Annotated in this window: 108 protein-coding genes and 1 pseudogene (2 of these 109 running past the window's edge); 95 read left to right on the forward strand and 14 right to left on the reverse strand. The window is 42.6% G+C overall.

Going from position 1 to position 115,343, the window contains the following annotated elements:
- From K1I80_RS05665 to icd, 22 genes are all read left to right on the forward strand, one after another.
- On the forward strand, positions 1 to 379 hold the 3' portion of the coding sequence (locus tag K1I80_RS05665) for a metallophosphoesterase (RefSeq protein WP_125434142.1). The gene continues 350 nt to the left of window position 1, outside the view; only the last 379 of its 729 coding nucleotides appear in the window; its start codon lies off the left edge, out of view; the stop codon is at positions 377 to 379.
- A 440-nt stretch (positions 380 to 819) separates the two neighbouring features.
- The gene (locus K1I80_RS05670) at positions 820 to 1,653 is read left to right on the forward strand and encodes a DegV family protein (RefSeq protein WP_223312279.1); all 834 of its coding nucleotides are present in this window, start codon (positions 820 to 822) and stop codon (positions 1,651 to 1,653) included.
- Positions 1,654 to 1,765: 112 nt separating this feature from the next.
- Positions 1,766 to 2,041, forward strand: coding sequence for an HU family DNA-binding protein (locus tag K1I80_RS05675; protein ID WP_002896125.1), 276 nt, complete (start codon positions 1,766 to 1,768; stop codon positions 2,039 to 2,041).
- 333 nt (positions 2,042 to 2,374) lie between these two features.
- Positions 2,375 to 5,698, forward strand: coding sequence for an LPXTG-anchored SHIRT domain periscope protein (locus tag K1I80_RS05680; protein WP_223312280.1), 3,324 nt, complete (start codon positions 2,375 to 2,377; stop codon positions 5,696 to 5,698).
- A gap of 219 nt (positions 5,699 to 5,917) precedes the next feature.
- A complete protein-coding gene (locus K1I80_RS05685) occupies positions 5,918 to 6,238 on the forward strand; it encodes a hypothetical protein (RefSeq protein WP_002896121.1) in 321 nt (106 codons plus the stop codon).
- Positions 6,239 to 6,442: 204 nt separating this feature from the next.
- A complete protein-coding gene (locus K1I80_RS05690) occupies positions 6,443 to 6,886 on the forward strand; it encodes a Fur family transcriptional regulator (protein ID WP_125350920.1) in 444 nt (147 codons plus the stop codon).
- A gap of 466 nt (positions 6,887 to 7,352) precedes the next feature.
- Positions 7,353 to 8,099 carry a hypothetical protein gene (locus K1I80_RS05695; RefSeq protein ID WP_223312281.1) on the forward strand — a complete coding sequence of 249 codons (747 nt, stop codon included), beginning with the start codon at positions 7,353 to 7,355 and terminating at the stop codon, positions 8,097 to 8,099.
- A 149-nt stretch (positions 8,100 to 8,248) separates the two neighbouring features.
- Positions 8,249 to 8,941, forward strand: a complete 693-nt coding sequence (locus K1I80_RS05700) for a phosphoglycerate mutase (protein ID WP_002898001.1) — start codon at positions 8,249 to 8,251, stop codon at positions 8,939 to 8,941.
- 209 nt (positions 8,942 to 9,150) lie between these two features.
- The gene (gene pbp2b, locus K1I80_RS05705; RefSeq protein WP_223313239.1) at positions 9,151 to 11,217 is read left to right on the forward strand and encodes a penicillin-binding protein PBP2B; all 2,067 of its coding nucleotides are present in this window, start codon (positions 9,151 to 9,153) and stop codon (positions 11,215 to 11,217) included.
- A gap of 103 nt (positions 11,218 to 11,320) precedes the next feature.
- Positions 11,321 to 11,917 carry a recombination mediator RecR gene (gene recR / locus K1I80_RS05710; protein WP_002897999.1) on the forward strand — a complete coding sequence of 199 codons (597 nt, stop codon included), beginning with the start codon at positions 11,321 to 11,323 and terminating at the stop codon, positions 11,915 to 11,917.
- A 218-nt stretch (positions 11,918 to 12,135) separates the two neighbouring features.
- Positions 12,136 to 13,182 (forward strand): D-alanine--D-alanine ligase, encoded by a 1,047-nt coding sequence (locus K1I80_RS05715; RefSeq protein WP_223313240.1) that lies wholly within the window; start codon positions 12,136 to 12,138, stop codon positions 13,180 to 13,182.
- A 75-nt stretch (positions 13,183 to 13,257) separates the two neighbouring features.
- Positions 13,258 to 14,628, forward strand: coding sequence for a UDP-N-acetylmuramoyl-tripeptide--D-alanyl-D-alanine ligase (locus K1I80_RS05720; RefSeq protein ID WP_223313241.1), 1,371 nt, complete (start codon positions 13,258 to 13,260; stop codon positions 14,626 to 14,628).
- A 58-nt stretch (positions 14,629 to 14,686) separates the two neighbouring features.
- The gene (locus K1I80_RS05725) at positions 14,687 to 15,373 is read left to right on the forward strand and encodes a YwaF family protein (protein ID WP_223313242.1); all 687 of its coding nucleotides are present in this window, start codon (positions 14,687 to 14,689) and stop codon (positions 15,371 to 15,373) included.
- Positions 15,374 to 15,391: 18 nt separating this feature from the next.
- Positions 15,392 to 16,078, forward strand: a complete 687-nt coding sequence (locus K1I80_RS05730; RefSeq protein WP_223313243.1) for a YwaF family protein — start codon at positions 15,392 to 15,394, stop codon at positions 16,076 to 16,078.
- A 544-nt stretch (positions 16,079 to 16,622) separates the two neighbouring features.
- Complete coding sequence (locus K1I80_RS05735; RefSeq protein ID WP_072073632.1) at positions 16,623 to 18,167, forward strand: peptide chain release factor 3; 1,545 nt, start codon at positions 16,623 to 16,625, stop codon at positions 18,165 to 18,167.
- A gap of 53 nt (positions 18,168 to 18,220) precedes the next feature.
- Positions 18,221 to 19,585 (forward strand): UvrD-helicase domain-containing protein, encoded by a 1,365-nt coding sequence (locus K1I80_RS05740; protein ID WP_223313244.1) that lies wholly within the window; start codon positions 18,221 to 18,223, stop codon positions 19,583 to 19,585.
- A 12-nt stretch (positions 19,586 to 19,597) separates the two neighbouring features.
- Positions 19,598 to 20,281 (forward strand): DarT ssDNA thymidine ADP-ribosyltransferase family protein, encoded by a 684-nt coding sequence (locus tag K1I80_RS05745; RefSeq protein WP_223313245.1) that lies wholly within the window; start codon positions 19,598 to 19,600, stop codon positions 20,279 to 20,281.
- 1 nt (position 20,282) lies between these two features.
- Positions 20,283 to 21,017, forward strand: a complete 735-nt coding sequence (locus K1I80_RS05750; protein WP_223313246.1) for a DarT1-associated NADAR antitoxin family protein — start codon at positions 20,283 to 20,285, stop codon at positions 21,015 to 21,017.
- Positions 21,018 to 21,185: 168 nt separating this feature from the next.
- Complete coding sequence (locus K1I80_RS05755; protein WP_223313247.1) at positions 21,186 to 22,094, forward strand: magnesium transporter CorA family protein; 909 nt, start codon at positions 21,186 to 21,188, stop codon at positions 22,092 to 22,094.
- A 211-nt stretch (positions 22,095 to 22,305) separates the two neighbouring features.
- Entirely contained in the window at positions 22,306 to 24,969 is a 2,664-nt protein-coding gene (gene acnA / locus K1I80_RS05760; protein WP_223313248.1) for an aconitate hydratase AcnA, read from the forward strand.
- Positions 24,970 to 24,971: 2 nt separating this feature from the next.
- Positions 24,972 to 26,090, forward strand: coding sequence for a citrate synthase (locus K1I80_RS05765; RefSeq protein WP_223313249.1), 1,119 nt, complete (start codon positions 24,972 to 24,974; stop codon positions 26,088 to 26,090).
- Between the two features lies 1 nt (position 26,091).
- Entirely contained in the window at positions 26,092 to 27,288 is a 1,197-nt protein-coding gene (gene icd / locus K1I80_RS05770; protein ID WP_223313250.1) for an NADP-dependent isocitrate dehydrogenase, read from the forward strand.
- A 27-nt stretch (positions 27,289 to 27,315) separates the two neighbouring features.
- On the opposite strand, the gene K1I80_RS05775 is transcribed toward icd, so the two are convergent.
- Positions 27,316 to 27,714 (reverse strand): hypothetical protein, encoded by a 399-nt coding sequence (locus K1I80_RS05775; RefSeq protein WP_223313251.1) that lies wholly within the window; start codon positions 27,712 to 27,714, stop codon positions 27,316 to 27,318.
- 356 nt (positions 27,715 to 28,070) lie between these two features.
- On the opposite strand from K1I80_RS05775, the gene K1I80_RS05780 reads away from it, so the two are divergent.
- The 3 genes from K1I80_RS05780 (at position 28,071) to K1I80_RS05790 (ending at position 31,494) form a co-directional block, all read left to right on the forward strand.
- On the forward strand, positions 28,071 to 29,642 hold the full coding sequence (locus K1I80_RS05780; protein ID WP_223313252.1) for a DEAD/DEAH box helicase: 1,572 nt from the start codon (positions 28,071 to 28,073) through the stop codon (positions 29,640 to 29,642).
- 388 nt (positions 29,643 to 30,030) lie between these two features.
- Complete coding sequence (locus K1I80_RS05785; RefSeq protein WP_223313253.1) at positions 30,031 to 30,777, forward strand: DeoR/GlpR family DNA-binding transcription regulator; 747 nt, start codon at positions 30,031 to 30,033, stop codon at positions 30,775 to 30,777.
- A gap of 183 nt (positions 30,778 to 30,960) precedes the next feature.
- Positions 30,961 to 31,494, forward strand: a complete 534-nt coding sequence (locus K1I80_RS05790) for an isoprenylcysteine carboxyl methyltransferase family protein (RefSeq protein WP_023915926.1) — start codon at positions 30,961 to 30,963, stop codon at positions 31,492 to 31,494.
- A gap of 44 nt (positions 31,495 to 31,538) precedes the next feature.
- Here K1I80_RS05790 and K1I80_RS05795 read toward each other — a convergent pair whose 3' ends face one another.
- The 4 genes from K1I80_RS05795 to K1I80_RS05810 form a co-directional block, all read right to left on the reverse strand.
- A complete protein-coding gene (locus K1I80_RS05795; protein WP_002921871.1) occupies positions 31,539 to 32,405 on the reverse strand; it encodes a DapH/DapD/GlmU-related protein in 867 nt (288 codons plus the stop codon).
- Positions 32,398 to 32,661 (reverse strand): GIY-YIG nuclease family protein, encoded by a 264-nt coding sequence (locus K1I80_RS05800; RefSeq protein WP_223313254.1) that lies wholly within the window; start codon positions 32,659 to 32,661, stop codon positions 32,398 to 32,400. The genes K1I80_RS05795 and K1I80_RS05800 overlap by 8 nt, the downstream gene beginning before the upstream one ends.
- Positions 32,651 to 33,397, reverse strand: a complete 747-nt coding sequence (locus K1I80_RS05805; protein WP_002912006.1) for a tRNA1(Val) (adenine(37)-N6)-methyltransferase — start codon at positions 33,395 to 33,397, stop codon at positions 32,651 to 32,653. Before K1I80_RS05805 ends, K1I80_RS05800 begins: the two co-directional genes overlap by 11 nt.
- 119 nt (positions 33,398 to 33,516) lie before the next feature.
- On the reverse strand, positions 33,517 to 35,856 hold the full coding sequence (locus K1I80_RS05810) for a cation-translocating P-type ATPase (RefSeq protein ID WP_223313255.1): 2,340 nt from the start codon (positions 35,854 to 35,856) through the stop codon (positions 33,517 to 33,519).
- Between the two features lie 157 nt (positions 35,857 to 36,013).
- Here K1I80_RS05810 and K1I80_RS05815 point away from each other — a divergent pair, with 157 nt between their 5' ends.
- From K1I80_RS05815 to K1I80_RS05890, 16 genes are all read left to right on the forward strand, one after another.
- On the forward strand, positions 36,014 to 36,754 hold the full coding sequence (locus K1I80_RS05815) for a lysophospholipid acyltransferase family protein (protein ID WP_223312301.1): 741 nt from the start codon (positions 36,014 to 36,016) through the stop codon (positions 36,752 to 36,754).
- A gap of 72 nt (positions 36,755 to 36,826) precedes the next feature.
- Entirely contained in the window at positions 36,827 to 37,375 is a 549-nt protein-coding gene (locus K1I80_RS05820) for an HXXEE domain-containing protein (RefSeq protein ID WP_223312302.1), read from the forward strand.
- 147 nt (positions 37,376 to 37,522) lie between these two features.
- Positions 37,523 to 38,203 (forward strand): helix-hairpin-helix domain-containing protein, encoded by a 681-nt coding sequence (locus tag K1I80_RS05825; RefSeq protein WP_223312303.1) that lies wholly within the window; start codon positions 37,523 to 37,525, stop codon positions 38,201 to 38,203.
- A complete protein-coding gene (locus K1I80_RS05830) occupies positions 38,187 to 40,427 on the forward strand; it encodes a DNA internalization-related competence protein ComEC/Rec2 (RefSeq protein ID WP_223312304.1) in 2,241 nt (746 codons plus the stop codon). Before K1I80_RS05825 ends, K1I80_RS05830 begins: the two co-directional genes overlap by 17 nt.
- 128 nt (positions 40,428 to 40,555) lie before the next feature.
- Positions 40,556 to 41,692: a DUF805 domain-containing protein gene (locus tag K1I80_RS05835; RefSeq protein WP_223312305.1), complete on the forward strand. Its 1,137-nt coding sequence runs from the start codon at positions 40,556 to 40,558 to the stop codon at positions 41,690 to 41,692.
- 250 nt (positions 41,693 to 41,942) lie between these two features.
- Positions 41,943 to 42,989: a DNA polymerase III subunit delta gene (gene holA, locus K1I80_RS05840; protein WP_223313256.1), complete on the forward strand. Its 1,047-nt coding sequence runs from the start codon at positions 41,943 to 41,945 to the stop codon at positions 42,987 to 42,989.
- Between the two features lie 62 nt (positions 42,990 to 43,051).
- The gene (sodA, locus tag K1I80_RS05845) at positions 43,052 to 43,657 is read left to right on the forward strand and encodes a superoxide dismutase SodA (RefSeq protein ID WP_002896081.1); all 606 of its coding nucleotides are present in this window, start codon (positions 43,052 to 43,054) and stop codon (positions 43,655 to 43,657) included.
- A gap of 136 nt (positions 43,658 to 43,793) precedes the next feature.
- Positions 43,794 to 44,873 carry a serine hydrolase gene (locus K1I80_RS05850; RefSeq protein WP_317627752.1) on the forward strand — a complete coding sequence of 360 codons (1,080 nt, stop codon included), beginning with the start codon at positions 43,794 to 43,796 and terminating at the stop codon, positions 44,871 to 44,873.
- A 210-nt stretch (positions 44,874 to 45,083) separates the two neighbouring features.
- On the forward strand, positions 45,084 to 45,224 hold the full coding sequence (locus tag K1I80_RS05855; RefSeq protein WP_002897970.1) for a hypothetical protein: 141 nt from the start codon (positions 45,084 to 45,086) through the stop codon (positions 45,222 to 45,224).
- A 265-nt stretch (positions 45,225 to 45,489) separates the two neighbouring features.
- Positions 45,490 to 47,070, forward strand: a complete 1,581-nt coding sequence (locus tag K1I80_RS05860) for an ATP-binding cassette domain-containing protein (RefSeq protein ID WP_002915644.1) — start codon at positions 45,490 to 45,492, stop codon at positions 47,068 to 47,070.
- Positions 47,071 to 47,084: 14 nt separating this feature from the next.
- A complete protein-coding gene (locus K1I80_RS05865; protein ID WP_223313257.1) occupies positions 47,085 to 47,570 on the forward strand; it encodes a hypothetical protein in 486 nt (161 codons plus the stop codon).
- 172 nt (positions 47,571 to 47,742) lie between these two features.
- A complete protein-coding gene (locus K1I80_RS05870) occupies positions 47,743 to 49,542 on the forward strand; it encodes a serine hydrolase domain-containing protein (protein WP_223313258.1) in 1,800 nt (599 codons plus the stop codon).
- A 42-nt stretch (positions 49,543 to 49,584) separates the two neighbouring features.
- The gene (locus K1I80_RS05875; RefSeq protein WP_317627754.1) at positions 49,585 to 50,397 is read left to right on the forward strand and encodes a CPBP family intramembrane glutamic endopeptidase; all 813 of its coding nucleotides are present in this window, start codon (positions 49,585 to 49,587) and stop codon (positions 50,395 to 50,397) included.
- Positions 50,398 to 50,525: 128 nt separating this feature from the next.
- Entirely contained in the window at positions 50,526 to 51,419 is an 894-nt protein-coding gene (locus tag K1I80_RS05880; protein WP_223313260.1) for a CPBP family intramembrane glutamic endopeptidase, read from the forward strand.
- 202 nt (positions 51,420 to 51,621) lie between these two features.
- On the forward strand, positions 51,622 to 51,909 hold the full coding sequence (locus K1I80_RS05885; RefSeq protein WP_002897962.1) for an autorepressor SdpR family transcription factor: 288 nt from the start codon (positions 51,622 to 51,624) through the stop codon (positions 51,907 to 51,909).
- Entirely contained in the window at positions 51,887 to 52,396 is a 510-nt protein-coding gene (locus K1I80_RS05890) for an SdpI family protein (protein ID WP_002906985.1), read from the forward strand. Before K1I80_RS05885 ends, K1I80_RS05890 begins: the two co-directional genes overlap by 23 nt.
- Before the next feature lie 86 nt (positions 52,397 to 52,482).
- Here K1I80_RS05890 and K1I80_RS05895 read toward each other — a convergent pair.
- Positions 52,483 to 52,938, reverse strand: a pseudogene (locus tag K1I80_RS05895) (transposase); the annotation flags it as partial.
- Positions 52,939 to 53,072: 134 nt separating this feature from the next.
- Positions 53,073 to 53,747: a DUF6796 family protein gene (locus K1I80_RS05900; RefSeq protein ID WP_223313261.1), complete on the reverse strand. Its 675-nt coding sequence runs from the start codon at positions 53,745 to 53,747 to the stop codon at positions 53,073 to 53,075.
- Positions 53,748 to 54,028: 281 nt separating this feature from the next.
- Between K1I80_RS05900 and K1I80_RS05905 the strand changes: the two genes are divergently transcribed.
- The 9 genes from K1I80_RS05905 to K1I80_RS05945 all read left to right on the forward strand — a co-directional run bounded on the left by K1I80_RS05905 (position 54,029) and on the right by K1I80_RS05945 (position 63,066).
- Positions 54,029 to 54,817, forward strand: coding sequence for a YhfC family intramembrane metalloprotease (locus K1I80_RS05905; RefSeq protein WP_223312562.1), 789 nt, complete (start codon positions 54,029 to 54,031; stop codon positions 54,815 to 54,817).
- A complete protein-coding gene (locus K1I80_RS05910; protein ID WP_033179130.1) occupies positions 54,795 to 55,076 on the forward strand; it encodes an autorepressor SdpR family transcription factor in 282 nt (93 codons plus the stop codon). The genes K1I80_RS05905 and K1I80_RS05910 overlap by 23 nt, the downstream gene beginning before the upstream one ends.
- On the forward strand, positions 55,063 to 55,560 hold the full coding sequence (locus K1I80_RS05915; RefSeq protein WP_049544040.1) for a DUF1648 domain-containing protein: 498 nt from the start codon (positions 55,063 to 55,065) through the stop codon (positions 55,558 to 55,560). The genes K1I80_RS05910 and K1I80_RS05915 overlap by 14 nt, the downstream gene beginning before the upstream one ends.
- A gap of 47 nt (positions 55,561 to 55,607) precedes the next feature.
- The gene (locus K1I80_RS05920) at positions 55,608 to 56,294 is read left to right on the forward strand and encodes a Crp/Fnr family transcriptional regulator (protein WP_049544039.1); all 687 of its coding nucleotides are present in this window, start codon (positions 55,608 to 55,610) and stop codon (positions 56,292 to 56,294) included.
- Positions 56,295 to 56,582: 288 nt separating this feature from the next.
- Entirely contained in the window at positions 56,583 to 57,812 is a 1,230-nt protein-coding gene (gene arcA, locus K1I80_RS05925) for an arginine deiminase (protein ID WP_002912023.1), read from the forward strand.
- A 50-nt stretch (positions 57,813 to 57,862) separates the two neighbouring features.
- Positions 57,863 to 58,879: an ornithine carbamoyltransferase gene (argF, locus tag K1I80_RS05930; RefSeq protein ID WP_002896073.1), complete on the forward strand. Its 1,017-nt coding sequence runs from the start codon at positions 57,863 to 57,865 to the stop codon at positions 58,877 to 58,879.
- Positions 58,880 to 59,045: 166 nt separating this feature from the next.
- Positions 59,046 to 59,993 carry a carbamate kinase gene (gene arcC, locus K1I80_RS05935; RefSeq protein WP_049544032.1) on the forward strand — a complete coding sequence of 316 codons (948 nt, stop codon included), beginning with the start codon at positions 59,046 to 59,048 and terminating at the stop codon, positions 59,991 to 59,993.
- Positions 59,994 to 60,195: 202 nt separating this feature from the next.
- The gene (locus K1I80_RS05940) at positions 60,196 to 61,707 is read left to right on the forward strand and encodes a YfcC family protein (RefSeq protein ID WP_223313262.1); all 1,512 of its coding nucleotides are present in this window, start codon (positions 60,196 to 60,198) and stop codon (positions 61,705 to 61,707) included.
- A gap of 21 nt (positions 61,708 to 61,728) precedes the next feature.
- Positions 61,729 to 63,066 carry a dipeptidase gene (locus K1I80_RS05945; protein ID WP_223313263.1) on the forward strand — a complete coding sequence of 446 codons (1,338 nt, stop codon included), beginning with the start codon at positions 61,729 to 61,731 and terminating at the stop codon, positions 63,064 to 63,066.
- A 126-nt stretch (positions 63,067 to 63,192) separates the two neighbouring features.
- Here K1I80_RS05945 and K1I80_RS05950 read toward each other — a convergent pair whose 3' ends face one another.
- From K1I80_RS05950 to K1I80_RS05960, 3 genes are read right to left on the reverse strand one after another with little or no spacing between them, the layout of a single operon-like run.
- Positions 63,193 to 63,663, reverse strand: coding sequence for an arginine repressor (locus tag K1I80_RS05950; protein ID WP_049544027.1), 471 nt, complete (start codon positions 63,661 to 63,663; stop codon positions 63,193 to 63,195).
- A 16-nt stretch (positions 63,664 to 63,679) separates the two neighbouring features.
- Entirely contained in the window at positions 63,680 to 64,708 is a 1,029-nt protein-coding gene (gene queA, locus K1I80_RS05955) for a tRNA preQ1(34) S-adenosylmethionine ribosyltransferase-isomerase QueA (RefSeq protein WP_223313264.1), read from the reverse strand.
- A gap of 9 nt (positions 64,709 to 64,717) precedes the next feature.
- Positions 64,718 to 64,897: a hypothetical protein gene (locus tag K1I80_RS05960; protein ID WP_002897949.1), complete on the reverse strand. Its 180-nt coding sequence runs from the start codon at positions 64,895 to 64,897 to the stop codon at positions 64,718 to 64,720.
- 134 nt (positions 64,898 to 65,031) lie between these two features.
- On the opposite strand from K1I80_RS05960, the gene nagB reads away from it, so the two are divergent.
- From nagB to K1I80_RS05975, 3 genes are all read left to right on the forward strand, one after another.
- Positions 65,032 to 65,739, forward strand: a complete 708-nt coding sequence (gene nagB, locus K1I80_RS05965; RefSeq protein WP_223313265.1) for a glucosamine-6-phosphate deaminase — start codon at positions 65,032 to 65,034, stop codon at positions 65,737 to 65,739.
- Between the two features lie 150 nt (positions 65,740 to 65,889).
- A complete protein-coding gene (locus K1I80_RS05970) occupies positions 65,890 to 67,245 on the forward strand; it encodes a DUF1958 domain-containing protein (RefSeq protein ID WP_223313266.1) in 1,356 nt (451 codons plus the stop codon).
- A 94-nt stretch (positions 67,246 to 67,339) separates the two neighbouring features.
- Positions 67,340 to 68,509 carry an MFS transporter gene (locus K1I80_RS05975; protein ID WP_223313267.1) on the forward strand — a complete coding sequence of 390 codons (1,170 nt, stop codon included), beginning with the start codon at positions 67,340 to 67,342 and terminating at the stop codon, positions 68,507 to 68,509.
- Between the two features lie 146 nt (positions 68,510 to 68,655).
- Here K1I80_RS05975 and K1I80_RS05980 read toward each other — a convergent pair whose 3' ends face one another.
- Positions 68,656 to 69,015, reverse strand: coding sequence for a hypothetical protein (locus tag K1I80_RS05980; protein WP_125405708.1), 360 nt, complete (start codon positions 69,013 to 69,015; stop codon positions 68,656 to 68,658).
- Positions 69,016 to 69,210: 195 nt separating this feature from the next.
- Here K1I80_RS05980 and K1I80_RS05985 point away from each other — a divergent pair, with 195 nt between their 5' ends.
- The 34 genes from K1I80_RS05985 (at position 69,211) to K1I80_RS06150 (ending at position 98,906) form a co-directional block, all read left to right on the forward strand.
- Positions 69,211 to 70,644, forward strand: coding sequence for a 6-phospho-beta-glucosidase (locus K1I80_RS05985; RefSeq protein ID WP_223312555.1), 1,434 nt, complete (start codon positions 69,211 to 69,213; stop codon positions 70,642 to 70,644).
- Between the two features lie 89 nt (positions 70,645 to 70,733).
- On the forward strand, positions 70,734 to 70,973 hold the full coding sequence (locus tag K1I80_RS05990) for a SemiSWEET transporter (RefSeq protein ID WP_125405714.1): 240 nt from the start codon (positions 70,734 to 70,736) through the stop codon (positions 70,971 to 70,973).
- 113 nt (positions 70,974 to 71,086) lie between these two features.
- Positions 71,087 to 71,401: a PTS cellobiose transporter subunit IIB gene (locus tag K1I80_RS05995; RefSeq protein ID WP_125405717.1), complete on the forward strand. Its 315-nt coding sequence runs from the start codon at positions 71,087 to 71,089 to the stop codon at positions 71,399 to 71,401.
- 48 nt (positions 71,402 to 71,449) lie between these two features.
- Positions 71,450 to 73,441 (forward strand): BglG family transcription antiterminator, encoded by a 1,992-nt coding sequence (locus K1I80_RS06000; protein WP_223312554.1) that lies wholly within the window; start codon positions 71,450 to 71,452, stop codon positions 73,439 to 73,441.
- A gap of 67 nt (positions 73,442 to 73,508) precedes the next feature.
- On the forward strand, positions 73,509 to 73,835 hold the full coding sequence (locus K1I80_RS06005) for a PTS cellobiose transporter subunit IIA (protein WP_125330545.1): 327 nt from the start codon (positions 73,509 to 73,511) through the stop codon (positions 73,833 to 73,835).
- A 9-nt stretch (positions 73,836 to 73,844) separates the two neighbouring features.
- Positions 73,845 to 74,348 (forward strand): hypothetical protein, encoded by a 504-nt coding sequence (locus K1I80_RS06010; RefSeq protein WP_223312553.1) that lies wholly within the window; start codon positions 73,845 to 73,847, stop codon positions 74,346 to 74,348.
- Positions 74,349 to 74,391: 43 nt separating this feature from the next.
- Positions 74,392 to 75,741 carry a PTS cellobiose transporter subunit IIC gene (gene celB / locus K1I80_RS06015; RefSeq protein ID WP_125405725.1) on the forward strand — a complete coding sequence of 450 codons (1,350 nt, stop codon included), beginning with the start codon at positions 74,392 to 74,394 and terminating at the stop codon, positions 75,739 to 75,741.
- Between the two features lie 99 nt (positions 75,742 to 75,840).
- The gene (locus K1I80_RS06020; RefSeq protein ID WP_223313268.1) at positions 75,841 to 76,791 is read left to right on the forward strand and encodes a competence protein CoiA; all 951 of its coding nucleotides are present in this window, start codon (positions 75,841 to 75,843) and stop codon (positions 76,789 to 76,791) included.
- 170 nt (positions 76,792 to 76,961) lie between these two features.
- The gene (locus K1I80_RS06025) at positions 76,962 to 77,348 is read left to right on the forward strand and encodes a DUF1310 family protein (protein ID WP_223313269.1); all 387 of its coding nucleotides are present in this window, start codon (positions 76,962 to 76,964) and stop codon (positions 77,346 to 77,348) included.
- A gap of 210 nt (positions 77,349 to 77,558) precedes the next feature.
- On the forward strand, positions 77,559 to 77,966 hold the full coding sequence (locus tag K1I80_RS06030; RefSeq protein WP_223313270.1) for a DUF1310 family protein: 408 nt from the start codon (positions 77,559 to 77,561) through the stop codon (positions 77,964 to 77,966).
- A 153-nt stretch (positions 77,967 to 78,119) separates the two neighbouring features.
- On the forward strand, positions 78,120 to 78,512 hold the full coding sequence (locus K1I80_RS06035; protein ID WP_223313271.1) for a DUF1310 family protein: 393 nt from the start codon (positions 78,120 to 78,122) through the stop codon (positions 78,510 to 78,512).
- A gap of 322 nt (positions 78,513 to 78,834) precedes the next feature.
- Positions 78,835 to 79,221 carry a DUF1310 family protein gene (locus K1I80_RS06040; protein ID WP_009659872.1) on the forward strand — a complete coding sequence of 129 codons (387 nt, stop codon included), beginning with the start codon at positions 78,835 to 78,837 and terminating at the stop codon, positions 79,219 to 79,221.
- A 1-nt stretch (position 79,222) separates the two neighbouring features.
- Entirely contained in the window at positions 79,223 to 79,408 is a 186-nt protein-coding gene (locus tag K1I80_RS06045; RefSeq protein ID WP_223312672.1) for a hypothetical protein, read from the forward strand.
- A gap of 129 nt (positions 79,409 to 79,537) precedes the next feature.
- On the forward strand, positions 79,538 to 79,924 hold the full coding sequence (locus K1I80_RS06050) for a DUF1310 family protein (RefSeq protein WP_223313272.1): 387 nt from the start codon (positions 79,538 to 79,540) through the stop codon (positions 79,922 to 79,924).
- Positions 79,925 to 80,091: 167 nt separating this feature from the next.
- Positions 80,092 to 80,478 (forward strand): DUF1310 family protein, encoded by a 387-nt coding sequence (locus K1I80_RS06055; RefSeq protein WP_223312671.1) that lies wholly within the window; start codon positions 80,092 to 80,094, stop codon positions 80,476 to 80,478.
- Positions 80,479 to 82,080 (forward strand): alpha/beta hydrolase family protein, encoded by a 1,602-nt coding sequence (locus K1I80_RS06060; protein ID WP_223313273.1) that lies wholly within the window; start codon positions 80,479 to 80,481, stop codon positions 82,078 to 82,080. It abuts the gene before it with no gap.
- On the forward strand, positions 82,077 to 82,451 hold the full coding sequence (locus tag K1I80_RS06065) for a hypothetical protein (protein ID WP_002906961.1): 375 nt from the start codon (positions 82,077 to 82,079) through the stop codon (positions 82,449 to 82,451). Before K1I80_RS06060 ends, K1I80_RS06065 begins: the two co-directional genes overlap by 4 nt.
- A gap of 35 nt (positions 82,452 to 82,486) precedes the next feature.
- The gene (locus tag K1I80_RS06070; protein WP_002912043.1) at positions 82,487 to 82,795 is read left to right on the forward strand and encodes a hypothetical protein; all 309 of its coding nucleotides are present in this window, start codon (positions 82,487 to 82,489) and stop codon (positions 82,793 to 82,795) included.
- A gap of 162 nt (positions 82,796 to 82,957) precedes the next feature.
- Positions 82,958 to 84,760, forward strand: coding sequence for an oligoendopeptidase F (gene pepF / locus K1I80_RS06075; RefSeq protein ID WP_223313275.1), 1,803 nt, complete (start codon positions 82,958 to 82,960; stop codon positions 84,758 to 84,760).
- A gap of 1 nt (position 84,761) precedes the next feature.
- Positions 84,762 to 85,445 (forward strand): O-methyltransferase, encoded by a 684-nt coding sequence (locus tag K1I80_RS06080; protein WP_223313276.1) that lies wholly within the window; start codon positions 84,762 to 84,764, stop codon positions 85,443 to 85,445.
- A gap of 113 nt (positions 85,446 to 85,558) precedes the next feature.
- On the forward strand, positions 85,559 to 86,566 hold the full coding sequence (gene prsA / locus K1I80_RS06085; RefSeq protein WP_002906957.1) for a peptidylprolyl isomerase PrsA: 1,008 nt from the start codon (positions 85,559 to 85,561) through the stop codon (positions 86,564 to 86,566).
- Positions 86,567 to 86,706: 140 nt separating this feature from the next.
- Entirely contained in the window at positions 86,707 to 87,288 is a 582-nt protein-coding gene (locus K1I80_RS06090) for an LURP-one-related/scramblase family protein (protein ID WP_223313277.1), read from the forward strand.
- A gap of 38 nt (positions 87,289 to 87,326) precedes the next feature.
- Positions 87,327 to 89,945, forward strand: coding sequence for an alanine--tRNA ligase (gene alaS / locus K1I80_RS06095; protein ID WP_223313278.1), 2,619 nt, complete (start codon positions 87,327 to 87,329; stop codon positions 89,943 to 89,945).
- A 241-nt stretch (positions 89,946 to 90,186) separates the two neighbouring features.
- Positions 90,187 to 91,209, forward strand: a complete 1,023-nt coding sequence (gene argC / locus K1I80_RS06100; RefSeq protein WP_223313279.1) for an N-acetyl-gamma-glutamyl-phosphate reductase — start codon at positions 90,187 to 90,189, stop codon at positions 91,207 to 91,209.
- A gap of 17 nt (positions 91,210 to 91,226) precedes the next feature.
- Positions 91,227 to 92,420, forward strand: coding sequence for a bifunctional glutamate N-acetyltransferase/amino-acid acetyltransferase ArgJ (gene argJ / locus K1I80_RS06105; RefSeq protein ID WP_223313280.1), 1,194 nt, complete (start codon positions 91,227 to 91,229; stop codon positions 92,418 to 92,420).
- 11 nt (positions 92,421 to 92,431) lie between these two features.
- Positions 92,432 to 93,169, forward strand: a complete 738-nt coding sequence (gene argB, locus K1I80_RS06110) for an acetylglutamate kinase (protein WP_125401425.1) — start codon at positions 92,432 to 92,434, stop codon at positions 93,167 to 93,169.
- A gap of 2 nt (positions 93,170 to 93,171) precedes the next feature.
- Entirely contained in the window at positions 93,172 to 94,314 is a 1,143-nt protein-coding gene (locus K1I80_RS06115) for an acetylornithine transaminase (protein ID WP_223312542.1), read from the forward strand.
- Positions 94,315 to 94,460: 146 nt separating this feature from the next.
- Positions 94,461 to 94,793, forward strand: coding sequence for a hypothetical protein (locus K1I80_RS12085; RefSeq protein ID WP_002921810.1), 333 nt, complete (start codon positions 94,461 to 94,463; stop codon positions 94,791 to 94,793).
- A gap of 18 nt (positions 94,794 to 94,811) precedes the next feature.
- Positions 94,812 to 95,021 (forward strand): helix-turn-helix transcriptional regulator, encoded by a 210-nt coding sequence (locus K1I80_RS06125; RefSeq protein ID WP_002896031.1) that lies wholly within the window; start codon positions 94,812 to 94,814, stop codon positions 95,019 to 95,021.
- Between the two features lie 97 nt (positions 95,022 to 95,118).
- Positions 95,119 to 95,883: a DUF3169 family protein gene (locus tag K1I80_RS06130; protein ID WP_223313282.1), complete on the forward strand. Its 765-nt coding sequence runs from the start codon at positions 95,119 to 95,121 to the stop codon at positions 95,881 to 95,883.
- Between the two features lie 28 nt (positions 95,884 to 95,911).
- Positions 95,912 to 96,454 (forward strand): DUF3267 domain-containing protein, encoded by a 543-nt coding sequence (locus tag K1I80_RS06135; protein ID WP_223313283.1) that lies wholly within the window; start codon positions 95,912 to 95,914, stop codon positions 96,452 to 96,454.
- Positions 96,451 to 97,152, forward strand: coding sequence for a CPBP family intramembrane glutamic endopeptidase (locus tag K1I80_RS06140; RefSeq protein WP_223313284.1), 702 nt, complete (start codon positions 96,451 to 96,453; stop codon positions 97,150 to 97,152). Before K1I80_RS06135 ends, K1I80_RS06140 begins: the two co-directional genes overlap by 4 nt.
- Before the next feature lie 21 nt (positions 97,153 to 97,173).
- Positions 97,174 to 97,827: a CPBP family intramembrane glutamic endopeptidase gene (locus tag K1I80_RS06145; RefSeq protein WP_223313285.1), complete on the forward strand. Its 654-nt coding sequence runs from the start codon at positions 97,174 to 97,176 to the stop codon at positions 97,825 to 97,827.
- A gap of 161 nt (positions 97,828 to 97,988) precedes the next feature.
- Positions 97,989 to 98,906 (forward strand): diacylglycerol/lipid kinase family protein, encoded by a 918-nt coding sequence (locus tag K1I80_RS06150; RefSeq protein ID WP_223313286.1) that lies wholly within the window; start codon positions 97,989 to 97,991, stop codon positions 98,904 to 98,906.
- 109 nt (positions 98,907 to 99,015) lie between these two features.
- Here the strand turns inward: K1I80_RS06150 and nrdF are convergent, their stop codons facing one another.
- The 3 genes from nrdF to nrdH all read right to left on the reverse strand — a co-directional run bounded on the left by nrdF (position 99,016) and on the right by nrdH (position 102,670).
- Entirely contained in the window at positions 99,016 to 99,975 is a 960-nt protein-coding gene (gene nrdF / locus K1I80_RS06155; RefSeq protein ID WP_223313287.1) for a class 1b ribonucleoside-diphosphate reductase subunit beta, read from the reverse strand.
- A gap of 156 nt (positions 99,976 to 100,131) precedes the next feature.
- Positions 100,132 to 102,291, reverse strand: a complete 2,160-nt coding sequence (nrdE, locus tag K1I80_RS06160) for a class 1b ribonucleoside-diphosphate reductase subunit alpha (RefSeq protein ID WP_223313288.1) — start codon at positions 102,289 to 102,291, stop codon at positions 100,132 to 100,134.
- Between the two features lie 160 nt (positions 102,292 to 102,451).
- On the reverse strand, positions 102,452 to 102,670 hold the full coding sequence (gene nrdH / locus K1I80_RS06165) for a glutaredoxin-like protein NrdH (protein WP_002897920.1): 219 nt from the start codon (positions 102,668 to 102,670) through the stop codon (positions 102,452 to 102,454).
- 598 nt (positions 102,671 to 103,268) lie between these two features.
- Here nrdH and K1I80_RS06170 point away from each other — a divergent pair.
- The 8 genes from K1I80_RS06170 to K1I80_RS06205 all read left to right on the forward strand — a co-directional run.
- Positions 103,269 to 103,532: a phosphocarrier protein HPr gene (locus tag K1I80_RS06170; protein ID WP_002929889.1), complete on the forward strand. Its 264-nt coding sequence runs from the start codon at positions 103,269 to 103,271 to the stop codon at positions 103,530 to 103,532.
- 1 nt (position 103,533) lies between these two features.
- Positions 103,534 to 105,267, forward strand: coding sequence for a phosphoenolpyruvate--protein phosphotransferase (ptsP, locus tag K1I80_RS06175; protein WP_002896016.1), 1,734 nt, complete (start codon positions 103,534 to 103,536; stop codon positions 105,265 to 105,267).
- A gap of 233 nt (positions 105,268 to 105,500) precedes the next feature.
- Positions 105,501 to 106,925, forward strand: coding sequence for an NADP-dependent glyceraldehyde-3-phosphate dehydrogenase (locus tag K1I80_RS06180; RefSeq protein ID WP_223313289.1), 1,425 nt, complete (start codon positions 105,501 to 105,503; stop codon positions 106,923 to 106,925).
- A gap of 384 nt (positions 106,926 to 107,309) precedes the next feature.
- Positions 107,310 to 109,220, forward strand: coding sequence for a 1,4-alpha-glucan branching protein GlgB (gene glgB, locus K1I80_RS06185; RefSeq protein ID WP_002932948.1), 1,911 nt, complete (start codon positions 107,310 to 107,312; stop codon positions 109,218 to 109,220).
- A gap of 6 nt (positions 109,221 to 109,226) precedes the next feature.
- Positions 109,227 to 110,369 carry a glucose-1-phosphate adenylyltransferase gene (locus K1I80_RS06190; protein WP_002897914.1) on the forward strand — a complete coding sequence of 381 codons (1,143 nt, stop codon included), beginning with the start codon at positions 109,227 to 109,229 and terminating at the stop codon, positions 110,367 to 110,369.
- Positions 110,359 to 111,495 carry a glucose-1-phosphate adenylyltransferase subunit GlgD gene (glgD, locus tag K1I80_RS06195; protein ID WP_223313290.1) on the forward strand — a complete coding sequence of 379 codons (1,137 nt, stop codon included), beginning with the start codon at positions 110,359 to 110,361 and terminating at the stop codon, positions 111,493 to 111,495. Before K1I80_RS06190 ends, glgD begins: the two co-directional genes overlap by 11 nt.
- Positions 111,495 to 112,925, forward strand: a complete 1,431-nt coding sequence (gene glgA / locus K1I80_RS06200; RefSeq protein WP_223313291.1) for a glycogen synthase GlgA — start codon at positions 111,495 to 111,497, stop codon at positions 112,923 to 112,925. Before glgD ends, glgA begins: the two co-directional genes overlap by 1 nt.
- A gap of 214 nt (positions 112,926 to 113,139) precedes the next feature.
- Positions 113,140 to 115,343 carry the 5' portion of a glycogen/starch/alpha-glucan phosphorylase gene (locus tag K1I80_RS06205; RefSeq protein ID WP_223313292.1) on the forward strand. 193 nt of this gene lie beyond the right edge of the window, so the window shows 2,204 of its 2,397 coding nt (coding positions 1-2,204); it begins with the start codon at positions 113,140 to 113,142; the stop codon falls past the right edge of the window.

Consider the following 115,343-nt stretch of genomic DNA (forward strand, 5'->3'; position numbering starts at 1 on the left):
GGCGGCCAATTTAGTAGATTTTATTCGTCAGATGCCCTTCCTATTGGAGACAGAGCGGTACATTTTTGTCCATGCTGGCCTAGATTTGGAACTGAGAGACTGGCGAGAGACCAGTGATTATCAAAAAGTTTGGATTCGCGCGCCTTTTCACGAAGGCAGCAATCAGACTGGCAAAACGATTGTCTTTGGCCATACACCAACATTTTACCTCTTGCATAAAGCACCGGGAACTAATCAGCTATGGATGACTGAGGATGGCAAGATTGGCATGGATGGTGGAGCTGTTTATGGTGGAGTCCTCCACGGAGTTCTCTTTGGTCATAATGGCATCATAAAGCGGTATGTCATAAAAAATGCTGGTTTGGTAGCTGAAGACTGAAAAAAGAGGCTGGGACAAAAGTCCTAGCCTCTCAATTGTCTTTGGATTGTCGAGTAAGACGCAGTGGTTGAGTGGGCTCTACTACGCTGATTTCATCAGCTTTTACAGCCCTACTCAACTGTGCGGAGGTGGGACGACGAAATCGAACTCTAACGAATTACCGATTTCTGTCCCACTCTCTTTTTTTGCTGAGATTCTCTTTGAAAACCAGGCTTTTATACAAAATTTCCCCAATAAAGCTAAAAAAACCGCATGTAAACACTTTTTCATCTAATTTTAAAGAAGCGCAAAAAGATTAAAAAACTAAAACAAGCAGATTAAATTTAGGAAACGCTTGGTCTGAGCTGTGATTTTAGCGAATATTCCCCCACAAAACCATAAAAATTTGGTATAATGTAGTGTAATAACAAGTTAAAATTTAGATACAGAGTAGGAAATCTATGACAAAAATAAAAATCGTAACAGACTCATCTGTAACCATTGAACCAGAGGTTGCTAAGGAATTAGACATTACTATTGTGCCTCTCTCTGTTATGGTGGACGGGGTGGTCTATTCGGATGCAGATCTAGAGGAAGGTGAGTTTCTTCGTCTCATGCAGTCTAGTCGCAATCTACCTAAAACCAGCCAGCCGCCTGTCGGAGTCTTTGCTGATGTTTTTGAGCACTTGGCAGGGGATGGAGCGCAGATTATCTCCATTCACATGTCTCACGCCTTGTCAGGGACTGTCGAAGCAGCCCGTCAAGGAGCGACTTTGGCTAATGCTGATGTGACGGTTGTTGACAGCTCTTTTATTGATCAGGCTATGAAGTTCCAGGTCACCGAAGCAGCTAAACTGGCCAAGGAAGGAGCTAGCCTGGAGGAGATTTTAGCTAAAATTGAGGAAGTAAAGGAAAAGACAGAGCTCTATATCGGTCTCTCTACCTTAGAAAATCTGGTTAAAGGGGGCCGTATAGGCCGAGTTTCTGGTCTGATTAGCTCCCTGCTCAATATCCGAGTTATCATGCAAATGAAGGACCATCAGCTGGAGCCCATTGTCAAGGGAAGGGGCGCTAAGACCTTTAAGAAATGGCTGGATGATTTGACAGTAAGTCTGCAAAACAAACAAGTGGCTGAAATTGGAATTTCCTATGCAGGCAGTCCAGAATTGGCACTAGAAATGAAGGAAAGTTTACAGCCGTATGTCAAGAAACCTATTTCAGTGCTGGAAACAGGGTCCATTATTCAGACACATACAGGGGAAAATGCTTGGGCTGTGCTGATTCGTTACGAATAAAACCATAATAATTTAGAAAATAGCGGTTTAGTACTTGACCTGAATGCTTTTTTTAGATATGATAATATTTGTTAGGGTTATTAACCCAGAAAAAATTTGGAGGATTTGTTAAATGGCTAACAAACAAGATTTGATCGCAAAAGTAGCAGAAGCTACAGAATTGACTAAAAAAGATTCAGCAGCAGCAGTTGACGCTGTATTCGCAGCTGTAACTGAGTACCTTTCAAAAGGTGAAAAAGTTCAACTTATCGGTTTTGGTAACTTTGAAGTTCGTGAGCGTGCAGCACGTAAAGGCCGCAACCCACAAACTGGTAAAGAAATCAAAATCGCAGCTTCTAAAGTACCAGCTTTCAAAGCAGGTAAAGCTCTTAAAGACGCTGTAAAATAATTTTGGTTAATAAAGGCCTGATACACTTGCCTCTGGCGAGTATGTCAGGTTTTTCTTTTTGCTTTCAGTTCTTGAGCTCAATAAAAGATTTAGGTGCTTCGAGAAAGTTGATTGATGAACTTTCTTGGAGTTTTTATTTTGCAGTAAAGTGAAGGAATTTGTCTCTAAACAAAAGAAAATGATAAGAGACAAACATTTTTAAAGACTTAAAATAAAAAGTTTAAAATTTTAGCAAAAGCACTTTTAAATCATAGGTCTTTATGATAAAATGAAGGGAGCATTTCTTTTTGTGTAATGATTGCGAGATCATTGAAAAAGTTTAGGAGGTAAGAAATGAAATGGAAACCACTTCAGGGCTCACTGCGCCCTGTTAATCCTTTTGGCAGCAAATTTCGCCTGCTGATGGGATTGTTTGTCGTGCTTTTTTCAATCTTTCTACTCCCCATGCAGACGTTGTCTGCCTTGGAGGAGCTGAAGGATGGAACGGATTTGTCCAAGTTGAATATTCATAAGTTTGACTTGAATGTTAACAATGTCAGTGTTCTTTCTAAGTCAGAGGCGATTGAACAAGTTCATTTGACTAATCCAAATTATGAGTATCTGGGAGCAGTTTATCCTGGAGAAATGGAAAATTTCACCATCAAAGTAGACAAGTCTCAAAAAGCAGATCAGGTCTTTAATAAGCCGCTTTCTCTTAAGTTCTCTAATGTTGGAACGGCTTATGGAAAACAAGTAGATGCCTATCTGACTTTTAATAAGGTAACACTCCACTATCTGAACTCATCTACAGCAGAAGCTCAGATGAATGATGCTCAAAAAAATGCAGTTGAATTTTTCTCTATTTCAGAGTTGTGGGAGAGAAGCGCTTTTGAGATTGGGAATATCCCATATGTGGATGCGGCCCATAATAACATTATGAACAAAGCTTTCTGGGTGGAGGCTGATGTTACAGCAGAGCTACGCTATGCGGATGGTTCGGATACAGATTTGAAGTTGGTTATGAAACCGACTGACATTGATGTAGTTGACGGCTTTGGTCTAAAAGAGTCTTTCTATATTAATGATTATAAAAATGCTGTTGATAAGCGCTTGATGAACAATGCCAATGCTTTGAATCAAACAGATCAGAGCGGTCGGACAATTTGGGAAGCAACGACTTCAACTAGCGGTGCTGCTAATGAAAACAACATCTCTGGTTTGGCCGTTCGTTCTGCAGATAACACGTTGAATTTCGGTTATTTATCAACAGAAGCTTGCTCGGCAGTCTTTGGTCTTTATATTGAAAAAGTTGATCCCAAGCCTGTCTTAGAAGTGGATCCAGTTAAGATTCCAGCTAAGGAAGGTCAAGAGGTGACTTATAAGGGAACCTTCAAGATTCCAGTTCCTGGTAAGGATATTTTGGCTACCCCGACTACTATTGAGATGACTGAAACCTTTAACGAGCGTCTGGATTACAAGGAGCTCAAGGTTGAGGCTGGCGGTAATGCCTTGCAGGAAGGTCGTGATTACACGATTGAAAAGAAAGGCCAGACCGTTACGGTCAAGATGACACCTGAGTATGTTAAAGCAAATTCTTCTCAGGATATTGTCATTACCTACAAGACTGCAACCAATCAAAAGGTAGCAGAAAAGGGTGCTGCAACGATTGAAAATACAGTGACTTTAAAAGTAGACAATCTTTCAGCACCATCTAATCAAGTTACTACTGACTTGCTCTATGAAAAGAAACACGAATTTGTCAGTGGCACTGCTGGTAAGGAACTCCCGCAGGAAATCAAAGACCTAACACCAGAAACAGAAAAGAATCTGGAGAATGGTACTAAGACCACCCCGACACAACCGGCTAAAACGGAAGTGCAGACCGCTGATGGCACTTGGACCTTCAAGTCTTACGACAAGGCAGAAGAGACTATCACCGGAGCAGATGCGCACTTTGTTGGCACTTGGGACTTTACTCCAGCGCCAACCTATAAGGCAACTCACGAGTTCGTTAGTGGAACAGCAGGTAAGGAACTGCCACAAGCAGTGAGGGATTTACTTCCATCCGACAAGCCTGATTTGGCAGATGGCACTAAGGCAACTCCAACCCAGCCATCTAGTACAGAAGTGAAAACCGCCGACGGTACATGGACCTTCAAGTCTTACGATAAGAACGAAGAGACCATCAATGGAGCAGATGTGGAGTTCGTCGGCACTTGGGACTTTACTCCAGCGCCAACCTATAAGGCAACTCACGAATTCGTTAGTGGCACAGCAGGTAAAGAACTGCCACAAGCAGTGAGGGATTTACTTCCAGCCGATAAGCCTGATTTGGCAAATGGCACTAAGGCAACTCCAACCCAGCCATCTAGTACAGAAGTGAAAACCGCCGACGGTACATGGACCTTTAAGTCTTACGACAAGACAGAAGAGACTATCAACGGAGCGGACGCTCACTTTGTTGGTACATGGGAATTCACAGCAACTCCGTCATCAACTTATAAGGCTGTGCATGAGTTCGTCAGCGGTACAGCAGGTAAGGAATTGCCACAAGAAGTGAAAGCTTTGCTTCCAAGAGATAAATCTGATTTGGAAGACGGTAGCAAGACCACTCCAACCCAGCCAGTCAAGACAGAAGTTGAAACATCTGATGGCACATGGAGCTTCCAGTCATATGACAAGAACGAAGCAACCATTAATGGTGCAGACGCTAAATTTGTTGGAACTTGGACGTTTGCAGCGAAGCCTAGCCCAGCACCAACTTACAAGGCTACACATGAATTTGTCAGCGGCACAGCAGGTAAGGAATTACCGCAAGAAGTGAAAGCTTTGCTTCCAAGTGATAAACCTGATTTAGCCGACGGCACTAAGACCACTCCAACACAACCAGTGAAGACAGAAGTTGAAACATCTGATGGCAGCTGGAGCTTCCAGTCATATGACAAGAACGAAGTAACCATTAATGGTGCAGATGCTAAATTTGTTGGAACTTGGAAGTTTGTGGCAAAACCTAGCCCAGCACCAACTTACAAGGCTACATATAAATTTGTCAGCGGTACAGTAGGTAAAGAACTGCCACAAGAAGTGAAATCCTTGCTTCCAAGCGACCAAGCAAACTTGTCAGATGGCACTAAGGCTACTCCAACACAGCCAGTCAAGACGGAAGTGAAGACATCTGATGGCAGCTGGAGCTTCCAGTCATATGACAAGAACGAAGCAACCGTTAATGGTGCAGATGTTCACTTTGTCGGTACTTGGACTTTCGCAGCTGACTCAACTACGCTTACTGGCAGTGTGATCTGGATTGACAATGATAACGCTGCAGGTCGCCGACCACAGAGTGTCCTTGTTCACTTACTCGCAGATGGACAGGATACAGGCATCAGCGTAACTATTGATGAGGCGATGGGCTGGAAATACAGCTTTGAAAACCTGCCTCGCTTCAAGGATGGAAAAGAAATCATCTATAGTGTCCGCGAGGACGAAGTTGAAGGCTACAGCAATCAAGCTGAAGGCATGAATGTAACCAATCGCTTGCTTGTAGATGCTCAAGTTAAAGAGATTGGCAAGAAACGAATTCTGCCTAAGACTGGCCAAGATACATCTATCTGGATGCTGATTCTTGGATTCTTGACTCTTGGAGGTGCAGTTGGCTTGACCAAACGTCAGCGTGACTAAGATTAAGCTTCAGTAAAAAAGCTTTGAAAATCTAGAATATATGAAAAGTTTGTTATCTCAACTTTTGTTGGGAATAGCAGGCTTTTTATTTTTCAAGGAAAGATAAGCATTATAAGCAGTCAAATGCTTGAATTTTTCATAAAATTAAAAATAAGTTTGTATTTTTCTAGTAAATATGGTAAACTATTTTAGTAAAAAATTATACAAAGGAGACTGTTGATGAAGACAAAAACATTAGCACTCGTAAATGGACTTGTTGGACTTATCGGTGGTATTATTCTACTTTTGTGGCCTTTCTTCATTTGGGTTATTTATTTTATGCTAGGTGTATTTGACATCCTGAAAATTGCAATCCTAGCTTTGGGGATTGCTGGTATTGTCTACTATAAGGATGACAATCGTGTAGGACCAGCAGGCTCTATCTTGATGATTGTAGGTGGAATTTTTACCTTTAATGACTTCTTGGGTTGGATTGGTGCTATTCTTTCTATCATAGGTGGTTCCCTTTATTTAGCAAGCTTGAAGAGATTCCAAGCATAGAGTGAGGATTGAAAAAAATACTAGTTTAAAGCTTGCATTGCTTTAAATGGATAAGCAATCATGCAGAAGCAGGATAATGAACTTTGGTTAGTTCTGTCCTGCTTTTTTCTTTTTAGCTTATTTACAATCATTCTTAATAGCCAAGTAAGCCTAGTCATGGTATAATGGTAATGACTTAGATGAGAGGCTATAACGGAGTAAATAATGAAACAAGAACATCAGCATGATTTTGACCAAGTAATTGGCCATTTGCGCGCCAAGGGTGTGCGCATTACAGAAACGCGGAAGGCGGTAATTGACTATATTATCCAAAGTCACGACCATCCTAGCGCTGAAATGATATATCAGGACTTGAAGCCCAATTTTCCTAATATGAGTCTGGCAACAGTTTATAATAATCTCAAGGTTCTGATTGATGAGGGTTTTGTCGCTGAGCTCAAGGTTCGCAATGATACGACGACCTACTTTGACTTTATGGGCCATCAGCATCTCAATGTCATCTGTGAAAAATGCGGCCGTATCGCTGATATGGAGCTGGAACTTCCAGATGTGAAGCATGAGGCTGAAGTGCAGACTGGCTACCACATCACCCAAAGCCAAACGACTGTCTATGGCCTATGCCCCCAATGCCAGCAAGGGGCAGTGTGACTGCGAGGATGATTAGCAGCTTTTTGGAGCCTAAAGACGAACAAAGTTGTGACTCGCTTCGCAAATTCAATCAGCAACTTCAAAGCAGTACTTGAGCAATCAGCTATTGCGTCAAGATTCTATTTCTAATAAAAAGAAAGGCTAGAACTTATGTCTCTTAGCCTTTTTCTATGTGTTTTAGCAAGGCATGTTCGCAGGATATTATCTGAGCATAGAGACGTTGATACCTAGTCAAGTACAGCACTTAGCAAGATCATATATTTTAAGGATAATCCCTTATATACTTATGCTATTATTTTACAGGCCAATTCTCTTTTGATATAATGAAAGCAGAATAAAGCCTTGTACAAAGAGATTCAAAGAGTTCTGAATGATTTACAATATAGGTAAATTCGCCATAAGTCTGTAGTATCGAAATCTTTAAGGGGTATTACTTTGTGGGTAGGTTAGATTTTTAGGAGGTCTTATGTTCTGGTGGAGAAAGAAATGGCTGGATGAGTTGTCAGACAGTGATGAATCGCCTCTTTTGGAATGTCGTCATCTTCTCTTTGAAGAGGAAGCTGGCTATCCCATTTGCCCCTCTTGCGGTCAACTCATAAAAGAGAATTTTCCTAAGAAAGGCGCGGACAAAGCACGTCTGCACCTGATACGGGAGAAGATGCAGCGAGTATGGAGTGTAAGATTTGGAAGGGAATTTTCAGCAGCTTTGTTTGTGATACCAGCTATTTTTCTTCCAGAATTTTTAAGCCGTTGGATTTTAACCACTGGAGATTACGGCTTTTCTAGCTTTTTCATTGCTAGCCGTCATACGCCTACAATGATTAGCTTCACTTATGAAGGCTATATTCCTTTATTCATCTTTTTTGGGGGCAAAGAACGCTTTAAACGTTTCTCTACTTTTTCTTTAGGATTTGAGCGTTTTCATAAAATCCTTTATTCTTGGCCTGTTCGGCTTGTTACTTTTATCGCTGTTATTTGCTTTATTAATATTATTATGCCAAAGATTTATGGGGTTGAAGGAGATGTCTTTATAGGTAAACATAGCCAGCTAACTCCGGCCCAGCATGCTAAAGGTGTAGAACTTTTCATTTTTGTCAATATGCTCTCTATCTGGATTGTGTCTGGCTTACTGCTTATTTATCAGTTGATAGACAGGCGGCGGACTTGGTGGCTTAAGGAAGCCAACGAGGTTTATCTGTCTGGCGGGTGTTAAGGCAAAGGTTTCTGCCGAGAAATACAAAAGCGCTTTCTTGCTGAAAAAGGTCTGATTTGACGAAATGGGCTAGCTTTTTAGGCGAAAATTTTGTAAAATAGAATAGATAAACGGGGACTGCCTCGGAAAATAAAAGGAGAATCCATCTAATGGTAAAATTAGTTTTTGCTCGCCACGGTGAGTCTGAATGGAACAAAGCTAACCTTTTCACTGGTTGGGCTGATGTTGACTTGTCTGAAAAAGGTACTCAGCAAGCAATCGACGCTGGTAAACTGATTAAAGAAGCTGGTATCGAGTTTGACCAAGCTTACACTTCAGTATTGAAGCGTGCGATTAAGACAACTAACCTTGCTTTGGAAGCGGCTGATCAGCTTTGGGTACCAGTTGAAAAATCATGGCGCTTGAACGAGCGTCACTATGGCGGACTGACTGGTAAAAACAAGGCAGAAGCAGCTGAGCAATTTGGTGATGAGCAAGTGCATATCTGGCGTCGTTCATACGATGTATTGCCTCCAAACATGGATCGCGATGATGAGCACTCAGCACACACTGACCGTCGTTATGCTTCACTTGACGACTCAGTAATTCCAGATGCTGAAAACTTGAAAGTTACTTTGGAACGTGCCCTTCCATTCTGGGAAGACAAGATTGCTCCAGCTTTGAAAGATGGCAAAAATGTCTTTGTAGGTGCACATGGTAACTCTATCCGTGCCCTTGTAAAGCACATCAAACAATTGTCTGACGATGAAATCATGGACGTGGAAATTCCAAACTTCCCACCATTGGTATTCGAATTTGACGAAAAATTGAATGTAGTAAAAGAATACTACCTTGGAAAATAAGCTTAAAGGAATCTGAGATTATTCTCAGGTTCTTTGCTTTTCCAGATAGGAAGAATAAGTCTTGCTGGAAGCCTAGCCGGCAAGTCTTTTAGGTTCCGTGGTTTGACGGAATTCCTCTTAACTCGTCCACATTTTCAGCTTTTCTATCAGTTTTGAAACATTCATCGAGCTGGATTTATGGTAAAATAAAGGTCAGAACTTTTACTAGAATGAGAGAGAAGATGGCAAGGAAGAAGAGAAAATTTGACAGTCATTCCATCACCAGAAGGCTTTATCTGCTGTTTGGAATCGTGATGCTTTTGTTTTTAGCCTTGATTGCCCGTCTGGGCTATATGCAGGTGGTTAATCAGGACTTTTATACGGATAAGTTGGCCAAGGCCAGCAAGACCAAGATTACCACTAGCTCAGTGCGTGGGCAGATTTATGATGCTACTGGCAAGCCCTTGGTGGAAAATACGACCAAGCAGGTGGTGACCTATACGCGGGATAATCGGCTGACGGCTGGGGAGATTCGGGCGACAGCTCAAAAGCTCCTGACCTATGTCAGTGTCAGCGATACAGAGGTGACAGACCGCCAAGAGGTGGATTATTATTTGGCGGACAGTGCAGTCTATCAGGAAGTAGTAGAAAAGCTGCCCAAGGACAAGAAATTTGATACAGATGGCAACCGCCTGCCTGAGTCCAAAATCTATAAGGCGGCAGCTGAGAGCATTGACCCTAAGCAGCTGGGCTATACGGATGAGGAAAAGAAGGCCATTGTTCTCTTTAGTCAGATGAATGCCATTTCCAACTTTGCGATGGGGACCATCCAGACAGATCCGCTGACAACAGAGCAGGTAGCTGTACTGGCTTCTAGCAGTAAGGAGCTGCCAGGTATCAGTGTCTCAACAGGCTGGGACCGCAAGGTCTTGGATACCTCACTGGCTTCTATCGTGGGTAATATCTCGACAGAAAAGACTGGACTTCCGGCTGAGGAAGTGGATGATTACCTGAAAAAAGGCTACTCCCTCAATGACCGGGTGGGGACCTCCTATCTGGAAAAGCAGTATGAGTCAGTCCTGCAAGGCAAGCGAGCTGAGAAGGAGATTCATCTGGACAAAAATGGTAATATGGAGAGTGTGGAAAATATCTCTGACGGCAGTAAGGGAGACAATCTCAAGCTGACGGTGGACTTAAGCTTCCAGCAGGGAGTGGAGGACATTCTCAAAAATGCCTTTAATGCAGAGTTGGCTAGTGGCAATGCGACCTACTCTGAGGGTGTCTATGCCGTAGCTATGGATCCCAATACTGGCGCTGTCTTGGCTATGGCAGGCATCCGTCACAATCTGGAAACGGGAGAAAACTCTGTCGATGCTCTGGGAACCATGACCAATGTCTTTGTTCCGGGATCTGTGGTCAAGGCTGCAACATTGACCTCGGGCTGGGAGAATAACGCCATTAGCGGCAACCAAGTCCTGACAGACCAGCCAATTAGCTTTGGCGGTACGGACAGTATCACTTCTTGGTTCACCCAGTATGGTTCACGTGCTATCACAGCCCAAGAGGCCTTGGAATACTCTTCCAATACCTATATGGTGCAGGTAGCGCTGAAGATGATGGGGGCGCCTTACTCAGCGGATATGAAGCTGGATTTTGATGAGCTGGATCCATCCATGAAAAAGCTGCGGTCGACCTTTGCAGAGTATGGTCTGGGAACTTCAACAGGGATTGATTTGCCAAATGAGTCCACAGGCTATCTTCCAGACAAGTTTACCTTTGCTAACTATCTGACCAATTCGTTCGGCCAGTTTGACAACTATACGACGCTTCAGCTGGCTCAGTATGCCTCAACAGTAGCTAATAATGGTAAGCGTGTGGCTCCGCATATCGTTGAAGGCATTTACGGCAACAGTGACCAAGGAGGACTCGGTGATTTGGTGCAGAAAATTGACACCAAGGAGCTGAACCGGGTCAATATCTCTGACGAGGATATGAGCATCATCAAGCAAGGTTTCTATCAAGTGGTTCATGGCAGCAGTGGCTTTACGACTGGCCGGACTATTTCTCAGGGAGAGAGCGTGCCAATCAGTGCCAAGACTGGTACGGCTGAGACCTTTGTGGACAAGGGCAAGAAAGAAGCCATCAATACCAATGTTGTGTCCTATGCACCGAGTGAGAAGCCGCAGATTGCGGTGGCGGTGGTGTTCCCTCACAATACGAACCTGTCCTCTACTGTCAGCCACAGTATCACTCGCGATATTATCAATCTTTACAACCAACAACACCCTATGAATTAGTGCTCAATGAAAATCATCAGCAAACATAGAAAGCTAATGCAGTCAGTGCTCAAGTAGAGCAATCTGGTTTGAGGAGATTTTTTGAGAATAGAGAAAGGATTTTATGCTTTACCCAACCCCTATCGCCAAGCTGATTGACAGTTTTTCAAAGCTGCCCGGCATTGGCATCAAAACAGCCACTCGACTGGCTTTTTACACTATTGGAATGAGCGATGACGATGTTAATGAATTTGCCAAGAATCTGCTGGCTGCTAAGCGCGAGCTGAGCTACTGCTCTGTCTGTGGCAACCTGACGGACGAAGACCCTTGTGCTATCTGTCAAGACCAGTCGCGCGATCAATCAACTATTTTGATTGTTGAGGACAGCCGAGATGTATCAGCCATGGAAAATATCCAGGAATACCACGGGCTTTATCATGTCCTACACGGCTTGATTTCACCTATGAACGGCGTTGGACCGGACGATATCAATCTCAAGAGTCTGATCACTCGTCTGATGGATAGTGAAGTGACGGAGGTTATCGTCGCGACCAATGCGACAGCGGATGGCGAAGCGACTTCCATGTATATCTCACGGGTCTTGAAACCGGCTGGGATTAAGGTGACTCGCCTAGCGCGTGGTTTGGCGGTTGGCTCTGACATTGAATATGCGGATGAGGTTACGCTGATTCGCGCTATCGAAAATCGGACGGAATTGTAAACGTCAAGGATTTTTCTGGCTTTAGCTGGCTGGAAGAGTCCTTTTTTCTGTTCAAAAATGCTGGGAATTGTGATATACTAAAACGGACTAATACAGAAGCTCCTGCTTAGAAGAATCCATCAGCTAGGTAGATGCAAAACCAAGCTTTTTAGGTTGTTTTATTTCGAGATGGCAGCTTTTGTAAATCGTACTATTTTTAGAAAATGATAGGAAAAATCATGGCAAAACAAAGATTGATTTTATTGTATGGCGGACGCAGTGCAGAGCGGGAAGTTTCGGTTTTATCAGCTGAGAGCGTCATGCGGGCTGTCAATTATGATAGATTCTCGGTGAAGACTTACTTCATCACCAAGGATGGAGATTTTATCCAAACTCAGGAATTTGAAGCAACGCCGGCGGCTGATGAGAAGCTGATGACCAATGCCACAGTTGATATGTCTCGGAAGATTAAGCCTAGCGATATTTACGAAGAAGGAGCAGTGGTTTTTCCAGTCCTGCATGGTCCCATGGGCGAAGATGGCTCTATCCAAGGTTTCCTAGAAGTACTCAAAATGCCTTATGTCGGCTGTAATATTTTATCTTCTGGCCTGGCCATGGATAAAATTACGACCAAGCGAGTGCTGGAATCGGCAGGCATTGCCCAAGTGCCTTATGTAGCGCTGGTTGATGGCGAGGATCTAGAGCAAAAAATCCAAGAAATCGAAGAGCAATTGACCTATCCAGTCTTTACCAAACCTTCCAATATGGGCTCCAGTGTCGGCATTTCTAAATCGGAGAACCAAGCAGAACTGCGTGCTTCTCTGGACCTGGCTTTCAAATACGACAGCCGGATACTGGTTGAGCAAGGAGTGACGGCTCGCGAGATTGAGGTTGGGCTTCTGGGCAATGTGGATGTCAAGAGTACCCTGCCTGGAGAAGTGGTCAAGGATGTGGCCTTTTATGACTACGAAGCCAAATACATTGATAATAAAATTACCATGGATATTCCGGCTAAGATTCCAGAAGAAGTGGTGAGTCTGATGCGTCAAAATGCAGAGGCGGCTTTCCGAGCTCTGGGCGGTCTGGGACTGTCCCGCTGTGATTTCTTCTATGCAGAAGATGGTCAGGTCTTCCTTAATGAACTCAATACCATGCCAGGATTTACCCAGTGGTCTATGTATCCATTGCTCTGGGAAAATATGGGGCTGGCCTATCCTGACTTGATTGAGAAACTAGTTGCTTTAGCTGAAGAGGCATTTGCTAAGAGAGAGGCGCATCTTCTCTAAAATATGATATAATAGAGGGGCTGAAAATTTTCGGTCCTTTCTTTTTGCGAGCAAACCGAAAAATGAGGAAGAAGTATGAAATTAGATTTATATGAAATTGCAGAAGTCCTATCTGCGAAAAACGATGTGACTCAGTTTGAAAACGTCGCTCTTAGAAATGCTGAGTTTGACAGCCGCTTGATTGAGTCAGGTGACCTTTTTGTGCCGCTTAAGGGATCGCGTGATGGTCATGATTTTATTGCGACAGCCTTTGACCAGGGCGCAGCTGCTACCCTATCTGAGCGTCCAGTGGCAGAAGGAGCTTATGTTTTAGTTGATGATGTCCTGACAGCCTTTCAGCGTCTGGCCCAGTACTATCTGGAAAAGATGCAGGTGGATGTGCTGGCTGTGACAGGCTCCAACGGTAAAACGACAACCAAGGATATGTTGGCTCAGTTACTAGCAACCAGCTACAAGACCTATAAGACACAAGGTAATTACAATAACGAAATTGGTCTGCCTTATACGGTTCTTCACATGCCTGAGGACACAGAGAAACTTGTCTTAGAGATGGGGCAGGACCACTTGGGTGATATCCATCTCCTGTCGGAACTTGCCAAACCAAAGACGGGCATTGTAACTCTGGTTGGAGAAGCCCATTTGGAATTTTTCGGCAGCCGAGCTGAGATTGCCCAAGGCAAGATGCAGATTGCGGATGGTTTGAGCAAAGATGGTCTCTTGATCGTGCCGGCGGATAAGATTGTCAATGAATTTCTGCCAGCGGACTGCAAACTTGTTCGCTTTGGTCCTGATGCGGATATCTTCCTGACGCGTCTGGAAGAGCGCAAGGACAGCTTGAGCTTTGAATGTAACTTTTTAGAGCAAAGGATTGACCTGCCTGTGACCGGTAAGTACAATGCGACCAATGCCATGATTGCGGCCTATGTGGCTCTGCAGGAGGGGGTATCTGAGGCGGCTATTGCTCAAGCCTTTTCTGAGCTAGAGCTGACCCGCAATCGAACGGAGTGGAAGAAAGCTGGTAATGGCGCGGATGTCCTATCGGATGTCTATAATGCCAATCCAACAGCCATGCGCTTGATTCTTGAGACTTTCTCGACCATTCCGGCCAATCCAGGCGGACGAAAATTGGCGGTACTGGCGGATATGAAAGAGCTGGGAGCGGACTCTAAGTCTATGCACGGCTCGATGATTACCAGCCTCAATCCAGAAATTGTGACCGACCTTTTCCTCTATGGACAGGATATGGAAGCACTCTATGACTATGCCAAGGAAATCTACCCTCCAGGCAAGGTCCATTACTTTATCAAAAATGACGAGAAAGACCAGTTTGAACAACTGACTAAAGCTGTCAGAGAGAGTCTAACCTCTGCTGACCAAATCCTTCTCAAAGGCAGCAATTCCATGAATCTGGCTAAGCTGGTAGAGGATTTGGAGGAGGAATTCTGAGCAAAAACAGGCAAACTCAGTCTTGTTCAAACCTTATATTAGAATGGGAGCCTAGGAGATGGGAATAAGAGATATGTTTACAACCTATAAAACCGAACCGCCTCAACTGGGACTTTGGTATTTTGTTCTTTTGGGGCTAGTCTTTGCGATTATCTGGCTTTCCTATCGCTACTACAATCGGAAAGCTTACCAGCAGCTATTTGTCGGGATGCAAGCTTGCCAGCTGATAGGCCTCTACTCTTGGTATATGCTGACTGCTGCCCCGCTGTCAGAGAGTCTGCCTTTTTATCATTGCAGAATGGCTATGTTTGCCTTGATGTTTCTGCCTAATCGCTCAGTGTATAAATTCTATTTTGCACTTTTGGGGACTTTTGGCTCGATTGTAGCCTTTATTTACCCGATTTTTGATCCTTACCCTTTTCCCCATATCACTATTTTATCCTTTATTATCGGCCATCTAGCGCTCTTGGGAAATTGTTTGATTTATCTTTTCAGATATTATCATACTTTCTCTATGAGCTGGCAGCGAGTGGTGTGGACGACCTTTATGATGAATGCTTTTTTGCTTGTTATCAATATGTTGACAAAGGGTTCTTATGGATTTCTCACAGATCCGCCGCTTGTTGGCAATCACGGACTATTGCTCAATTATCTGCTTGTCTCGATCGTCTTAAGTGCGTCAGTCTGCTTGGTTTCTGACATTTTTAAGCGAGTGGAGCAGACCAAGACAGTCACCCTAACCTAATCATCTAACGGAGGATTTATGAAAGATTTTTTAACTACGACAAAAACGGTAGCACCGCCTATCTCGATTTTATGGTATGCTGTGATGATTGCTCTGGTCTTGCTGTCTATTTGGAGCTCGCTCAAATACCATGATAATCCGCGTTTTGTCAAGGCTTTTAAGTGGATTCAGATTGCCCAACTGCTGATGCTTTATAGCTGGTATTTTGGTTTTCGGATTCCCTTTACCAATAGCCTGCCCTTTTATCATTGCCGTCTGGCGATGTTCGCGGTGGTCTTTTTGCCAGATAAATGGCGGAGCAAGCAATATTTCGCTCTCTTAGGAGCCAGCGGAGCGGTCTTTGCCTTGGGCTACCCAGTCTTTGACCCCTATGATTTCCCACATATTACCAGCTTCTCTTTCCTGATTGGTCACTATGCTCTCTTGGTTAATTCCCTGATTTATCTGATGAATCACTATGACAAGAGCCTGCTCAAGAAGTACATGATTGTAGCTTACACCTTTGGGCTCAATCTTTTCCTAGTCGGCGTTAATCAAGTGACAGGAGGTAATTACGGTCTGCTAAAAAGTCCGCCTTTTATCCCTGATGCCTCCCTATGGATAAAGTACCTTCTTGTGTCGGTCATCCTTTCTCTGGCTCTGGTTCTCTTTGACATATTGTTTAAGATACGGTGGAAAAAGCAGTTAAGTCTGGTCCGCAGTTAGTTCACTTCAAATTTACAGCTCCTGTCAAGTTAATGTGGCAGGATTTTTTTATTAATTATGACTTGCTTTGCTTCTAGTAACAAATGGGCTGTTTGTCTATCAACTCTTTAAGCTGGTTCAACTAGACGCTTCTGTTGGCGGAATGAAACACCCCAAATTTTGGACTTTCTTAAGAATTGGCGGACAAAGGGGAGAAGGCTTGAACCTCTATCTCTTGAAACGGAATAAGGCCATTTTTTCCATGACACCTGAAGAGAAAGAAGAATTGGAAACCAGAAAAAAAGCCTACTCTATTTACTGGGTTTAACCTTACTCTTTGCAATTTTCCTCTTTAGCAGTGTCATTGTCAGATTTTAAGGGAAATTTTATTGACATAGTAGAATAGAATCGCTCAAAAGGGCGATTTTTATCTTCTTTAGATAATTGAAAAAAAGCGCTAAATCCGCTATAATAGGTAGGTTGAAAGGATTGGAATACTCCGATGTAAAATAAAAAAACTAATACTAAGATTCACCATTATCCTAAATGAAAGAAAGAGAAGAAGATGACTTTACAAGAAGAAATTAAGAAACGCCGGACCTTTGCCATTATCTCCCACCCGGACGCGGGGAAGACGACCATCACCGAGCAGTTGCTCTACTTCGGAGGCGAGATTCGTGAGGCTGGGACAGTCAAGGGGAAAAAGACGGGTAATTTTGCCAAGTCTGACTGGATGGATATTGAGAAGCAGCGGGGGATTTCAGTGACTTCCTCTGTCATGCAGTTTGACTACGATGGCAAGCGGGTCAATATTCTAGATACGCCAGGGCACGAGGACTTCTCAGAAGATACTTATCGGACCTTGATGGCAGTGGATGCTGCGGTTATGGTTATTGACTCGGCCAAGGGTATTGAGGCCCAGACCAAGAAGCTCTTTGAGGTTGTCAAGCATCGGAATATTCCAGTCTTCACTTTTATGAACAAGCTGGATCGTGACGGTCGCGAACCCTTGGACTTGTTGGAAGAACTGGAAGAGATTTTGGGCATTGCCAGCTATCCGATGAATTGGCCGATTGGCATGGGCAAGAGTTTTGAAGGTCTTTATGACCTTTACAATGAGCGTCTGGAGCTTTATAAGGGCGAGGAGCGCTTTGCGACTCTGGCAGAAGGTGATCAACTGTTTGCTTCTAACCCTTTCTATGAGCAAGTTAAGGAAGACATTGAGCTCTTGAGCGAAGCTGGAAATGAATTCTCAGAAGAAGCGATTTTGGAGGGAAAACTGACACCTGTTTTCTTTGGCTCAGCTCTGACCAATTTTGGCGTCCAGACATTCCTGGAAACCTTCCTCAAGTTTGCTCCGGAACCGCATGGCCACAAGAAGACAGATGGCGAGGTAGTCGAGCCACTCAGTCCAGACTTCTCAGGCTTTGTCTTTAAAATCCAAGCCAACATGGACCCTCGGCACCGTGACCGTATCGCCTTTGTTCGTATCGTTTCTGGAGAGTTTGAGCGCGGTATGAGTGTCAATTTGCCTCGCACTGGCAAGTCCGCCAAACTGTCCAATGTGACTCAGTTTATGGCCGAAAGTCGGGAGAATGTGACCAATGCTGTAGCTGGTGATATTATCGGGGTTTATGATACAGGGACTTATCAGGTCGGTGACACCCTGACTGTAGGCAAGAATAAGTTTGAATTTGAGCCTCTGCCAACATTTACTCCAGAGATCTTTATGAAGGTTTCAGCTAAGAATGTCATGAAGCAAAAATCCTTCCATAAGGGGATTGAACAGCTGGTGCAAGAGGGAGCCATCCAGCTTTATACCAACTACCAGACGGGCGAGTACATGCTAGGCGCTGTCGGTCAACTCCAGTTTGAGGTCTTCAAGCACCGCATGGAAAATGAATACAATGCTGAAGTGGTCATGAATCCTATGGGCAAAAAGACTGTCCGTTGGATTTCACCGGATGACCTGGACGAGCGTATGTCTTCTAGCCGTAATATCCTAGCCAAAGACCGCTTTGATCAGCCAGTCTTCCTCTTTGAAAATGACTTTGCCCTGCGCTGGTTCGCGGACAAGTATCCAGATGTTAAATTGGAAGAGAAGATGTAACTCTAAGACAAAATAGTTTGCTTTGTAATATCATGATTGTTTAGGGGGATATAATGAAGAAACTTACGGGAGAACAAACGAAAATTCTTTATTTGCCAGATGAAAAAAATTTGGTTATTCTAGGTGCCGCTGGAAGCGGAAAATCCTTGGTGGCTTTATATAAATCAGTCTATTTAGCTATCAAGTATCCAAGTAAAAAAATAGGGATTGTTTGCTTCAATAAACCTATTATTGTGCAAATTAAAACACAACATTTACCACAATTATGTCAGAATTTGCAGATTCAAGTCCCAAGAAATATTTCTGTTACAACATACCATAGCCTAGTTTGGAATACGTTAAGAAAATTAAATTCAGGCAACGAAATAAAATGTTTAGATTTTATAAAAGTTGATGAAAAGGAAAAATGTATAAACGATTCTATAAAAAAACTGGCAGAAATAGAAAAGTATACAGACAGCAGAATTCTTAATAGAGAAATAGATTTTTTTAAAGAAGAGATTTCCTGGCTGCAAGGAATGATGGTTAAAACGGAAGAAGAATATCAAGAACTTGAAAGAACAGGAAGGGGACGAAAAAATCCAGTTAACAAAGGAGAGGAGAGAGAGTTAGTTTATAGGATATTTAAAGGGTATAAATATTATAGAAGTCAATTGAATCCACCTAAATATTTTGATTATGATGATATTTCTTGGAAATTAGAGGAGAGAAAGGAGCGCATACCGGATAAAGATAAGTTTGATTTCTTAATTATAGACGAATTTCAAGATATGGATAAAGCGAAGATACAATCTTTAACCTATTTAACTAAGGAAAATGGAGCTTGTATTTTATTAGGGGATTATGCTCAACAAATTTTAGGAACTAAGATTTCCTTTAAACAATTAGGTGTCAATAATATATCCAAAGAGACTTTTGTTAAAAATTATAGGAATACAAAACAAATTAGTAATTTGGCAAATATATTGATTGAAAAGGGCTTTATAACGGAAGAAGAGGATGAAAAAATTAGCCGAGTTTCGTCTAGAAGAGATGGAGAAATTTCACAATTACAACAGGCTAATAGTTTTGAAGTATATAAAAACATTATTTCGAATTTTTTTACGAATAAAATAGGTAGCAATGGAATTATTCTAATGGATCCAACTTCTTTTAAAACTATAGCAAAAATTTTAAAGGTTCTGGACTTAGATAATCATGTTGAACTTTATACTATTAATCAAGTCAAAGGTTTAGAATTTGATAATGTCTTAGTACTTGATATAGATAAAAGTAAATACATAGAAGATTATAGCAACCTTGAAGATAATGAAAATAATGAAGTTGCAAAACAATTATATGTTGCAATTACTAGGGCAACTACTAATTTGGCTTTAACATATCAAAACTATGATATGAATTTTTATCTTGGTGAATAGGGGAAGGTTAATGTGAATCAAGAAATTGTTTTTAAAAAAGGCATAACTCGTCTTTGCCATTTTACAAAGTCTTCCAATCTTCCTTATATATTAGGAACTGGTGATGAGGAGGCTAATGGTATTATTTCTAATAAAGCGATTAGAGACTCTGAATGCAAGTTTTTGAAATTAAATGATATTCATCGTTATGATAATCGCCCTGAATTGATATGTCTTTCCGTAGAGTATCCAAACTTTTTCTTTTTTGAAAAATCAATTGAAAAAGAAAAAGAATCGCTTTTGAATGATTGGGTTGTCTTGCTAATTTCGCCTAGTATAATTAATGAAGAGACATATTTTTGTCCTGTCAATGCTGCAAAAAACAGAGGTTCTCATATAGGTAAGGGGAGCCGAAAGTTTATGGAGTTATTTAATACAGAGGTTCTAGGGCTTAATCGTAGTGTCTCAATGTTACCTAATATACCAACCAATAATCAAGCAGAAGTTTTATCTCCAGATATGATTCCGAAAGATAAAATAATAGGTTTGGTTTTTAGTAGCAAAAAGCAAGCTAGGGATGAAGTGTTAAGATTAAAGTTGTGTCAGATTGAATTAAGGAATTTAAAAATATATTACTCTCATGAATGGTTTAAGAGAAATTCAGCATACAGTATTATGCAAGGAAAAGTATTAAAATTATATGAATTGGAGGAGTAGAATGGCAGAGAGATTTGTCTATATATATGAATCAAGTTCAAACAGTTTTAAAAAAGAGAATATAAAATTCAATTGGTATCCGGGTTTCTCAGTTTCGCAAAAACAAAGATCTATACATTCCCTTCACAAAGAATTCAAAGAAAAATTTGGGAATTTAAAAGTATTAGAAGTTTCCACTGCTTCTGAAGAAGAGTTTGGGAAAGAATGTAGTGCCTTTAATCTTCAACTTACATTGCGTAATGGTAATAAATACTCTGTAGAATCTTTATTTCAGTCTTCTAAAGTGTTTAAGAATTATGGACGTGTAAATCAAGATTTGGATTTGGATGCCAAGGCAGTAAAGAGACAAGTTCGTTCAATTGAGGTAAATGATAAATTAATTGAATTCGATTTTTTAGGAGTAAAATTTCCTCTGCTACCACGTACTTATTTTTATAACTGGTTATACGTAAATGCGTTATTTCAAAATACAGAATTATCTAATTTCATTCTTCAATACGATGCTTTTACAGATATAAATTTTAATCCAAACAAATCTATAAATTGCCAGGCTGAGGCTTGCTCAATATTTTTATATCTGGCTAAGAATTCCTTATTAAACGATTCAATTCGAAGTCCTAAAAAATTTTTAGAGCTCGTTTATAGGAAAAAAGATAAAGAATCTATTTCTGAATTAGGAGAAATAGAAAGCGAAACAGAAACAGATATTGAAGGAGAACAGTTGACCCTTTTTTAAAAAATAGCAACAATTTTCAAAATAAAGAATTAGAAATTATTAGCAATTAATGAGAAAACTAAAAGCAAAGGCAACTTTTATAATTGGATTAACATGCATTTATATTTAAAAAGATAGAAGGTAAGATAATTTTGTGAGCACTAAGTGTTCCTCATAGAAAGGAGTTCCATGTTTCTGGAAAGAAAATTAAAAGATCAGTCTGTCTGGATCAACATTGACTCAGATAGTTTCAAAAAGAACGCCCGGATTTATCAGGATTATGAAATTGATAAAGAGACCATCGAGTATGCACTGGATAAGAACGAGCGGGCTCACATGGACTACAATCGTGAGAATGGAACGGTTGTCTTTATCTACAATGTCCTTAATCTAGCGACAGATAAGGAACATTATGAGACGATTCCTATGACCTTTGTGGTGCAGCAGGGGCGGCTCATTACTATCAGCAACCAAGACAATGCCTATGTTGTGGATATGATGAAAGCCTATACTGAGCATCATGAGCCAGTATCGGTCTATAAGTTTCTTTTTGCTAGTCTGGAGTTGATCTCCAATTCTTACTATCCAGTTGTTGAGCGGATGGACAAGCGCAAGGATGAGATTAATGCTCTCCTGCGTCAGACAACTACCAAAAAGAATCTTTTTGCTCTGTCGGACTTGGAAACCTCTATGGTCTATCTGCTTGCTGCTGCCAAGCAGAATCACATGCTCCTAGAGCATATCAAAAGCCACGGCATTTACCGCCGTTTTGATGAGTTAGAAACCGAGCAGTTTGAGGATGCCATGATTGAGGCTCGTCAGCTCGTTTCGATGACTGATCTGATTGCTCAAGTTCTCAGCCAGCTCTCTGGCTCCTACAATAACATCCTGAACAACAATCTGAATGACAATTTGACGGTCTTAACCATTATTTCGGACCTTCTGGCAGTGCTTGCAGTTATCACTGGATTCTTTGGTATGAATGTTCCTCTACCTCTGTCTAACGACAGGAACGCCTGGATTTATATTGTTGGCGTTAGTCTAATCATCTGGGGACTTCTGACCAAGCTTCTTAAATGGTTGGCCAATAAGAAGTGAACATTTGAGATTATTTTACCTATAACAAGCACCGAGAATGGTGCTTGTTTTTTCGTGCTTTGGGAAAATAATTACTAGTACAGTTTGCCTGTATTTAAAAAACTGTTGTTTTATGTCATAAAATATAACACAAAAATTATAATTTTTATTGCATAAAATTTCATAATAAAGTATAATATAAAACGATTTAAAATAAGTGAGAGGTAGAAATATGGCAGAATACCTAAGCGATTTAAATTATAAAGGCAAAATATACCAATACACAGACCTTGGGAAAGCCTCATCTATACTAGGAGGGGATATAGAAGGGCTTCCTTATTCTATACGCATATTATTAGAAAGTGTTCTTCGTAAGGAAGATGGGATTGACGTAACAAAAGATAACATTATCTCTTTGATGCATTATCAAGCTAAATCGCCAAGCGGAGAAGTTCCTTTTAAACCAAGCCGAGTTATTCTCCAGGATTTTACGGGTGTTCCTGTTGTGGTGGATTTGGCTAGTATGCGTGATGCTATCGTTGGCCAGGGAGGTCAGGCCGATCAGATTAATCCAGAGATTCCGGTTGATTTAGTCATTGACCACAGTGTTCAGGTGGATTTTTATGGCTGTGACACAGCTCTAGAGGCCAATATGACCCAGGAGTTTGTCCGCAACAATGAGCGCTACGAATTTCTCAAGTGGGCCGAGAAATCATTTGATAATTATCGTGCGGTTCCCCCTGCTACGGGGATTATCCATCAGGTCAATATCGAGTTTCTCAGTGATGTCATCATCGAAAAGGATGGGCAACTCTATCCGGACAGCATGTTTGGAACGGACAGTCATACGACCATGATTAATGGTATCGGTGTTCTGGGCTGGGGTGTTGGTGGGATTGAGGCTGAGGCTGCCATGCTGGGTGAGGCTTCTTATTTCCCTGTTCCTGAGGTGATTGGTGTTCGTCTATTGGGCAAGCTGCCTAAGATTGCGACAGCGACAGATTTGGCTTTAAAGGTCACGCAAATCTTGCGACAGGAAAATGTTGTTGGTAAATTTGTCGAGTTCTTTGGGCCTGGGTTGTCTCATCTAAGTCTGGCTGACCGGGCAACGGTGGCTAATATGGCGCCAGAATACGGAGCTACCTGTGGCTATTTTCCGATAGATGAGGAAACGCTTAATTACATGCGTCTGACCAATCGGTCAGAAGATCATATCGAGCTGACCCGTCTCTATGCTCAAAAAAATCACCTCTTCTATGATGAAAAGGTTGAGCCGAACTATACCAAGGTAGTCGAAATTGATTTGTCCAGCATTGTACCGAGCATCTCAGGACCCAAGCGGCCCCAAGATTTGATTGAACTAACAGCTGCTAAAGAAGAATTTCAAGCTAGTCTAGTCAGGGAAGCGGGGGTCCGAGGCTTTGGATTAGATGAGAGCGAGCTGGAAAAGTCTGCAATGGTCCAATTTTCTGACCATGAGGAGACGATTAAGACCGGTCATGTGGCTATCGCTGCCATTACTAGCTGTACCAATACATCTAATCCTTATGTCCTGATGGCGGCAGGACTTTTAGCCAAGAAAGCAGTAGAAAAAGGCTTACGTGTTTCAAAGACTGTCAAGACTTCTTTAGCTCCCGGCAGCAAGGTGGTCACAGGCTATCTCAAGAAGAGTGGTCTTCAGTCCTATCTGGATCAGCTTGGTTTCAATCTTGTCGGCTATGGCTGTACCACTTGTATTGGAAATTCAGGCGATCTCCGACCGGAAGTGGCTCAGGCGATTACGGATACTGACTTGCTGGCTAGTGCTGTTCTTTCAGGAAATAGAAATTTTGAAGGGCGGATCAATCCTCTGGTCAAGGCCAATTTCCTAGCTAGTCCTCCCTTGGTGGTTGCCTATGCTCTGGCTGGAACCACCAATATCGATCTGACCAGTGAACCACTAGGTTATGATCAAAAGGGGCAGCCTGTTTATTTGATGGATTTGATGCCGGAGCACGACTTGGTTGCTGACTATGTACAAAAATATGTGACGCGCCAGCTTTTTGAAAAAGAATATGCCCATATGTTTGACGACAATGAAAAATGGAATCAGATTCCGACAGCTTCTTCTCAAAATTATCAGTGGAATCAGGCTTCGACCTATATTCAAAATCCACCTTACTTTGATGGCTTAGCTGATGATTTAGCCATTCAGCCACTGAAAAATCTTGCAGTGCTGGCAAAATTTGGGGATACGGTGACGACAGACCATATCTCACCAGCAGGAAATATTGCCAGAAACAGTCCAGCAGCTTCCTATTTGATGGAGCATGGAGTGGATTACCAAGAGTTTAATTCTTATGGCAGCCGTCGGGGCAATCATGAGGTCATGATGCGGGGGACTTTTGCCAATATTCGGATTAAAAATGAACTGGCAGATGGAAAAATTGGTGGTTACACAGATTATAAAGGAGAGTTGCTATCCATTTATGAGGCGGCCATGCGCTACAAGGAAGAGCAAATTGATACCATTGTCCTAGCTGGTAAAGACTACGGTATGGGTTCCAGTCGTGATTGGGCAGCCAAGGGGGCTAATCTTTTGGGCGTCAAGGTGGTGCTGGCAGAGAGTTTTGAGCGTATCCACCGGTCCAATCTGGTCATGATGGGGATTCTTCCTTTGCAGTATCTAGAGGGAGAGAGTGCTGATAGTCTGGGCTTAACAGGCAAGGAAACTTTCGACATCAATCTGCCACAGAACCCGCAAGTTGGCCAGCTAGTTGATGTTGTAGCTCGGAAGGGTGCTGAAGAAATAGCTTTTCAAGCTCGGCTGCGCTTTGATGCAGAAGCGGATATCCGTTACTACGAAAATGGAGGAATTTTGCCCATGGTCGTTAGAAAGAAATTAGAGGAGGTGTGAGCATGAGTCAGACGGACGGTTTGAAAGATACCATTGCCTGTGATACTCGAATTAGCCAGATTGTGGATGATTCTTTGTCTTATGCAGGCTACAATATTTCTGAATTGGTAGAGCACCATGCAAGTTTTGAAGAGGTGATTTATCTGCTCTGGCATTTGCATTTGCCGACTCAGATTGAGCTCAAGCATTTTGAAGAAGATCTGCGAGCAAATTATGCCATTAGCGATGCGGTGGAGCAGTGTATTCTCATCCAGTCCCGCAAGCACCTTCACCCCATGAGTGTCTTGCGCTCAACGGTCAGTCTTTTGGGCGTTTATAATGTCCATGCTGAGGAAGCGTCTCTTGAAGCAACCTATGAGCAAAGCATCCAACTTATGGCAAAGATGCCGACCATTATTGCGGTGTTTGCCAGACTGAGGTCGGGTCAGACTCCGATAGAGCCTAGAGAGGATTTGGGATTCGCGGCCAATTTCCTCTATATGCTCAAAGGACAAGAGGCTAGTGAGCTTGAAGTCAAAGTCTTTAACTGCGCCTTGGTGCTCCATGCCGATCATGAACTCAATGCTTCAACTTTTGCGGCTCGAGTCTGTGCCTCAACCTTGACCGATATTTATTCCTGCGTGACAGCAGCTGTTGGAGCACTCAAGGGCTCCCTCCATGGCGGCGCTAATGAATGTGTCTTTGATATGCTGAAAGAGATTAGAGCAGAAGGAAATTGTCAGGCCTACCTAGACCGCAAGCTGGCCTCTCATGAGAAGATTATGGGCTTTGGTCACCGGGTTTACAAGACCCAAGATCCGCGTGAAAAATATCTGCGTCAAATGGCCAAGGACTTGACACAGGGAACCAAGGACGAAGTCTGGTATCAGCTTTCAGAAGAAATTGAAGCCTATATGAAGCATACCAAGCACCTGATACCGAATGTCGATTTTTATTCGGCTACGGTTTACCATGTGTTGGGCATTGACAGCAGTATCTACACCCTGATTTTTGCTATGAGTCGGGTGGCTGGCTGGATTGCCCATATTCAGGAACAGCGCAAGAACAATAAGCTGATTCGACCACGTTCTAACTATATTGGTGCTCAAGGTTTGGAGTATCTTCCCATAGGAAGGAGATAAAATGGCAGATAAGATTTTTTTTGAGAAAGGGCGGTTGCAGGTGCCAGATGCTCCTATTATTCCTTACATCCAAGGAGACGGGATTGGAGTGGATATCTGGAAAAATGCCCAGCTGGTCTTTGATAAGGCAGTAGAAAAGGCTTATGATGGCCAGAAAAAGGTTGTTTGGAAGGAAGTTCTGGCTGGTAAAAAAGCAGCAGACCTGTCGGGTGACTGGCTGCCGGATGAAACGCTGGCAACGATTAAGGGCTATCTGGTGGCTATAAAGGGGCCGCTAGAAACCCCAGTCGGAGAAGGGATTCGTTCCTTGAATGTGGCCTTGAGACAGGAATTGGATCTCTATGCCTGCCTGCGGCCGGTTCGTTATTTCAAGGGAGTTCCCAGTCCGCTCAAGCACCCCGAGAAGACAGATATCACGATTTTTCGGGAAAATACAGAAGACATCTATGCAGGGATTGAGTGGGAGAGTGGAACGGCTGCAGTCCAAAAAGTCATCGATTTCCTGCAGAAGGATATGCAGGTTGACAAGATTCGCTTCCCAGAAAGCTCTGCTATTGGAATCAAGCCTATCTCTAAGCAGGGCAGTGAGCGGCTGATACGGGCGGCTATTGACTATGCACTAGCCAAAGGACTGAGCCAGGTAACTCTGGTCCACAAGGGCAATATCCAGAAATTTACAGAGGGCGGTTTTCGGAAATGGGGCTATGAACTAGCTCAAAGAGAGTATGCGGATGAGTTAGCTTCTGGAAAACTAATCATCCAGGATGTCATTGCTGATAACTTTTTGCAGCAGATTTTGCTCTATCCAGAGAAATTTGATGTTGTCGCCTTGACCAATCTAAATGGTGACTATGCCAGTGATGCTCTGGCTGCTCAGGTGGGAGGAATTGGTATTGCGCCAGGGGCCAATATCAATTACGAGACTGGTCATGCTATTTTTGAAGCAACTCATGGGACGGCGCCAGATATAGCGGGTCAAAATAGGGCTAATCCTTGTTCTCTTCTCTTATCAGGGGCCATGCTCTTTGATTACATTGGTTGGTCGGAGGTCTCTCATCTCCTGACTAAGGCCATTGAGAAGGCTCTCTTTGAACAAAGAGTGACAGGGGATTTTGCCAGTCAGCTGGAAGGAGTAGCAGCTTTGACCACTAGTCAATTTGCTGAGGAGCTGGTAGCTAATATAGAAAAGTGTCCATAATGAAAAAATGATGAAGAATCTGCCTATCTAGACGGTCTCTTCATCACTTTTTTGTCTTTTTCGATATTCCAGTCCCCAGCCGATGATCCAGCAGAAGACGAGCAGATAATTTTCAATCCAGCCCAGTAGATTCGCTTGATTCGCCTTTTCCAGATAGCCTAGCAGATGGTTGGTGCCAAAGCCCAGTCCACCCAGAATCAGTGCTAGCAAGGTCACACGCAGATAGAACCAATCATACTTTATGTTAGCGGCAATGACTAAAGGCAGAATAGCCAGATTCCAGAAACCAATTTCCCGCTGCCAGTAGGGAGCTAGACCATAGATGGACTCATTGCCCAAGAGCTGGGGCTGGAATATCTGGATCATAGCCGCGCCCAGCATAGCTAAGATCAGTAAAATGAAAGTCACTCGTAAAAATTTATTCATACCTGTCTCCTTTCTTCTTTGTAGATTATAATGTTTTTGAAAATGATTTTCAAGTTTTCATTTTTTACAAAAGAAATCTCTAATAAAATATTTTACAGGCAGTCCTATCTTTTTAGGTGCTTTTGTGGTATACTAGATTAGTTGCAGAAATACAGTTTTTCTATTCAGTGGGAACTAGCGACCGAGTCGGCGCTTTTTTAGTGCCTAGACTTGAGAGACCATATTTATGAAGAGAAGAGCGAATACTCTCAGAAAATCGAGATTTAGCAAGGGAAAAGAACTTGTTATATTTCGATAGGTGAGTATCAAAAGCCTTATAAGGTGGCTTCGCACCGCCTTTAGAAAGAAGAAGAACATTGAAATTTAATGAATTACATTTATCTGCTGAATTACTAGCAGAGATTGAAAAAGCTGGCTTTGTAGAAGCAAGCCCTATTCAAGAGCAGACGATTCCACTTGCTATGGCAGGTAAGGATGTTATTGGTCAGGCCCAGACAGGGACAGGAAAGACAGCAGCTTTTGGCTTCCCGACTCTGGAGAAGATTGATACAGATAATCCTGCTGTGCAGGCTTTGATTATTGCCCCAACCCGTGAATTGGCTGTGCAGAGTCAGGAAGAGCTTTTCCGTTTTGGCCGCAGCAAGGGTGTCAAGGTGCGTTCTGTTTATGGTGGCTCCAGCATCGAAAAGCAAATCAAAGCCCTCAAATCAGGTGCTCATATCGTCGTAGGAACGCCTGGTCGTCTCTTGGACTTGATCAAACGCAAGGCCCTTAAGCTGAATCAGATTGAAACCTTAATCTTGGACGAAGCAGATGAAATGCTTAACATGGGCTTTTTGGAAGATATTGAGTCTATCATTTCACGTGTGCCAGAAGAGCGTCAGACCTTGCTCTTTTCAGCGACCATGCCGGATGCCATCAAGCGCATCGGTGTCAAGTTTATGAAGGAGCCTGAGCATGTCAAGATTGCTGCTAAAGAGCTGACGACGGAGCTGGTAGACCAGTATTATATCCGTGTCAAAGAAAATGAAAAATTTGATACCATGACCCGCCTCATGGACGTGGAGCAGCCTGAGCTTTCTATCGTCTTTGGCCGGACCAAGCGCCGGGTGGATGAGCTGACTCGCGGCCTGAAAATACGCGGTTTCCGAGCAGAGGGTATCCATGGTGATTTGGACCAAGGCAAGCGCCTCCGAGTCCTGCGCGACTTTAAAAACGGTAATCTGGATGTCTTGGTGGCGACAGATGTGGCCGCGCGTGGTTTGGACATTTCTGGTGTGACCCACGTCTACAACTATGATATTCCGCAGGATCCGGAAAGCTATGTTCACCGGATTGGTCGGACTGGTCGTGCTGGTAAGTCAGGTCAGTCTATCACTTTCGTAGCGCCAAATGAAATGGGCTATCTGCAGATTATCGAAAATCTGACTAAGAAGCGTATGAAAGGCCTTAAGCCAGCGACTGCAGAGGAGGCTTTCCAAGCTAAGAAAAAAGTTGCCCTTAAGAAGATTGAACGCGATTTTGCTGACGAAAGCATCCGTTCTAACTTTGAGAAATTTGGCAAGGATGCCCGCAAGCTAGCAGCAGAATTCAGCCCAGAAGAGCTGGCCATGTATATCCTCAGCTTGACGGTGCAGGATCCAGATGCCCTTCCTGAAGTAGAAATTGCCCGTGAAAAACCATTGCCATTTAAACCGTCTGGCGGAGGCTTTGGCGGAAAAGGCAAGGGCAGTCGTGGCGGAAATAATAACCGTCGCAGCAATGACAATCGCCGTGACCGAGGCGGCCGTCGCGATCAATTTAAGAAAGGTCGCAAAGACGAGCGTTTTGACAAAGAAAATCGCTACCGCAAGAACCATAAGAAGCCACGCAATACTTCTAGCGAAAAGAAAACCGGCTTTGTCATCCGTAACAAGGGTGATAAATAAGGCGATTTTTTAACTAGAGTTGGCGGCAATTTTAGCGTTGAGAGAGAATGCAAGTTCTCTCTTTTTTTCGTTTGTTCGATGAGTCCGCTTACCGTCTGTCCTGCAGAACTATAAGTCTGAGTCAATGTAGTTTCCTTAATCATGCTAATTGAAGCAGTCCTGTTTGTCAAAGTAAATTATAGCCCCCTTATTTCTGCCGTGAACAGTTCTTGGTCTTCTTGCTATAGAACAGGATTCGAAGTATTTCAACTAATTTCGACATCAAAATTCAACATATCAGCTATTTAAAATAAAAAAATTCACAAATCTTTGTTTATATGCTGGAACTGTTGTATAATAAGGTGAAGGTGAGTCTGTAAGAAATTCAGGAGCAAAAGGAGAATGTAAAATGAAAGAAAGTAGACATAGAATCATTCTGCAAGAACTGGATCAAACAGGTGTGGTTGCTGTTAAAAACCTCAAAGAAATGCTGGGCGTTACGGATATGACCATCCGTCGGGATTTGATTGATTTGGAGAAGCAGGGCATGTTGACCCGTGTTCATGGCGGAGCCCATAAGAAGGTTAAGAATGCCCTCAACGAGATCTCCCACTCAGAAAAGCAAATGCTGAATGTTGAGGAGAAGAAGCAGATTGCCCGTAAATGTGCAGATTTGATTGCTGATGGGGATACGGTCTTTATTGGGTCAGGCACCACAACGGATTTTATCGGAGACTATTTGGATGGCAAAAATATCAGCATTGTCACCAATTCGCTGCCAATTTTTGAAAAGTTAAAAGAAAGAGCCAATTTTGATTTAATTCTGATTGGCGGACGCTATCGGGCTAAGACTCAAACCTTTGTCGGTCAGTTTGCCAATAATCTTTTGAAAGAAATCAAGGTTTCTAAGGCATTTATCGGGGCGAATGGTATTGACGGTCATAATGTTACCACTAGCAATGAAGAGGAAGGCAACGGAGATGCGATTATCCTTAACAATGCCATCAGCAAATACATTGTAGCCGATAACAGCAAGTTTGACAGCTATTCTTTCTATTCTTTTTACCGGCTGGACAACCTCAGTGCAGTTGTGACGGACGACAATATTGCTACAAAAGTCAAGGAAAAATACAGCACCTATGTTGAAATTCTGTGATGTCTAACCGGTGAGAGAAACTTGCTTCAAATAAATATTTTATAGATGTTGTGACTGGGATTTTGTCTAGAAATGCTAGTCGCAGCTTTTTTATATCTTTATCTCATTTTGTAAACAACAGTCTTGACTTTGTCGCGGAATTCCTTTTATAATAAAATGTATTATTAAATTTTAGGAGGTCTTATGACAATCAATATAGTGATTTTTGTGGCTGTGTCGCTTTTTCGTTTGGTGTTTTTGAGGAAATCCTCTCAGAATGAGCAGGATATTCTGGCCAAAGGTGGCATGGAGTACGGGGTGAAAAACTCAACTATCATGAAGTACCTGCACATGCTTTTTTATGCGGTCTGCTTTCTGGAATTGCTCCTGAAAAAGCCAGCTTTTGACTTTGTGAGCCTACTGGGAGCTGTGTTGTTGCTCTTTTCTATGTTTATGCTCTACCTTGTTGCCAAACTCTTGGGACCAGTTTGGACCATCAAGCTCATGCTGGTTAAAGATCATAAGTTTGTTGACCACTGGCTCTTTCGCAATGTCAAACATCCTAATTATTTCCTGAATGTTGTACCAGAATTGGTGGGCTTGGCCCTGCTCAGTCATGCTTACTTTGCTCTTTTCATCCTCTTCCCGCTTTACTGTATCACCCTCTATGTCCGTATCAAGGAAGAAGAGCAGCTGCTCAAGGAAGTTATCATTCCAAATGGAATTGCTGGTGAATAAAGTTAATAAAATGCATATCGACTGCAAAAGAAAGGCTAGGATGTTTATGTCCTAGCCTTTTCTTGCATTAATTTTCGTATTTCATCAGCCATTTGCTGGGGTTGGTTCGCTTCAAAAAGTAAAGTATTTTCTTCAGGCTGGTGGGCGGTTTGGCTGAAAGCTAAAACTGGCTTCCCCTTGCTGATAGCCCTTTGGACAATCTGATCTACCTCTCCCCAGTGATTGATATCCAAGTAAATATCCGCCCTATCGAGCAAGTCCTCAATAAAGTCATCCTGGTGGATATTGGTGTAGAGGTTGATATTGGGATAGTCATTAAAGCTGGCTAAGTAAGGAGAAATATTGGTCTTAGCAGCTATGTGAAATTCCAAGTCTGGCAGATTTTCTGCTAAATAAGCCAATTGTTCCAAAGTATCAGAAGCCGTCAGCGTGAAGGCATGGAAATTACCCTGTGGACGCTCTTTGATGATAAGCTCTTCCTTGCTCATAGCGATAGAGTTGCTGGGAATATCCTGGAAAATCAAGCTGTTGGCTCCAATGATGACATTATCACCAATGGTCACACCTTTGAGAATCACAGTATTGGCCCCAATCCAGCAGTTTGCTCCAATCTTGACTGGCGCAACACTATAATCAATCTTCTCGATATGGTAATTAGAATACTGATGATTGTGGTCAAAAATACGGACGCCATCACCAAACATGGTGTCCTTGCCGATTTCGATAGAGTGCTGACAGCGGACAGTACAATGGTCGTTAAAGAAAACTCGGGTTCCTAGCTTGAGTTGTGCGCCACTGGCTACATTGAGGCTGGTAAAAGATTGGAAGATGACATCTTGACCGATATCGAGCTGGCTGTCTGGGGAAATTTCGATATGATGAAAGTCGCCTTTAAACTGGATTTCAGGCATTTTGAGTCCTTTCTTTGATGTAAGCCAGTTTGGCTTGTCTAGTTTTCTTTTTAAAGAGGGCTTCAGCTGACATGGCGGCCGGCTTGCTAGGGTGTTCTTCTTGGTAAAGTAAGGAGACTGGCAGGCGAGCGCGGGTGTACTTGGCTCCTTTGCCAGCTTGATGTTTTTTGAGTCGGGCTTGGACATCCGTTGTGTAGCCGGTATAGAGGGAGCCGTCCCCGCATTCAAGCACGTACATATAGGCTTTATTTTCCATAGTAAATCTCGTGAATCTCCGGAGTGTAGCTGCCGTCCTGATTGTGAATAAAGAGAGGAGGCAGGATTTTGAGACCATCGCGGGAACCATCTTTAATAGCTTCGATAAGTAGCATATTGGCCTCTTTACCCAACTTTGGATAGACAAACTGGATGCGCTTGGGAGCCAGGTTGTGGGCTTGCATGGTATCTAAAATATCTAAAAAGCGTTCTGGTCGATGAACCATAGCCAACCGACCATTGGATTTGAGGACTCGCTGGGCAATCTTGCAAATCTCTTCCAGATTTGTTGAGATTTCATGGCGGGCTAAAAGGTAGTGCTGGCTTTCATTGAGATTGGATTGCTTGTCCACTTTGAAATATGGCGGATTGCAGAGAATCATATCAACCTTGCTGCCAGTAATATAGCGCCCTAGGTTTTTCAGATCGTCCTGAATAACCTGCATTTGCTGAGTCAAATCATTGAGCTCGATGGAGCGCTCGGCCATGTCAGCCAGACGTTCCTGGATCTCAACTGCTAGAATCTTGGCCTTGGTGCGAGTGCTGGCAAAAAGTCCAACGGCGCCATTTCCAGCACAGAGATCGACAATCAACCCCCGCTGGGGCAGCTTGGGAAAGCGGGAAAGCAGCACGCTGTCTACTGAATAGCTGAAGACCTCACTGTTTTGAATAATCTTGACATCCGTCGAAAAGAGCTGGTTGACTCGTTCTCCGTCTTTTAGTTTTGCTTCGTTCATAAGTCAATTATAGCATGATTTAGCAAGGATTCCAAAGGGATATGGGAAGTTTTTACACAATCAAAAAAACATGCGAGGGTTCTCGCATGTTTCCATGAGCTTAAATGCTAATTCAGTCCTTAATCAAATCTGTATTTCTGCTTGATGGTGCAGGCAACAAAGACAAGTCCGAAAACGACCATGAGGATCAGATAGACTGGCAAAGTTGCGGCTGTCAGCGTTGCAATTTCCAAAAGGTGCTGCAGGACAAAGGCTGATAGATAGAAGCCAAAGACAGAGAAGATAATGAGCAGGCTGCGCCAGAGGTTGAGTGGCAGACAGGCCCTAATGACGGACAGGAAGCTGATGCTGCCTAGCAAGTAATAGGTCAGGGTTGCCATTTCTATATCGCTCCAGCCATGACTGCTGCCCCAGATGCGGACAAATAGCACGCTGAAGACAATCATGAGGGAGCTTGGCAGAGCTAGCTGCAGGGAGCGTTTGAGGAAGTGCTTTTCAACCGGCTTAATATTGCGCTCAAAGGTGAGGACAAAGGGTGGGAAACCTTCGACAAACTGGTCAATCAAGGTGATCTGAATCGGGATGAATGGGAAAATCAAGAGGTATTCAGGTTTTCCGAGCAGAATACTGGCGATACAGATAATAGCCAGGATAAAGGAATAGATCGTCTTGATGAAGAAAATCGGAGCAATCCGGCCGATGTTGTTAACGACTCGGCGGCCTTCAAAAAGAATCTCAGGGACATCGTTAAAGTCAGAGTTAAGAAGGACCAAGTTGGCAATTTGCCGAGTTGCGGGATCTCCCTCGGCCATAACGATGGAACAGTCTGCTTCACGTAAGGCCAAGATATCATTAACCCCATCTCCGGTCATGGCTGTTGTCCGACCAGCGGCTTTAAGAGTCTGGATGAGCAGCTTCTTCTGATGAGGAGAAACACGGCCAAAGATGGCTGTTTCTTCTGCCTGCTCAACTAGTTCTTGATCGCTGATTTTAGAGCAGTCGATGTAGCTGTCGTAGTTGGCAAATCCAGCCTGGTTCGCGATATGGGAAACGGTCACAGGATTGTCACCAGAGATGATTTTCAGATCAACATCCTGAGAGCGCAGGTAGTCCAGTGTCTCAGCCGCTCCCTCACGAATAGGGTCGGTGATTTCCAGAACGGCCAGAGCAGTCATATCTTCAGGCAATTGGATGCTGTGTTTGTTTAGCACTTGGTCGCTGTGAGCCAGCACCAAAACCCGCGATCCGCGTTTTTGAGCCTCTCCAACCGCTGCAGGATTGCTGTCCAGCAGCATTTCTGGTGCCCCCAGAAAGATAGTTCCGATACTGGATAAATGCATAGCGCCCCATTTTCGGTCACTAGAAAATGGGATGACATTGTCGCTAGTATAGGCATGGTCCAGATGGCCGTAGCCCTTGCGGATAGCCTGAGCAGTTGGGTTATTATCCTCACTGGTTTGGATGTAGGCTGCTAAGATTTGACCGACAGTCTCATCAGAAAACTTATCTGAAAGGCTATGCAAGGCTTCAACTGTCATCTTGCCTTGGGTAATTGTCCCGGTCTTGTCCAGGCAGAGAGTATCCACCCGAGCCAGAGTTTCAACAGAATACATTTCCTGAACAAGAACCTTACGCATGCCTAGCTTGATGACAGCTGTCAGGAGTGACGTGACTGTCAGCAGAGCGATTCCCTTAGGTAGCATACCCAAAAGGGCTGTCGAGCTGGTAATGACAGAGTTTTTGACAGGCAATCCCTTTATCATCAGGGCTTCAAAGAAGAGAGCCAATCCGAAAGGAATGATGATTTTTCCAGTAAAGCGGGAAATTTTCGCAAGATTGTATAGAATGCGCGAGTTGATAGGCTTGAGTGTTTTAGCCTCAGTCATGAGCTTGTTGGCATAGTTGTCTGCGCCGACATGGTGTACCTCAGCATAGATCTGCCCACTGGCCAGAAAGCTACCAGACAGTAGCTCGGCGCCTTCTTCCTTGAGAACCAAGTCACTCTCGCCTGTTAACATGGCTTCATTGGCTTCGGCAACACCCTCTACCACACGGGCGTCACTGGGAATTTGCTCGCCGGCTGACAGCTTGATCAGGTCACCCAGTACAATTTCTTCTGGCTGAATCTTGATTTCCTGGCCGTCGCGGATGACTGTGACCAGCTCTCGGCTGACCAGATTAAGCTTGTCAATCATGCGTTTGGCTCGCAGTTCCGTAATAATACCAGTGACGGCGTTAAAGCTGATAACAGCGAAGAAGACCAGATTGCTCCAGGCTTGGACAGAGACCAAGGCTAGAGCAATAACAAAGTTAAGGGCATTAAAAAGGGTGAAAACATTCCGCTTAACGATTTGCCAGTTACTAGTGCTGGTGTCACTTGTAAAATCGTTGGTCAAGCCCTGCGAAATCTTTTCATCTACTTGGGTTTGGTTTAAACCGATTAATTCTTTCTTGTTCATGAGATTAATGATACCATTTTTTTATGGAAATGGCTATCAGAATCAGCTGTTACAGCCAAAGTTTGGAAAAATATTGCAGACTATAAGGGTATAGGGTATAATGGGAAAGGATGTAATAAATTTCAAGTACAATCACAGTTTGAAATAAGGAGAGTTTATGTTTTATACTTATTTGCGAGGTTTAGTGATTTTTATCCTGTGGACCTTAAACGGCAATGCGCATTACCACAATAAAGAAAAGATTCCTTCAAAAGATGAAAATTATATCTTGGTTGCCCCTCACCGGACATGGTGGGATCCAGTTTACATGGCTTTTGCGACCAAGCCCAAGCAGTTCATTTTCATGGCCAAGAAACAACTCTTTGAAAATCGGGTGTTCGGCTGGTGGATTCGCATGTGTGGTGCTTTTCCTATCGACCGGGAAAATCCTGGTCCGTCAGCTATCAAGTACCCTGTTAATATGCTGAAAAAGAGCAATCGTTCTCTGATTATGTTCCCAAGCGGCAGCCGCCATTCTACGGATGTCAAGGGAGGAGTGGCAGTGATTGCTAAGATGGCTAAGGTCCGTATCATGCCAGTAGTCTATGCTGGTCCCATGAGCCTTAAAGGCTTGGCAGCTGGGGAGCGCGTGGGTATGAATTTTGGTAATCCCATTGATATTTCAGACATTAAGAAGATGAATGATGAGGGAGTTGAGGAAGTAGCTCGCCGTATTCATGCGGAGTTTGACCGTTTGGATGCTGAAGTGGCCCCTTACCAGACACAAAAGAAAGGCAATATCTTCTTACGGATTCTACGTGCCTTTGTCTTTATTCCTGCTATTTTGATTGGAATTTTGACCATCATTTTCAGCTTTTTTGCTAGCTTTGTCTGGGATCCGGATAAGCACAGAAAATAAGATACTAATCAGCTTGCTGAGCAATCTTGCTTGGGAGCTGATTTTTGTATGTGAGTGAGTTATAATGTAGGTATGTTTTATAAGGAGGATACTATGTCTCTTGCTTTTTTATCTTTTGTAACCTTATCACTGTTTATGCTGCACGAGTTTGATGAGATTATCCTAGTTCGGCCTTGGATTTCTCAGAATCAAGACCATCAAGACTATCAAAAGGAGATGTTCATTGCTAGGAGAAGAAGTTATCTTTCTGCTGAAAGTATAGCTCTGATGATTGCGGAGGAATTTCTGCTGGCCTTTATCCTTTTGTTGCTTGCGATTCTATTTCGCATTCCCGAGCTGGCTTTGGCTATTGGCTTCTGTCATACCCTCCATCTGCTGGGCCATATCATGCAAGTGTTTCGCTTTCGTCGCTGGGTACCGGGCGGCTTCACAGCTTTGACGACTTTTCCTATACTCATCTTAGTCTTTGTCCTTTATCTGAGTCAGCAGTCGATTTCTTGGTCGCTACTTCTGATTCTAAGCGTGTTAGTGATGGCTTTTCTTTTGGCAAATCTGGCCTTTTTACATAGCAGAGCTCAAAAGATAGAAGCTTGGATATACAGGGTAAGCAAAGCAGACTGATATTACAGCTCCTATTTTCATCAATGCCCCTTCTATCTATACGATTACTTGTAAAATAAAGATTTTAAAATATGACAAGCTGAAAATTCTATCGGTTTGTCATATTTTTTTGAATTTTTTACGAATAAAAAGATAAAGGAGAAAAATATGCTTGAAAAAATCATTGAAAAGCTTAAAGAATACAAGCTCTTTGTCGGTCTGGCAGTAGTTGGCGCTGTGCTAGGTGGTTTTTTCCTCATCAAAGGAAATCATCAACCGCAAAATCAGGTAGCCGCCTTGAGCCAAGAAATAACTTCCTCATCCAGCTCAGCTGATGAAAAAAGCGAAAAGATTGTCTCTAAGGATAAGGCGGACGAAGAGGAAAGCGAGCAGGTCACTGTGGATATTAAAGGAGCAGTTAAGAATCCTGGTGTCTATGAGCTGAGAGCAGGAGCGAGAGTCCATGAAGCTATCCAAAAAGCAGGCGGATTGACAGCAGACGCTGAGGCTAAGTCCATTAATCAGGCACAAAAATTAACAGATGAAGCAGTAATCTATGTGGCAAAGATTGGTGAAGAAGGAGCCGATGTCACACAGACCGGCCAGCATCAAGCAGGAGCTTCTGATTCTGCTGGTGCCAGTGGTGGAAAGTCGGACAAGGTCAATCTAAATACGGCGACAGAGGCTGAACTGCAGACTATTTCAGGCATCGGACAGAAGCGGGCTTCTGACATCATCGCCTACCGCGAAAGCAATGGCCGCTTTAAGTCAGTAGATGATCTGAAAAAAGTGTCAGGGATTGGAGATAAGACCTTAGAAAAGCTGAAAGAATATGTCACAGTGGATTAAAAAGTTACCCCTCACCCCTATCTATCTAGCTTTCATCCTTGTATGGGCCTATTTTGCAGTCTATTCTGGCAGTTCCTTGGCTTATTTTGGGCTAGGTGTCCTTCTGCTTCGTCTCTTTTTCAGCTATCCTCTCAAAAAAAGTCTAGCTGCTTTGGCATTCCTGTCCCTTTTTGTCCTCTTTTTCTTGCTTCGTCGGGAAATGGCAGAGCAGGCCTTTAGGCAGGAACCTCCTTCAGCTAGCTCGGTTCAGGTCTTGCCAGATACGATCAAAGTCAATGGAGATTCCCTATCCTTTCGAGGGCGAACGAACGGTCGGCTTTATCAGGTCTTCTACAGGATTCAATCAGCCAGTGAAAAGGAAGCTTTTCAGCAACTGACAGATTTGGTCGTCCTTGATATTGAAGGAGAGTTTGAAAAGGCCCAGCAGCAACGAAATTTTTCAGGCTTTGACTATCAGGCTTATTTAAAAAGTCAGGGGATTTACCGTACCTTAAAAATCAATAAGATTCAGTCACTAAGACCAATTTCCAGCCTGAATCCACTGGATTGGCTGTCTGTCTGGCGCAGAAAAGCGCTGGTCTATATTCGAAGTAATTTTCCTAGTCCAATGAGCCATTACATGACAGGACTCTTGTTTGGTGACTTAGATACGGAGTTTGCGGAAATGAATGACCTGTATTCTAGCTTGGGTATCATCCATTTGTTTGCCTTGTCTGGTATGCAGGTAGGTTTCTTTTTGGATGGTTTTCGCAGAATTCTTCTACGTTTGGGGATGAAGAGGGAGACAGTAAATGCTTTGCAGCTGCCTTTTTCATTTATCTATGCTGGACTGACAGGCTTTTCTGTTTCTGTCGTCAGAAGCTTAGTTCAGAAGTTGTTGGCCCAGCAAGGACTGACCAGACTGGATAATTTTGCCCTGACACTGATGATTCTCTTTATCCTCATGCCTAATTTTCTTCTGACAGCAGGCGGTGTCTTGTCCTGCGCCTATGCTTTTTTGATTTCTATGATGGATTTTGAAAAGTTGCCGCCGATTCAGAAGATTTTGGCGGAAAGTCTGACTATTTCATTGGGCATTTTGCCTATACTAATCTACTATTTTTCTGAATTTCAGCCTTGGTCCGTGATTTTAACTTTTCTATTTTCACTACTCTTTGACCTGCTGATGCTGCCAGGCTTAACCCTCATTTTTATTTTGTCACCACTTTTAAAAATCACTCAAGTCAATTTTTTCTTTGACTTACTCGAAGATGTGATTCGTTGGGTAGCTGATTTTGCTCCGCGCCCTTTGATTTTTGGGAAACCCAACCTCTGGTTACTAGCCGCTCTGCTTTTGGTTTTAGCTTTAATCTATGACTTTCGGAGAAAGAAAAGCTGGCTTTTATCTTTTAGTTTGCTTGCTCTTCATTTATTTTTCCTAACAAAGCATCCGCTGCAAAATGAAATTACAGTAGTGGATATTGGTCAAGGAGATAGCATTTTTCTCAGGGACTGGCAGGGCAGGACGATTTTGATTGACGTTGGAGGGCGAGTCGAGATAGGAAAGAAGGAGGCTTGGCAGGAGCGACGGACTTCATCCAATGCAGAAAAGACCTTAATTCCCTATCTTAAAAGTCGTGGCGTTTCTAGTCTGGATGTATTGGTCTTGACTCATACCGATACCGACCACATGGGCGATATGCTAGAGGTAGCTAAGCATTTTTCTATCAAGGAAATCTATGTTTCTAAAGGAAGTCTGACTCAGCCTGATTTTGTTCAAAAACTAGATCAGATAGAAACTTCTGTCCATGTCGTAGAAGTGGGCGATGAGATTCCGGTATTTGACTCAGCTTTGCAGGTTCTCTATCCTAGTGGGACAGGCGACGGTGGAAATGATGATTCGATTGTACTCTACGGAGAGTTCTTTCAGACGAAATTTTTGTTTACAGGTGATTTGGAAAGACAAGGAGAAACCGAACTGCTGCAGCGCTTCCCTCAGCTGAAAGCAGATGTCTTAAAAGCAGGGCACCACGGTTCCAAAGGCTCGTCCAGTCCAGAGTTTTTAGAGCAAATTCAGCCGAAACTGGCCTTGATATCAGCCGGTCAGAATAATCGTTATCGTCATCCCCATCAGGAAACCTTGCAAAGATTTGAGAAGTTTAATACAGCCATCTATCGAACTGACCAGCAGGGGGCCATTCGTTTGATTGGTTGGAATTCCTGGAGGATTGAAACGGTTCGTTGATAGCTGCGCTAAAGATGCCAACTGATACTTTTTCTCATGTCCATTTAGCTTCAGTCAGGAAGTCATATTGATTTATTTATGCATTTGTGATAAGATAATGGGTATAAAAAATTATAGAGGAGAATTTTATGTTTGCTGCATATAAAAAATTCTGGACACACTATGCTGATTTTTCAGGTCGTTCAAGTCGATCAGATTTTTGGTGGGCATTTTTGTGTCACATGATTATCATCGTACCATTGTTTATCATTATTTGGGTTTCTGCATTAGGAAGTATTTTTTCCGTAGCTCAGGACGCAGCTTATGGATATGAACCAGATGCATCAGCATTCTTGGCTGGGGCAGGATTTGCTGTTATTTTTTGGTTTATCCTACTGATTTATTATTTAGCTATCTTAGTTCCTAGTATGGCAATTATAGTTCGCCGCTTGCGTGATGCTGGTTATCATTGGGCTTTTCTTTTCCTGTATGTCGGTCCTCTTGTACTGTTATTTGTTCCGGTTCTAAATATTATTGCAGGAATAGTAGTTCTTCCATGTTTTATTGCTTTGATTGTTTTGCTTTGTCAAGGATCTAAGCCTGAAATGGTTGGAAATTCATATGGTCAGCAATATGGCCAGCAAAACTTCCAAGGACAACAGTTTGGCCAACAGTCATACAATCAAGGTTTAAACTATGAAAAACAACCACAACAAGGTGGTTTCCAAGGTCAGCAGTTTGGTCAACAGCCACAACAAGGCGGTTTCCAAGGACAACAGTTTGGTCAGTCACAACAACCTGTTCAAAATCAACAGTTTGGCCAACAGCCACAGCAAGGTGGCTTCCAAGGACAGCAATTTGGTCAACAACCACAGCAACCTGTCCAAAACCAATCATTTGGTCAACAACCACAACAACCTGTTCAAAATCAACCATTTGGCCAACAACCACAACAAGGTGGTTTCCAAGGACAACAGTTTGATCAACAACCACAGCAACCTGTCCAAAACCAACCATTTGGCCAACAACCACAGCAAGGTGGTTTCCAAGATCAGCAATTTGGTCAACAGCCACAACAACCTGTTTCTGATCAAAGTCAGGCAGTGGAGCAAGCAGAACCAGTTCAAAATCCATTTACTGCTGAAACGCCTGAGCAGTCAACACCTCAGGATTTTGGAACTCAAGCACCTGTTCAGGATAATCCTTTTGTTTCATCAGTTCAAGAGGAGCAAGCTTCTACACCAGCTGAAAACAGTGTAGAGGATGCAACTGAAAACCAAGAATAAACAAAGAAGAGTTGGAATTTTTCCAGCTCTTTTCGTTCTATCGCTCGTAGAAAATCTTGAACAGAACTGGACATTGATAGTTTTTTATAACAAAGAAAAATGAAGCTAGTAACAGTTTCTATTTATATAGCAGATCTATTCAAAAATTAGATTTTGTTTGCAAAGAAAATAACAGACTTTCCGACTCTTTTTTGTTACAATCAATACATGAAAAAAATTGACAAGAAATATAAAGCAGAGGAGACTTTCGGTGTTAGCTATTGAGGAAATTAAAAAAATCATGCCAAGCAATCTTCCTGCTTTGACCATTTTGGCTGGAGATGACTTGGGTCAGTTTGAGTTGTTGAAGGAGCAGTTTCTCCGCCAGATTCAGTTTCAACCGGGCGATTTGAACACTGCTATTTTCGATATGAAAGAAGCAAACTATCAGGATGTGGAGTTGGACTTGGTCAGTCTGCCTTTTTTTGCGGATGAAAAAATCGTGATTTTGGACCATTTTGCTGATTTGACAACAGCCAAGAAGCGCTATCTGACTGATGAAGAACTCAAATCTTTTGAAAATTATCTGGAAAATCCAGCGGATACAACTCGTCTGGTTATCTTTGCAGAAGGCAAATTGGATAGCAAGCGCCGTCTGGTCAAACTGCTGAAACGGGACGGGAAAATTTTTGAGGCTGCAGAACCCAAGGAAGCAGATCTACGGGCTTATTTCAGCAAGGAAGCGCAGGCAGAAGGATTACAATTTGCTCCGACAGCTTTCGATCAGTTGCTGCTGAAATCAGGTTTTCAGTTCAGTGAAGTCAGTAAAAATTTAGCCTTTCTGAAAGGTTATAAAGAGTCCGGTCAGATTGGTTTAGAAGACATTGCCGAGGCCATTCCCAAGACCCTTCAGGACAATATTTTTGATCTGACCCAGCTGATTTTGCAGCAGAAGATTGATGAAGCCAGAAGTTTGGTACGAGATTTGACACTTCAAGGCGAGGATGAAATCAAGCTTATTGCTATTATGCTGGGGCAGTTTCGTATCTTTACGCAGGTTAAGGTTTTAGCAGAAAATGGCAGAGCTGAGAGTCAGATTGTGTCTGATTTGTCCGACTATCTAGGCCGCAAGGTCAATCCTTATCAAGTCAAGTTTGCTTTAAAAGATGCTCACTCGCTGAGTTTAGCCTTTCTTAAAAAGACCATGGCCTGTCTGATTGAAACAGATTACCAAATTAAATCGGGGCTGTATGATAAAGATTACCTGTTTGATTTGGCTCTGCTCAAGATTGCGACGGGTGAGCTACAAGCAAAATAGTTGAAAAATTCTAATGATTGCGTTATCATTTTTATAATCATATAGAAAAAGAGGTCTATCAAATGGCAATTATCTTACCTGATCTTCCTTACGCTTACGATGCTTTGGAGCCTTACATTGATGAAGAAACAATGCACTTGCATCATGACAAGCACCACAATACCTATGTAACGAATGTTAATGCTGCGCTTGAAAAACATCCTGAAATTGGTGAAGACTTGGAAAAATTATTGGCTGATGTGGAGTCTATCCCAGCTGATATCCGTCAGGCAGTCATCAACAATGGTGGTGGTCATCTTAACCACGCTCTTTTCTGGGAATTGATGACACCAGCAGAAACATCACCATCTGCAGAGTTGGCAGCGGATATCGAAGCTACTTTTGGATCATTTGAAGACTTCAAAGCAGCTTTCACTGCAGCAGCTACAACTCGTTTTGGTTCTGGCTGGGCTTGGTTGGTTGTCAATAAAGAAGGCAAGTTGGAAGTAACTTCAACAGCAAATCAGGATACTCCTATTTCAGAAGGTAAAACTCCAATCTTGGGACTGGATGTTTGGGAACATGCTTACTATGTGAAATACCGCAATCTTCGTCCGAACTACATCCAAGCTTTCTTCTCAGTTATTAACTGGAAAAAGGTTGACGAACTTTACGCTGCTGCTAAATAAACAGGCAGTTTCAATAGATAAAAAGGCGAATCGATTAATGATTTGCCTTTTTTTGATGCTTAAAATGCCTTTTTTCTGGGTTTCACTTGTTATTTTCCTCATAATTTTTTATAATACAAATGCTAGGAGAAATGTTTTGAGTAAAAAAATTGTAACGATTATCGTAGCTGTCCTTTCTTGTCTTTGTCTGCTGGGCTTCATCTTCCTTTTTATAACCCAACGAAATAAGACTATTGAAAAGAAAGCACAAGAGGCTGCCCAACTTGCAAAGTCTGGCGAGCAAGAACAGGAAGAAGAGAAAGTCAAGCCTGATTCCAAACCAGTTGAAGAAAAACCCAAGCCTGTTGAAAAAAGTCCAGAGGAGAAGCAGAAGGTCATGGAGGCGGACGGCCCGACTATGGATGCTTTAGGACTTCGATTTGACTATGCAAATTTGGATTTGACTCAGGTCATTCAGGCTTATATGACTGAAATGGGAATTGAACCCTCCCAGGTTGCATTTTCATATAAGGATTTGACGACTGGCAAGACCTTTGCAATGAATGATACCCAGCCTATGACTGCGGGATCGACCTACAAGCTCCCTCTCAATATGCTGGTAGTAGATGAGGTTGCTGCCGGCAAACTTTCTATGGACGAGCGGTTTGATATTACCAATACAAACTATGAATATAGGGGCGAGCATGATAACTATGTCGGTGCTTTCAATGGTGCTATGAGTATATCAGATATGCAGGAATACTCCTTGGTTTATTCTGAAAATACTCCAGCGTACGCTTTAGCAGAGCGTCTGGGCGGGATGGAAAAGGCTTATGATATGTTTAGCCGTTATGGTCAGTCCAAAGCTGATATTAAGACGATCAGCCGGGAGAACAATAAAACCACGACGGATTACTATATTCAGGTTCTTGAGCATTTATCTAAAAATCAGGAAAAGTACAAGGATATCCTTTATTATATAGGCGAATCCTTCCCAGGTGAATACTATAAGCGCTATCTGCGTGACATTACCATCTATCAAAAGCCTGGATATGTTCGTGAGGCGCTCAATGTGGATGCATTAGTTATGGAAGAGAAGCCCTATATTATAGCTCTCTATACGGCTTATTTAGGTGGTAGCACCGAGGCCAGTGATGAGATCAGTGGTGTCGGAATTGAGCAAGTTGGTCAGTTAGCCTACGTCATCAATGAATGGCATCGGGTTAATATGAACTAAGAGCAATCTAGTCTAGACAGGCTAGATTTTTTGATAGCTATTTAGAAAAAAACCAAAATACCTCTTGCTTTTTTGAAAGAGAAGTGTTACAATCTATTTAGAAGATGTTCTAATTACTTCATTCTGCTCTGTTTAATTAGTCACTGAGCAATTTTTTATAAAAGCTATTTAGAAAAAATTCTAAATTTCTCTACTCAAAAAGGAGGAAAAATGAAGAAAGCAAGAAACTCAATCCTACTAACCGTAGTAGGTCTAGTGACGGGTCTATCCATTTGGCTGGCTGTTTTTTCCTGGGTGCTCTATAAAAATAAGGACGACCTGCAAAAAATATCCAATCAAAAACATTTTTAAATACAAAATAGGCAATCTAGTTTTTCTAGACTAGATTTTTTAATCCAGAGTATTTAGAAACAAATCGAAATACCTAAGAAGGATTAGATTGCTTCGTTTCGTACTCTTTATTTAGAAAATTTTCTAAATAGATAGATAAAGGAGAAAAGATGAAAAGAGGATTACTTTTATTGCTTATAGGCTTGCTCACGGTTTTATCCGTCTGCTGGGCAATCCCGTCTTGGATCGTTTTCAAAAATAGACGAAAATTGGAAGGAAAAATTAAATGTTGAAAGAAATTTTACGGAAATACCGCGCTTCTTATCTGGGTGCGACTATCTTTAGCATTGGAGCAACGATTTTTATCACTTTGTTTTCTTTGCAGCTGGGAGTTGTTGTGGACAGTGCGCAGAAGGCTCATTCTAACTTGCTTGGACAATTCTTTATCTGCCTTTTTTGCACTTGTGCTTGGTCTCTTTGCAGCTTGCTGGCTATTTGGTTCAAGAACAATCATAATAAGCAAGTCTTGGAAGAAGTCAAAACGAGGCTTTTCCATTCTTTTTATGACAAGAATTTGCATGACAAGGCTTCCGAGCAGGAAAATAGCTATCTCAACACAACGACCAAGAATATGGATATTTACCAAGAGAATTACTTGACCCCGCGCTGTGATATTGTGGCTGCCTTTTCTTCAGTTTTTATCAGTACACTGGCTATTTTTTGGATTGAATGGCGCATGGCTCTGGGCTTTATTCTCATTTCTTTTTTGACCATGGCTGCGTCACAAATTCCAGGGATATTGATGCGCAAGGCGACAGCGAATTTCACTCAGAAAAGCAATTACTTTTTGAAGCAAGTCACCAATTTTTTGGAAGGCTTTGAGCAAATCAAACTTTTGCAAATCCAAAAAAGGGTGGTTGAGCACCTGTCTAGCAGCAACAGCGACTTTGAGCAAGCCAGAAAAAGCTATAATGCGGCTAAGGAGGGCGCTGTGACTCTGATGATGTTCTTTAGCTTTCTGTCTCAGATATTTTGTATGTCTCTGGGGATTTGGTTTGTCAGCCAAGGGTCTCTGACCATTGGGGCTTTGATTGCCAGTGTTCAGCTTTTGAACTTTGTCTTCACTCCTTTGCAGCTTTTTATCAATAACAAAAATCTCATGAGCACGGTCAAGGATATTGAGAATGATTTTGATGCTAAGTTGGCTAAGAAAGAAGCGGAGCCCGCTCAAAATCTGACCGAAACGATTGATCGGATTGATTTTGAACATCTCGGTCTGGAGTTGGGCGACAAGGCTCTCTTTCAGGATTTTTCTTATCAGTTTGCCAAGGACAAGCACTATGCTATTATCGGCGAGTCTGGTCGGGGCAAGTCGACCTTGATGAAGCTCTTGCTCAATTATTTTGATAGCAAGGACTACGCTGGTCAAATCATGGTCAATGGTCAAGCGGTCAGCCAGCTAGCAAGCGACAGTCTCTATCAGAAAATCGCCTTTATCCAAAAGAATGACTTTTTTATCGAGGGAAGTGTGGCGGACAATATCGCGCTATACAGAGATATAAATGCACCTGACCAAACTTTCTTGTACCAAAGTCTGCATTTTAATGAGGCTTTCTTGAGCAAGAAGCTGGATTTGGAGCGGCAGGAAGTTTCCTATGGTGAAAAGCAGCGGATTGATTTGGCGCGTTTCTTGGTTAAGGATTATGATGTGCTGATTTTTGATGAGCCGACCAGTAATCTTGACCCGAGCTTGGCGGCGGAAGTCATGGACTATATCTTGTCCATCAAGGACCGCATTGTTATCGTTATTACTCATAATCAAGGCAGGGCACTCTTAGACCGCTTTGATGACTGTCTGGAATTATAAAAGGAGGAAAGAAAATGAAATTAAAATGGAAAGAATTAGTGGCAAGCCTAATCGTTATTTGGCTACCGCTTATCTACGCTTTGTCAATCTATGCAGACCTACCTCAGCTAATCAGAGGGCATTTGCCCTATAGCGGTCTAGGCATGCCCAAGCAAGTCTTTATCTGGTTTCTGCCAGTTCTCATGAGTGTAATTCAACTGATTGTTTGCTACACGACGACTATTAAAGAGATTATCGACAAGCAATTTGTCCATTTCCTTTACTGGCTGGTTCCCTTTATCAATGCCGTAGTTTATATCAGCGTTCTTCTTTATGGGCTCAATCCGGCTTTTCCGGTATTTAAGGTCAATGGGATTATGTCTGCAATCATCCTTAATGCTGTCAGCTACTTCCTCACGAGAAAAATAGTGGCAGACCAAGAGCCGGCTCCACGCGTTTTAGCTTATATCTTCGGAGGAGTTGGCTCAATCCTGTTTCTGGTCAGCCTCTTCCTCTTTTAAAATAGCAATCTGATTGGAAAGGAGAAAATCATGTTTCATATTTTTACTTTTGTTAAAATGCTTTTATTCTTTATCTTTGGGTGGATCTGGCTCCTTCTCGGTCTACTCAGTTTGCTCTTTCTTTTTCCTTTTTAAGTGAAGGAAATATAGAAAATAATGATTGGAGATCATCATGAAATCATCATTTTTGAAAAGCACTGTGGCGCTGGTAACGTGTGGCTTGCTAGCTTTTGGAGCAGCCCACGCTTACGCCGACCAGCAAAAATTGCCGTCAGGCACGTCTTACGACCAAATCGGTCAGAAGATTGAAAATTACTACCAAGAACACGAAAAAACCAGCGCAGGACTGGCAACAACGGTCTTTGACAAAGACGGCAATACTCTCTATCAAAAGAACTTCGGCTATACGGACAAGGAAAAGAAGCTAGCAGTGGATGACAAGTCGGTCTTCGAGTGGGGTTCAACCACCAAAATCACCGTCTGGGTCAGCGTCATGCAGCTTTGGGAGGAGGGCAAGATTGACCTGAAAACGGACATCAGGGAGTATCTGCCCCAAAATCTCCTAAAAAATCTCAAATACGACAAGCCCATTACCATGCTGGACCTCATGAACCACCAAGCGGGCTTTGAAGATTACCCTTTGTATATAGGCTCCGACAAGGATTTAGGAGCATTGATGAAAAAAACTCCGTCTCAGATTTATGAGCCGGGGACGGTGACATCCTATTCAAACTATGGAACAGCGCTGGCGGGCTATATCGTGGAGCGCATTAGCGGGCAATCCTTTGCTGACTATGTCCACGAGCATATTTTCCAGCCCTTGGGTATGAAACACACCGCACTCAAACCTGATTTATCAGATAATGTATTTGTACAAAAACAGCGGGAGAAGGAGAAAACTTATGATACAAATGGAGACTTACTAAAAGGCGACCAACCCTTTGTTCTTGGAGAATATCCAGCGGGGCGGGCAACAGGAACATTTGCCGACATCAAGAAATTTGCCCAAGCCCTCCTGCAAAAGGAGAAGCTCTTTAAAAGGGCAGAGACTTGGGAGAATTTTTACAGCGCTAGCCATACTTATCCGGGTACAGATATTCCCGTCAATGCTCACGGACTTTGGGTGACGGAGTTTAAAAACACCAGAACTTTTGGGCACGGGGGAAACTCACCAGGCTTTACGACCAGCCTCTTGCTTGATTTGAAGTCAGGGATTGGCTCAGTCGTTACAGTCAATCAAAGAAATGAGTTTCATTTCGCTCTTAGCATGCCTGACCTCATTTACGGTAAGAAAAAAGAAGCCTCAAAGGCAGCTCAAAAGGACTTTCAAGCTGGTTTTTACCGCGAAGCGCGTATTTATAGTGGAGGTCCCCTATCTATATTTAGGGTTTTCAAGTCGACTAGCTATCTAACTAACCCTTCTGAAAATGCGGCTATCAAAGACTATTTTGGTTTTTGGACGGCAGGAGAAAGAGGAGGGCACTATATTCTGAACCTGCCTATTTCAGATAGGACAAAGCTGCCCTTGTTGGATGTTATCAAAGACTATGGCAGTTTAGTGCTTGCTGGGCTAGCCTTACTTTATGTTGCCCTTTGCTATCTTTGTGGTATTTTGGCAAAATTGTATCGTTTGCTCCTTAGGAAAAATAAGGGAAGCAACTCAGCTGTTTGGTCAATCTGGCATTATCTGACGGGCTTCATTATTCTTTGGGTGTTTCGCAATTTATTCTCATTTTTCTCTATTATTCTTGCGAAAAATTCTTTCGACCTAGCTGGTCTGACGGGGCATTTCCAACTGTTTGCCTTGCTTGCTCTAGTCTTGCTGATTAGTGCTTTTCTGCCCTATCTGCCTTTTTTCAAAGAGAGATTGAAGCAAGGAAATAAATACCTCACGCTAGCGACCAGCTCCGCCGCTTTTATCATCGCTTTTAATATTTTCTACTGGTCGCTGTACCAGTGGTGGACTTTATAATTTTACAAATGACAGAAAGGAGCATTTTATATGTAAAACACAATTTCAACTTCAACCATTAAAAGGTTTCTAGCATGGGCGTTTGGGCTCGCTTGGCCAGGTATGCTAGTCATAGCTTACTTTTATGCGATCAATCAGAAACTTGTCGGTAACATTTTATCCGCAAGTGTGGTAATGTTCGCCCCTATGGTGGCTGCTTTTTTGGCTAAAGCACCTGTAAAGTCTATCGGCTGGAAATTGAAGCTCGCCAGTAAATGGCGCGATTACCTAGCCTGCTGGTTAGCCATTTGTAGCATTGTACTTGGCGGCGCACTTGTCTATTTTGCTGTCTTTCCGCAGCATTTGGCTTTTGCCCTGAACCCACAAGTCGCCCTTCAAATTTTAATGATTCTTACGGTCTTAACTCTAGCCATCAGTCTTTCTGGCTTGGGCGAGGAAGTTGGCTGGCGGGGTATTCTCTATCCTTATTTGAAAGAGCGCTACGGACGGACTAAGGGACGCATCATTGGTGGTCTCATCTGGGCTATTTGGCATTTTCCTGTCAATATGATTGGAGCAGGGACGCTGGGTGAGCGTTTCTTAAATTTAATTCCCTATTATATCATGGCTATTTCTTTTGGGATTATCCTTGATATTTACTATGTACGTAGCAAAACCATTTGGCTGCCAGCCTTTGGACATGGGGTCATTGATGCCGTTGCCATGATAACTACCGTTTTCACTGTTAGTGGGGTAGAAACGTTTAAATTCCTTGGTCCTGGTCCAACTGGACTTTTTAGCGCTCTCATTGCTCTTGTCATTGCCGTTTGGCTGACCAAGCGCGAAGAGAGAGAAAGTCAGCAGGGGATTTCTTAATCTTTTTTAGGTGATTTTTCTACCACTTACTAGCGCAATCTAACCACTTACCAAAAAGAGCTTGATTTGGTGTACTTCTTTTGTTGGGATAAGGGTGTAGGGGAAAATACACCTTAAGGAGGTCACACATGACACATACTTATCAAAAGACAGCCCATCGCTCTAGTCTGGAAATCTTGCAAGAAGAAGCAGGGGCAAAAAATTGGTGGCTGAGCATGCCTCTAGCTTTTCTGGCGCTCGGTCTGAGCATGTTGCTCAGCGGGCTCTTGTCTCAATGGCTGATACAACCCTTTATCAATGTTTCTAATCAACTCGTATTAGAAGAAGTGAGCACCCTTCTATTTCATGGTATCAGTGCTCTTCCCCTTCTCCTTGTGGCTAAGTTTTGGGAGCACCGCAGTCTTGCGAGCTTTGGTCTCTGGTGGGAAAAGCTGGGCAAAAATCTCCTGTTTGGAGCAGTTATAGGATTCTTGACGACAACGGCAATTATTGGCGTTAATGCGCTAGCTGGTCAGCTCCATTTTAGACTAGGAAATCAATTTAATCTCGCACTCTGGCCCTATTTGCTCCTTATGATTTTCTTGGAGGCCTTAGCCGAAGAAGTCATTTACCGCGGCTTTGTCCTGAACAAGCTCCGCACCAAAATGGGGCTTGTCCCAGCTATTGCCCTAGGCAATCTCTTCTTTGGTCTCATGCACACATTCAAGGGTGGCGCTCCTTTCTCTTACATCCTGAGCGTGACCTTGTCGGGCGTTCTCTTTTCCCTCCTTTTTGCCCTGACCGATAATCTCTGGCTGGTGGCGGCGACCCATGCTCTTTACAATCTGACCCTTACAAATATCTTTGGCCTTGTTGAGAGCGGTCCGACTTTCCTGCGGACGACCTTAAGTAGCGACAGCAATCCACTTTTAGTTGGAACGGCTGCCATTCCTGTCGTAGGAGGGATCCTGGAGCCAATCACGATGACCTTGATTTGCCTTTTCATCGCTTATCTGGTCAAGAAAAAGCAAGTGTTTAGCTAAGCCCTCCTTGTCTTTTATCCTCAAAAACAGTATAATGGAGAAAAGAATTTGAAAGTTCTCTAAATAGTTTTAGGAGGATTGCTGGCAGAAAATCTTGTCCGTTTGAGTAGCGCCTTGCTTACATTTGTAGGAGCCATGACTTATCTAGAGCTAGTTGCTTTGTTTGTCCTTAGCTAGAAATCAATTTTAAGAGGTATCAAAATTGGGAATTAGTGAAACCATGAAAGCCCTAGCTGATCCAGTTCGGCGGGAAATATTAGAAATATTAAAAAAAGGTCCTAAGTCGGCTGGTGAAATCGCTCAAGTCTTCGATTTGACGGGAGCGACGGTATCCTACCATTTGTCCCAGTTGAAAAAAGCGGGGCTCATCTATGAAGAACGGCAGAAAAATTACATTTACTACCATTTAGATGCTACGGTTTTTGAGGAAATTTTGGTCTGGATTGCCGCGCTAGGAGGGAAAAATAATGAAAACGAAACTGAGAAATAACCTTAGAGAATTGCTGCTGACTTTCTTGGTTATTTGGCTGCCACTTGCTTATGCCTTATGGATTTATCCTAGTTTGCCAGAGAATATTAGGATCAATTTCACGTCGCCGATTAGCCCGACATTTAAGTATGTACCCAAATTTCTCTTTATCTGGGGTCTGCCAATCTTTATGACTTTGGCACAGCTGATTGTTTATGGGGCAACGGCTTACCGAGAAATCACCAAGCCAGCTTTTGCCCGCTTCGTCCTTTGGATTGTTCCCTTGACCCATATCATTGTCTATCTTTCTATTTTGTTCTATGCTCTCGATTCTCACTTCAATGTTAATAAGATTGCCTTGATTTTTTCAGGCTTGATGTTTATGATTTCTGGGAATTATATGCCCAAGAAAGTGGTGGTGGAAGAAAAACCAGCGCCGCGTTGGCTAGCCTACCTCTTTATCCTGGTCGGATTGACAGCCGTACTAGTGGGACTCTTTCTTTTGTAAATTAAGTGAAAACAAAGTGCACAGATTGTGCGCTTTTGTTTAGTCTCATTCTGACTCTTTGTCAACTGTAGTGGGTTAATGAGAAGTTATAATCTGGAGAGGACTAAATCAGTCCTCTCCTTTTTGATGTTCAAAGCTATGAGGATTCTAGTTTTAAAAATGTCAAAGTTCCGAAAGCCGAAAGCGTTTCGCTTGATGACTTTGATGAAGTTGTTAGTAGCTTCTAGTTTAGCGTTTGAGTAGGGCAGTTCCAGTGCGTTCAGGATCTTATCCTTGTTTTTCAAGAAGGTCTTAAAAACAATTTGAAAAATAGGATTTACATAAGAAATGGTATCTTTAATGAGTCCAAAGAAATGCTCAGTTTTTTTCTCTTGAAAATGAAAAAGCAGGAGTTGGTAGAGTTTATAGTGTTCTCGGAGTTCTTGAGAGCAAGAGAGAAGTTTTTCTAGAATCTCTCCGCTGGTCAAGTGCATGCGAAAAGTTGGGCGATAAAATCGTTTCTGACTTAGTTTCCGACTATCTTGTTGGACGAGTTTAATGATGGTTTTGTTGCTTTTCATTATAGGTCTTATGGGACTTTTTTTCTACAACAAATAGGCTCTATCATTCCTACAGTGGTTTTACCCACTACAGAAATTATAGAGCCGTTTTATGACTTGTCTTTTAATGTTAGCATTTAAGGTTGTCTATTGGCGCTACTTGCTTCCTTGCTGGTAAAGTTTTTGTCCTTTAGGGCAAAAATCATGGCTATTGTTATCATTAAAGCAAACCAAAAGGCGGGAATGAGAATAGGAGAAAGCATTTCGCGAAGGGCTGGTGCAATAGCGCTGAGTAGCCGACTAAGGAGAATTCCTGTTAAGGGAGTTGTTAGGGCAAACCAGCGCGGGTAAGCCGTTTTCTTACTCAAAACGAGGATAACAATAAATAGGAGAAGTACAGCCATAAGTACGAAATAAATAAGCAGAAAGTTATTTTTCACTATTGAAAAGCTTTCTAGTAATTTTGCAATATCGGCAGAGGGATTATGGGCATACAGCCGCGAAGTGGCGGCAAAATAGAAATAGCTGGTGTGGAGGAAAACACAGACAGTCATGAGAATCCAAGCTCCTACTATTCCTAGCCATTTTTGTCTCAGCCCGATAGAGAGGATATAGACGCCCATTCCTAAAAGCGGAAAAAGAAGTAAGGCATAGCCTGCAAAATCAACTTTCCAAGCTGCTAAATCAGGCATGTGCTGCCAAAATCCCTTTCCAAAACCGTCAGAGATAGCAATCAATATATCTGCAACATAAATCAGCCAGCTTCCTAAAATAGACCAGGGAGCCCAGCGACGGATCGTTTTTTGAGTCATAAGCGCCTCCTTTAGACTTGTGTTACTAACATTTTACCAAAGGTTTGTTACGGAAGCAAGGCTCGAAATGCCTAGAGGCTATAAAATGGTGTCTGCTTTCTATGTAAGGGGATAAAATGATTTCAGAAAGTGTGGGAAATGTTTGATTTTTTATTGCAGTAGAGCTTGATGATTTTTAGATTGAAGTTATTTAGAAAAAATTCGAAATAGATTTGACAGAAAGAAAGGAAAGATGTATAATCTATTTAGAAAAAAACCAAAACAGTTTAGGAGAAAAAACGATGATTTCCATTCATATCTTGATTGCTATGCTGCTGATTTTAGGGACAGTCCTTGTTCCTTTGGTTTATTTTAAAAAGACCAAGCACATTTCTCTATTAGTCTTTCTTTTAGGGGGAGTCGGTTTTTATTTATCGAGTCAAGTTCTGGAAAATATTTTGCATCGTATCGTTTTACAGCCTCAGGCTGATGGAACTATCGCTTTGCAGACGGAAAAACCTTGGCTATATGTTCTTTATGGTATTGCTGCGGCAGCTATCTTTGAAGAAACAGCCCGCTGGGTCATCTTTTACTGGCTGCAAAAGAAGCGCCCACTGACCTTTAGGGATGGTGTGGCCTATGGCTTGGGTCATGGTGCTATTGAGGCTTTGTTCGTTGGTATTGTTAGTCTCTTAAACTTTTGGGCTATAGCTCAAGTAGTAACTCAGGGGAATGCTCAGACGCTGGCTCAAATTCCTCAAGCAATTATTGACAATGTCCGTTCCATGAACGCTGGCAGCATCTATCTTTTGGCTTTTGAACGGATCTTGGCTATTCTCATTCAAATCCTTCTGACCTTCTGGGTTTGGAAAGCGGTCAAGGAGAAGGCTCCAGTGTATTTTTTAGCCGCTCTGGGACTTCACGCCCTGATTGACTTAGCGCCTGCTCTGGCTCAGGTAGGCTTTCTTCCGCCACTGGCTGTTGAGGCTCTGCTCTTAGTAGAAGTAGTGGCACTAGTCTTTCTGACCAAGAAAATTTTGAAAGTTTACCTGAAAGAAAGGTTCAATCATGGGGATCAGTCAAACGCTTAAAGCCCTAGCTGACCCAGTTCGGAGGGGAATCCTGGAAATGCTCAAGCATGGTCCGAAGTCTGCAGGGGAAATTGCTCAAGCTTTTGAGCTGACTCCTGCGACAGTATCCTACCACCTCTCTCAGCTAAAGAAAGCCGGTCTGCTCATAGAAGAAAAGCAGAAGAACTTTATATATTACAGCTTAGATGTCACGGTTTTTGAAGAAATTCTTGTTTGGTTTCAATCTCTTGGAGGAGGAAACAAAAATGAAAAAAAATAGTTTTCAAGAATTAGGCTGGGCGCTTGGACTCATGTTCCTGCCAGTTTTCTATGCGATCTGGAACTATCAAGAATTACCAGATAGCCTAGCGATTCACTTTGACTTATCTGGGGAAGGCGATTCCTTTTTACCTAAGTTTTTAGTAGTTTCGGCTTTTCCAATTGTCATGATGCTGCTAGAAGTTATGATTTATTGGTCTACTGTTGCTAAAGATATCTTAAATCCCACTTTTAAACACCTTATTCGCTGGGTCTTCCCCTTTAGCTTTGTCTTACTCTATATGGCGACTATCTATGGGGGCTTAGACGAGGACTTTGATATCCGTAAAATAGCAACTGTGATCGTTGGTGTGGTTTTTATAATTATGGGAAATTATCTGCCGAAAAAAGTCCAGGCGGATAGAAAACCCATGAATAGAAAGTGGGCACATCTCTTTGTTTTGTTAGGATTTCTTACTTTTATAGTCAGCATTTTCTATTTGTAAGCGGATTTATGCTATAATGGTATCAAGTATCAAATAAAAGGGTTATCATGATTACCAAGGAGCATTATCAATTTATCCGGCAGCACCCTGCCTTTGTCAATCTGCCAGTGGAGCTTTTCGATAAATTAGCAGTGGAGATTCAGTATCGTAAGATTCCTAAAGGACAAATTATCTTTTTTGCGGGGGATCGTCGTGAGCGTCTTTTCCTCTTGTCTCAAGGCTATGTGCGGATTGAGCAGTATGATTCGACAGACACATTTTCTTATATGGATTATGTCAAGAAAAACAGTGTTTTCCCCTATGGAGGTATGTTTTTTGATGAGTGCTATCATTACACAGCCAGCGCTGTCACCAATGTCGAATATTTCTCCATTCCTATTGATTTGTTTGAAGACTATTCAAAGAAGAGTGTGGATCAACTGTTGTTCATTACCAAGCGGCTATCGCAAATCTTGGAATTTCAGGAATTGAGATTGCGCAATGTCGTGGCCGCCAGTGCCAGTGAGCGTGTTATCCAGTCTCTATCACTGCTCTGTATGGATTTGTGCAAGGAGGGAGACAGCCTGCCATTTCCTATCAGTATGAAAGAGTTGGCAAAGCTAGGAGCCACGACCCGGGAAACGGTCAATCAAGTTCTGAAAAAGCTCTTGGATGAAGGTCGGATTGAATACGAACATAAAAAATTAACTTTTAAAGAGAAAGAGTATTTTATGAAATACCTTGCTAGAAGCTAATCGGTTCTGATTAGCTTCTTTTTTGTTAAATAAATTCAAAATATTCTGATATTAACCATGTACTGATTTTATTTTAAAAAATAAATATTCACAAAAATAATATAATGAGTAAAATATTCAAAGAAAACGCTTTAAAGAAGAATATTATAAAAATAAAAATAGAAAAAAGCAAAGGATTTGGCATTTGCAATGTTGGCTTTTTCTTGAAAGCGGTAGCATTAAATGCTAGAATAGTACATGTAAACGGGATTAGAAAAACTAAACCGCAAAGAAAAAGGAGGATAGTAGATGTCTACACATCCAATTCGTGTTTTCTCAGAAATTGGAAAACTGAAAAAAGTTATGTTGCACCGTCCTGGCAAGGAGTTAGAAAACTTGCAGCCGGACTACTTAGAACGTCTTCTTTTTGACGATATTCCTTTCTTGGAAGATGCACAAAAAGAACATGATAACTTTGCTCAAGCGCTTCGCAATGAAGGAGTTGAGGTGCTCTATCTTGAGCAGCTGGCTGCTGAGTCACTAACTTCTCCAGAAATCCGCGAGCAATTCATCGAAGAATATCTGGAAGAAGCCAATATTCGCGGCCGTGAAACCAAGAAGGCTATTCGCGAACTGCTTCGTGGTATCAAAGATAACCGAGAGTTGGTTGAAAAAACGATGGCAGGGGTTCAAAAAGTTGAATTGCCAGAAATTCCTGAAGAAGCAAAAGGCTTGACGGACTTGGTGGAATCTGATTATCCATTCGCTATTGATCCAATGCCAAACCTCTACTTCACACGTGACCCATTTGCTACAATTGGTAATGCTGTATCGCTCAACCACATGTATGCAGATACTCGTAATCGTGAAACTCTCTACGGTAAATACATCTTCAAATACCACCCAGTATATGGTGGAAATGTTGAACTTGTTTACAACCGTGAAGAAGACACACGTATCGAAGGTGGGGACGAGTTGGTTCTTTCAAAAGATGTGCTGGCAGTTGGGATTTCACAACGTACAGACGCAGCTTCTATCGAAAAACTCTTGGTCAATATCTTCAAGAAAAATGTTGGCTTCAAGAAAGTTTTGGCTTTCGAATTTGCCAACAACCGTAAGTTCATGCACTTAGACACTGTCTTCACTATGGTTGACTATGACAAGTTCACGATTCACCCAGAAATCGAAGGCGATCTTCGCGTTTACTCTGTAACTTATGTTGATGACAAACTTAAGATTGTTGAAGAAAAAGGTGATTTAGCAGAAATCTTGGCAGAAAACCTTGGTGTGGAAAAAGTTCACCTGATTCGCTGTGGTGGTGGCAATATCGTAGCTGCTGCGCGTGAGCAGTGGAACGACGGTTCTAACACCTTGACCATCGCACCTGGTGTAGTAGTAGTGTATGACCGTAATACAGTTACTAACAAGATTTTGGAAGAATACGGCTTGCGTTTGATTAAGATCCGCGGAAGTGAATTGGTTCGCGGTCGTGGTGGACCACGCTGTATGTCTATGCCATTTGAACGTGAAGAAATTTAGGAATCCAGTATTTTACTAATACTCAAAGAATAGAAAGAGGAAATAATAGAATGACACATTCAGTATTCCAAGGACGTAGCTTCTTAGCAGAAAAAGACTTTAGCCGTGCTGAGTTAGAATACCTTATCGGTCTTTCAGCTCACTTGAAAGATTTGAAAAAACGCAACATTCAACACCACTATCTTGCTGGCAAGAATATCGCTCTCTTGTTTGAAAAAACATCTACTCGTACTCGTGCAGCTTTTACAACAGCAGCCATTGACCTAGGAGCACATCCAGAATACCTTGGTGCTAACGATATCCAGCTTGGCAAGAAAGAATCTACAGAAGATACTGCTAAAGTTTTGGGCCGTATGTTTGATGGGATTGAATTCCGCGGCTTTAGCCAACGCATGGTAGAAGAATTGGCTGAATTCTCAGGTGTTCCAGTATGGAATGGTCTGACTGACGAATGGCACCCAACTCAAATGTTGGCTGACTACTTGACTGTTCAAGAAAACTTTGGCCGTCTGGAAGGCTTGACATTGGTATACTGTGGTGATGGACGTAACAACGTTGCCAACAGCTTGCTGGTGACAGGAGCTATCCTTGGCGTAAACGTTCACATCTTCTCACCAAAAGAACTCTTCCCAGAAAAAGAAATCGTTGAATTGGCAGAAGGCTTTGCTAAAGAAAGCGGCGCTCGTGTATTGATTACAGAAGATGCTGACGAAGCAGTTAAAGGTGCTGATGTTCTTTACACAGACGTTTGGGTATCTATGGGTGAAGAAGACAAGTTTGCAGAACGCGTTGCCCTCCTCAAACCTTACCAAGTAAACATGGATTTGGTGAAGAAGGCTGATAACGAAAACTTGATTTTCTTGCACTGCTTGCCAGCATTCCACGATACAAATACTGTTTACGGTAAAGATGTCGCTGAAAAATTTGGCGTAGAGGAAATGGAAGTAACAGACGAAGTCTTCCGCAGTAAATATGCTCGTCATTTCGACCAAGCAGAAAACCGTATGCACACAATCAAAGCGGTTATGGCTGCAACTCTTGGAAACCTCTACATTCCAAAAGTATAATCTTACATAAGAAACCGTCTACCAACAGCTATGAGGGCTGCGACTAATAGCTTTAGTCCGGCCCTCTTTTATATGATAAGGAAAGCTCATTTTCTTATTGAAAATTAAAAAATCTACTAAAATAAATTGGAAGCGCATTCTTTGGAGTGCAATAATGGAGAATTAAATGGCAAATCGTAAAATCGTTGTAGCCTTGGGAGGAAATGCCATCCTTTCATCTGATCCATCAGCGAAAGCACAGCAGGAAGCCTTGGTGGAAACTGCTAAACACTTGGTGAAATTGATTAAAAACGGGGATGACCTTATCATTACCCATGGAAATGGTCCACAGGTAGGGAACTTGCTGCTGCAACACTTGGCAGCAGACTCTGAAAAGAATCCTGCCTTCCCACTAGACTCTCTTGTAGCTATGACAGAAGGCAGTATCGGCTTTTGGCTGCAAAATGCTTTGCAAAATGCTCTCTTGGATGAAGGTATCGAAAAGAATGTCGCTTCTGTTGTGACGCAAGTAGTGGTGGATAAGAACGATCCAGCCTTTGTCAACCTCAGCAAGCCAATCGGTCCTTTCTACTCAGAAGAAGAAGCAAAAGCGGAAGCTGAAAAGAGCGGAGCGACTTTCAAAGAGGATGCTGGCCGCGGTTGGCGTAAGGTCGTTGCTTCACCAAAACCAGTGGATATCAAGGAAATTGAAACAATTCGTACGCTTTTGAATCAAGGTCAAGTAGTGGTAGCTGCGGGCGGCGGCGGGATTCCTGTCGTCAAAGAAGAAAATGGCCATCTTACTGGTGTTGAAGCCGTTATTGACAAGGACTTTGCTTCTCAGCGCTTGGCAGAGTTGGTTGATGCAGACCTCTTCATCGTCTTAACGGGTGTGGACTATGTCTTTGTTAACTACAACAAACCAGATCAAGCAAAACTGGAACATGTGAATGTTGCTCAATTGGAAGAGTACATCAAGCAAGAACAATTTGCACCAGGCAGCATGCTTCCAAAAGTAGAAGCAGCTATCGCCTTTGTCAATGGCCGTCCAGAAGGCAAAGCAGTTATCACATCTCTGGAAAATCTTGGCGCTCTGATTGAGTCTGAGAGCGGCACGATTATTGAAAAAGGCTAAAAATAGTACTGATTGAAGGCTGATAGCAGATATCATTTCTTTGCTGGAAATCTTTTCTTGAAAATCATTTATAATTTTCAAAAATACTGGCTTTTTGAATGTTAATATGGTAAAATATAAACAAAGTAAGCGTTTTCTTGTTTACTCATGCAGGGAAATGCAGGTTCGTAACCTCGTAAAAAACGTTTAGGAGGAAAAACAAATGAGTGAAAAAACAAAAAAAGGGTTTAAGATGCCTTCATCTTATACCGTATTGTTGATAATCATTGCCATTATGGCAGTGCTGACTTGGATTATCCCAGCCGGGGCTTTTGTAAAAGGTGTTTATCAGCCTCAGCCCCAAAATCCACAAGGAATTTGGGATGTCCTGATGGCACCGATTCGTGCTATGCTGGGCACGCACCCAGAAGAAGGTTCCTTGATCAAGGAGACTAGTGCAGCGATTGATGTTGCCTTCTTCATCCTCATGGTCGGTGGTTTCCTTGGTGTTGTCAATGAAACTGGCGCTTTGGATGTGGGAATTGCCTCTATCGTTAAGAAGTACAAGGGTCGCGAAAAGATGCTGATTGTTGTCTTGATGCCTCTCTTTGCCCTCGGTGGTACTACCTATGGTATGGGTGAGGAAACCATGGCCTTCTATCCGCTTTTGGTGCCGGTGATGATGGCAGTTGGTTTTGACAGTCTGACTGGGGTGGCTATTATCTTGCTTGGTTCGCAAATCGGATGTTTGGCTTCTACGCTAAATCCATTTGCAACGGGTATCGCTTCAGCAACTGCTGGTGTTGGAACTGGTGAAGGGATTGTCCTTCGTCTTATCTTCTTGGTTGTTCTGACTGCTCTCAGCACTTGGTTTGTTTACCGCTATGCGGATAAGATTCAAAAAGATCCGACCAAGTCATTGGTTTACAGCACTCGAGAAGAAGATTTGAAACACTTTAACGTTGAAACTTCTTCATCTGTTGAGTCAACTCTGAGCAAGAAACAAAGAATTGTTCTATTCCTGTTCATCATGACATTTGTCCTTATGGTATTGAGTTTCATTCCTTGGACAGATCTCGGTATTACTATCTTTAAGGACTTCAATACTTGGCTGACTGGACTTCCAGTTCTTGGTCAGATTATTGGTTCATCTACTTCCGCACTGGGTACTTGGTACTTCCCAGAAGGAGCTATGCTCTTTGCTTTCATGGGAATCTTGATTGGCGCTGTTTACGGTCTCAAGGAAGACAAGATTATCTCAGCCTTTATGAACGGTGCAGCTGACTTGCTTAGCGTAGCCCTAATCGTAGCAATCGCTCGTGGTATCCAAGTTATCATGAATGATGGTATGATTACAGACACTATCCTCAACTGGGGCAAACAAGGACTCAGCGGTTTGTCATCACAAGTATTCATCGTCTTGACCTACATTTTCTACCTACCAATGTCCTTCCTTATCCCATCATCATCTGGTCTGGCCAGTGCAACTATGGGAATCATGGCTCCGATGGGAGAATTTGTCAATGTTAAGGCTAGCTTGATCATCACAGCTTATCAATCTGCTTCAGGTGTGCTGAATCTGGTTGCACCAACTTCTGGTATCGTTATGGGAGCTTTGGCACTCGGACGTATCAATATCGGTACTTGGTGGAAATTTATCGGCAAGCTGATTGTAGCTATCATTGCTATCAGTATTGGTCTCTTACTCCTAGGAACTTTCTTACCGTTCCTATAAGCTAGAAGCTGAGGTGATTCCATGAAAAATTTTATAACGGAAGAGATTAAAGAAGATTTTCTTGAATCTTTGAAAACAATCGTTTCTTATCCTTCAGTACTAAATGAAGGTCAAAATGGAACACCTTTTGGACAAGCTATCCAAGATGTCCTAGAAAAAACTTTAGAAATCTGTCGAGAGTTAGGTTTTACCACCTACCTCGACCCTAAAGGTTATTACGGATATGCAGAAATCGGTCATGGAGCTCAGCTCCTGGCCGTTCTCTGTCATTTGGATGTTGTTCCATCAGGTGATGAGTCGGACTGGCAGACGCCTCCCTTTGAAGCCACTGTCAAAGATGGCTGGATTTTTGGTCGTGGGGTGCAGGACGACAAGGGACCTTCCATGGCCGCTCTTTATGCTGTAAAAGCATTGCTAGACAGCGGAGTAGAATTTAAAAAGCGGGTTCGCTTTATCTTTGGTACAGATGAGGAGACGCTTTGGCGCTGTATGGGAAGATACAACCAGCTAGAAGAGCAGGCGACAATTGGTTTTGCACCAGACTCTTCTTTCCCTTTGACTTATGGTGAGAAGGGGCTTCTTCAGCTTAAGCTGAAAGGGCCTGGCTCTGACACTATAGAGCTCGAAGCTGGTCAAGCTTTTAATGTTGTTCCTGCCAAGGCTTCCTATTCGGGCAGCCTACTAGAGTCAGTCGTTGCAGGATTGGAAGATTTAGGTTATGAATATGAGCGAACGGCAGAAGAAGTAACGGTTATCGGCTTGCCCAAGCACGCCAAGGATGCCGCCCAAGGAATCAATGCCATTATTCGCCTAGCTAAGGTCTTGCAGTCCTTGGATTCGCATCCGGCTCTTGCATTTCTGGCTCAGGCGGTCGGTGAAGATGCAACAGGCAGCCATCTCTTTGGTCCTGTGTCTGATGAACCGACGGGCTTTCTTTCCTTTAATGTTGCTGGTCTGACTTTAAGCTCTGACCGCTCTGAGATTCGGATTGACATGCGGATTCCGGTCTTGGCAGACAAGGATAAGTTGGTTGAAAAGCTGGCAGAGATAGCCAGTCAATACGAGCTGACCTATCAGGAGTTTGATTATTTGGCTCCGCTTTACGTACCTTTGGACAGCGAGTTGGTCAGCACCCTGATGGCAATTTATCAGGAGAAAACAGGAGACAACAGTCCAGCCATGTCTTCGGGTGGAGCAACCTTTGCTCGTACTATGCCTAACTGTGTTGCCTTCGGCGCTCTCTTTCCGGGAGCTGATCAGACAGAGCATCAGGTCAATGAACGATTGCTCTTAGATGATCTGTATCGGGCCATGGATATTTACGCGGAAGCCATTTATCGTTTGGCTACGACACCTTAAATGAACCATCTTCAAATCATATTTGTAGTGCATTGCTATGGTCAAGTATGGCTTGCTGATTTACTAATGGGTTTCATTGAGCAAAAATCGTAAATAGAAAAAGCTGAGGCAATTTTGTCTCAGCTTTTATTTACTAAAGAAAAATGGTGGGGTGAATTCTTTGAGTTTCTCAAAGCAGTCAAGGGCACCTTGGTTATCCTCGCAGATAATCAGACAGACGTCATCACCACAGACAGTAGCAACAATCTGCGGCAGCTCTAGAGCGTCTAAGATTGCACCGAAAGACTGGGCCAGACCAGGCAGGGTTTTCATGACGACTTGGTTTTGAACTGGCCGCAGCATGACCAAAGCATCCTCCATATAGAAACGGAGACGTTTTTCCCAACGGGATGGTGCGATGCTATTGATGATATAGTAGGAAGTATCGTTCTCACTGACCTTGACCAGATTGAGTGCTTTCATATCTCGTGAAAGGGTAGACTGAGTCACGACGACGCCGTTGGCTTCCAAATGCTCCTGAAGTTCTTGCTGGGTATGGATTTTTTTCTCCATGATTAAGGAGCGGATGAGACGGTGTCTGCTTTCAATTTTATTCATAAATTTTCACCTATAGTTATTTGATAAACATAGCATCACCAAAGCTGAAGAAGCGATAGCGCTCAGCAATAGCGTGCTCATAAGCTTTAAGCGTTAAGGAACGTCCGGCAAAGGCAGAGACTAACATGACCAGAGTTGACTTGGGCAGGTGGAAGTTGGTTGAAAAAGCATCAACGACCTTCCAATCGTATCCAGGCTTGATAAAAATATTGGTCCAGCCAGAGTCAGCCTGAATCTGCCCCTGGAATTTACTACCAATTGTCTCCAAGGTGCGGATAGATGTCGTGCCGACTGCAATGACACGGCCTCCCTTAGCCTTGACCTGACGGAGTATCTGGGCAGCTTCTTCGGACAGACTGTAAAATTCGGAGTGCATCTCGTGATCATCTAAGCTGTCCACAGAAACCGGTCGGAAAGTTCCCAGTCCGACATGAAGGGTCAGATAGACCAGTTTGACTCCCTTGGCAGCAATCTGCTCTAGCAGCTCTTCTGTGAAATGAAGTCCAGCAGTTGGCGCAGCAGCAGAGCCGTTTTCCTTGGCATAGACAGTCTGGTAGCGTTCGCGGTCTGCCAGTTTTTCGTGGATATAAGGTGGCAGCGGCATTTCTCCCAAACTTTCCAAGACTTCTAGGAAAATCCCTTCATAGCTAAAGCGTACAATTCGACCACCATGGTCAAGCTCCTCTACCACAGTAGCAGTTAAGCGGCCATCGCCAAAGGAAATTTGAGAACCTACTCTGAGGCGCTTGGCTGGCTTGGCTAGCACTTCCCAATCATCGCCCTGGGTATTTTTGAGTAGCAGCAGCTCGACATGGCCCCCTGTCTCAGGCTTGATACCATAAAGGCGGGCAGGCAGGACACGTGTATTATTCATCACTAGGGCATCGCCGGGCTGGAGCTGATCAATAATCTGGTCAAAGTGCTGGTCGGAGAAGGCTCCCGTTTCTTTATCGACCACTAGCAAGCGGGAAGCATCCCTTTTCTCCAAAGGTGTCTGAGCAATCAGCTCTTCGGGCAAGTCAAAATCAAAATCAGCGGTATTCATCGTATCTCCTTATATTGTTTTCATCAGCCAGAGTAGATAAGCAGCAAGTAGGAAGGGGCTAGCTGTAAGTAAGCCGCCCAAAATCAAACTTACAATCTGCCAGCCTGGTTGTTTTTTCATGAGGAAACTCAGGCTACAGAGTAAGACTCCGACTAAAAATAAAATCAATAAAACAATCAGTAAAAACATGTCTCTATTATAACACGATTTGCTGCAAAAGGAAGCGAGCATGACTAAAAAGTATGTCTATTTAGCAGACTTTTTCTTGACAAAAATTGGTCTATACCATATAATAAAATTAAGAAAAGAAGTGGAGGTAGAAAATGAAAATTATTCAAGTGGAAAACCAAGTAGAAGGTGGTAAAGTGGCTCTCGAGCTGCTCAAAGAAAAGCTAGCTCAGGGGGCGAAAACTTTAGGCTTAGCTACAGGTAGCAGCCCAGAAGGATTTTACAAGCAGATTGTTGAGAGCGACCTTGATTTCTCAGAGATGTTCAGTGTCAATCTAGATGAATATGTTGGTTTGCAGGAGGACGATCCTCAGTCTTATCGCTATTTCATGAATCAGCACCTCTTTAACCAAAAACCTTTTAAAGAAAGCTTCCTGCCCAATGGCGCAGCGAAAGATTTGGAAGCAGAAGTGGCGCGCTACAATCAGCTTCTTGCAGAGCATCCTGCTGATTTACAGATTTTGGGAATCGGTACGAATGGTCATATCGGCTTTAATGAGCCGGGGACTAGTTTTGACAGCCAAACTCACTTAGTAGATCTGACACCGTCCACCATTCAGTCCAATGCTCGATTCTTCGACAAGATGGAAGATGTTCCGACTCAGGCTATTTCCATGGGAATTGGCAATATCCTAAATGCTAAGTCCATCATCCTCTTTGCTTATGGTTCTGCTAAGGCCAAGGCTATAGCAGGGACTGTTGAGGGTGAGGTGACAGAGGAGCTGCCAGGTAGTGCTCTCCAGAAGCATCCAGATGTTGTGATTATCGCTGATAAGGAAGCACTTAGCTTGTTAAAACACTAAGATTTTGACATTGATGCTATAAAACTGGCTTTGCCAGACAAAAGTCTCTTAATTTCCTATCTATTTTTTAGGTAGGATTTTTAGATTTATGGTTGACTTTGCGTAAAATATGATATACTAGATAGGTATAATTGTTCTTTGGAGGATCCTGTGAAGAAAAAGCTTTTGTTATTGGGAATTGTGTTCCTGACCTCGTTAGCACCACTAGCTGCTAGGGCTGATGAATTGGTGGATATGGCTAAAAAGATGTATCCGCATGATAATGTTCAGGCGATTAATCGTCCCAAGTCTTCTCTCGTTATTGACGGCAGTACAGGTGATGTTGTCTGGGAGGATAATGTTGATGAGATGCGTGACCCAGCTAGTATGAGTAAGCTCATGACGCTTTACTTGGTCTTTGAAGCGATTAAGGAAGGAAAAATCAGCGAAAAGACGGTCATTACAGCTACACCTCAGGATCAGGCCACCGCTAATATTTATGAAATTTCTAATAATAAAATTGTCGCTGGTGTGGACTATACTGTATCTGAGCTGATTACCATGACAATCGTGCCTTCATCCAATGCAACAACCGTTATGCTGGCCAATTATTTATCCGACAATGACCCAGATGCTTTCTTGGATCGGATGAATGCCAAGGCTCAAGAACTGGGCATGACGAATACCAAGTGGTTCAATGCCAGCGGTGCAGCAGCGGTTTCTTTTAAGGGCTATTATAACCCTCAAAACTATGATAATTATGCCAGCAATCAAACAACAGCCCGTGATTTGGCGATTCTGGCCTATAACTTTGTCAACCACCATCCTGAGATTCTAAACTATACTAATAAAGCCAAGGTTACGGTTAAAGCTGGAACTCCTTACGAGGAAACCTTTGAAACTTATAATTACTCCCTGCCGGGTGCTAAATACGCACTCAAGGGCGTAGATGGTATGAAGACGGGTTCTAGTCCTAACGGTGCTTTCAACTATATCGCGACCATTAAGCGTGGAGATCAGCGCATGATTGCCGTGATTATGGGAGTCGGTGACTGGTCTGACCAAGACGGCGAGTATTACCGCCATCCTTTTGGTAATGCTTTGATTGAGAAGGCTTATGCGGACTATGAGTACAAAAAACTCTTATCCAAGGGTGAGCAGGAGATTGATGGACAGAAATATAAGCTGCCTGAGGATTTCTACGCTACTGTTAAAAAGGGAACCGAGCCTAAAGTCAAGGTTGAAAATAATGTTCTCAAGGCTGAAAATGGCTTGAAGACCTTGTCTAGCAAGATCTCTGATGAAATGAAAGTCGAGAAAGTTGAGAATCCAGTTGCTCAGGCCATTGAAAATGTGACTGGCAGCAAATCAGAAAGCAAGCCTTGGTATGGCGTGTTCTTCAGCGATAAGATGTTGATTCTGCTGCCTGTTGGTATCCTGCTAATCATTCTGTACTTTGAATATCGCAGTCGTCAAAAACGCAAGGCTGCAAAACAGGAACGTCGCAGAAATACAGATGTTGAATAAAGTGAATGTCCTCTGCCACATACGAACGGAATGACTTTCCAAGCTAAAACTCAGTTCTTTTGCTGAGTTTTCTTTCTGCCTTAAGGAGATTTCGATGCAAAAAAAGTTTCATAACAGCTATCTGGCTCATTTTTTACTCTTTAATTTTTTCTTCTTAGCCTACTCTCTTTTTTCGACTCTGATATCAGTCTATATGCAGGACTTAGGCTATTCTAATGCCCAAGTATCGATGGTAGTGTCAGCTTCCTTCTTTGCTTCCATGTTGGCTCAGCCGCTGTTTGGGATTCTCAGCGATGCTTTGGGCATTAAAAAGATCTTCCTTTTTAGCTTTCTAGTGATGATGGTTGGGGCTGTATTTTTCATGAAAGCAACTCAGCTTTGGCAGTTACTGGTCTGGTATAGCCTAGTTCTCATGTTGGTTAACGGGGTCAATCCAGTCATGGATGTCCTTGCGGCTCAAAGTCCTTATACTTATGGCAAGATTCGGATTTGGGGAACCATTGGTTATGCACTAGGCTCTCAGCTGGCAGGATTGATTTATCAAAGAGTCGCACCACAGGCTATTTTCCCAGTCTTTATTGGCATGATGCTTATCAGCAGCATAGGACTTTTGGGAATCCAGCCTAAGCACGACCGAGCAGCCCTAGAAAGCAGGAATACCCGCAAGCAGACAGGTCTGGGGAAGCTCTTGACCAACAAAACCTATCTCTTTTACCTGCTTTTGGTCGCCCTTTACTCTGGAGTGGGGAATACTGGTCATACCTATATCCCTGCCATGCTACAGCATAGTGGCTTAGAGGTGGATATGGCTTCGACTGTCGTTGCCTTATCAGTTCTGGTTGAAGCGCCTTTTATCTTTTATTCCTATCTCTTTATGGACAAGATTTCGATGAAAAAGCTTCTTTATATTTGTCTGGGAATCGTCTTTCTCCAGTATAGCGTCTATGCTTTAGACCTAGGTTTGATTTCGAAAATCGGGATGACTCTCCTTTCCAAGCACGTGACGGGCATGGTTTTGATAATGGTGACCCTGAAAATCGTAGCTAGCTTGGTCGATGAAAAATACCTGGTTACAGCCATTGCTCTGGTCCAGACAGCCCGCAGTCTGGGCACTATTCTCATTCAAAATCTGGCTGGCTATTTTCTGGACAGTTGGGGTTACGAAGGAATGAACCTCTTTCTAGCAGCTGTTATCTGCCTAGTCTGTCTGCTGGCCCTCTTTCTAAAATTGCCAGAACGAAAAGGAAACCAATTATTTGGATAATGAAAAACGAGTCGGAGAGATGTTCTCTCGACCCGTTTTTTTGTCTAGATAGTGAAAATCATTAATAAACGATGAAGTCATTCCAAGACTGTGCTTGAGTTCAATAAGGTCATGCTGACAAGAATTGAAGTGATTTTGGAGAAAGATTAGAAGCCAGCAGAAGCGACTTTCATGCTTTCTGGTACAGTAATAATAACTTGTTCAGGTTTGAGTTGGTATTCGTTTTGTAGCCAGAGCCGCAAGTCACGGTCTGAAAGTTTTGAAAATCCCTTGTAATAATCAGCTTCTGGTATATATTCCCATTTGCCCGTCTTGAGAAAGTTTGGATTATCCATCAGTTGGGGTTTGCTATCTAGATGTTGAAAATGAATCAGAGTATAGATGAATTTTCCCCGAGCAAGAATATTGGCTCGCAGAAAAATCCCAAGTCGAAAGAAGCCATACCAGATGGCTGGAACCAAGATAACCATTCCTAAAAAACTGGCAATAAAAATCAACATTGACATGATAAAAACTCCTTTCTTTATCTAGCTTATTGGATTATTATACGCCTGTTTGTAAGCGTTGTCAACAAAAAGAACAGAGCTCTGAAAAGAAAGTTATGGAGAAGATTTTCCGCTTCGCTGTGGAAATTCTCGCTATTCAAAAAAGCGCTTTCTTGGCTTATAATTGTAGTATCAAATATCAGGAGGAAATGCAGAATGTCAACATTTAAAGATGGATTTCTCTGGGGTGGAGCTGTTGCTGCCCACCAATTGGAAGGCGGCTGGAAAGAAGGTGGGAAGGGGATCAGCGTGGCTGATGTTATGACCGCGGCTCGTCATGGAGTGCCTCGAGAAATAACGCCGGGCGTCCTAGAAGGCAAGTACTATCCTAACCACGAGGCCATTGATTTTTATCATCGTTACAAGGGAGATATTGCTCTTTTTGCAGAGATGGGCTTCAAGTGTTTCCGGACTTCTATTGCCTGGACGCGGATTTTCCCTAAAGGGGATGAAATGGAGCCTAATGAAGCCGGTCTGCAATTTTATGACGACCTTTTTGATGAATGCCTCAAGTATGGTATTGAGCCTGTTATCACTTTGTCTCACTTTGAAATGCCTTATCATCTAGTAACCGAGTATGGAGGTTGGAAAAACCGTCAGGTGATTGACTTCTTTGTCCGTTTTGCAGAAGTTGTTTTTGAGCGTTATAAGGATAAAGTCAAATACTGGATGACTTTCAATGAAATCAATAATCAAGCTAATTATCAGGAAGATTTTGCTCCCTTCACCAACTCTGGGATTGTCTACAAGGAAGGCGATGATCGCGAAGCAATTATGTACCAGGCTGCCCACTATGAACTAGTGGCTTCAGCGCGTGCTGTTAAGGTCGGCCATGAGATCAATCCTGACTTCCAAATCGGTTGTATGATTGCCATGTGTCCTATTTATCCAGCTACTTGTAATCCCAAGGATATTCTCATGGCTATGAAAGCTATGCAGAAGCGCTATTACTTTACAGATGTGCATGTCTTTGGTCGATATCCTGAGCATATTCTCAAATACTGGGAAAGAAAGGGAATTAAGGTGGACTTTAGCGAGCAGGATCAGGAAGACTTGCTGGCGGGCACTGTTGACTATATTGGCTTTAGCTACTACATGTCCTTTGCTATTGACTCCCATCGGGAAAATAATCCTTACTTCGACTATATAGAGACTGAAGACTTGGTTAAAAATAACTTCGTCGAGGCTTCTGAATGGGAATGGCAGATTGACCCAGAAGGTCTGCGCTATGCTCTTAATTGGTTTACCGATCATTATCATCTACCGCTTTTCATTGTGGAAAATGGCTTTGGAGCTATTGACCAAGTGGAAGAAGATGGTATGGTTCATGATGATTACCGGATTGACTATCTGGGTGCTCATATTCGCGAGATGAAAAAGGCCGTAGTAGAAGATGGTGTGGAACTCATGGGCTACACGCCTTGGGGCTGTATTGACCTAGTATCAGCAGGTACGGGTGAAATGCGCAAACGATACGGATTTATCTATGTAGACAAGGATGATGATGGCAAGGGGACCTATGAACGCTCACCGAAGAAGTCCTTTAACTGGTATAAGGAAGTCATTGCATCAAATGGGGCTAGTCTATAGTTGAGTATAGGAAAACTAAAAAATACAGAGGAGGAGATGGCAAGTTTGCTGCTTTCCGCCTCTTTTTTTGGAAAAATTAGGAGAAAAACATGATTGGAAGTATTGCAGCAGTTTTAACAACCTTCGCCTTTTTGCCTCAGGTAATTAAGGTCATCAAAACCAAAGATACCGAATCCATAGCGCTTGGTATGTATCTCATGCAAGTAGTTGGTATTGGTCTTTGGCTGGTACATGGATTGGTGATTCAAGATTTACCTTTAATTTCGGCCAACAGTATATCACTGATATTATCAGCCATTATTTTAGCATATAAGATAAAATATAAGTAAAGCTATTTAGGGACTACTTCCGTTTCAATACGGAAAAAAACAAGATGGAGATTGACAACGTTTTCATTTATAATAAAAGTGTCAATAAAATTACTTTATAAGGAGAAACTCTTATGGCTAAAGCATTGATTATCTGCGCAGCAGGCATGTCTTCTTCACTTATGGCGAAGAAAACGACAGAATTTTTTAAAGGCAAGGGCGATGATATTGAAGTGGATGCAATCAGCGCGACAGAAGGCGGTAAGGCTATAGCGGCAGCTGAATTTGATCTCTATCTTATCAGTCCGCAGACCAAAATGTACTATAAGCAGTTTGAAGAAGCGGCTGCCAAGGTTGGCAAGCCCATCGCCCAAATTCCCCCTCAGGCCTATATTCCTATCCCTATGGGTATTGAAAAAATGGCCAACTTGATTAAGGAAAATATTTGATAGTATAATAAAGGTAGTATCTTATCATAGACGGAAGGAGGAAGAAGTGTGTTGCATCAAAAGGAAAAACACATTCTTCAGTATTTGATGGACAATAGGGACCAATTCATCACTAGTAAGGAATTGGCTGCCCACTTATCTTGTTCGGACCGTACAGTAAGAAGCTACCTTAAAAATTTGATGGCTATGACGTCTGAGCAGACTGGCTGGACCATCACAGCTAAACAGGGCTATGGTTACCAGTTGAAAATCAGTGATAGAGAAATCTATCAGGAATTTCTCAAAGCTGAGGTTTTGATGGAAGCTGCGCAGACTAATTTGGAAGGCATCGAAGACCGTTATAATTATATCTTGAACAAGCTCTTGTTTGAGCAAGAAGAAGTTTATTTCGATGATTTAGTCAGCGAACTCTTTGTCAGTCGCTCGACCCTATCTTCGGACTTCAAGAAGATTCGGCAGGATTTGGACAAGTACGATTTGCAGATTGAAAGCAAGGCCAAGCGCGGTGTCTATGTCAAAGGCAGCGAGCGCAATATCCGTCGCTTTATTATGGATTATTTTTTCCATGATAATTTCTTTCATGTATTGCATAACTATATCGCTATCGAGATTTCTGGCCGGCCGATTAGTCTGGAAGAATTGACTATTATCGTGTTGGACGAATGCCGTGAAGGCCAGCTGAGAGTGTCGGACTTTGTCATTCAAAATCTGGTCATCCATATCGCGCTGTCCCTTAAGCGCATCGGTGAAGGTTTTCAAATTAACCAGCTGGATGGCTGCAATCTAAAGGACTATAGTGCGGAAAGTCGGATTGCGCAGCGAATTTTGGATCGGATTCATCTGGTAACAGGTTTGGAATTTCCCAAAGAAGAGGTCGATTATATCACCCTGCATCTGATTTCCAAGGCTGGTTTGAAGCTAGACAAGCAAGAAAAAGGGGACATAGTGGAGCAGCTGCGTGCTCAGCTTTTAAGAGCACTGGAAGAAGAGGAAGGTCTTCGGGATTATGCCTTTCAGTCTGACTTTCAGTTGGTGGAAGGTCTGGTCACCCATCTCTCTACCTTGCTTATCCGCCTGAAAAATCATGTCAGAATGGATAATCCCTTGTTGGCAGATATTCAGCAGCAATATGCACCTGTGCTGGCTATGACACGGGACCTTTTGGCGACCATGCCCTTGTTTGGTGACGAGGAGTTGCCAGATGATGAGGTTGCTTATGTTGCTCTGCATTTTATGGCAGCTATGGAGCGACATAAGGAGAAGCAGAAGTTCAACATTCTCGTCATCTGTGCAACTGGTTATGGTTCTGCTCAGATGCTGAAAAATCGGATTGACCACGAGTTGGGAAATCTTGTTCACATCGTAGATGTGATTGGTTACTATGAGCTCAATGATGAACGTCTCAAGAATATCGACTTTATCATCTCTTCAATCGACTTGTCCAATCTGGTCTTTACACTGCCCGTCTTTACGGTTAGTATTTTCCTCAAACCCGAGGAAATTAAGGAAATCAAGCAGAAGATGGCAAATTTGAAGACTACGAAAGGCTGTCGGATGGATATTAAGGGCTTAGAGGAAGTGTCAGACTTGGAAGCGGTCTTTGACGATTATTTCTCGCCGGAGTGCTTTATAGTATTGGATCAAGCCGATAAGGACGAAGCTTTGACAGAGCTTTTGGAGAAAATGGCAGTTGGAGAAGAGGAAGAATTCCCAGCTCAAATGCGCAGCTTGATGGAGCAGCGCGAGCGCATGAGTTCCGTTGTCTTTTCGGATACTATAGCTGTTCCTCACCCTATCAAGCCTTGCGCAAAGAAGCACAGGATTGGACTGGCAATCGTCCAGTCAGGCCTGAACTGGTCTGAGGATTATCCTGAGATTAGATTGATTTTTCTAGCTTCGCCATCCATCTATGACAATGAAGGGATGGATAGCTTGACTTCCAAAATTGTTGATTTGCTGGAAGAGCCAGACCTGCAACAGCAGATACGAGCCAGTCAGACCTTTGAAGAATTTAAACAAATATTCTTAAGTATCAAATAAAAATCTGAGCAGTTTTTTCTGAGATAAACTGCTGAGACTAGCAAGATTTCAAGAAAGGAATGAATCTATGAACCAAGAAGAGTTACAAGTCGCTGCTTTTGAAATTATTCTTCACAGCGGGACAGCCCGCACCATTGTCCATGAAGCCTTTGCTGATATGCGTGAAGGTCGCTATGATGCAGCAGCAGAAAAGCTGGAAACCTCCAATGAATCTCTGCTGGAAGCTCATCATGCCCAGACTAAGCTCTTACAGGACTATGCTAGCGGAATTGAAATTAGGATTGAAATCATCATGGTGCATGCTCAGGATCATCTCATGACGACCATGACCCTGCGCGAAGTTGCACTTGAAATGCTCAACCTCTACCGTAAGGTAGAAGAGACCAACAGCTAGGAGAAGAAGATGACGGATAAGGAAAAACAAGAATTAGAAGCAAGGAGGAAAGAATCAGCTTTAAAAACCATGTACTATACTCGGTACTTTTCCGTTCGGTATGCGACAGCTGCTTTCTTTTTTGTCAATCTTTACTGGACCTTGATGCTCTATCTTTCAAATGCCAGATTGGCTATGATGCTGCCAATGGCAGTTGCTCTCTTTGCAGCTCTAGCTATGTGGGAGCAGACGCGAATGTACACTATAAATCAAAGAGAGGCAAAATTAACTAAACTTTTTTATGGTATCTCTCTTTCACTAAATGTGCTGCTTATTTTGCTGGTTCTTTTGAATAGATTTTCATTGCTATACCCTTTCTTTACAGCCAGATCAGCAACGCAAGTCTTTTTAATTATGATTCTTGTAGTTGGCATCCTTTTAAACTTTTTAATGCTTGCTAAATTGAATCGCATTAGTCACAAGGCTGATAAACAGTACCAACGCATTCAAAAGTATATGGCCAGCCTTCAGTAGTAAGAAAAAATACTAAGTCTATCAATATCAGAGGAGAAATGTAATGGATAAAATGTTTGCATTTTTAGAAAAATATCTTATGGGACCTATGGGCAAGGTTTCGACTTGGCGTCCTGTTCGTGCTATCGTAGCTGCTGGAATGGCCAGTATTCCCTTTACCATTGTAGGGTCAGCTTTCTTGGTTCTAAGCGTTATTCCGCAAGCCTTTAATATACAATTTATAATTGATTTATGGGCCAATTCTTTTGATAAAATTCAAGCACTATACTTACTAGCCTATAAGTGTACAATGGGGATTTTGTCTCTCTACTTTGCGGTAGTAATCGGTTATGAATATACAAAGATATATGTAGAAGAGGAAGGCTTGAATCTCAATCCTCTCAATGGTGGACTTTTGGCGGTATTTGCTTATTTTTTAACCATACCAGAATTAGCTATTTCTAAAGGCGCTATTTCAGCGGTGACTGGCGAGTCAACAATTAATGGATGGACTGTTGGTGGAGATAGTCTGACTCGTCTTTCTACATCAGGTATGTTTACAGCTATTTTGATGTCTATTTTGGCTGTGCAGCTTTACAAGCTTTGTGTGAAAAAGAACTGGGTTATAAAAATGCCTGAAGCAGTTCCAGAAGGGGTTTCTCGTTCCTTTACAGCATTGATTCCGGGTTTTGTAATTGCATTTGTGGTACTTTTCATAAATGGTATCTTCATTATGTTTGGTACTGATATTTATAAAGTTATTGCGGTTCCTTTTGCTTTTGTAAGTCATATTACAAATACTTGGTTTGGCATTGTTATCATTTACCTTTTAGTGCATGCACTTTGGATTGTTGGTATTCATGGTGCCAATATTGTAATGGGACTGGTAAATCCAATCCTACTGGCTAACATGGCGCAAAATGTTGACGGAAAATTCATTGCTTTCGCTGGTGAATTTACGAACTCCTATGTAACTGTTGGTGGTTCTGGGGCAACTTTACTTCTATGTATTTATATTGCTTTCCGTGCTAAATCAGAGCAACTTCGTATGCTTGGGAAAGCATCAATGGGACCTGCCATCTTTAATATAAATGAGCCAATTATCTTTGGTCTTCCAATTGTTTATAATCCAATCTTGACGATTCCATTTATTTTAGCACCAGTTGTATCAGCCTCTATTGGCTACTGGGCTGTTCAGCTTGGTATCGCTGGTAAAGCTATTGCTCAAACACCATGGCCAACTCCAGTTGGTTTAGGAGCCTATGTCGGTTCAGGAGGAAGTTTAGGAGCATTTATTGTTGCAATCATCTGTGCTGTAGCAGCTTTTGTCATTTGGTATCCGTTTATCCGGATGTATGACACTAAGCTTCATAAGGAAGAAATGGAAATGGCTGCAGAGTCAGCTATTAGCTAATGTTGTTTTATCAATTACAAAGAGAAATCTCCTTTGAGGTTTCTCTTTTCTTTTGCGAATATTTTAGTAAATGAGAGAAATTTTAGAGGGAGCTAGGATATGTTTGTGGCGAGAAATCATAAGGGGCTTTTGTGTAATGCACTGGAGGAGAAGATTGAGAAAGGGGCTGATTTCGTCTGCCCAGCTTGTTCAGGGGCAGTCCGTTTTAAAAAAGGGAAGGTTATGCAGCCGCATTTTGCGCATGTTTCGCTAGAGCAGTGCCACTTTTACAGGGAAAATGAGAGCGCTGAGCACCTCAACCTTAAGGCGGAGCTTTTTCGCTGGGCTGTCCAGACAGAAGAAGTTGAGGTGGAGGCTTTTTTGCCTGTTCTGCAGCAGATTGCTGATCTACTGGTTGATGAAAAACTGGCGCTTGAAGTCCAGTGCAGTCCTCTAAGTATAGAACGGCTGCAGGAACGGACGCTTTCTTACCGCCAGCATGGCTATCAGGTCCTCTGGCTCTTGGGGCGAAAACTTTGGCTCAAGGATTCCCTAACTCGACTGCAGAAGGATTTTCTCTATTTTAGTAAAAATATGGGCTTTCATCTTTGGGAGCTGGATCAAGAAAAGCAAGTTCTGCGTCTCCAATACCTGATTCACGAAGATCTGCATGGAAAAGTCCAGTACAAGACCAAGAACTTTCCCTTTGGTCACAGTCAGCTTTTGGATATTTTGCGTTTGCCCTTTCAAAAGCAGGAGATGAACAGCTTTCTGGCCCAGCAAGATCCGCAGATCTGCAATTATATCCGCCGTCAGCTTTATTACCAGCAGCCTAGATGGATGCGGCTGCAGGCCCAGCTCTATCAGAATGGCGATAATCTCTTGACTAAGACTGCAGAGGATTTTTATCCACAGGTTCGGCCAATACAAGCTACCTCCTTCTGTCAGATAACTACTGACCTGACTGACTATTACCAGCAGTTTGAGAATTATTACGCCAATCTCCAGCAAAAAAATCTGCAAATTGTTTATTCACCGGCTTTTTATGAGATGATAAAAGAAAATTGCTAAGTATCGTTAGTTTCTCATTGATGAAGCCATCAACTTTTAGCTATCCTTTCAGTTTTAGAATATTTGAGAATCCTGTATAATATAATAAAGTAATAAGTTAGATAGTTAAAAATTCTAAATCGTGCTAATCCAGTAGGCTTTAGAAAATATGAGAAGTGAAAGGTGCTATCATGAAGAAAATTTTTGTTATTTTTCTGACTATCATTACGTTCAGCTCGGCTATGCTTTTAGGAGGGTGCAGTATGCTAAACAGTCGGTCAGAAAAAGAAGAAATGATTCAGATTGCGGAGAGTAAAAAGATGAAGAAAGCCTTGGAAAATTTTCTCAAAGGTTTAGATTCTAAAGCTTTGACACCAGAAGGAAAGATTAAATCCTATGAAATTCAAAAGGATAAGTTAGATTATAATCCCATGGGAGGGATAATGATTCAAATGTTTATTAACGGAGATAAGAATTTAAGTTTAAGTGTAACAGTAGTGGAAGATTCAACAACTGGTAATTATGAAATTGCTACAAATTCAAGAAGTCGGAAACTTAGTGACCTATTGGCGAAATAGAATACATAGGCTCCGTTTCCCAAATTTACGACAATATTAAGGGTGAGAGAGAATGAGTTTTTGTCTTTACAACTCTTTATACGTAGCGTAGTCCTTGAAACTTTTAAAAAATAGTATAACAATGATAATATAAAACATTGATTCAAATCCAGTTTCCCATTTTCGTTAGGACATCAGTTTGAGCAAAGAAGAGAAACGAAAGGAGCCATTATGAAGAAAATTTTTGTCACTTTTCTGAGTATCATAACGATTAGTTCGGCTATGTTTTTAGGAGGGTGCAGTATGCCAAGCAGTCGGTCGAAAAAAGAAGAAATGATTCAGATTGCAGAAAGTAAAAAGATGAAGAGTGTTATTGAGGAAGGGCTGAAAAAGATTGATCCTCAAGCTTTAACACCTGAAGGGAAAATTAAAAGTTATGAAATTGATAAGAAGTCACTAACTCAGAACCCAATGGGAGGATTAATGTTTGATTTAATCATTAATGGTGACGAAGAAGTAACACTAGGTTATGTCATTACAGAGGATGAAAATGGGAAATTTCACAGAGATGGAACTGCGTGGTCGCTGAAGCTTATAGAACTAATGGATGAAGAAAATGTAAATAGCAATGAAGAATAAGACTTTTTCTACATAACTTCCTAGCAATGATTGCGCTATTATGTTCTTTGGAAAAATAGTATAATAATTAATATAAAAAATTAATCTAAATTCGCCTTCTCGTTTTTGTTAAGGCATCGGTTTTATCAAAGATGAGAAGCGAAAGGAGTCATTATGAAGAAAATTTTTGTCATTTTTCTGAGTATCATCACGGTCAGTTCAGGCATTATTTTAGGAGGCTGCAGTATGCCAAGCAGTCGGTCGGAAAAAGAAGAAATAATCCAGATTGCGGAAAGTACAAAAATGAAGAAGGCGATTGAGAAAGAGTTGAGAGAACTGGATCCTAAAGCTCTGACAGCAGAAGGGAAGATTAAAACGTATAAAATTGAAAATAATAAATTAGATTTCAATCCGATGGGAGGATTAGACATCTATTTAATAATTAATGATAATAAGAAGTTTGAATTAGACATGACTTTTCAAGAAAATTCAACTACTGGCGAATACGAAGTGGGTGGTTATGGCATGTCTCCGGAATTTAACGAGCTAATTAGAGGAGAAAAGTAATACGCCTGATTATAAAAACCCTGTTGATGTTAGAGAATATGAAGATAAACAACTTGTTGGAACTTATTTATATGAGTATGGAAGTATGCATGTTGTAAAGAATATGATGTAAATGGGAGGATTATTTAGGCACCGTCTCCCAAATTTATAAAAATATCAAGCGTGATGGAGAACGAGTTTTTGTCTTTACAACTCTTTATCCGTACTGGAGTACTTGAGACTTATAAAAAATAGTATAACAATGATAAGATAAAACATTAATCCAAATCCATTTTCATTAGGACATCAGTTTGAGAAAAGCTAACAAGCGAAAGGAGTCATCATGAAGAAATATTTTTTCATCTTTCTGACTATCATCACGATTAGCTCAGCTATGCTTCTGGGAAGCTGCAGCATTCTAAACAGTCGGTCAGAAAAAGAAGAAATGATTCAGATTGCGGAGAGTAAAAAGATGAAGAAAGCCTTGGAAAATTTTCTCAAAGGTTTAGATTCTAAAGCTTTGACACCAGAAGGAAAGATTAAATCCTATGAAATTCAAAAGGATAAGTTAGATTATAATCCCATGGGTGGACTAAATGTTTACATAATTATTAATGGGAATGAAGTTTTGAATATTGATATGACTGTTCAGGAAGAAGATACTGGAGAATATGAAGTTGTATCATATGGTATTCCACAAGAATTGAGTGAGTTATTAGAAGAGGATTAACATGGCTAATAATGCAGAGTACAATGATAAGCAAAATGTTGCAGCAGCTTTGGTAGAGTATCGTGAATTAGAATTTAGGAGAAATTATTCAATAGCAGGTAAGAATGGATACATTGGTAATCTTTCTCAGGTATACGACAATGTAAATGGCCATGAAGAACAAATTTTTATCTTTATGAATCTTTAAAAATAATTCCGCCTTCATATTCTTTGGAAAAATAGTATAACAATTAATATAAGTCGTTAATCTAAATGTGGCTTGTCATTTTCGTTAAGACATTAGCTTTACCAAAGATGAGAAGCGAAAGGAGCTGTCATGAAGAAAATTTTTGTAATCTTTCTGAGTATCATTATGCTCAGTTCAGCTATGTTTTTAGGAGGCTGCAGTATGCTAAATAGTCGTTCAGAACAAGAAGAAATGCTTCAGATTGCGAAGGGGAAGAAAGCGCAGAGAGCAATAGAAGAATTACTGAGACAGGAAGATTCTAAAGCTTTGACTGAGGAGGGGATTATAAAAGAATATTCAATTAACAAAGATGAATTAGAATATAATCCTATGGGGGGATTAATCATTGAACTTATAATCAATGATGACCCAGAATTAACTATTAAAACAACATTGATGGAAGAGTCTGATGGGAAGCTAGAACATACAGGATATGTAATCTCTGGTGAGCTTGCAAAGAAGTTGAGGGGAGAATGACATGACATATGATAAAGAATTTTATATTTATGAATCTCCGATGATTCCGCTTTCATATTCTCGATAAAAATAGTATAATAATCAATATAAAACATTAATCTAAATCTAGTTTCCCATTTTTGCTAAGGCTCCAGCTTTAGCAAGGATGAGAAACGAAAGGAGCTGTCATGAAGAAAATTTATGTAATCTTTCTGAGTATTCTAACGCTCAGTTCTGGCATGATTTTAGGAGGTTGTAATATGGTAAACAGTCATTCAGAAAAAGAAAAAATGATTCAGATTGCTGAGAGTAAAAAGATGAAGAAGGCGATTGAGAATGAGTTGAGAGCACTAGATCCTAAAGCTCTGACAGCAGAAGGGAAAATTAAATCTTATGAAATTCAAAAGGATAAGTTGGAGTACAATCCTATGGGAGGAATGTTGGTTTATGTGGTTCTCAATAATGACCGTGAGTTAAATATGAGTATGACGGTATTAGAAGAAAAGACGGGTGAATATAGAATAGCGAGTTATTTTGCATCTGATGAACTTGACAAGCTTGTTGGAGGTGTATAAATGGATGGCTACTTAAATCCTATTGATGGCACAGGATATACTGATGGACAACATGTAGATATTGCTATGTTTGAATATGCCGAAGATATAACTGTTGGAAAAAAAGCTAAAGTTGGTGATGTTGGCTACATAGGCACCGTCTCTCAAATTTACGATAATGTAAATGGCCATGAAGAGCAGGTTTATGTACTAACAAATAGTGGAACGAATCGCGAGGCTGTCCCTTACTCCGCTTCGGATGCTGAGCGTGCTCAGGTGCAGGATGTGACAGTCATGATGCAGGGGTCACAGACTAAGACGCATACTCCTAAGTTGCTCCATGACACTGTTACGGATTGGCTGCCTACAGACTTTGTGACGGCGTCTCATCGTCTGGGACCTGCAGGTGCAGTAGAATATGCTACCCCTTTTGTTTATCGTCATTCAAAAAATATGATTACTCAAAAAAGCCGAGAAGAACTAGATAAGGCAGATCGAGACGTAAGTAATAACATAGGAAATGTAGTCGGAATCTTTAATAAAGATGCTGGTCAAGCTGTGAAGCAGAGCCTTAATTCTCTCAATAAAAATCCCTTCAATGAGCTGAGGAAGAATGTTATATCAAATGTTACAGGTGTTTATGGCGGAACTTTAACGACAGGAATTGCTGCACCGAATATTATGGTAGCTGCTAGTTATCTCAAAAAGACACAAGAGTTTCCTCCGGCTCAGTTTAAGGATGCGGCTAAGCATCTTAAGGAAACCATTCGTAAGTATCCGAATGCCAAGATTGATCTTTACGGACACTCTTTGGGTTCTATGGATATCCAGTATGCTCTATCCACTCTGACAGAGGAGGAGATGCGCCATATTGGCACTGTCCATATCTACAATGGCCCCAATATCTATCCTCTCTTAACCAAGGAACAGCAGGAAAGACTGGATAGTGCTAAGTATAAGATCTTTAATCATATCGACCATAAGGATATCGTCAGCTTAGGCTACAGCTTATCTGGCAGTGAAAATGCTGCTGGTATTGTACGCCATATTGCGACTGTCGAAAAAGAAATCGGCGATCAGCATATGATGGAGGGCTATATCTACGATAAAAATAAAAATTTTGTGCTTATGGATGGGACAGGAAAGACGACTATCAAGGATACTATCAAAGCAAATATGATTCCTTACCAGAATATGAAGAAGTATCTGTCTAAGGGTGGATTTAGCAGCAATGAAAAGATTTATCTGGATAGTGTTCAAGCCCAGGCAACTGTTCAAAATTTAGTAAATGTAACCAAACTAGGCTATGACACGTTGCAGCAGGCTAGAGATCAGGTTGTTAGCGAAGCGGAAAAGCTAGCAGAGCAGTTGGGAAAGGTTCCTCAGGGCTTCAGTCTTAGTCCAGATGAGGTGACTGCAGCCTATCAGGCTGGAGGTGCAGATTATCAATCATTGGTCGGATCTTTGCAAGAGCACTTTTATATTCGATTGTCTAAATTTCAGATGCTTCTAACTATCTTTGAAGTTTTGCAAGGTCAGATTGAAGCTGGTATTGAGCTGTTGCTGGCTAAGGATCAAACATTAGCAGGAGATTTTGAGCAATGGAACCAAATCAATCAATGAAGCAGGATATAGCTAAAAAAGAAAAAGAGATGGAGGAACTATACTCAGAACTTCAGCGTGAACGTTTGAAGATTGATAAAGAACGAGATATCATACTATCTAAGAAAAAAGCTTTTTCCGACATGCTACAAGAAGAGTATGAAATGGCGACTGCTATTTTACGGAAACAAGAAAGGGACACTAGTATCGAATGGCAAGCTTTAAATCAGTATATAGAATCCTATGATGTGTTGGCAGAAGAGGCTAGCAGCGAGGAATTGAAAAATCTTGATTTAAAAGATGAGAAAGTTTTGGAAACATTCTCTAAGCAGAGACGCCGTTTAGAATGGGAAATTGAAGATAGCTATTGTCGTCTTCGTGATTCTAAATAAATCTGCTGTTTAGAGTAGAGGAAAGGAAAAAGTCTATGTTTATATCAGAAATAGCTTCAGCACCAGTAAAAAGTTACTTTTCACCATCTAAAACAGCCGATTTGACAGAAATTAGGAAAGCAATAGAAAAGCAAATTATAACGAATGTTTTAGCTCCTCTTTTGTTAGCTCAAAAAAGCAGCCTTCAAAGCAATTATGATACTCTTTTTACCGATGTCGCAAAGACTGTTCAGGAGAGTGTGAAAGTAGCTGCAGATCAGATAGATAGCTCGATGAAAGGGCAATTTTCTAAAAAAGTTGTAAGCGTTATAGACAACAGCGGTACGAAATTTGAAGAAATCTAGCAATGAACTCTTTGGAATCTAATTTTTCTTTGGTCAGGAATTAGGTTCAAAGAGTTTTTTTATTAATTAAGTCTGTCTGCCTAGCTACTATGTGATTTTGGTACTTGAGTTTTATAAAAAGTAGAATTTTGTGATAGAATAGGGGAGTCGGAGGATTTTTTTATGGCAAAACAAAGAAATGAAATTGAAGAAAAATATACTTGGGATTTGAGTACCATTTTCCCAACAGATGAAGCCTTTGAAGCGGAGTTGGCGCAGGTTTCAGAAGAAGTGAAGAAAGCAGCTAGTCTGGCTGGGCATTTGCTTGATTCAGCGGACAGTCTCTTAACAACGACTGAAGTGCAGTTGGACTTGATGCGTCGTATTGAAAAGCTTTATTCTTATGCTCACATGAAGAATGACCAAGATACACGTGTGGCTAAGTACCAAGAGTATCAGGCTAAAGGCATGACTCTTTACAGCGACTTTGGTCAAAGCTTTGCTTTCTATGAGCCAGAATTTATGGCGATTACAGAAGAGCAGTACCAAGCTTTCTTGGCTGAGCAGCCAGCCTTGCAGCAGTATCAGCATTATTTTGACAAGCTTTTGAAAAAGAAAGCTCACATCCTGACACAGCGTGAAGAGGAGCTATTGGCTGGTGCTGGTGAAATTTTTGGTGCAGCGGGCGAAACCTTTGCTATCTTGGATAATGCAGATATCGTCTTTCCGATGGTGCATGACGAAGATGGAAATGAAGTTCAGCTTAGCCACGGTAACTATATCACCCTGGTCGAGTCTAAGAACCGAGAGGTCCGTAAGGAAGCTTATGAGGCTCTCTACAGCGTCTACGAGCAGTACCAGCATACCTATGCTAAGACTCTGCAGACCAATGTCAAGGTTCACAATTACAATGCGAAAGCCCGCAAGTTTTCATCTGCCCGTGAAGCAGCCTTGTCAGCTGACTTTATTCCAGAAAGTGTTTATGACAGCCTAGTTTCAGCTGTCAATAAGCATTTGCCTCTCTTGCAGCGTTATATCGCTTTGCGAGCGAAGATTTTAGGCATTTCTGACTTGAAGATGTATGATATGTACACACCTTTGTCAGAGACAGACTACAAGTTCACTTATGAGGAAGCCTTGGCTAAGTCTGAGGAAGTTCTGGCTATTCTGGGTGAGGATTATCTGAGCCGAGTGAAGACAGCTTTCTCAGAGCGCTGGATTGATGTTCATGAAAATCAAGGCAAGCGCTCAGGAGCATACTCAGGCGGTTCTTATGATACCAATGCTTTTATGTTGCTTAACTGGCAGGACACGCTGGACAATCTCTTTACCTTGGTGCATGAGACAGGCCACAGTATGCATTCCAGCTACACCCGTGAGACCCAGCCTTATGTTTACGGGGATTATTCTATCTTCCTAGCTGAGATTGCTTCGACGACTAATGAAAATATCCTGACAGAGAAGCTCTTGGAAGAAGTAGAAGACGATGCTACCCGCTTTGCTATCCTCAATCACTTCTTGGATGGTTTCCGAGGCACGGTCTTCCGTCAAACCCAGTTTGCTGAGTTTGAGCATGCAATTCATAAGGCTGACCAAGAAGGACAAGTTTTGACCAGCGAGTTTCTCAATGCACTCTATGCAGACTTAAACGAGAAATACTATGGCTTGAAAAAGGAAGACAATCCGCAGATTCAGTACGAATGGGCTCGGATTCCGCATTTCTACTATGATTACTATGTTTTCCAATATTCGACAGGATTTTCAGCGGCTTCTGCCTTGGCTGAAAAGATTGTCCATGGCAGTCAGGAAGACAAGGATAAGTATCTGGACTATCTCAAAGCTGGGAACTCTGACTATCCGCTCAATGTCATCAAAAAAGCAGGTGTGGATATGGAAAAAGAAGACTACCTTAATGCTGCTTTTGCTGTCTTTGAGCGTCGTCTGGACGAATTTGAAGCCTTGGTAGAAAAGTTGGGATTAGCATAAGATGGTCGAGACTTATAATCAAAACTCTAATCCCAATATGCGCCGGCCAGTGGTCAAAGAAGAAGTCGTAGACTTTATGAGACAGCGTCTCCAGCCGGTCACTGGTGGACTCAAGGAGCTGGAGGATTTCGCCAGAGCTGAAAATGTGCCCGTTATTCCTCATGAGACAGTGGCTTACTTTCGTTTGCTTCTCGAAAGTCTCCAGCCAGAGAAGATTTTAGAAATCGGGACGGCTATTGGTTTTTCGGCCCTTTTGATGGCGGAGCATGCTCCTCAGGCTCAGATTACAACTATTGACCGCAATCCAGAGATGATTGAGCTGGCCAAGGCTAATTTTGCTAAATATGACAGCCGTCAGCAAATCACGCTGCTAGAAGGTGACGCAATGGATCTGCTTGAGACACTGGAGGATTCCTACGACCTTGTCTTTATGGACTCTGCCAAGTCCAAGTATGTGGTCTTTCTGCCCCAAGTCCTCAAGCGCCTCAATCCTGGTGGCCTGGTCCTCATTGATGATGTCTTTCAAGGAGGAGATGTTGCCAAGCCTTTTGAAGAAATTAAGCGTGGTCAACGAGCTATTTACCGAGGACTGCACAGTCTTTTTGACGCAACTTTGGACAGTCCAGATTTAACTTCCAGTCTGCTTCCCTTAGGAGATGGGCTGCTTATGATTAGAAAAAATTGACATCTCTGATTTTTTCCTAATTTCCAAAAATTTTTAGTAAAATTTAAGATATCAATTCAAATTTGTGCTACAATAGAAAACGTGAACTTTTAAGAATAAGGAGTCAATATAAAATGAAGAAAAAAATATTTGCAGGAGCTGTGACACTCTTGTCAGTCGCTGTATTAGCAGCATGTTCTAACTCAGAAGGCAAGGACATCGTGACCATGAAAGGAAACACGATTACTGTCAATGAATTCTATGATCAAGTGAAAAACAATGGTGCAGCTCAGCAAGTCTTGCTGCAGATGGCTATCAAAGACATCTTTGAAGAAAAATACGGCAAAGATGTCAAAGACAAGGACGTTAAGGATGCTTTCGAAAAGTCTAAAACGGCTTACGGTACAGCTTTTGCCCAAGTCTTGGCTCAAAACGGATTGACCGAAGATGCCTACAAGGAGCAAATCCGCACCAATATGCTGGTAGAGTATGCCGTTAAGAAGGCTGCTGAAAAAGAGCTGACTGACGAAAATTACAAGGCTGCCTTTGAAAACTACACGCCAGAAGTAACAGCTCAAATCATCAAGGTTGACAGTGAAGACAAAGGTAAGGAAGTTCTTGAAAAAGCTAAAGCTGAAGGAGCAGACTTCAGTCAAATCGCTAAGGAAAACTCTACCGATGCTGCCACTAAGGAAAAGGGCGGAGAAATCAAGTTTGACTCTGGCTCTACTGATGTTCCAGATGCTGTCAAAAAAGCTGCCTTTGCTTTGGAAGAAAATGGCGTTTCAGACCTTGTGACAGTGCCAGATTCACAGTACTCAGCAAGCTACTATATTGTTAAGCTGGTCAAGAAGTCAGAGAAATCTTCTAACTGGAAAGACTACAAAGACAAGCTGAAAAAGATTATCATTGCGCAAAAAGAAAAAGATACTAGCTTTATCCAAAGCGTTGTAGCGAAAGAGCTGAAAGATGCCAACATCAAGGTTAAGGACAGTGCTTTCCAATCTATCTTTGCTCAGTATATCGAAACCACAGGTTCTTCAACTTCTTCATCAAGTGCTGCCAGCAGCTCAAAGACTTCTGAGTCTAGCTCAGCAGCTGAAAGCAGTTCAGCAGAAGCTTCTTCATCAGCTGCAGAATAAGGTTGACGAAAAGACAATAAGCAAGTATAATAAGACTGGTGAGAATTGATTTTTCAAGTTCTTAGTTCAGAGAATTGGCGGTGCTGCGAGCCATCTGAGACGGAGAATCATGCTACTCATCTAGCAAAATAGAATACGAAATGAGAATGACAAGTTCATTGAATGAAGGTGGTACCGCGGTTTTTCGCCCTTCGGACAAGGAACTTGTCTTTTATGTTGACTCTGGAGGTAACGTAATGAAAACCTATCTTGTCAAACAGAAATTTCGCTTAGGCGGCGAACGCTTTGATATCAAGGACGATCGAGGAAATGTGGATTACCAAGTGGAAGGCTCTTTCTTTCAGATTCCTAAGACTTTTACTATCTATGATAGTCAGGGACAAATCGTCAGCCAGATTACCAAGACCCTTATAACCCTCCTGCCCCAGTTTGAAATCAAACTCAGCAGCGGGCATAGCTTTTATATCCGTAAGAAATTCTCTTTTTTGCGGGATAAATATAAATTTGATAATTTGGGTCTTCGAGTTGAAGGGAATATCTGGGATTTAAACTTTCGTCTGCTGGATGACAGCAATCAAGTCGTTGCAGAGATTACCAAGGAGCTCTTCCATCTAACCTCTACTTATCAGGTGAGTGTCTATGATGTGACTTATTCAGATTTGGTGATTTCCCTCTGTGTCGCTATTGATTATGTCGAAATGCTGGAAAGTTCGTCGTCATAATGCAATTATTTTTAGAAAAAAATTAAGGAGAAAAAGAAATGAAACAAATGTCAAGTGCTCAGGTTCGTCAAATGTGGCTGGATTTTTGGGCAACTAAAGGTCATGCAGTAGAACCGTCTGTCAGCTTGGTGCCGGTCAACGATCCAACCTTGCTCTGGATTAACTCTGGTGTAGCGACTCTCAAGAAATACTTCGATGGAACTATTATTCCGGAAAATCCTCGAATTACCAATGCGCAAAAAGCCATCCGTACCAACGACATTGAAAACGTGGGGAAGACTGCGCGTCACCATACCATGTTTGAAATGTTGGGGAACTTCTCTATCGGGGATTACTTCCGTGATGAAGCCATCACTTGGGCTTATGAGCTTTTGACAAGCCCAGAGTGGTTTGATTTTCCCAAAGACAAGCTCTACATGACCTACTATCCAGACGACAAGGACTCATACAACCGCTGGATTGCTATGGGAGTTGAGCCCAGTCATTTGATTCCGATTGAGGATAATTTCTGGGAAATCGGTGCGGGACCTTCTGGACCGGATACAGAGATTTTCTTTGACCGGGGTGAGGCTTTTGATCCAGAAAATATTGGGGTCCGTCTCTTAGAAGAAGATATTGAAAACGACCGTTATATCGAAATCTGGAATATCGTCTTGTCACAATTCAACGCAGACCCTGCTGTACCGCGTAGCGAGTACAAGGAATTGCCACATAAGAACATTGATACGGGCGCTGGTTTGGAGCGTTTGGTCGCTGTTATCCAAGGGGCTAAGACCAACTTTGAGACTGACCTCTTCATGCCAATTATTCGTGAAGTAGAGAAGCTGTCTGGCAAGGTCTATGACCAAGATGGCGACAATATGAGTTTCAAGGTTATCGCAGACCATATTCGTTCGCTTTCCTTTGCCATTGGTGATGGGGCTCTTCCTGGAAATGAAGGCCGTGGTTATGTCCTTCGTCGTCTGCTTCGTCGTGCTTCAATGCATGGTCAAAAGCTGGGTATCAATGAGCCTTTCCTTTACAAACTGGTTCCAACTGTGGGCAAGATTATGGAAAGCTACTACCCAGAAGTTCTTGAAAAGCAAGACTTTATCGAAAAGATTATCAAGAGTGAGGAAGAATCTTTTGCTCGTACTCTGCACTCTGGTCAACACTTTGCAGAAACAATTGTGGCAGATTTGAAAGCTAAGGGACAAACTGTTATTGCTGGTCAAGATGCCTTCAAACTCTACGATACTTACGGTTTCCCGCTGGAGTTGACTGAAGAAATTGCTGAAGAAGCAGGCATGACTGTGGACCGAGCTGGCTTTGAAGCGGCTATGAAAGAGCAGCAGGATCGGGCGCGTGCTTCTGTCGTCAAGGGTGGATCAATGGGCATGCAAAATGAAACCCTGCAGGCCATCACTGTAGAGAGTGTCTTTAATTACGAAAAAGAAGAGCTGACTGCTGAACTCCTTGCTATCGTGGCGGATGATGCAGCAGTGGAGTCAGTTGAGACAGGAACAGCTGCCCTCATCTTTGCAGAAACACCATTCTACGCAGAAATGGGTGGTCAGGTAGCCGACCACGGTCAAATCTTTGATGGAGCAGGCAATCTGGTAGCGCAAGTTACGGACGTGCAAAAAGCACCAAATGGTCAGCCACTGCATACTGTAGAAGTTTTGGCTCCTCTGGCTCTGGGTCAAAGCTATAAACTGGAAATTGACCACAGCCGTCGCCATCGTGTGATGAAAAACCACACGGCAACTCACCTCTTGCATGCAGCCCTGCATAATGTTCTTGGTAACCATGCAACCCAGGCAGGCTCTCTGAACGAAGTAGAATTCCTGCGCTTCGACTTTACGCATTTCCAAGCGGTGACAGCAGAAGAGCTGCGCGCTATCGAGCAAGAAGTCAATGAGAAAATCTGGGAAGCCCTTGCCATAGAGACAGTAGAGACAGATATTGACACGGCTAAGGAAATGGGTGCTATGGCACTCTTTGGCGAAAAATATGGTAAAGAAGTTCGCGTCGTAACCATCGGCGACTACTCTGTCGAGCTTTGCGGAGGAACCCACGTAGGTAATACTTCTGAAATCGGCATTTTCAAGGTTGTCAAAGAAGAGGGTATCGGATCTGGAACTCGCCGTATCTTGGCGGTCACCAGCAAGGAAGCTTTTGAAGCCTACCGTGAGGAAGAAGAGGCGCTCAAGGCTATCGCTGCGACTCTCAAGGCACCGCAAATCAAGGAAGTGCCTCACAAGGTAGAAGCGTTGCAAGAGCAGCTGCGTCAACTCCAAAAAGAGAATGCAGAGCTCAAGGAAAAGGCAGCAGCAGCGGCCTCTGGTGAAGTCTTCAAGAATATTCAAGAAGCAAATGGACATAGCTTTATCGCTAGTCAGGTCTCTGTGTCTGATGCAGGTGCCCTACGTACCTTCGCGGACACTTGGAAGCAGAAGGACTATTCAGATGTTCTCGTACTGGTCGCAGCAATTGGAGACAAGGTCAATGTCCTTGCAGCCAGCAAGACCAAGGACATCCATGCTGGTAATCTGATTAAGGAATTGGCGCCGATTGTAGATGGTCGAGGCGGCGGTAAGCCAGACATGGCTATGGCCGGTGGCAGCAAGCAATCAGCTATTCCAGACCTGCTAGCAGCAGTTGCTGAGAAGTTGTAATATTAGATAACAGATAGATGAAAAGGTCTGCTCTTTGGGCAGATCTTTTTTTGTACTCTTAGCTCTCTTACTTCTCTATATGAGAAGCAAATAGGCCGCTTTTCGGCAAGAAAGTATGAATTGTTTTAGAATAAATAATGATATTTTCAAAAATATTGCATAAAAATACAGAAAACACTTGACAAAGGGAAGATATACGAGTAAAATAAAACGCATATTTATACGGAGGTGTTTTAAAAATATGCGAATTTCAATTGTAGGAATTACTGGTTACTCAGGTATGGAACTCCTCCGTATTTTACTGCAACATCCGCAGGCGGAAGTCGTTTCCCTTCATGCCAGCCAAGATATGGAGTCTCCAGTGTCAGAGCTTTATCCTCATTTGAAGGGGATTTGCGACCTGAAAATAGAAGTTTTTGACAGTCAGGAAATTATGCGACGAGCAGATCTTGTTTTCTTTGCAACATCAAGCGGAGTAGCTAAAGATTTGTCAAAAGACTTTGTAGAAGCGGGATTTCCAGTCATTGACCTTTCTGGTGATCATCGTTTGCCAGGGAATATTTATAAAAAATGGTATCAGAAAGAGCCAGCTGAAGAATATGTTCAAAAAGCGTTTATTTATGGACTGTCTGAATTTACAGATGTCAGAGGGAAGCGATTTATTGCCAATCCCGGCTGCTATGCGACGGCTACAGAGTTGGCTTTGATTCCATTGCTGCAGGCTCAGGCTATTGAGTTGGACTCCATTATTGTTGATGCCAAGAGTGGCTTGACAGGGGCGGGGAAAAATCCAGCTGCATCCAGCCATTTTGTCCATGTGCACGACAACTATGTGACTTACAAGTTAAATCAACATCAGCATATTCCGGAGATTGTGCAGCAGTTGCAGCTTTTTGATGAGAGATTGCAGCAGATTCAGTTTTCAACTTCCCTTATTCCGCTCAATCGTGGTATCGTGGCGACAGTTTATAGTAAGTTGAAAACACCTTTGACTCGAGAAGAGCTGACTGCTATTTACCAAGATTGCTATCAGGATAAGCCTTTTGTCCGTATCCAAGCTGCTCTGCCGAGTCTGCACCAGGTTGTCGGTACTAATTATACAGATATTGGTTTTGACTATAATCCTGTAACAAACATTTTAACGGTAGTAGCTGTGCTGGATAACTTGATTAAGGGGGCTGCTGGTCAGGCGGTTCAAAATATGAATCTAATGCTGGGCTTTCCCGAAACAGATGGCCTGCTCAGTCAACCGTCCTATGTCTAGATGAGAAAGGGTTAAATATGAAGATTATTGATGGAACGATTGCCAGTCCGCTAGGCTTTTCGGCTGACGGTTTACACGCTGGCTTTAAGAAAAAGAAGTTGGATTTTGGCTGGATTGTCTCAGAAGTACCGGCTAGTGTGGCAGGAGTTTATACTACTAATAAGGTTATCGCTGCTCCGCTTCTAGTGACCAAAGCATCAATCCAAAAGAGCCAGAAATTGCAGGCAATAGTGGTTAATTCTGGTGTTGCTAATTCTTGTACAGGCCAGCAGGGACTGGACGCTGCCTATGAGATGCAGCGATTGACTGCTCAAAAGCTGAAGATTGAGTCCGACTTGGTAGGTCTGGCTTCTACAGGAGTCATCGGTGAGCAACTTCCAATGGATGCTCTGAAAAATGGTCTGTCACAGATTCTGGTGAGTGGCAAGGCAGAAGATTTTGCTGAGGCTATCTTGACGACAGATACTTGCACCAAGACCTGTGTAGTCACAGAAGAGTTTGGCTCAGATTTGGTGACTATGGCAGGGGTGGCTAAGGGATCGGGCATGATTCATCCGAATATGGCGACCATGCTGGCCTTTATCACCTGTGACGCTAATATTTCTAGTGATACCCTACAAGCGGCTCTCAGTCAGCATGTAGAGTCAACTTTCAACCAAATCACGGTGGATGGAGATACATCAACCAATGATATGGTGCTAGTCATGGCGAACGGCTACCGACAAAACGAAGAAATTCTGCCAGATACAGAAGAATTTGAAAAGTTTTCCAAGATGCTCCGCTATCTTATGGCTGACTTGGCTAAGAAAATTGCCAAGGATGGCGAAGGAGCAACTAAGCTGATTGAAGTCAATGTTCGGCATGCCAAGGATGAACAGAGTGGCCGTATGATTGCTAAGAGTGTCGTTGGATCTAGCCTGGTCAAAACGGCTATTTTTGGTCAAGATCCCAATTGGGGCCGAATCTTAGCAGCTATCGGCTATGCGGGAGCAGATGTCTCGGTGGATTATATTGATATTTGGATTGAAGGGATTCCAGTTATGCAGGCTTCTAGCCCTGTGGCTTTTGACCCCGAGGAAACAAGTGATGCCATGGCTGGAGAGCTGCTAACCTTGACCATTGACCTACACGATGGGGACGCTGAAGCTCAGGCCTGGGGCTGCGATCTATCCTATGATTATGTGAAAATCAATGCCCTCTATAGAACCTAAGGAGAAATGCAATGAAAGATGTGATTGTTATAAAAATTGGCGGTGTTGCTGCGCAAAAGCTGTCTGATAAGTTTATCAAGCAAATGCAAGCATGGATAGCAGCTGGTAAGAAAATCGTGATCGTTCATGGGGGCGGTCTGGTCATTAACCAACTCATGAAAGAGCGCCAGCTGCCTACTCGCAAGGTTAAGGGGTTGCGGGTGACAGCTAAGTCTGACTTGCCCATCATTGAGCAGGCCCTGCTAGGTCAAGTCGGCCGGACGCTGACACAAGAACTGAACGACTCAGATATTGAAAGCCTTCAACTGGTTTCACATTTGGGAAAGACAGTTTCGGCAGATTTTATCGATAAAGACCTCTATGGCTATGTCGGTGATGTGACAGCGATTCAAACTGCTTATTTAGAGCAGCTGCTGGCTGCGGACATAGTCCCAGTGCTGGCTTCGCTAGGGGAAAATGCGGCTGGCGAGTTCTTAAATATCAATGCAGACTATCTAGCAGCGGCAGTTGCTAGCAGCTTGCAGGCAGAGAAGCTAATCCTGATGACAGATATAGAAGGAGTTCTAGAGGACAAAAAGGTCCTGCCCCAGCTTCTGACCAGTCAGGTTTCCAAGAAGATACAGACAGGTGTCATCAAGGGCGGCATGATTCCCAAGATTGAGAGTGCTGTTCAAACTGTGCTTTCCGGTGTCGGGCAGGTTCTGATTGGTGATAATCTTTTGACGGGCACCTTGATAGCAGAGGGATAACGATGACTTATTTATTTGAAAACTACAAGAGGGCACCTATTGAGTTTGTTAAAGCAGTGGGCTCTTATCTGATTGACAGTGAGGGAAAGACTTATTTGGACTTTTCATCGGGGATTGGCGTAACCAATCTTGGCTTTCACCCGCAGGTCCAGCAGGCTTTGATCCAGCAAGCAGGGTGCATCTGGCACAGTCCCAATCTCTATCTTAGCTCTCTGCAAGAGCAGGTGGCTCAAGAGTTGGCAGGTTCTTATGATTATTTGGCTTTTTTCTGTAATAGCGGAGCAGAAGCCAATGAAGCTGCTATTAAGCTAGCCCGCAAAGCTGCTGGCAAGCAAGGCATTATCACTTTTCAGCAATCCTTTCATGGTCGGACCTTTGGCGCAATGGCCGCAACAGGACAGGATAAGATTAAGGAAGGATTTGGTGATGGGGTGCCTCACTTCAGCTATGCGGTTTACAATGATCTTGCCAGCGTAGAAAAGTTGGTCAATCAGGATACGGCAGCTGTCATGTTGGAATTGGTCCAAGGAGAATCAGGAGTTCGTCCAGCAGAAGCAGCTTTTGTCAAAGACTTGGCTGATTTTTGCCGACGAGAGGAGATTTTGCTGATTGTTGATGAGGTCCAGACAGGTATGGGGCGCACGGGTCAGCTTTATTCCTTTGAGCACTATGGGATTATACCGGATATTGTGACACTGGCTAAGGGTCTGGCCAATGGCCTACCCTCTGGCGCTCTATTAGGAAAATCAAGCTTGGCTCCTGCTTTTGGACCTGGCAGTCATGGTTCTACCTTTGGTGGCAATAAATTAGCCATGGCAGCCGCCTTGGAGACCTTGCATATAATGAAAGAGGCGGGCTTTATGGAAGAAGTCAGGTCTAAGAGTGCCATCTTACTGGAGCAGCTGCAGTTTGCTTTTCAGGACCATCCAAAGATTTCTGCTGTTCGAGGCCTGGGCATGATGATTGGGATTGAAACAAGTGCCAGTCTGTCAAAGATTGTTGAAGCCGCTCGTCAGAAGGGCTTGATTATCCTGACAGCCGGAGAGAATGTTATCCGTCTCCTGCCGCCTTTGACTATCAACAGGGAGGAAATTCAGCAAGGGATTGCTATTTTAAAAGAAGTATTTTCAGAATTAGATGAATAAAGGAAAAGGATTCAGTTTGAGCTGGATTCTTTTTTATCTATGATAATGGTGTTCTTGACAATGATTATTATTTTTTTGACAAATATACTTGTCAAAAAGAAAAGAATCTGTTACAATACTTTTGAACAGGAAATGGAGGGACGCTTATGAATGCATTCTTATGGTTCTTGCTTCCGATGACTTTTATGGTTTTTATCTTTGGGATTGATTCTTCCAATAAGCTAAAACGGATGCAGGGACGGATAAAGTCTTTAGAAAGAAAAAGAAAGGGGAACAAAACAATGTCACAATTTTTAAAAGAAATGATTGGAAAGAAGCCGACAATTATGAGCGAGTCAATTGGAACCAATAACTGGCTGGTAAACTGGCTGGTAGTGGATGTGGATGAAGAATGGGTCAAGCTGAGCATGACAGATAAAAAAGGTCAGACCAAGACCAAGCTGATTCGTATTGAAGACATTCGGTCTATCGAGCTTTAGGAGAAGTGGGGGATTTTAATGAAATTAAGAAATCGACTCAAGGAGTTGAGGGCGCGTGACGGTCTCAACCAGACAGAACTGGCTAAGCTGGCCGGTGTTTCCAGGCAGACAATCAGCCTTATAGAGAGAGGCGAATATACCCCATCGATTGTGATTGCCCTTAAGATTGCCCATATTTTCAATGAAAACGTTGAGAATGTCTTTCGGCTGGTGGAGGAAGCAGAATGAAGAACCAATTAAGATTCATTTCAACAGGAGCTAAAACAGTCCTTCAGCCTCAGCATTCTTGTATCATCTATTGTAAAAAAATAAAGGAGAAGAAGTCGTGAAAGAGCAAAAACGTATATCTACACAGAAAAGAGTTTTATATAATGTCCTTATATTTCTAGCTGGAGCTTTAATAGGTGGTCTGTCTATTTTGTTTTCTGAAACTGGTCTGCTAAAAAACATCAGTTGGTCGACTATTTTTTCTGTTCAACTGCTGCGCCAGCTAGGTAGGGCCAGCCTTATCATCCTCTATCCCTTGGTCTTTTTCTTGATTTATCGGACTCGTAAATACAATGAAGCTTATGAAAAAGAAGCAGATGAGGATAAGAATTATGAATGGTACCGGCTAACCTTTAAAAATCTGGAATATGCGACTATTGTCTTTAATATCAGCAGTGCTATCGTTCTTTTTACGATTTTAGTTGGAGTTGTTTTTATTGGAAATATTACTAATCATAAGAGCCCTCTTCAGTGGAGTTTTATAGATTATGCGATTGCCTTTCTTTATATTATTTTACAAGTTGTCTTTTTAAAGACAGTTCAGAAGGTGCGGCACTATAAGCTATCAGCCTTTCCGACTACTGAGGAAATAAAAGAATTTGCCCTCTCTTATGATGAGTCAGAGCTGCAAGCCAATTATGAACAGTGCTATCTTATTCTCTTTAATGTAAATCAGAGACTTCTGCCAGCCCTCTATGTTATTTTAGGGATAGTGGGAACTTTCACACCCCTCAATGTCGTTTCTGGTTTTGTCGTCCTAGTGGTGATCCATATCTATATCAATCTTATGTATTATCCAATGGTAAGAAAATATTTCAAATAAGCTTATTTCTCGATGAAAGGCGGAAATTATGAAACTACTGAAAGAACTTGATTTTATCCATAATAAAAAGGTCATTCTGGCTCTGAATATAACGGCCGTGCTGCTGATCTTCCCTTTTCTAGCCCTCTTTACTTGGATTGCCATTCTGATGTATGGCAAGGGCAGCGAAGTTTTTCATTTCTTTGATTTATTCTACCTCCTTGTTCTAATGGTCATCCATGAACTGATCCACGGCTTTTTCTTCAAGGTCTTGGGGGATGAAAATACCAAGGTCAAGTTTGGTTTTAAAAGCGGCATGGCCTATGCGACCAGCCCAGGCAGTCGTTACAGTCGGAAAAGGATGCTCGTCATTATCCTGGCACCATTCTTTCTGATTAGCCTAGCCCTGACCTTGATCTATGCCTTGCATATTCTGACTGCGGCTTCTTATATCGTCCTTGCTAGCTTCCATGCAGCCGGCTGTGCAGGAGATTTTTTCCTGGCTGTCGCTATTCTTCAGCAGCAGGGTGATATAGCTGTTGAGGATACGGAAGTCGGTATTAATATTTATCAAAAGGAGAGTACAAAATGAACAACTTCAAATCAATTGCTTTAGGACTTGTAAAATGGATAGGCTTAATTGCTCTTAGCCTCCTTATAAATGTTGCTCCGATGCTATTCTTAAGGCTCGGGAAGAATTTACCTATTTATGCAGAAATCTTATTGGTAGCCTTGTATCTGATTTTAGTTTTCCTGATTTTTCGTAGCTTGTGGCGGCGTTATCAGAAGCATGTGCCTGAAGAAAAGAAAAAATTCAAACAGTCTGGCAAGGACATCGGTTTTGCTTTTCTATTCTTTTTCCTTGCCAGAGTGGCTGCTATTGTCGGTGTTTATCTCAATCTCATCCTGAGCGGCAATTCCCAGACCAGTAATGACAGCGCCATACAAGGGCTGGGGGGAATGATGTCTTCGCAGCATATCTTCTTTGCCTTGCTCTTTGTTGCAACGATTGCTTTTATCGCTCCTATCATGGAAGAACTAATTTTCCGCGGTTTTGGAACTGCCTTCTTTTTCAAAAATAATCAAAAAGTTTTGCCTGCTATTGTGACTTCTGTGGTCTTCACTCTGCCTCATATCACTCAATTGACAGAGTTTCCAATTTATTTTGCACTTGGACTGGTTTTATATTTATCCTATGCTCGTCGGGGGAATATAAAAGATTCCATGTTGGTTCATATCCTGAACAATCTTCCTATGGCTATAATACTGCTGCTAGCTATGTTTCAGTAAAGCAAACTATAAGGAGTCACTATGAAATTAAAAACTTTTCTTACTAATTTTGGCCTTTATATTCTTGTCCTCTTGGCCTATTTCTATATATTTTCGGCTATAGTTCTCTTCACTATGGGTTCTCTGACAGGAGGAGCTTCTCAACTATTGATTTTGCCGATTTTTGTCATACTTGCAAGTCTCTATTCTTTTGCCATGTGGAAATGGTACCAGAAAGATTTGAAACTGGAAATCAAAAATACCAAGCTGACCAGCTCTATCTGGCTTCCCAGCGTCCTCTTGCTTGCTTTTATCATCTTCCAGCAGCTCGTTCCTATTGAATCTTCTGCCAATCAGAACACTGCTGTACAATTGATTCAGCAGCAGCCAGCCTTTGCCTTCCTATACATGGTAATCTTTGCTCCTATTCTTGAGGAGTTGCTGACACGAGGATTTTTGGCTAAGTTTCTCTTTCCCAACCAAAATAGTTTGGCGAAAAACCTGCTCTATTTAACTGTATCTGCCAGTTTTTTCTCCCTTCTGCACATGCCGGGCAATCTAGTCCAGTTTCTGGTTTACTTCATCTTGGGAGCAATCTTCGGCCTAGGCTATCTAGCTAAGAAGGACCTACGTTACTCAATGGGCCTACATTTGGCCAATAACCTCATTGCCTTTGTTCTCATTGTCTTCTTTTAATAGAAAAACGAAATATAAGACAGCACTTCTAAAGTTAGACAGAAAAATCTAACGTCAGAAGTGTTTTTCTGTGGAATGGATTTTAAATACTAAACTGCTTTTCTGGTCTTTCGAAAGCCAGCAGTTTCAAATTCTTGTGAAAGTGTTTTCCAGATGGTATAATGAGCTATCAAATGAAAAGAGGTTTCCTTATGTCTAAAGTTCTATTAATTGTCAACCCTAGCTCGGGAGGCGAAAAAGCCAAGTCCTATGAAGACTTGGCAAGGGAAAAGCTGGCAAAATGTTTCGATGAGGTAGTGGTCAAGCATACTGAAAAAGGCGGAGACGCAGCAGCTTTTGCTAAGCAAGCAGCAGAAGACCATTATGATAGCGTCTTTGTCATGGGCGGCGATGGAACAGTCAATGAAGGAATCAGCGGCCTGGCTGAACTAGACTATCGTCCGACTTTTGGTTTCTTTCCACTTGGTACAGTCAATGATTTGGCGCGTGCTCTCGGCATTCCCCTGGACGCTGAAGAAGCCATTCAGAATCTGGATATCAACAAAGTCAAGCCACTTGATATCGGCAAGATTAATGACCAGTACTTTATGAATGTGGTTGCCATTGGAACTATTCCTGAGTCGATTAACAATGTGGATTCTGAAGACAAGACCAAGTGGGGCAAGTTTGCCTACTTTATCTCTGGCTTCAAGCAGTTGATGGATACTAGTTTTTACGAATTTCGCTTAAAGATCGATGGAGAAGAGCGCACGATAAAGAGCAGCACACTCTTGATTGGCTCTACCAACTCTATCGGAGGTTTCGAGAGCATTCTCCCTGAAGCCACTGTTAATGACGGCTTGCTCCATCTTTTGTATCTTAAGGATAAAAATCTCTTGGACACCTTGGTTTCTGTGCCGGATTTGATTTCGGGCAATGGTGAAGAAAGTGATAATATCGAGTATCTGACCTTCAAGGAAATCACAGTTGAGTTGGCTGATGATAAGGCAGAGCTCAGCGTCAACGTTGACGGAGATGAGGGCGACCAACTGCCAGTAACGATTCGTGTCTTGCCATCTCATTTGAATGTGTATTACTAATTATTTTGGAAAATTCAGAAAAGCTAGATGATGTGTTTTATCTGTTCTCCTTTCTAGTTTAGATTACAAAACCCCTCTTTCCGTATTTTGGAAAGAGGGGTTCTTTGTCTTATAAACCGTAATTATAGTCGTCATCCTGCATGGCTTCAACTTCGCCTAGCAGGTAGCCGTTACCTACTTGAGAGAAGAAGTCATGGTTAGAAGTGCCGGTTGAGATACCGTTCATGACGATAGGATTGACATCGTCCGCTGAGTCTGGGAAGAGGGGATCCTGTCCCAGGTTCATCAGAGCCTTGTTGGCATTGTAGCGCAGGAAGGTCTTGACCTCTTCGGTCCAGCCGACTGTGTCATACAGGCTTTCAGTGTAGCCTTCTTCATTTTCATAGAGGGTGTAGAGCAGGTCATACATCCATTCTTTGAGTTTTTCTTGCTCGTCTTTTGGTAGTTCGTTAAAAGCTAGCTGGAACTTATAGCCGATATAGGTTCCATGGACAGACTCGTCGCGGATAATTAGCTTGATAATCTCAGCAACGTTAGCCAGTTTGTTATTACCCAGATAGTAGAGCGGAGTGAAGAAACCAGAGTAGAAGAGGAAGGTTTCTAAGAAAACGCTGGCTATTTTCTTTTCCAGAGCTGTACCGTTCAGGTAAATCTCATTGATAATCTCAGCTTTCTTTTGCAGGTATGGATTGGTGTTGGTCCAGTCAAAGATTTCATCGATTTCTGACTTGGTGTTGAGCGTAGAAAAGATAGAAGAGTAGGACTTGGCGTGAACGGACTCCATAAATTGGATGTTGTTGAAGACAGCTTCTTCGTGAGCAGTGCGTACATCCTTGCGCAGGGCATCCACACCAGACTCAGACTGGAGGGTATCCAGCAGGGTCAGGCCACCGAAGACCTTGCCAACCAGGTCTTTTTCCTTGTGGGACAGCTTTCTCCAGTCATCCAGGTCATTGGATAGGGGAATCCGCGTATCCAGCCAGAATTGCTCAGTCAGTTTTTCCCAGGTGGACTTATCGATGACATCTTCGATAGCGTTCCAGTTAATGGCTTTATAGTAAGTTTGCATTCTTTCTCCTTTAGTAGATGGTACGACCTGATGTGGTATCAGCTATCACTTCTTGGATACTGTCCCAATATTTCACGATTTTACCTTCCTGCCCATAATGAGGAAAGTAAAATTGTGGCATGGTCGAATTTCCTTTTCTTTTTCTAAAATCTCTTGTTAGATGACACAGCTTTCACATTGGTTGGCACCTACTTCGCCACCATCATCAGTAAAGGTACGGACGTAGTAGATGGACTTGATTCCCTTGTTGAAGGCATAGTTACGCAGGATAGAAAGATCGCGGGTTGTCTGCTTGCTTTCTTTTTTCCATTCGTAGAGGCCTTTAGGGATATCGCTGCGCATAAAGAGAGTCAGGGAAAGTCCTTGATCCACGTGCTCAGTTGCGGCTGCATAGACATCGATAACCTTGCGCATGTCCATGTCATAAGCACTGGTGTAGTAAGGGATAGTCTCGGTTGACAGACCAGCAGCGGGATAGTAGATCTTACCGATTTTCTTTTCTTGACGTTCTTCGATCCGTTGAGTGATTGGATGAATTGAAGCAGAAACGTCGTTGATGTAGCTGATAGAGCCATTTGGTGCAACAGCCAGGCGGTTTTGGTGGTAGAGACCATCAGCCTTGATCTTGTCGCGCAACTCTGCCCAATCTTCTGCAGATGGGATAAAGATGCCAGCGAAGAGTTCTTTGACACGATCAGACTTAGGTACAAATTCACCCGTCAGGTATTTGTCAAAGTAAGTTCCGTTAGCGTAATCAGATTTTTCAAAGTTATGGAAGGTCACGCCACGCTCGCGAGCGATATTGTTAGACTCGACTAAAGTCCAGTAGTTCATGAGCATGAAGTAGATGCTGGTGAACTCTACAGCTTCCGCTGATCCATAATCGATCAACTGCTGAGCTAAGTAGCTGTGCAGTCCCATAGCTCCCAGACCAAAGGTGTGCGCCAGACTGTTACCATTGTCAATAGATGGCACAGCTGTGATGTGCGAGCTGTCTGTGACAAAGGTCAAAGCGCGTGTCATAGTTCGGATGGATTTTCCGAAGTCAGGCGAAGTCATCATGTTGACAACGTTAGTAGAGCCTAAGTTACATGATACATCTGTTCCTAGGTGAAGATACTCTTGCGCATCATTCAAAAGGCTAGGTTCTTGCACCTGCAGGATTTCAGAGCAAAGGTTACTCATGACGATTTTACCGTCAATTGGATTTGAGCGGTTGGCCGTATCAATGTTTACGACATAAGGATAGCCAGATTCTTGTTGGAGTTTGGAAATCTCTGTTTCCAAATCACGAGCCTTGATCTTGGTCTTAGTGATATTTGGATTAGCGACCAACTCATCGTATTTTTCAGTGATATCAAGGTAGGCAAATGGTACACCGTACTCGCGTTCAACAGAATATGGGCTGAAGAGGTACATTTCTTCATTTTTACGCGCTAATTCGTAGAACTTATCCGGAATGACGACACCAAGTGAGAGGGTTTTAACCCGAACTTTTTCGTCAGCATTTTCTTTCTTGGTAGAAAGGAAGGCGATGATATCTGGGTGGAAGACATTGAGGTAAACAACCCCAGCTCCCTGACGTTGGCCCAACTGGTTAGAGTAAGAGAAGCTGTCCTCGAAGAGTTTCATAACAGGAACAACCCCAGATGCAGCTCCCTCATAGCCCTTGATAGGTGCTCCAGCTTCCCGCAGATTGCTGAGGGAAATACCGACCCCGCCTCCGATACGAGACAATTGCAGGGCAGAGTTGATGGAGCGGCCGATAGAGTTCATGTCATCTGTTACTTGGATGAGGAAGCAGGAAACCAGTTCACCGCGACGAGCCCGACCAGCGTTGAGGAAGCTTGGTGTCGCCGGTTGGTAGCGTTGGTGGATAATTTCATTGGCAATATCCTTGGCAATGGCTTCATCTCCGTTGGCAAAGTAGAGGGCGTTGAAGAGTACCCGATCTTCCATGCTTTCCAGATAGTATTCACCATCATTGGTCTTCAGTGCATACTGGTTGTAGAACTTATAAGCAGCCATGAAAGATTTAAACTTGAAATCTTGAGCATGGATAAAAGTAGTCAGCTCCTCGATGTATTCCGGAGAATAGAGCTGGATAAATTCCTTTTCCAAATAGTTTTCTTCTATTAAATATTTAATCTTTTCTGTGATAGAAGAAAATTGCTTGGTGTTTGGCTCAACGTTTTCTTTAAAAAAAGCTTTTAAGGCTTCTTGATCTTTATGAAGCATAATCTGACCATTAACTGGACGGTTGATTTCGTTGTTGAGTCGGAAGTATGTTACATCCTCTAAATGTTTGAGTCCCATGTTTTTCCTTTTCTATATAAATAAGATAATTAGCTAGCGGAAAAATATCCGCCTTACAAAAGAAACGGCCCCTATGAGCATAGGAGCTGCAGTTTGCCCTGATAATATGTCTTTTAGTTTATCTCCCAATCAAGGCGCGCCGCCCTCAAAATAAACTACATTAAGATAGTTTTTTCAATTTACCAGGTTGGAAACCAGAAAATGCCTCAGTTGCTGTCTGAATCACAGGAGCAGCGTTGAAACCAAGATCTTTGACATGGTCAATGAATTCTGGCTGTTCATCCAAGTTGATTTCGCGGTATTCTACATGATTAGTATCTAAGAAGCGCTTGGTCATTTTGCACTGAACGCAGTTGTTTTTTGAGTAAATAGTTACCATTAAAAATTCCTCTAAACTTTCGTTTTTTCTTTTAAATAATACGAAACTAGTATATCTAAAAGAAAATAGAATGTCAATAGTTTTGAACTAAATATTGTGTGATATTTTGTTATAGGATAGATTACAATACAATATATAGTGTTTGTATAAGCGGTGAAAAGAAGTGAAAAATTGCAGAAAAGGAGCAAAATGCTGTTGCGGCAATGCTTAAACAAGTCTTAAAATGTTAGATAAATGACTGGTAGCTTTTCCTCCCAAAAACCAAAATCCAATATCTTGTGTTACAGAATTTAGGGAATCACTAGGAGGAGTGGAGGGAGGAGTTTATATTCTTAATTTATGGAAATTAAGAATATAAAAATAAGAAATTTATGATTAAAAACTTGGTGGAAGCCATTTTTGAATAAAGCTTGGGGAATGTGGGATTTAGCTCGAAAATTCTCTCTTCAATATAATAAGAAGAGTTTTCATTTCCCAAGAAATATTTTGTAAGCGGGCTATAAAATTCTTGAAAAAGATTTCAAAAGGTGATATAATATCAACTTGTAAGGGTTATCACAATAACTCAAAAAGAATTATTTAAAAGGAGAGTCTAACTATGGCTTCTAAAGATTTCCACATTGTAGCAGAAACAGGTATTCACGCACGTCCAGCAACTTTGTTGGTTCAAACTGCTAGCAAATTCGCTTCAGACATCACGCTTGAATACAAAGGTAAATCAGTAAACCTGAAATCCATTATGGGTGTTATGAGTCTTGGTGTAGGTCAAGGTGCAGACGTAGTTATCTCAGCTGAAGGTGCAGATGCAGACGATGCCATCGCTGCAATCTCTGAAACAATGGAAAAAGAAGGATTGGCTTAATATGACAGAAATGCTTAAAGGAATTGCAGCATCTGACGGTGTTGCCGTTGCTAAGGCATATCTATTAGTTCAACCGGATTTATCATTTGAGACTGTTTCAGTCGAAGATACGAATGCAGAAGAGGCTCGTTTGGATGCAGCTCTTGAAGCTTCACAGAACGAGCTTTCTGTTATCCGTGAGAAAGCAGTAGATAGCCTTGGTGAGGAAGCCGCTCAGGTGTTTGACGCTCACTTAATGGTACTTGCTGACCCTGAAATGGTTGGGCAAATCAAAGAAACAATCCGTGCGAAAAAGACCAATGCAGAAGCTGGTCTGAAAGAAGTAACGGACATGTTTATCACTCTCTTTGAAAACATGGACGACAATCCATATATGCAAGAGCGTGCGGCTGATATCCGCGACGTGACAAAACGTGTTCTTGCTAACCTTTTGGGCAAGAAATTGCCAAACCCAGCGTCTATCAATGAAGAATCAGTTGTGATTGCTCATGACTTGACTCCTTCTGATACAGCACAGCTGGATAAGAAATTTGTTAAAGCTTTTGTAACCAATATCGGCGGCCGTACAAGCCACTCTGCTATCATGGCACGTACGCTTGAAATCGCAGCAGTATTGGGAACTAATAACATTACTGAGCTTGTAAAAGACGGCGATGTGATTGCAGCTAACGGTATCACTGGTGAAGTGATTATCAACCCAACTGAAGAGCAAATCGCAGCATTTAAAGCAGCTGGTGAGGCTTATGCTAAGCAAAAAGCTGAATGGGAATTGCTTAAGGATGCTCAGACTGTGACTGCAGATGGCAAGCACTTCGAATTGGCAGCCAATATCGGTACGCCAAAAGACGTTGAAGGTGTCAATGCTAACGGTGCAGAAGCAGTTGGTCTTTACCGGACTGAGTTCCTTTATATGGATTCTCAAGACTTCCCGACAGAAGATGAGCAGTATGAAGCATACAAGGCTGTGCTTGAAGGCATGAATGGAAAACCAGTAGTTGTTCGTACAATGGACATTGGTGGAGATAAGGAGCTTCCTTACTTCGATATGCCACATGAAATGAACCCATTCCTTGGTTTCCGTGCTTTGCGTATCTCTATCTCTGAAACTGGCGATGCTATGTTCCGTACACAAATCCGCGCTCTCTTGCGTGCTTCTGTACATGGACAATTACGTATCATGTTCCCAATGGTAGCCCTTCTGACAGAATTCCGCAAAGCTAAAGCGGTTTATGACGAAGAAAAAGCTAAGTTGCAAGCTGAAGGCGTTGCAGTAGCAGACAATATCCAAGTAGGTATCATGATTGAAATCCCAGCAGCAGCTATGCTCGCGGATCAATTTGCCAAGGAAGTAGACTTCTTCTCTATCGGTACTAACGACTTGATCCAGTACACTATGGCTGCTGACCGGATGAATGAGCAAGTCTCTTACCTCTATCAACCTTACAACCCATCTATCCTTCGCTTGATCAACAATGTTATCAAGGCAGCTCATGCTGAAGGTAAATGGGCAGGTATGTGTGGAGAAATGGCCGGCGACCAAACTGCGGTGCCATTGCTCGTAGGTATGGGCTTGGATGAATTCTCTATGAGTGCGACTTCTGTCCTTCGGACTCGTAGCCTCATGAAGAAGCTGGATACGAAGAAGATGGAAGAACTGGCTCAGCGTGCACTGACTGAATGTGCAACGATGGAAGAAGTTCTTGAGCTTGAAAAAGAATATCTGGACTTCGATTAATCTGAAAAATTAAGATCAGGGAGATTTTCCTGGTCTTTTTTGTTTTCTTCAGGGGCATAGTGAAGTTTGTGAAGAAAGTTGAAATCAAAGAAAATAGAAATAATCAGATATAATATGAACAAACTTAGACAATCTATCTTAATTGTGAAAAAATTCTTTAAATTTATAACTTTTGGTTGAAATTTTCAGAAAATTTGGTAAAATAATATTTAATAACATTTTGGAGGGGACACGTGACACAATATAAAAACTATATAAATGGAGAGTGGAAAGTTTCTGAAAATGAAATTACCATCTCATCTCCTATCAACAATGAGATTTTAGGAACTGTGCCTGCCATGACTCAGGCAGAGGTTGACTATGCGATGGCAAGCGCTCGTGCGGCTTTGCCAGCTTGGCGAGCTCTTTCAGCAGTTGAACGTGCATCTTATTTGCATAAGGTTGCGGATATTTTGGAGCGCGATCAGGAGAAGATCGGTGAAATTCTTGCAAAAGAAGTTGCCAAGGGTATCAAAGCGGCAGTCGGAGAGGTAGTCCGGACAGCAGACTTGATTCGCTATGCGGCTGAAGAAGGCATTCGTATTCACGGTCAGGTTATGGAAGGTGGCGGCTTTGAAGCTGCCAGCAAGAAAAAATTGGCTGTGGTTCGTCGTGAGCCTGTAGGAGTTGTACTGGCCATTGCGCCATTTAACTACCCAGTCAACCTGTCTGGTTCCAAAATTGCTCCTGCCCTTATCGGCGGAAACGTCGTGATGTTTAAGCCACCTACTCAAGGTTCAATTTCTGGTCTGGTCCTGGCTCAAGCTTTTGCTGAGGCTGGTCTGCCTGCTGGAGTTTTCAATACCATCACAGGACGTGGTTCAGAAATCGGGGATTACATCATTGAGCATAAGGAAGTAAACTACATTAACTTTACTGGTTCCACCCCAATCGGTGAGCGCATCGGTAAGTTAGCTGGTATGCGTCCAATTATGTTAGAATTGGGTGGTAAGGATGCTGCAGTTGTGCTGGAAGATGCTGACTTGGAGCATGCAGCTAAGCAGATTGTTGGCGGGGCATACAGTTATTCCGGTCAGCGCTGTACGGCTATTAAACGTGTCATTGTCATGGAGAGCGTAGCGGATAAATTAGCGGCGCTGCTTCAGGCAGAGGTAGAGAAGTTGACGGTTGGTAATCCCTTTGATAATGCGGATATCACACCAGTCATTGATAACGCATCAGCAGATTTCATCTGGGGCTTGATTGAAGATGCTCAAGAAAAGGGAGCGTCAGCCTTGACAGAAATCAAACGTGAAGCAAATCTCATCTGGCCTGCCTTGTTTGACCATGTGACACTGGATATGAAATTAGCTTGGGAAGAGCCATTTGGTCCTGTTCTTCCGATTATTCGTGTGACTTCCGTTGAAGAGGCTATTCAGATCTGTAACCAGTCAGAGTTTGGTCTTCAGTCTTCAGTCTTTACAAATGATTTCCCGAAAGCATTTGAAATTGCTGAGAAACTGGAAGTGGGTACTGTACATATCAATAATAAGACCCAACGTGGTCCAGATAACTTCCCATTCCTTGGAGTTAAGGGATCTGGAGCAGGAGTGCAAGGGATTCGTTACAGTATCGAAGCGATGACACAAGTGAAATCCATCGTGTTTGATGTGAAATAATGAGAAAGGCGGCTTTGTGCGGCCTTTTTTCTTACCTTGATGAACTTGTAAATTGAACAAGATTATCGAATCATTTGAAAAGAATCAAGCATTTATATGTTTAATTGCTTATTATTTTAAAATGTAAATTTACATATTGGTCTATATCTTTATGAAAATTTTCATCTTTTTCTTGTTTTGGACAGCTCTATATTTAGCGAAAAAGGAATAAAAACATACTTAGAGGCACAAAATGCAGTGTTTTCTCTCTCATTTATTACTAATTTTAGCTAATGTTCGGTTTTAGTGATTTTCCGTAAGGATATTTGAAATTTACTTGAAAAAGAGATAAAAATAATGTAGAATAGTATTATAGAAAACGCTTACAAATAGAAAGGTGATTGCATGGATAAGAACGAAGCATTAAGAACCTTTACAACAGGTGAAAACTTTCATTTGCAGCATTATCTAGGTGCGCATCAGGAAGAAGTGGACGGCAAGTCTGGCTACTCATTCCGTGTTTGGGCGCCTAATGCTCAGAGTGTACATTTGATTGGAGATTTCACCAATTGGTATGAAGAGCAGATTCCAATGGTCCGAAATGAAGCGGGCGTTTGGGAAGTCTTCACGGAGCTGCCTAAGGAAGGAGATATTTACAAGTACAATATCAAGCGCAGCAGTGGTCAGGAAATTTTGAAAATTGATCCGCTGGCTATCTATCTGGAAGAGCGTCCGGGCACGGGAGCAGTTATTCGCACTATTCCTGAGAAGAAGTGGAAAGACGGTCTTTGGCTGGCACGCCGGAAGCGCTGGGGCTTCTTCTCTCGGCCGGTCAATATCTATGAAGTGCATGCTGGTTCGTGGAAACGCAATGAAGACGGCAGTCCTTATAGCTTTGCCCAGTTAAAAGAAGACTTGATTCCGTATCTGGTGGAGATGAACTACACGCATGTGGAATTCATGCCGCTTATGGCTCACCCGCTGGGACTTAGCTGGGGCTATCAGCTCATGGGCTACTTTGCCTTTGAGCATACCTATGGTACACCTGAGGAGTTTCAGGACTTCGTCGAAGAATGCCACTTAAACAATATCGGTGTCATTGTGGACTGGGTACCAGGTCACTTTACTATTAATGATGATGCTCTGGCCTACTATGACGGGACACCGACTTTCGAGTATCAGGATCACGATCGGGCTCATAACTATGGCTGGGGTGCTCTCAACTTTGATTTAGGTAAAAATCAAGTTCAGTCTTTCTTGATTTCCAGCATTAAATTCTGGATTGATTTTTATCATCTGGACGGGATTCGAGTTGATGCTGTCAGCAATATGCTCTATCTGGACTATGACAGCGGCCCATGGCAGCCAAATAAAGATGGAGGCAATCGCAACTATGAAGGTTATTACTTCCTGCAACGCCTCAATACGGTCATTAAGCTAGCCCATCCTGATGTCATGATGATTGCAGAGGAAAGCTCCTCAGAGACCAAGATTACTGGTATGAGAGAGCTGGGTGGTCTTGGATTTGACTACAAGTGGAATATGGGCTGGATGAATGATATCCTTCGCTTCTACGAAGAAGATCCGATTTATCGTAAGTACGATTTTAATCTAGTGACCTTTAGCTTTATGTACGCTTTCTCTGAAAACTTCCTCCTGCCATTCTCGCATGATGAAGTGGTTCATGGCAAGAAGAGTCTTATGCACAAGATGTGGGGTGACCGTTACAATCAATTCGCAGGGCTCCGCAACTTGCTGACCTATCAGATTTGCCATCCAGGCAAGAAATTGCTCTTTATGGGTTCGGAGTTCGGTCAGTTCCTAGAATGGAAGTCAGAAGAGCAACTAGAATGGTCGAATCTGGACGATCAGATGAACAAGAAGATGCAGGGCTTTACTGCTGCACTCAATGCCTTCTATAAAGACAATCGTCCGCTTTGGGAGATTGATCTGAGCTACGATGGCATCGAAATCATTGATGCGGATAACACTGATCAAAGTGTCCTCTCCTTTATCCGTAAGACAGAAAAAGGAGATATGTTAGTTTGTGTATTCAATATGGCGCCGGTAGAGCGGAAGAACTTTACCATTGGTGTTCCAGTGGAAGCCATTTATGAAGAAGTATGGAACACTGAATTAGAAGAATGGGGAGGTGTTTGGAAGGAACATAACGAAACAGTTCAGTCTCAAGAAGGACTTTGGAAAGATTATCCACAGACCTTGACCTTTACGCTGCCAGCTCTTGGAGCCAGCATCTGGAAGATCAAGCGTCGGATTGCTCGAAAAAATGTTAAAAAAGATTCCACAAAGGAGTAATAGTCTATGAAGAATGAAATGCTAGCTTTGATTCTTGCTGGCGGGCAAGGAACTCGTCTTGGAAAGCTCACACAGAGTATCGCAAAACCAGCGGTACAGTTTGGCGGCCGCTATCGTATTATTGACTTCGCCTTGTCTAACTGTGCCAACTCCGGTATTCACAATGTCGGTGTCATTACTCAATACCAACCACTAGCTCTGAACAGTCATATCGGAAATGGTTCTAGCTGGGGGCTCGATGGTATTAACTCAGGCGTGTCCATTCTTCAGCCTTATTCTGCGAGCGAAGGAAATCGTTGGTTTGAAGGTACCAGCCATGCGATTTATCAAAATATCGACTATATTGACAGCATCAATCCTGAATATGTCCTGATTTTGTCTGGGGACCATATCTACAAGATGGACTATGATGACATGCTTCAATCTCACAAGGACAACAATGCCAGCTTGACAGTAGCCGTTCTGGATGTGCCTCTCAAAGAAGCCAGCCGTTTTGGTATTATGAATACAGATGCTAATAATCGGATTGTTGAATTTGAAGAAAAACCAGAACATCCTAAGTCAACCAAGGCTTCTATGGGGATTTATATCTTTGACTGGCAGCGTCTGCGCAATATGCTGGTAGCTGCTGAAAAGAGCAATGTGGATATGTCTGACTTTGGTAAGAATGTTATCCCTAACTACCTAGAATCTGGCGAAAGCGTTTATGCTTATGACTTTGCAGGCTATTGGAAAGATGTTGGTACAGTAGAGTCTCTCTGGGAAGCCAACATGGAATACATCAGCCCAGAAAATGCTCTAGATAGCCGCAATCGTCGCTGGAAGATTTATTCTCGCAACTTGATTTCTCCGCCAAACTTCATCAGTGAAAATTCCCATGTGGAAGACTCGCTGGTCGTTGATGGATGTTTCGTTGACGGTACAGTAAAACACTCTATTCTTTCTACTGGTGCTCAAGTCAAAAAGGGCGCAGTCATTGAAGACTCTGTCATCATGAGTGGAGCTGTTATTGGCAAAGACGCTAAGATCAAGCGGGCCATTATCGGCGAAGGTGCTATCATCTCTGATGGTGTAGAGATTGATGGCACAGAGGAAGTATATGTTGTCGGATACAACGAGAAAGTGGGGGTACCAAAAGATGAAGATTGATAAATACTCAGCAATTTTAGGAAACACAGTCGGCTTCCATGATATGTCAACTCTGACAAATCATCGTCCAGTAGCCAGCTTGCCATTCGGTGGGAAATACCGCTTGATTGACTTCCCGCTTTCAAGTCTTGCCAATGCTGGTATCCGCAGTGTCTTTGGTATCTTCCAACAGGACAATATCAGCTCTGTCTTTGACCATATTCGTTCTGGCCGTGAGTGGGGTCTGTCTACCTTGCTCAGCCACTATTACTTGGGAATTTACAATACCCGTGTAGAAAGCTCTACAGTCGGTGAGGAATACTATAAGCAGCTTTTGACCTACCTGAAACGTTCTGGTTCCAACCAAACGGTCGCTCTTAACTGCGATGTCTTGGTTAATATTGACCTCAATCAAGTTTTCCATTTGCACAATACAACAGAACAGCCAATCACAGTTGTCTATAAGAAATTGCATAAGGAAAATATTTCGGATGTGAATGCTGTCCTAGATATTGACGAAACAGACCATGTCAGAGGGCATAAACTCTTTGATGGCCGAGAAGATGCTGAGCTCTTCAATATGTCTACAGACATCTTTGTGGTGGATACTCCATGGCTGATTGAAAAGCTGGAAGAAGAAGCTAAGAAAGAGCATCCGCAAAAGCTGCGCTATGTCCTGCGTGATTTAGCAACTCAGGAAGGGGCATTTGCCTACGAATATACAGGCTATCTGGCAAATATCTATTCTGTAGAGACCTACTACAGATCTAATATCGATATGCTTGAAAGTAAGAAATTTTACTCTCTCTTCAGTCCGAACCAAAAGATTTACACCAAGGTTAAGAATGAAGAGCCAACTTACTATGCTGAGTCTTCAAAAGTATCTCGCTCCCAGTTTGCGTCAGGAAGTATTGTGGAAGGTGAGGTCATCAATTCTGTGATTTCACGGAATACCAAGATTAAGACTGGAAGCAGTGTCAAACACAGTGTTCTCTTCCCTCGAGTGAAAGTTGGAGAAAATGCAACTGTCGAGTACGCGATTGTGGACAAGGGTGTTGAAATTGGCGAAGGAGTGGTGATTCGCGGAACTGCAGAAGACCCAATTGTAGTCAAGAAGGGCCAAAAAGTTACAGAGGACATAATTTGATGAAGATTTTATTTGCAGCAGCAGAAGGAGCCCCATTTTCTAAGACAGGTGGTTTGGGAGACGTTATCGGCGCTCTCCCCAAATCACTGGTTAAGGCTGGCCATGAAGTTGGTGTCATTCTGCCTTACTATGACATGACTGATGCCAAATTTGGCGACCAAGTGGAAGACCTTTTCTATTTTGAAGTCAGCGTTGGCTGGCGCCGCCAGTATGTTGGGGTCAAGCGACTGGTCTTGAACGGTGTGTCCTTCTATTTTATTGACAATCAGAATTATTTCTTCCGCGGCCATGTTTACGGGGATTTTGATGATGGTGAGCGCTTTGCATACTTCCAGTTAGCAGCAGTAGAGCTGATGGAGCGGATTGATTTCATTCCGGATGTTCTGCATGTTCACGATTATCATACAGCTATGATTCCTTTCTTGGTTAAGGAAAAATACCATTGGATTCAAGCATATCAGAATATCAAGACTGTCTTGACCATCCATAATCTGGAGTTCCAAGGTCAATTCCCTGACAGCATGCTTTGGGAACTGTTTGGAGTGGGCTATGAGCGCTATGCAGACGGAACCCTGCGTTGGAATGACTGTCTCAACTGGATGAAGGCTGGTATTCTATATGCAGACCGAGTGACGACTGTATCACCAAGCTATGCAGGTGAAATCCGTACACCAGAATTTGGTTGCAATTTGGATCAAATCCTGCGGATGGAGTCTGGTAAGCTGGTCGGAATTGTCAACGGTATAGATACAGATATCTATAATCCAGAAACGGATCCGCTATTAGCCCATCACTTTAACAAATCTGACTTATCTGGTAAACTAGAAAACAAGCGGGCTTTGCAAGAGAGAGTTGGTCTGCCTGTGCGTGATGATGTGCCTGTTGTTGGAATTGTTTCCCGCCTGACGCGTCAGAAAGGCTTTGATTTGGTAGTGGAAGAGCTGCATAATCTCCTCCAGGAAGATGTGCAGGTTATCCTCTTGGGAACAGGGGATCCAGCTTTTGAGCAGGCTTTCGCTTGGTTTGGTCATGCCTATCCTGATAAGCTTTCAGCTAATATTCTCTTTGATGTAACCTTGGCTCAGGAAATCTACGCTGCCAGCGATATTTTCCTCATGCCAAGCCGCTTCGAACCTTGTGGCCTGTCACAAATGATGGCCATGCGCTACGGAACCTTGCCTTTGGTGCATGAAGTGGGCGGTCTGCGTGATACCGTCGAGCCTTACAATATCTATACAGGACAGGGAACGGGCTTTAGCTTCAATAACTTTTCTGGCTACTGGCTGACTTGGACCTTCAAGGAAGCGATCAAGCTTTATGCCGATGACAAGGAAGCTTGGAAATCTCTGCAAGAGCAGGCGATGGAGAGAGACTTCTCTTGGGATACAGCCAGCAAGGCTTACAGTGATTTATATCAATCACTCCTATAACATTTACTTCGGAATCAGTATAAGCAAATCCTCTCTTGCCCATGGGACAAGGGAGGATTTCCGTGAGACTTACATTTTTATATATTATCATACTGTGTTGGAGCCCTGTTTTCAGCTTGTGGCTGAAGCGAGTGCTTCCCATCTTGATTGAAAAAAGTATTCCTGCGTTTAAAAACTGTTTCCCGCTATTAAGAAAGGGAGATAACCACCCACCATGGAACTGACAAAAGAACGTTTTATTAGAGATTTTAAGGATATTCTACATGAAAGACAGCTGATTAAGGTTGCTGATGCGACTTCAGTGGAGCTTTTTCAAGCTCTGGCCAGCACTGTCCGCAAGTATATCACGCCCCTGTGGCTAGAGCGCCGCAATCAGTTGATTGAGCAGCAGCAAAAGACAGCTTATTACTTTTCTATCGAGTTTCTTCCAGGACGCATGCTGGAAACAAATCTGCTCAACTTAGGTATCCTTGATACGGTTAAGGAAGGCTTTGCCGATTTGGGCGTTGACTTTGAAGATGTCAAGAATGCTGAGTATGACATGGCCTTGGGCAATGGCGGTCTGGGTCGCTTGGCGGCTGCCTTCATGGACTCGCTGGCAACCACTGGCTATCCAGGATTTGGAAATGGGATTCGCTATCGCTATGGCCTCTTTAAGCAACGCATCGTAGATGGCTATCAGGTAGAAATTCCTGATGCTTGGTTTGGCAGTCTAGGCAATGTCTGGGAGACCCGTAAGGACCATGATATTGTTGATGTTAAAATCTTCGGAAATGTTTCCCTCCATGCTAATGAAAAGGGCCGGATTGTGCCACTTTATGAGAATTCTAAAACCTTGCGGGCCGTTCCTTACGATGTGCCGCAGATTGGCTTTGGCAATGATAATGTCAATAATCTCCGGCTTTGGGATGTTGAAATTCCAGAGGAGCATGAACTGGACTATCCGACCATTGAGGCTCGTCGCCGGGTGCAAGACATCACTGCCATTCTCTATCCAGACGACTCTAGCTACGAAGGAAAAGAGCTGCGCCTGATCCAGGAATACTTCATGACCAGTGCAGGTCTGCAGACCATTATCAAATCCTACCTCAAGCAAGGTCGTCCGCTCAAAGATATTCATGAGAAGGTCTCTGTCCATATTAACGATACTCACCCAGCTGTTGCACCGGCTGAGTTTATGCGTCTCTTGGTGGATGAGTACGACCTGGAATGGGCAGATGCTTGGAATGCTACGGTTAAAACCATGAGCTATACCAACCATACCATTCTGTCTGAGGCCTTGGAAAAATGGGATGCAGAGCTTTTTAAGAATGTCCTGCCGCGGGTTTATCAGATTATCCTAGAAATCGACAACCGCTATGTAGCTGAAATGGCTGGACGCAGCCTTGATCCGCAAGTCATCGAAAACACTCGGATCGTCAAGGACAATCAAATCCACATGGCCCACTTGGCTATCATTGGCGGTCATTCAATCAATGGTGTTGCTAAACTCCATACAGAACTGCTCAAAGAAGACACCTTGCGTGATTTCTACAGCATTTACCCAGAGAAGTTTAATAACAAAACCAACGGGATTATCCAGCGCCGCTGGCTGCAAATTGCGGACCAGCCTCTGTCAGCTGAGATTGATAAGCTGATTGGTAAGGGCTGGAGAAGTGATATCCATGAGCTGCGTAAGCTTTTGGAATTCAAGGATGATCCGCAAGTGCTGGGCGATTTTTATCGAGTGAAGCAAGAAGCTAAGGCTCGTCTGGCTGACTTCATCAAGGAATCAACAGGAGTGGAAGTTTCTACAGAAGCCATCTTTGATGTCCAGGTGAAACGCCTCCATGCCTACAAGCGTCAGCTACTCAACCTGCTTCATATCATCAAGCTCTACTGGGACCTCAAGGACAATCCTGACAAGGATATGGTACCGCGCGTCTTTATCTTCGGTGCCAAGGCTGCTCCAGGCTACCACTTTGCCAAGTCGGTCATTAAGCTGATCAATGAAGTGGCTAATCTGGTCAACAAGGATGAAAGTCTGCAAGGTAAACTCAAGGTTGTTTTCCTAGAAAACTACCGGGTCAGCCTGGCTGAGCTCATCATTCCAGCTGCGGATGTATCAGAGCAGATTTCTCTGGCTTCCAAGGAAGCTTCTGGTACTTCCAACATGAAGTTCATGATGACAGGTGCCATTACCTTGGCTACTCTGGACGGAGCCAATATCGAAATCAAGGACGAGGTCGGTGACGACAACATTGTTATTTTCGGGATGGACAAGGACCAAGTTTACGAGCACTATGCCCGCCACGATTACTACTCACGCGGTGTCTATGAAAGCAATCCAGATATTCGCCGAGTGGTCGATACCTTTGTCAACGGCACCATTCCAAACGTCCGTGAAGAAGGATCTGAAATCTACGAAGCCCTCATCAC

It is taken from the genome of Streptococcus sanguinis (assembly GCF_019929225.1).
Lineage (GTDB): Bacteria > Bacillota > Bacilli > Lactobacillales > Streptococcaceae > Streptococcus > Streptococcus sanguinis_J.

Excerpts from the sequence above, each read along its gene's own strand:
- K1I80_RS05670 (WP_223312279.1), top strand. The coding sequence starts at position 820 with ATGACAAAAATAAAAATCGTAACAGACTCATCTGTAACCATTGAACCA.
- K1I80_RS05675 (WP_002896125.1), top strand. The coding sequence starts at position 1,766 with ATGGCTAACAAACAAGATTTGATCGCAAAAGTAGCAGAAGCTACAGAA.
- K1I80_RS05680 (WP_223312280.1), top strand. The coding sequence starts at position 2,375 with ATGAAATGGAAACCACTTCAGGGCTCACTGCGCCCTGTTAATCCTTTT.
- K1I80_RS05685 (WP_002896121.1), top strand. The coding sequence starts at position 5,918 with ATGAAGACAAAAACATTAGCACTCGTAAATGGACTTGTTGGACTTATC.
- K1I80_RS05690 (WP_125350920.1), top strand. The coding sequence starts at position 6,443 with ATGAAACAAGAACATCAGCATGATTTTGACCAAGTAATTGGCCATTTG.
- K1I80_RS05695 (WP_223312281.1), top strand. The coding sequence starts at position 7,353 with ATGTTCTGGTGGAGAAAGAAATGGCTGGATGAGTTGTCAGACAGTGAT.
- K1I80_RS05700 (WP_002898001.1), top strand. The coding sequence starts at position 8,249 with ATGGTAAAATTAGTTTTTGCTCGCCACGGTGAGTCTGAATGGAACAAA.
- pbp2b (WP_223313239.1), top strand. The coding sequence starts at position 9,151 with ATGAGAGAGAAGATGGCAAGGAAGAAGAGAAAATTTGACAGTCATTCC.
- recR (WP_002897999.1), top strand. The coding sequence starts at position 11,321 with ATGCTTTACCCAACCCCTATCGCCAAGCTGATTGACAGTTTTTCAAAG.
- K1I80_RS05715 (WP_223313240.1), top strand. The coding sequence starts at position 12,136 with ATGGCAAAACAAAGATTGATTTTATTGTATGGCGGACGCAGTGCAGAG.
- K1I80_RS05720 (WP_223313241.1), top strand. The coding sequence starts at position 13,258 with ATGAAATTAGATTTATATGAAATTGCAGAAGTCCTATCTGCGAAAAAC.
- K1I80_RS05725 (WP_223313242.1), top strand. The coding sequence starts at position 14,687 with ATGGGAATAAGAGATATGTTTACAACCTATAAAACCGAACCGCCTCAA.
- K1I80_RS05730 (WP_223313243.1), top strand. The coding sequence starts at position 15,392 with ATGAAAGATTTTTTAACTACGACAAAAACGGTAGCACCGCCTATCTCG.
- K1I80_RS05735 (WP_072073632.1), top strand. The coding sequence starts at position 16,623 with ATGACTTTACAAGAAGAAATTAAGAAACGCCGGACCTTTGCCATTATC.
- K1I80_RS05740 (WP_223313244.1), top strand. The coding sequence starts at position 18,221 with ATGAAGAAACTTACGGGAGAACAAACGAAAATTCTTTATTTGCCAGAT.
- K1I80_RS05750 (WP_223313246.1), top strand. The coding sequence starts at position 20,283 with ATGGCAGAGAGATTTGTCTATATATATGAATCAAGTTCAAACAGTTTT.
- K1I80_RS05755 (WP_223313247.1), top strand. The coding sequence starts at position 21,186 with ATGTTTCTGGAAAGAAAATTAAAAGATCAGTCTGTCTGGATCAACATT.
- acnA (WP_223313248.1), top strand. The coding sequence starts at position 22,306 with ATGGCAGAATACCTAAGCGATTTAAATTATAAAGGCAAAATATACCAA.
- K1I80_RS05765 (WP_223313249.1), top strand. The coding sequence starts at position 24,972 with ATGAGTCAGACGGACGGTTTGAAAGATACCATTGCCTGTGATACTCGA.
- icd (WP_223313250.1), top strand. The coding sequence starts at position 26,092 with ATGGCAGATAAGATTTTTTTTGAGAAAGGGCGGTTGCAGGTGCCAGAT.
- K1I80_RS05775 (WP_223313251.1), bottom strand. The coding sequence starts at position 27,714 with ATGAATAAATTTTTACGAGTGACTTTCATTTTACTGATCTTAGCTATG.
- K1I80_RS05785 (WP_223313253.1), top strand. The coding sequence starts at position 30,031 with ATGAAAGAAAGTAGACATAGAATCATTCTGCAAGAACTGGATCAAACA.
- K1I80_RS05790 (WP_023915926.1), top strand. The coding sequence starts at position 30,961 with ATGACAATCAATATAGTGATTTTTGTGGCTGTGTCGCTTTTTCGTTTG.
- K1I80_RS05795 (WP_002921871.1), bottom strand. The coding sequence starts at position 32,405 with ATGCCTGAAATCCAGTTTAAAGGCGACTTTCATCATATCGAAATTTCC.
- K1I80_RS05800 (WP_223313254.1), bottom strand. The coding sequence starts at position 32,661 with ATGGAAAATAAAGCCTATATGTACGTGCTTGAATGCGGGGACGGCTCC.
- K1I80_RS05805 (WP_002912006.1), bottom strand. The coding sequence starts at position 33,397 with ATGAACGAAGCAAAACTAAAAGACGGAGAACGAGTCAACCAGCTCTTT.
- K1I80_RS05810 (WP_223313255.1), bottom strand. The coding sequence starts at position 35,856 with ATGAACAAGAAAGAATTAATCGGTTTAAACCAAACCCAAGTAGATGAA.
- K1I80_RS05815 (WP_223312301.1), top strand. The coding sequence starts at position 36,014 with ATGTTTTATACTTATTTGCGAGGTTTAGTGATTTTTATCCTGTGGACC.
- K1I80_RS05820 (WP_223312302.1), top strand. The coding sequence starts at position 36,827 with ATGTTTTATAAGGAGGATACTATGTCTCTTGCTTTTTTATCTTTTGTA.
- K1I80_RS05825 (WP_223312303.1), top strand. The coding sequence starts at position 37,523 with ATGCTTGAAAAAATCATTGAAAAGCTTAAAGAATACAAGCTCTTTGTC.
- K1I80_RS05830 (WP_223312304.1), top strand. The coding sequence starts at position 38,187 with ATGTCACAGTGGATTAAAAAGTTACCCCTCACCCCTATCTATCTAGCT.
- K1I80_RS05835 (WP_223312305.1), top strand. The coding sequence starts at position 40,556 with ATGTTTGCTGCATATAAAAAATTCTGGACACACTATGCTGATTTTTCA.
- sodA (WP_002896081.1), top strand. The coding sequence starts at position 43,052 with ATGGCAATTATCTTACCTGATCTTCCTTACGCTTACGATGCTTTGGAG.
- K1I80_RS05855 (WP_002897970.1), top strand. The coding sequence starts at position 45,084 with ATGAAGAAAGCAAGAAACTCAATCCTACTAACCGTAGTAGGTCTAGTG.
- K1I80_RS05860 (WP_002915644.1), top strand. The coding sequence starts at position 45,490 with ATGTTGAAAGAAATTTTACGGAAATACCGCGCTTCTTATCTGGGTGCG.
- K1I80_RS05865 (WP_223313257.1), top strand. The coding sequence starts at position 47,085 with ATGAAATTAAAATGGAAAGAATTAGTGGCAAGCCTAATCGTTATTTGG.
- K1I80_RS05870 (WP_223313258.1), top strand. The coding sequence starts at position 47,743 with ATGAAATCATCATTTTTGAAAAGCACTGTGGCGCTGGTAACGTGTGGC.
- K1I80_RS05880 (WP_223313260.1), top strand. The coding sequence starts at position 50,526 with ATGACACATACTTATCAAAAGACAGCCCATCGCTCTAGTCTGGAAATC.
- K1I80_RS05890 (WP_002906985.1), top strand. The coding sequence starts at position 51,887 with ATGAAAACGAAACTGAGAAATAACCTTAGAGAATTGCTGCTGACTTTC.
- K1I80_RS05900 (WP_223313261.1), bottom strand. The coding sequence starts at position 53,747 with ATGACTCAAAAAACGATCCGTCGCTGGGCTCCCTGGTCTATTTTAGGA.
- K1I80_RS05905 (WP_223312562.1), top strand. The coding sequence starts at position 54,029 with ATGATTTCCATTCATATCTTGATTGCTATGCTGCTGATTTTAGGGACA.
- K1I80_RS05910 (WP_033179130.1), top strand. The coding sequence starts at position 54,795 with ATGGGGATCAGTCAAACGCTTAAAGCCCTAGCTGACCCAGTTCGGAGG.
- K1I80_RS05915 (WP_049544040.1), top strand. The coding sequence starts at position 55,063 with ATGAAAAAAAATAGTTTTCAAGAATTAGGCTGGGCGCTTGGACTCATG.
- K1I80_RS05920 (WP_049544039.1), top strand. The coding sequence starts at position 55,608 with ATGATTACCAAGGAGCATTATCAATTTATCCGGCAGCACCCTGCCTTT.
- arcA (WP_002912023.1), top strand. The coding sequence starts at position 56,583 with ATGTCTACACATCCAATTCGTGTTTTCTCAGAAATTGGAAAACTGAAA.
- argF (WP_002896073.1), top strand. The coding sequence starts at position 57,863 with ATGACACATTCAGTATTCCAAGGACGTAGCTTCTTAGCAGAAAAAGAC.
- arcC (WP_049544032.1), top strand. The coding sequence starts at position 59,046 with ATGGCAAATCGTAAAATCGTTGTAGCCTTGGGAGGAAATGCCATCCTT.
- K1I80_RS05940 (WP_223313262.1), top strand. The coding sequence starts at position 60,196 with ATGAGTGAAAAAACAAAAAAAGGGTTTAAGATGCCTTCATCTTATACC.
- K1I80_RS05945 (WP_223313263.1), top strand. The coding sequence starts at position 61,729 with ATGAAAAATTTTATAACGGAAGAGATTAAAGAAGATTTTCTTGAATCT.
- K1I80_RS05950 (WP_049544027.1), bottom strand. The coding sequence starts at position 63,663 with ATGAATAAAATTGAAAGCAGACACCGTCTCATCCGCTCCTTAATCATG.
- queA (WP_223313264.1), bottom strand. The coding sequence starts at position 64,708 with ATGAATACCGCTGATTTTGATTTTGACTTGCCCGAAGAGCTGATTGCT.
- K1I80_RS05960 (WP_002897949.1), bottom strand. The coding sequence starts at position 64,897 with ATGTTTTTACTGATTGTTTTATTGATTTTATTTTTAGTCGGAGTCTTA.
- nagB (WP_223313265.1), top strand. The coding sequence starts at position 65,032 with ATGAAAATTATTCAAGTGGAAAACCAAGTAGAAGGTGGTAAAGTGGCT.
- K1I80_RS05975 (WP_223313267.1), top strand. The coding sequence starts at position 67,340 with ATGCAAAAAAAGTTTCATAACAGCTATCTGGCTCATTTTTTACTCTTT.
- K1I80_RS05980 (WP_125405708.1), bottom strand. The coding sequence starts at position 69,015 with ATGTCAATGTTGATTTTTATTGCCAGTTTTTTAGGAATGGTTATCTTG.
- K1I80_RS05985 (WP_223312555.1), top strand. The coding sequence starts at position 69,211 with ATGTCAACATTTAAAGATGGATTTCTCTGGGGTGGAGCTGTTGCTGCC.
- K1I80_RS05990 (WP_125405714.1), top strand. The coding sequence starts at position 70,734 with ATGATTGGAAGTATTGCAGCAGTTTTAACAACCTTCGCCTTTTTGCCT.
- K1I80_RS05995 (WP_125405717.1), top strand. The coding sequence starts at position 71,087 with ATGGCTAAAGCATTGATTATCTGCGCAGCAGGCATGTCTTCTTCACTT.
- K1I80_RS06005 (WP_125330545.1), top strand. The coding sequence starts at position 73,509 with ATGAACCAAGAAGAGTTACAAGTCGCTGCTTTTGAAATTATTCTTCAC.
- K1I80_RS06010 (WP_223312553.1), top strand. The coding sequence starts at position 73,845 with ATGACGGATAAGGAAAAACAAGAATTAGAAGCAAGGAGGAAAGAATCA.
- celB (WP_125405725.1), top strand. The coding sequence starts at position 74,392 with ATGGATAAAATGTTTGCATTTTTAGAAAAATATCTTATGGGACCTATG.
- K1I80_RS06020 (WP_223313268.1), top strand. The coding sequence starts at position 75,841 with ATGTTTGTGGCGAGAAATCATAAGGGGCTTTTGTGTAATGCACTGGAG.
- K1I80_RS06025 (WP_223313269.1), top strand. The coding sequence starts at position 76,962 with ATGAAGAAAATTTTTGTTATTTTTCTGACTATCATTACGTTCAGCTCG.
- K1I80_RS06030 (WP_223313270.1), top strand. The coding sequence starts at position 77,559 with ATGAAGAAAATTTTTGTCACTTTTCTGAGTATCATAACGATTAGTTCG.
- K1I80_RS06035 (WP_223313271.1), top strand. The coding sequence starts at position 78,120 with ATGAAGAAAATTTTTGTCATTTTTCTGAGTATCATCACGGTCAGTTCA.
- K1I80_RS06040 (WP_009659872.1), top strand. The coding sequence starts at position 78,835 with ATGAAGAAATATTTTTTCATCTTTCTGACTATCATCACGATTAGCTCA.
- K1I80_RS06045 (WP_223312672.1), top strand. The coding sequence starts at position 79,223 with ATGGCTAATAATGCAGAGTACAATGATAAGCAAAATGTTGCAGCAGCT.
- K1I80_RS06050 (WP_223313272.1), top strand. The coding sequence starts at position 79,538 with ATGAAGAAAATTTTTGTAATCTTTCTGAGTATCATTATGCTCAGTTCA.
- K1I80_RS06055 (WP_223312671.1), top strand. The coding sequence starts at position 80,092 with ATGAAGAAAATTTATGTAATCTTTCTGAGTATTCTAACGCTCAGTTCT.
- K1I80_RS06060 (WP_223313273.1), top strand. The coding sequence starts at position 80,479 with ATGGATGGCTACTTAAATCCTATTGATGGCACAGGATATACTGATGGA.
- K1I80_RS06065 (WP_002906961.1), top strand. The coding sequence starts at position 82,077 with ATGAAGCAGGATATAGCTAAAAAAGAAAAAGAGATGGAGGAACTATAC.
- K1I80_RS06070 (WP_002912043.1), top strand. The coding sequence starts at position 82,487 with ATGTTTATATCAGAAATAGCTTCAGCACCAGTAAAAAGTTACTTTTCA.
- pepF (WP_223313275.1), top strand. The coding sequence starts at position 82,958 with ATGGCAAAACAAAGAAATGAAATTGAAGAAAAATATACTTGGGATTTG.
- K1I80_RS06080 (WP_223313276.1), top strand. The coding sequence starts at position 84,762 with ATGGTCGAGACTTATAATCAAAACTCTAATCCCAATATGCGCCGGCCA.
- prsA (WP_002906957.1), top strand. The coding sequence starts at position 85,559 with ATGAAGAAAAAAATATTTGCAGGAGCTGTGACACTCTTGTCAGTCGCT.
- K1I80_RS06090 (WP_223313277.1), top strand. The coding sequence starts at position 86,707 with ATGAGAATGACAAGTTCATTGAATGAAGGTGGTACCGCGGTTTTTCGC.
- alaS (WP_223313278.1), top strand. The coding sequence starts at position 87,327 with ATGAAACAAATGTCAAGTGCTCAGGTTCGTCAAATGTGGCTGGATTTT.
- argC (WP_223313279.1), top strand. The coding sequence starts at position 90,187 with ATGCGAATTTCAATTGTAGGAATTACTGGTTACTCAGGTATGGAACTC.
- argJ (WP_223313280.1), top strand. The coding sequence starts at position 91,227 with ATGAAGATTATTGATGGAACGATTGCCAGTCCGCTAGGCTTTTCGGCT.
- argB (WP_125401425.1), top strand. The coding sequence starts at position 92,432 with ATGAAAGATGTGATTGTTATAAAAATTGGCGGTGTTGCTGCGCAAAAG.
- K1I80_RS06115 (WP_223312542.1), top strand. The coding sequence starts at position 93,172 with ATGACTTATTTATTTGAAAACTACAAGAGGGCACCTATTGAGTTTGTT.
- K1I80_RS12085 (WP_002921810.1), top strand. The coding sequence starts at position 94,461 with ATGAATGCATTCTTATGGTTCTTGCTTCCGATGACTTTTATGGTTTTT.
- K1I80_RS06125 (WP_002896031.1), top strand. The coding sequence starts at position 94,812 with ATGAAATTAAGAAATCGACTCAAGGAGTTGAGGGCGCGTGACGGTCTC.
- K1I80_RS06135 (WP_223313283.1), top strand. The coding sequence starts at position 95,912 with ATGAAACTACTGAAAGAACTTGATTTTATCCATAATAAAAAGGTCATT.
- K1I80_RS06140 (WP_223313284.1), top strand. The coding sequence starts at position 96,451 with ATGAACAACTTCAAATCAATTGCTTTAGGACTTGTAAAATGGATAGGC.
- K1I80_RS06145 (WP_223313285.1), top strand. The coding sequence starts at position 97,174 with ATGAAATTAAAAACTTTTCTTACTAATTTTGGCCTTTATATTCTTGTC.
- K1I80_RS06150 (WP_223313286.1), top strand. The coding sequence starts at position 97,989 with ATGAGCTATCAAATGAAAAGAGGTTTCCTTATGTCTAAAGTTCTATTA.
- nrdF (WP_223313287.1), bottom strand. The coding sequence starts at position 99,975 with ATGCAAACTTACTATAAAGCCATTAACTGGAACGCTATCGAAGATGTC.
- nrdE (WP_223313288.1), bottom strand. The coding sequence starts at position 102,291 with ATGGGACTCAAACATTTAGAGGATGTAACATACTTCCGACTCAACAAC.
- nrdH (WP_002897920.1), bottom strand. The coding sequence starts at position 102,670 with ATGGTAACTATTTACTCAAAAAACAACTGCGTTCAGTGCAAAATGACC.
- K1I80_RS06170 (WP_002929889.1), top strand. The coding sequence starts at position 103,269 with ATGGCTTCTAAAGATTTCCACATTGTAGCAGAAACAGGTATTCACGCA.
- ptsP (WP_002896016.1), top strand. The coding sequence starts at position 103,534 with ATGACAGAAATGCTTAAAGGAATTGCAGCATCTGACGGTGTTGCCGTT.
- glgB (WP_002932948.1), top strand. The coding sequence starts at position 107,310 with ATGGATAAGAACGAAGCATTAAGAACCTTTACAACAGGTGAAAACTTT.
- K1I80_RS06190 (WP_002897914.1), top strand. The coding sequence starts at position 109,227 with ATGAAGAATGAAATGCTAGCTTTGATTCTTGCTGGCGGGCAAGGAACT.
- glgD (WP_223313290.1), top strand. The coding sequence starts at position 110,359 with ATGAAGATTGATAAATACTCAGCAATTTTAGGAAACACAGTCGGCTTC.
- glgA (WP_223313291.1), top strand. The coding sequence starts at position 111,495 with ATGAAGATTTTATTTGCAGCAGCAGAAGGAGCCCCATTTTCTAAGACA.